This window comes from Sphingobacterium sp. SGG-5 (genome assembly GCF_011043525.1).
In the GTDB taxonomy this organism is placed as follows: domain Bacteria; phylum Bacteroidota; class Bacteroidia; order Sphingobacteriales; family Sphingobacteriaceae; genus Sphingobacterium.
Genome location: NZ_JAAKGO010000001.1, coordinates 1 through 115343, shown reverse-complemented (window position 1 = coordinate 115343; position 115343 = coordinate 1). Strand labels below are relative to the sequence as shown.

Genomic DNA, 115343 nt, shown 5'->3' with positions numbered 1-115343 from the left:
TTTGGGAAGCGATTTCGACTGTTATTCTTTTCTTTATTGCTATGCCGTTAAAATATTTTGCTGACGTTCCTGAGGCCGTTCGCATAGCCGGATCCATCCACGGCTTTCTGGTAGTACTTTTTTTGATTTTCCTGATTATGTGCTGGCAAAGTTATAACTGGAAACTTTCTCGGGTAGTCAAGTATCTTGTGCTATCCGTAATACCTGTAATATCTTTTTGGATTGAGCGGGATGTGAAACGAGAAATCGCTTTAGGTTATAGGGGGTAAACTGTAAGCTCTTCGAAAAATATCCAAGAACTTACAGTTTATCGTGAGGGTAATTAAGCGTGTATCGCCCGGTTAGCTGTCGCCGCTAAGGCTGCCTCCTTAAATGCTTCGGTGTAAGTCGGATGGGCATGACAGATGCGTCCGATATCTTCGGCAGATGCTCGGTATTCCATAGCGACAACTGCTTCTGCAATCATATCTGCGGCGCGCGGTCCTATCATATGCACCCCTAAAATTTCATCCGTATCGGCATCAGCTAACACTTTGATGAAACCGTCTGTATCTCCTGAAGCTTTGGCTCTGCCAGATGCTTTAAACGAAAATGATCCGGTCTTAAACTTTTTGCCAGCTTCTTTCAGTTGATCTTCCGTCTGTCCGACAGACGCCACCTCTGGCCAAGTATAGACAACACCCGGAATCAGGTTATAATCAATGTGTGGTTTTTGGCCCGCAATACGTTCCGCAACGTATGTGCCTTCGTCTTCTGCTTTATGCGCAAGCATAGCACCTTTCACGACGTCGCCAATAGCATATACCCCTTCTACAGCGGTCTCCAAATGTGCATTGACGGGGATCTTATTACCTCTTTCTTCGGGGGTGATGCCTATATGCTCTAAGCCTAAATCTCTGGTATAAGCTACTCGTCCTACTGACACGATACAATAGTCTCCTTCAAAAGAAACAGCCTGTCCTTTGTTGTCTTCCGCAGTTACGGTTACTTTTTTGCCCTTTGTCGTCGCTCCCGTGACCTTATGTCCAAGGAAAAACTCCATACCAAGCGATTTTTTGAGTACGCGTTGTAGTTCTTTTCCCAGACCGCTGTCCATCGTGCTAATAATTGATTTCGCAAACTCAACTACAGATACTTTTGCACCTAGGCGTGCATATACGGATCCTAACTCTAATCCGATGACACCACCACCTATGACGATGAGGTGTTTAGGAACCTCTGTGAGGTTTAATGCTTCTGTGGATGTAATGATTCTCTTTTTATCGATAGGAAGAAAAGGTAAAGCGGTAGGTTTAGAACCCGTGGCGACAATGACATTTTTTCCTTTAATTTCTTCTGCCTTACCATCTTTTTTGGTAATCTTAATGGTGTTTTTGTCGACAAAGGAACCGACCCCTTCATAGGTGTCTATCTTGTTCTTTTTAAAAAGAAACGAAATACCGGCTGTATTTTGAGCAATGACCTCATTTTTGCGAGCGATCATTTTCTTAACATCTATGTTCAGATTATCTAAGGAGATACCGTGCTCGCCGAAGGCGTGCTTGGCGTTATGATAATGTTCGGACGTATCTAATAGTGCTTTAGACGGAATACAGCCTACGTTCAGACACGTTCCGCCAAAAGAACTGTATTTTTCTATTATGGCTGTTTTCAACCCTAACTGGGCACAACGGATAGCGGCAACATAACCTCCAGGGCCGCTACCTATTACTATAACATCATATTGCATCTTTGTGAATTTAAATTTGCTGCTAAGTTAAGACTTCTATAGCGAAAAAGAAACCGTCTTCTACATTTGACAGCCCAAACATAGAAGACGGTTTTGTATCTAACTATAATAAAATGTTGACTTATTCAGCTACAATTTTTCCTTGCATGACACTGTAGTGTCCAGGGAAACTACAGATAAAAGGATAAACGCCTTTTTCTAAGGTAAAAGTAATTTTATCTTCTTCGCCTGGGCCTAAAAGTTTCGTATGTGCAACGATAGAAGATAAAGAAGATTTTGGAATATAATCGTTATCTTTTGCTGCTGCTGCCTCCCCACCAAACGTAGGTAAATCTACTTGAGGTTGAAGTACTACAAAATTGTGTCCCATCGACTCTTTTGGCATTTCTCCTACATTCTTTAAGGTGACCTCCACAGGCTCTCCTGCTTTGACACGCATTAAGTCAATGTTGAATTTCATTTGGTCGTTGCCCTCAATGGTCCATGTATTCGACAAAGCTACATTCTCAATACCGGGAACAGACTCAACGTCGGTGGATTCAGTAGTTTCTTCGGTAGCAGTTGTCTGACTGTCGTTACTATTGGAGTTGGATGCATTGTTACACGCAACAAATATTAATCCAGCTGCTAAAAATGGAATTACAAATAATTTTTTCATTGCTTTTAATCTTTGTTAACTGGTATAAAGTTACAGCATTTTATTAAAGAATCGTATCATAACGGTATAATTATTAACTTTCCTCTATATTTAAACGACAGACCTTGATAATCTTGTTGTATAACTCGACAGGATTAAAGGGTTTTCCAATCACTTCATCAGCACCGACTTTAAAAGCAGCTTCTTGTTCGTGATCCAATACGGATGCGGATATGGTAATGATTGGTGTTTTACGGACATGCTCGATATAGCTTGCCCGGATTTGCTTGATAGCATCGAAACCGCTCATCACAGGCATATGTGTATCCATCAATATCACGTCGTAAGTAGCCTTATCGATAGCCTCCAAAGCGAGCCGGCCGTTTCTTACCATCGTCACTTGACAATTCCATGTCCTTAGCATATGGGATACCATAAAGCTATTCAAGTCGTTGTCTTCCGCGATGAGTACATGCAGTCCTGTCAACTTAGGCAACTGGTTATAGAGGAAATCTTTACGGCTTTTTACATTTTCGGGCCTATGTACTTCTTCCATTTCTACCACAAATGAGAATTGAGAACCATACCCAAACTCACTTTCGGCATATACTTCACCATGGAGTAGCTTGGCTAATCTTTTAACGATAGCTAAACCCAGTCCAGTACCGCCAAATTTCTTGGTTATGCCATCATCACCCTGTTCGAAGGCTAAAAATATTTTTTCAACTGCGTCTGGCTTAATCCCAATACCGGTGTCTTTAACAGTAAACTTGATCTTGACGCGGTTGTCTTGTTTACCTTGATTTATTGCAGAAAGTAATATTTCACCTTGATCCGTGAACTTTAAACTGTTTGAAACAAAATTTGAGATAATCTGCTGTAGCCGCAAAGGGTCAAATTTGACATATTGGGGAAGATTGGTATCGACATCTACTTTGAAATCGATTTGCTTGTCAAGGGCCTTGGCACGGAAAAACTTTTCGACATCCATAAGAAGGCTTTCGAGATGAAATTCCTCCATTTCAATCTTTAGTTTGTCTGAATCGATTTTTGAAATATCCAGGATATCGTTAATAATAAGTAGCAGCGAATCGGATGCTATCTCTAGTCTGTTGATCCAATCTTGATGTTCTTGACTTAGATTAGCATTTTTGAGCATATGGACTATACCTACTATTCCGTTGATAGGCGTTCGAATTTCATGACTCATGTTTGCCAAGAAAATTTCCTTTGACATGCGGGCGTCTTCAGCGGCTTGATGGGCTTGAATTAATGCTTTTTTTGTGTCTTCAAGCTCCTGCTCTTTTTGAATAATCTCTTCCCCGATATAGATTTGTTTGATAAAGGATTTGACTTTAAGGATCGTAATTTCTGGATTTAATGGCTTATACAAATAATCCGTTACTCCATGAATGAGGAATTTATCGTTGTTAGCCTGATCTGTTATCATAATGGCTACGATAGAAGAAGTTTTGGGATCTACCTTTAGTAAAGAAACAAATTCAAGCCCTGTTATCTCGGGAGTTTGTACGTCAATCAACGCAATCGCTATGTCATCTTTTTTGCAAATTTTAAATGCCTCGTTCGGATCGGTTGAGCAAATAACATGAAGATATTCGATCTGGGCCAACGAAGCTTGCAAACCAACGATGTTTTCTTCGGTATCGGTTAATATTAAAAGATTGATATTTTTCATGCCATACTATCTCAAGTAAGGTTGCTTTTTATTATACTACGAAACTACTAATTCGCCCTTAATCTAAATAACGAAACCAGCAAAAAATCAATTATAGTTAAAATGGTAGATGTCTGGTTTAAATTATCGATAAAGATAATATTTTAGAAGGTCAATTCAAATGAAAATTTGTACTTCTTTCGTGATAAATATAGTCTTGCTTATGCTCTCTTATTCGTTTAAAAAATGGGAGAAGTAAATTTTAATTAATATATTTAGGAAAAATTAACGACTTGTATTGATATGACTCACGAAATTACACTTATTATGTCCATTGTGGGAGGTGTGATAGCCTTCTTTCTGCTGCTTTATTTATTACCGGTAAACTTATGGTTTACCGCTCAACTATCTAATGTAAGGATAAGTTTGGTCAATCTTGTGTTAATGCGACTTCGTAAGGTTTCTCCCGCTTTAGTGACAAATGCGATGATTACCTCGACTAAGGCAGGGCTACGTATTACTTCAAATGAGATAGAGACGCACTATCTCGCAGGTGGCAATGTAAATAAAGTTATTAAGGCGCTCATATCGGCAGATAAAGCTAATATCCCTCTGGATTTTAAATTGGCAACAGCGATAGATCTGGCGGGGCGCGATGTGTTCGATGCTGTACAATTGTCTGTAAATCCACAGGTCATAAACACGCCTCCGGTCGCTGCTGTGGCGAAAGACGGTATCCAGCTTATTGCCAAAGCGCGGGTAACGGTGCGGGCTAATATTAACCAGTTGGTCGGCGGTGCGGGTGAGGAAACTATTCTGGCGCGTGTAGGGGAGGGAATTGTGACAACGATAGGATCATCGGCAGATCACAAACAGGTGTTAGAAAACCCAGATCGAATATCAAAAACAGTACTAGCTAAAGGACTGGATTCAGGTACGGCTTTTGAAATTCTCTCGATAGATATTGCAGATATAGATATCGGGGAAAATGTTGGGGCTAAACTGCAGACTGATCAGGCGGAAGCTGATTTGAAAGTCGCGAACGCCCGAGCCGAAGAGCGTCGTGCAATGGCGGTAGCTACGGAGCAAGAGATGAGAGCCAAGGCTCAAGAAGCAAAAGCAAAAGTTATCGAAGCCGAAGCACAGGTGCCATTAGCTATGGCAGAAGCTTTCCGAAGCGGTAACTTAGGTGTATTGGACTACTATAAAATGCAAAATATTCAGGCAGATACGGATATGCGATCATCGATCTCAAACCCGAAAGGCAATAATAAAGACAAGCAATAGAAACATTTTTAGTCCAACTTGTTTAATATCACGCTATTCAGTTTTAATAATAGAATGGCAAAGATGACTAAAAAGATAATGGCACCAAGAATGCCGAATGGTGTGTTTAAGATGTTGTTAATCATTATAGGGTCCTCCAAAATGGTCAGTAATAAAAGTTTGACATAAAAATAACGATAGTAAACTGCTTTTATTATTATTTTTGTCACAAATGAAAAAGATTTTTGTCATCTTTTTATGTATGTGTTATGTGGCGGTGTCCTTTGGAATCACTTTTCAAATACATCGATGCGCTGGTAATGTGCTTTGGGCTGTCGCTGAAGTAGATTCTATTCATGATGCGTGCCCATTTTGCCACCAAACACAGCGAGATAACGAAGATCCAAAAAAGAATTGTCGAGATGGGAGCTGTGATGATATGGAGTTTAAATTCGATCAACTCTCCGAGAAGGTCTTTTCCTATACCAAAGACAGAACATTAACACTTGATCCGGCCATCCGGATAATTCCATGGATGCAGGATATCTTTTCATTTCCTTCTCCACAGAAAACATATAGGTCATTAACGCCTATATTCGCTTTTACAAACTCCTCTCCGCCGATCTATTTACATCATTGTATTTTTAGAATTTAGGATTTTTCTCTTTTGATCGTAGAAATTGATGATACGGTATGTATTGTCAACAATATTTTTATGTAAGAATAACAAGAAATAAGAGAAAATGAAAGTAACAATATATAGCTTCGCACTTATCGTATTTTTTTTAGGATCAACTGGATTTACATATGCGCAAACAGATAGCGCGGCAGTATTTGATGTGGCCGGTAACTGTGGATTGTGTAAGAAGAGAATTGAAAACGCAGCAACATTAGATGGTGTTGAAAAAGCGGTTTGGGATATGAAGACACACCGCCTTACCGTAAAATATAATTATGAAAAAACGTCGTTAGCGGCAATACAGCAATCGATAGCACATGCTGGTCATGATACACCGCTATTTCGTGCGCCGGATGAGGTGTATGAAAAGTTGCATGAGTGTTGCCTTTATGAAAGGCTTGATAAAGACAAGAATTCCGGAGAACATCAATATAGTACTACGGAAGGGGAGGAACATGATCACGATAAGCATGACCATATTATCACAGGCGTAGTGGTCAACGAAAGTGGGAAAGGGGATTTAACCCCTATCGTCGGCGTTAATGTGGTGTGGTTGGAAGATCCGATACGGCGGGAGACCTCTAATGAAAATGGTGTATTTAAAATAAAGCACGAAAAGGGTAATAAAAATCTGATATTCTCCTACGCCGGTATGCAGTCCGATACCATTGAGGTGAAAGATCTGCACGAAGTATTGGTCGTACATGCCCAAAATAATGTTTTGTCTGAAGTCGTAGTTTCTCGAAAGAAAAAATCAACATATATTGATGCATTGACACCCACACGTGTGGAAGTCTTGACAGCGCGTGAATTATTTAAAGCTGCCTGCTGTGATTTGAGTGAAAGTTTTGAAACCAATGTTTCGGTAGACGTGGTGAGTAATGACGCTGTGACAGGCAGTAAACAGATCCAGATGTTGGGTCTAAGTGGGATATACACACAACTTACGGTGGAAAACCTTCCTGGTCCGAGGGGATTTGCTACCCCATTAGGTTTAAATAGTATCGCGGGTACCTGGATCAACTCGATCGAAATTAGCAAAGGTATTGGGTCGGTCGTGAACGGTTTCGAGAATATGGCAGGGCAGATTAATGTCGAATTAAAAAAGCCGCAAAATTCCGAAAAGCTCTTTTTCAATGCCTATGCGAATAATATGGGACGCACGGATATTAACCTTAACCTAGCCCATAAAATCAACTCGGATTGGTCGGTCGGTTTTCTCCTACATGATAACTTCATGTATAATAAGAATATGAATTTCAGCGAGAACGGCTTTAGGGATGTGCCGGTGGGTAATCTTTTTTCGGGGATAAACAGATGGAATTATGAGAATGGCAAAGGCACGATCATTCAGTTTGGTGTGAAGTATCTAAAAGATGACCGCACGGGCGGTGAAATCGATTTTAACAAAGATACGGATCGATTGACGAGGAATAAATACGGGATAGGATTTGATAACCAACGGATTGAAGGCTTTGCAAAGATTGGTTATGTTTTTCCGGAAAATAGATTGCGAAGTATTGGTTTGCAATTGTCAGGATCTAACTATACACAAGATAGCTATTTTGGACAGAATACCTATAACAGTGATCAGCGCAGTGGGTATGCGAATTTAATTTTCCAAGATGTTCTGGGCTCTGTCGCGCACAAATACAAATTGGGTACATCGGTCAGTTATGACGACTATCAGGAAGAGGTTAATGCGTTTAATTATGACCGTAAAGAGGTTGTTTCCGGAGCGTTTGCAGAATATACGTTCAGTCCATCTGAAAAATTTGATGCAGTATTGGGGTTAAGACAAGACTATAACTCTTTATACGGCTGGTTTACCACACCACGGGCCGTCTTGCGGTATACTCCGGTGAGTGGCACGACACTACGGTTGAGTTCAGGTCGCGGGCAACGTACGGCAAATATCTTTGCCGAGAATATCAGTGTTTTGGCTTCTAGCAGAAACATAGATTTCGCTTCTTACCAAACGTCGGGCACGGCTTATAACCTTCAACCCGAAGTTTCCTGGAATACCGGCCTTACCCTGGATCAGAATTTCCAACTATTTGGCAGAGAGTCTGGTGTTTCGGTAGAATTGTTCCACAACAACTTCTTAAATCAGGTGGTTGTTGACTATGAGGATTCCCGGACTGTTTCGTTTTATAACCTGGATGGAAAATCGTACTCGAACAGCCTACAGGCTGAGTTTCGTTTTATGCCGGCTCGACATTTTGAAACACGTATGGCTTATCGTATGTTGGATGTGGAAACAGACTATAGTAGTGGGCGATTGCAGAAACCGCTGACGGCAAAACATCGGGGATTTATGAATCTGGCCTATAATCTGCATAGCGGCTGGAGTTTTGATTATACCCTCAATATGGTAGGCCAAAAACGTCTTCCTTCAACAGTCGACAATCCGGTGGAATATCAGTTGCCAGCCTATTCTCAGGCCTATGTGACCATGAATGCACAAATAAGTAAGTCTTTGGGTAAGGATAAAAATTTTGATATCTACGTGGGTGGTGAAAACCTATCCAATTATTATCAAAAAAATCCTATTCTTGCTTTTGATGATCCTTTTGGAGATTATTTTGATACGGGATTATTATGGGGGCCGCTAACCGGACGCATGTTTTATACAGGCGTGAGATATCACATCAAATAGCCGGGCAATCGAATAGCTTTTTCAATTCTCGGTATAGACGCTGTGTCGGTAGTCCCATGACATTTTCGAAGCTGCCTGTTATAGTGTCTATACCGATTCGTCCGATCCATTCCTGTATACCGTATGCGCCTGCTTTATCGTAAGGCCTGTACTTATCGATGTAATACCGTATTTCATCCGTGGATAAAGGTGCAAACTGCACCTTGGTTGTTTCAGCGAAACTGACAACTGTCGCTTTATATTGCAGGGCCACACCTGTGATGACAAGATGTGTGTTGAGCAAAAGACTCGTTACCATGGTTATCGCTTCCTGCTCTGTATGCGGTTTGCCTATAACCTGTCCATTAGGTGCTACGACAATGGTGTCGGCGGTAATAACCAGCTTTGTCGCATACGCTGCCTTGTCGAACGCCGTTAGTTTGGCTCGTGCAATATCAATGGCGATAGCGTCGGGTGATAGATTCGAATTGATTTTCTCCTCTACGGGGTAAACTTCAACGTCGAAATCAATATCCATAGCGGCCAATAACTCCTTGCGTCTTGGCGATTGCGAACCTAATACGATGGGTATATTCTTGAGCGTGTCTATAAGCATATTATAGGCTTTTGATATACGTGTCGGGATGCCAATTTCCCTGAAGTTTTATGATTTTTTCCAGTATATCCCGTACAACGCCCTCTCCTCCACGTTTGGTCGATACATAATGAGATATAGCCTTGATTTCTTCGACTGCATCCGCAGGGCAAACGGCTACTCCGACTTCACGCATACAGGTATAATCAGGCATATCGTCGCCAATAAATAGGCATTCATGAGCCTGAAAATTATATTTGCCCCGAAGCTTCTCCAATACGGCGGCTTTGTCGGATATGCCCAGGTGGATCTCCGTGACACCCAATGCTTCAAAACGTTTTTGTACACCTAATGATCTTCCTCCCGTGATAATGAAGATAAAAAGTCCGGCCCTGACCGCATATTGAATAGCATAGCCATCCTTGACGTGGAAAGTACGGAGTTGTTCGCCAGTCTCGGTGACTAAAATCTGTCCGTTGGTCAAAACACCATCTACGTCAAGAAAAATATATCTAACAGCTTTAAGTCGGGTCAGAAACATCATACCTACAAAAGTAGTTAATAAAGTGGAGATATCATTTACTCAAAATCGCCAGAAGTTTATTTGTTTAAACAGTTATTTTCATCCCATTGTCACAAATTAGTTGTGATAACAACTTTTCATTCTAAACACTTGACAGATGAGAAATGTTGGCGTAAATTTGTAGCAACAATTCAGGAAAATGGGTTGTGATTTATAAAGTAGTCTTTTCATAATTTAGGTTTATAATTGGTTAGTAACGAACCTTGGCGCCCATCGCCAAGGTTTTGTTTTTACCGAATTTTGGTAGACTGATTTTTCTCCCATTGTTTGGAGAAAGATTCTTCCGCAAAGTGCGGAAGATCACGCTGGGGTCCCCAAGCTTTTCGGAATAAAAGACGGGTCAAAAAGTTCTTAGATTTCCCCCCAAACAGATCCAACCATTTTCTTTTGCCCACGAGATAGGCAAATACCTTCCACCTTCTTCTTTCGGAAGCAGATGTGAGGTCTTTTTGTACGGCATCTCGCCGATTGAGCAGCAACATTTTTTCGATGTCGATGCCTACAGGGCATACCTCGGCACTTTTTCCAGACAAAGTGGAAGCGTATGAAAGATGTTTATATTTTCTCAACCCGTTGAGATGTGGAGTTATCAGGGAACCTATTGGCCCCGGGTATGTCGTGTTGTAGGTATGTCCGCCGATCTGTTTGTAAATTGGGCAGGCGTTGACACAAGCTCCACAACGTATGCAGTAGAGCCCTTGTCGTTGTTCTTTTTGTGCCAATAAATTGGTTCTTCCATTATCGATCAGGATGACATACATTTCTTCTGGTCCGTCCGTTTCGTGCGCTTGTCGGGGGCCACTGATAATCGAATTATATGCTGTTAGATTTTGCCCTGTTCCATGTGAGGCCAACAAGGGCCAGAATAAGTCGAGATCATTTAAACTCGAGATCACTTTTTCGATGCCCACTATCGCGATATGTATCTTAGGAAAAGTTGTAGTCAACCGTACATTACCTTCGTTCTCCGTGATCGCAATGCTACCCGTATCGGCCACCAGAAAGTTGGCTCCCGTAATGCTGATATCCGCGGCTGTATATTTTTGACGGAGGTCCTCCTGAGCCTTGGCAATGCATTCTGTGGTTGATGCGTCCGGTGATGTCCCGAACTTGTCGTGGAATAATCGCGCTATGTCATCTTGGCCCAGATGTATTGCCGATGTGACAAAATGAGCGGGCTTTTGGCCTGCTAAATCGACAATATAGTCACCAATGTCACTTTCAATGGTTTCTACGCCTTGATCTTTCAGAAAAGAATAAATTCCAATTTCTTCTGCAACGGCCGATTTGGACTTTATAACGGTGCTCGCTCCTTGTCGTTCAACGATCTTCCAGATCTCTTCCCGTGCTTCAGCTGCGTCGTTTGCCCAGATTACCTTACCTCCGCGCTTGATGAAATTGGACTCAAACTCCACGAGATAACGGTCCAAGTTCTCAATGACCTTCCATTTGAGGAAGTTGGCTTTTTTCTTGGTATTCGATAAATCATGGAACTTATTTTTTGCAATGGTGAAAACATGTTCATAGCGATCTATATTATCCTTAAGAATGCGCTGTTGTTGTGAGTCAAGGGACTTTGCCGCACTGTCTTTTAAAAACTTCTCTGCAAGATGCTGGGCCATGAGGTAAATCTACTCTTTTTCAAAAGATGCGCAAAAACCGTGCTCCTTTTGCTCGTACTATTTTACATGCAAAGCTAAGCTCAATTCATCTAGTTGTGTTTTATCAATTGCCGCTGGGGCATCGATCATCACATCACGTCCCGAATTGTTCTTCGGGAAGGCGATGAAGTCGCGTATCGTTTCCTGACCGCCGAGAATGGCTGTCAATCGATCGAGTCCAAAGGCTAGGCCACCGTGTGGTGGAGCACCGTACTGGAAAGCATTCATCAAGAAGCCAAATTGTTCCTGTGCCTCAGTTTCCGTGAAACCCAGATGCTTAAACATCAACGCTTGGATTTCTTTATCGTGAATACGGATGGAGCCTCCACCTATTTCATTGCCGTTCAATACCAAGTCATAGGCATTAGCGCGTACTTTGCTCGGATCGGTGTCCAGAAGATGCATATCCTCCGGTTTAGGAGAAGTGAACGGATGGTGCATGGCGTGAAAACGTTGTGTTTCTTCATCCCATTCCAACAACGGGAAGTCGACCACCCAAAGCGGTGCAAACTCGTTCGGCTTACGCAAGCCCAACCGGTTACCGAGTTCCATACGTAGGGCACTGAGTTGAGAACGTGTTTTATCAGCCGGGCCAGATAATATCAGGATGAGATCGCCAGGGTTTGCGCCTGTGATTTCTGCCCATTTGGCCAGATCTTCTTGGTCGTAAAACTTATCGACAGAAGATTTGAACGATCCGTCGACTTCGTATTTACAATATACCATGCCCAATGCACCGACTTGTGGGCGTTTGACCCAATCGATCAGCTCATCGATTTGCTTTCTCGTGTAGCTAGCCGCTCCCGGGACAGCGATGCCGACGACAAGTTCGGCATTATTGAATACCCCAAAATCCTTATGTTGTGCAACAGGATTAAGTTCGCCGAATTCCATCCCAAAGCGAATGTCCGGTTTGTCATTTCCATAAGTGCGCATCGCTTCATCAAATGTCATACGTGGAAATTTATCAACTTCGATCTGGTGTGTCTCTTTTAAGAGATGACGTGTCAGCCCTTCAAAAACGTTTAATATGTCTTCCTGCTCAATGAAAGACATCTCACAGTCTATCTGTGTAAATTCCGGCTGACGGTCAGCACGTAAGTCCTCGTCCCGGAAGCACTTCACGATTTGAAAATATTTATCCATGCCCCCGACCATTAACAATTGTTTGAATGTTTGTGGCGATTGGGGCAAGGCATAAAACTGACCCGGATTCATACGGGAGGGTACAACGAAGTCGCGTGCACCTTCTGGTGTAGACTTAATGAGATATGGTGTTTCAATCTCGCAGAAATCTAAGGCGGACAGATAGTTGCGTACCTCCTGTGTGACTTTATGACGGAACAGCAAGTTGTCTCTTACGGGGGTGCGGCGGATGTCAAGATAGCGATATTTCATGCGGATGTCCTCACCTCCATCGGTTTCGTCTTCGATCGTAAACGGAGGCAAAAGGGCCGCATTGAGAACAACAAGCTCTTTGACCAGTAATTCAATAGCTCCCGTCGGTATATTCGGGTTTTTGGATTCTCTTTCCAGTATGATACCTTTTGCTTGTATGACAAATTCTCGCCCCAGTGATTTCGCTAATTGCATGACAGTAGCGTCTGTACGTTCTTCATCGAAAATTAATTGGGTAATCCCATAACGGTCACGTAAATCCACCCAGATCATGAATCCTTTGTCCCGGGACTTTTGAACCCAGCCTGCTAAGGTTACTTCTTTGTGTATGTCGGTAAGACGTAATTCGCCGCAATTGTGACTTCTGTACATATATCAAGTAAAAGTTAAAAGTAAAAGCCTACCACTTAAGGCAGGTCTATCCTGCAAAAATATTGGATTTAAGACAGAATGAAGAAAGTATTTATTATAAAAACAGGTTCTACCTCTTTCATAATGTGATCTGAAGAGGCTTTTGTAGTAGATATTCGATGTGGAAAACTTTTTTGTGGGGGATTGTGGGGGATTGTGGGAGAAAGTGTATACTTTTACATAAGATTAAGTTAGGTATATAGGCTAATGAACTATTTGATTGGAGAATACGAATGCAAGTTGGACACCAAAGGAAGAATGGTGGTTCCTGCAGCGCTCAAAAGGCAATTGCCGGACGTGGAGCGTGAAGGGCTTGTTGTGAATCGTGGCTTCGAGAAAAATTTAGTGATATATACTCGGGCAGAATGGAATAAAATATTGGGACAATTGTCTCGGTTGAACCAGTTTCAGGTCCGGAATAGAGAGTTTGTGCGGAAGTTTACCAGTGGAGCGACGGAATTGCTGTTGGATGCTGCCGGACGTGTGCTGTTGCCCAAAAATCTGTTGGAGTACGCGGAGATGGATTCAGAGTTGGTGCTGGCATGCAATCTGGAAAAAATCGAGGTGTGGTCGAAGCGCAAATACGAAGAACAGATGAATTCGATTTCTGAAGAAGACTTTTCGGATCTGGCTGAACAGGTGATGGGAAACTTTGATTTTGGAGGAGGGGCAGATGTGTGATGCGGTTTATCATGTGCCGGTGATGCTTCAGGAGTGCGTGGAGGCCTTGCATATTCAGCCTGAGGGGACATATGTAGATGTAACATTTGGAGGAGGGGGGCACTCGCGTGAGATTTTAAAACATTTGGGGCCAAAAGGTAGGTTGTTTGCGTTTGATCAGGATCCCGATGCATTGAATAATGCTATTGATGACGATCGCTTTGTGCTGATTCATCAAAATTTTGGGTATTTGAAAAATAGTTTGCGTTTGCACGGTGTGCAGCAAGTAGATGGGATCTTGGCTGATTTGGGTGTTTCTTCGCATCAATTTGATGATGCAGGAAGAGGGTTTTCGACCCGGTTCGATGCAGATTTAGATATGCGTATGGATCAGGTTTCCGATTTAGATGCAGGCAAAGTGATAAATACTTACAGCGAAGGGGAATTGCATCGTATTTTCGGGATGTATGGGGAAGTACAAAACGCGAAATCGCTGGCAAAGACTATTGTGACCGCTCGTCTGACAAAGACTATCCGTACGATAGCCGAGCTAAAAGATGTAATAAAGGGACAGGTGCCGAAAGGGAAAGAGCATAAGTATCATGCACAGGTTTTTCAGGCGCTGCGCATAGAAGTAAACAGGGAGTTGGAGGTGTTGCAGGACTTTTTAATACAAACGGTGCCCTTGTTGAAAGTACATGGGCGGCTGGTGGTGATGTCTTACCATTCTTTGGAAGATCGGTTGGTCAAGAATTTCATGGCTAAAGGGAAATTTAAAGGGGAGGTCGAAAAAGACTTTTATGGAAATGAGATTAAACCGTTTAAAGTGATAAGTAGAAAAGCCATCACCGCTGGATCGAAGGAACTGGAGGAAAATACAAGATCCCGAAGTGCACGCCTGAGGATAGCGGAGAAAAAAGGTACAGCTTAAAATAAGGAGCAGAAATGTCGAGGAAGAATACATTTCGAAACGAGGAATTGAGTGAGGATATCCAGACAGAAATGTCGGATGCGGTAGAGGAAAAAGTGGAGGAGACGCAGAACTTTTTGAAAAATATACTGTCTCCGGGGAAGCTTTCTACCTATCTGGTGACGCGGAATCTTCCTTTTGCCGCATTTTTAGCTTTGTTGGGGCTGGTTTATATATCGAATAGGCATTTGGCGGAACGTACGGTGCGGAAAATAGATAGACTGGGGAGAGAGGTGAAAGAACTCAGTTGGGATTATAAATCTTTGTCTGCGGAGCTTATGAAATTAACAACACAGACGGAGATAGCGAAGCGAGCTGACAGCTTGGGGTTGGGAGAGCGCCTGGAGCCGCCGATCAAACTGGAGGTGTTGAAGGAAAAAAAATAAGATAATAAGAGTGAATATTCGGAAGACCATATTAGTTAGGGTATACATCGCTTTCGGGCTTATGGTATTCGGAGCCTTGGCGGTGTTTGCCAAGCTTGTTCACTTGCAGTATGTGGATGGTGGGGAGTGGCGTGCTATCGCGGACAGTCTTACTATTCAGGAAAGAATAGTAGAGGCAGCCCGTGGTAATATTTATTCCAATGACGGTAGTCTCTTGGCAACATCGGTACCGGAGTATGAGCTTCGGTTTGATGCCATGGCAATCCCGGCAGAATACGATGACGTGTTTAATTCAAAGGTAGATTCGTTGGCTTTTAAATTGGCTGGTTTTTTTAAAGACCGTTCATCTCGTCAATACGCCGCTCTTCTTCGCGAATCAAGAGTAAGAAAGCGACGTTACGTGTTGCTTAAAAGAGCGGTTTCACATCAGGATTTAAAAATAGTAAAGACATTCCCATTGCTTAGCAATTTTCGAGAAAATAGGAAAAGGTTTTCGACAAGTCTTGTCGCTGTGCGGCAAAACAAGCGGATATTGCCCTTTACGAATCTAGCAGCACGTACTATTGGTTATAAGACCGATGAGGTACGGGTGGGATTAGAAGGCGCATATGGCGATTATATCGAAGGAAAGAGCGGTGTGCAGATGATGCAACGGATCGCCGGTGGGGTATGGGTACCCTTGAACCGGGAGGTAGAAGTTGCTCCAGTTGATGGCTCTGATATTATTTCGACCATTGATGTTCATATACAGGATATGGCGCAGCGCGCCCTCGAAAAGCAGCTGAAGATCAGTGATGCCGATAACGGTTGTGTGGTTTTGATGGAGGTCCAGACTGGAGAGGTACGGGCGATAGCGAATTTTACAAAAGACAAAGATGGTGAATACCGTGAAAAGTACAATTATGCCATTGCGCAGGGTGCTGATCCCGGATCCACCTTTAAGTTAGCCTCCTATATGGTCGCATTGGACGATGGGTATATCGATACCAGTAGCGTTGTAGACATCGGAAATGGTACGTATAAAGTGCCTGCTCACACTATTCGAGATTCACACGCACCGAAGAAATCGAAAGTTACGGTTAAAGAAGCTTTTGAAGAATCGTCGAATGTGGCTGTGACGAAGCTCATTAACACGTATTATGGGGAGCAACCGGCCCGGTTTACATCGAAGCTGCATAGCTGGGGATTAAACAAGCCTTTGGGCTTACAGATTCCTGGTGAAGCACATCCCATTGTCAAAACGCCTAAGAGCAAAAGCTGGAGTAAACTGTCTTTAGTGCAGATGTCGTATGGGTACGAACTTAAGCTTACCCCTTTGCAGACACTTGTGTTGTATAACGCTGTGGCGAACAATGGGAAGATGGTTGCACCCCTGTTCGTAAAGGAGATTCAACATTTAGGGAATACGGTGCAAAAGTTTGAGGCCAGGGTGATCAATAAACAGATTGTTTCGAAGGGAACCCTAAGTAAAATTCAGGGTATGTTGGAGGGGGTTATGACAGAAGGAACGGGTAAAAGGCTCGCTAGTCCGCTTTATACTTCTGCCGGAAAGACCGGCACGGCACAAATGGCAGATGATTCAAGAGGATACGGAGCGAGAAGATATCAATCGTCGTTTGCGGGTTATTTTCCGGCGAATAATCCCAAATATTCGATGATAGTCGTTATCCGTAATCCACGAAATGGTTATTATGGTGGCTCGGTCGCTGGTCCGGTATTCAAAGAATTGGCCGATATGGTTTATGCGAATGATCTAACGTTACAAGGTGGGTTTGCCCATCGAAAGGTGAATCTGGCTGGTGAAACGATGCCGTTGACTTTAATAGGATCTAAGGAAGCCTCTACACGGGTATACGAAGCCCTGGGATACACCCGGTTTAATTGGAATTTGCTCGCGCAAGGAACATCTGATTCGACTCGAGCTCCGTTTAGAGAACGGAATATAAAAGAGGGTGTTGTGCCGGATGTTGTTGGGATGGGATTGGCGGATGCACTATTTGCCATGGAAAATGCCGGATTCAAAGCGCATATCAATGGTAAAGGGAAAGTCGTTGAGCAGTCGCTCATACCGGGTACGAAATTAAAAATAGGAACAAAAGTAGCTATTCAGTTGAATTAAATTATGGAGTTAAAAGCATTACTACACGCCGTGCCGGTGATACAGGTGAATGGTTCTTTAGAAAAGGACATGACCTCGGTATGCTTTGATTCGAGAGAAGTAGAGAAAAATAGCTTGTTTGTTGCGGTGCGTGGGGTGCATACCGACGGTCATAGGTACATCGATGGCGCTATTTCACATGGGTGCACAGCGGTAGTGGTCGAGGAATTTCCGAAAGACGAGGTGAAAGGAGTAAGTTATATTTTAGTCGAAGATACGTCCTACGTGTTAGGTGTGTTGGCCGCTAATTTTTATCAGAACCCTTCTAAAGATTTGAAGCTGGTTGGTGTCACCGGAACAAATGGAAAGACAACTGTCGGCACCTTACTATTTAAGCTGTTCCAAAATCTTGGGTATGAAGTTGGTCTTCTTTCGACGGTAGAAAATAAAATCGGGAACAAAACTGTGCCGGCAACTCACACTACACCGGATCCGGTGACATTGAATTCTCTGCTGCGGGAAATGGTCGATTCAGGATGTGATTACTGTTTTATGGAGGTAAGTTCTCACGCCATTGTCCAGCAACGTATAGCAGGCTTGTATTTTGCAGGTGGAATATTTACAAATATTACTCACGATCACCTGGATTTCCACGAGACATTTGGTAATTATATCAAAGCAAAGAAAAAGTTTTTTGATAACCTGGACAGGTTTGCATTCGCCCTCACCAATATCGATGATAAGAACGGACAGGTCATGTTGCAGAATACTTTTGCACATAAGAAAACATACGGTTTGCACCATGTGGCGGATTTCAAAGCCAAGGTTGTGGAGAGCCATTTTGATGGTATGTTGTTACAGATCGATAACCAAGAAGTATGGGTTAAGCTGGTAGGAGGCTTTAATGCCTATAATATTTTAGCGGTATATGGTACAGCCATATTATTGGAGCAGGAAACAACGAAAGTGCTCACAGCAATCAGTGAAGTATCGGGAGCCGAAGGAAGATTTGAGACGTTACGTTCGGAGAAAGGTGTCACAGCTATTATAGATTATGCACACACGCCCGATGCGGTAGAGAACGTCTTACAGACGATTCGTGACTTGCGCATCCCCGGACAACAGATTATCACGGTATTAGGATGCGGGGGAGACAGAGATAAGGCCAAACGTCCAGAAATGGCTAAAGTAGCACTTAAATATAGCGATAAATTGATTATTACCTCGGATAATCCCAGAACAGAAGATCCGGCACAGATTATCCGGGACATGGAGGCTGGTGTAAACCCGGATCAAAGAAAACATGTGTTCAGCATATCAGATCGTCGGGAGGCCATCCGAGCAGCATGTCATCTGGCATCAAGTGGAGATATTGTACTGATTGCTGGGAAAGGTCACGAGAAATATCAGGATATTAACGGCGTAAAGCATCATTTTGATGATAAAGAAGAACTAAAAAATACATTTAACGAACAATAAGCATATGCTGTATCATTTATTCACTTGGCTGCAAGAGCATTTTCACATTCCCGGATCTGGATTGTTTCAATATATATCCTTTCGGACTGCTATGGCTGTTATTGTTTCGTTAATAATTACAACGGTATTCGGCCGCCGGTTAATTAATATGCTGCATCGGAAGCAGGTCGGCGAAACCGTTCGTGATTTGGGGTTGGAAGGTGAAAAACAGAAGCAAGGTACGCCAACTATGGGTGGTTTGATTATTATTGCGGGTATACTGATTCCAACGGTTTTATTTGCTAAACTGGATAATATTTACGTCTTGATCATGATCTTAACGACAGTCTGGATGGGTGCGATCGGTTTTCTGGATGATTATATTAAGGTTTTTCGGAAGAATAAGGAAGGATTAGCCGGACGGTTTAAAGTTATCGGCCAAGTGGGGTTAGGTACGTTAATCGCATTTACCATGTATTTTCATCCAGACATCGTGGTTCGGGAACAGGTGTCAAATCCGACCTCTGCCAAGCCCGTCGAGGTGGTCATTAACCCGCAGACGGGGGAACGTACTTATGCGGAAAATGTCAAGTCGACGAAGACCAATATACCCTTTTACAAAAATAACGAATTCGATTATGCGAAGGTATTGGACGCATTAGGATTGACGGGCGCAACAGCAACATTTATCTTGTTTTTGGTTGTTGTCGTCTTTATTGTGACAGCGGTATCGAATGGCGCCAATATTACCGATGGCATCGATGGTCTGGCGACGGGTACCTCAGCCATTATCGGCATAACGTTGGCCATCCTGGCGTATGTGTCGGGAAATATCATTTTTTCGGATTATTTGAATATCATGTATATTCCTAATTCGGGTGAACTGGTGATTTTCGCAGGTGCTTTTGTGGGTGCCTGTACCGGATTTTTGTGGTACAATGCTTATCCAGCGCAGGTGTTTATGGGAGATACGGGATCATTGGCTATAGGCGGAATCATTGCTGCTTTTGCGATTTTGATCCGTAAGGAGCTCCTGATTCCTATATTATGTGGCGTTTTCTTAATCGAAAACCTTTCGGTCATCATGCAAGTCTCTTATTTCAAATATACAAAGCAGAAGTACGGGGAAGGGCGGCGGATTTTTCTGATGTCGCCATTACATCACCATTATCAAAAGAAGGGTTATCACGAAGCGAAGATAGTTACCCGATTTGTCATCGTCGGGGTTATCTTGGCGATATTAACAATTGTAACGTTGAAGGTTAGATAGAAAGGCGATATGGGAAACATAGCACATACATATTATCCACAGTCCGGACATTTGGTTGTCTTAGGCGCTGGTGAGAGTGGTGTGGGAGCAGCGATCCTCGGGAAGGATAGAGGCTTCGATGTGTTTGTGTCGGATCGTGGAACAATAGCTGAAAGCTACCGTGTACAATTGGAAGAGGAAGGCATTCGTTTTGAGATGGAGAAGCATACGGAGGAGCAAATACTGCATGCTGACTTAGTCGTGAAGAGCCCGGGGATTCCGGAGCAGGCCCCATTGATAAAAAAATTAAGGGCAAAGGGAGTTCCTGTCATTTCAGAGATTGAGTTTGGAGCACAATACACCGATGCTAAGCTAATTTGTGTTACGGGATCCAACGGCAAATCAACAACCACAATGTTGACATACTATATGTTGCAGCAGGGCGGGGTGCATGTCGGGTTGGCCGGTAATATCGGAAAAAGCTTTGCGCTGCAGGTGGCCCGGGCACAGTTTGATGTTTATGTATTAGAGATATCGAGTTTTATGCTCGATGATATGTATCATTTTAGAGCCGATGTCGCGGTGCTGTTGAATATCACTCCGGATCATCTGGATCGCTATGATTACGATATGGAGAAGTATGTGAACTCCAAGTTCCGTATTATTCAAAATCAAACAAATAGCGATTATTTTATCTATTGTGCGGATGACGACGAAACCATGAAAGCGCTGCCTCGTATGCAGGTAAAAGCTATACAGTTGCCGATGTCGCAGAAGAAAAGCTTAGCCCAGGGATCATCTTTGGATAAGAACAATAATATTATCATTAATATACCTAATAGAGAAGCGTTTGCTATGAACATTGAAGAGTTATCATTACAAGGAAAGCACAACACCTATAACAACATGGCATCGGGCCTGGTGGGTAAGGTACAGGAATTGCGTAATCAGACGATGAAGGAGAGTATGGGATCGTACGTCAATATAGCACATCGTCTGGAACATGTCGCTTATATCGGTGGTGTGAATTATATCAACGATTCGAAAGCCACAAACGTCAACTCGGTTTGGTATGCCTTAGAAAGCTTCTCTCCCGATATTATTTTGCTATTGGGCGGAGTGGATAAAGGAAATGATTATGAAATGCTGCGTGATCTGGTACGGCAAAAAGTAAAGGCTATTATCTGTATCGGGAAAGATACTTCGCGTATACATGATGCTTTTGAAGAAGATGTCGAAGTCATCGTCAATAGTTCGTCGATTGAAGACGCGGTACATATGGCCTCGCATCTGGCACGCAAAGGCGATACAGTGTTGCTTTCACCAGCCTGCGCAAGTTTTGATTGGTTTAAAAATTATGAAGAAAGGGGCGATCGGTTTAAGGAAGCCGTGATGGCATTATAACGATGGGCGTATTGCGATATGCGCCTGCCTGCGGTAGGCAGGTATTGCGAGACTGTTGTCTCCATACGCAATACGCTCTACTCAATACTAAAAAAATGGAACAGGTATTTTCAAAGTTAAGAGGTGATAAATGGATCTGGATCATTGTGATCATCTTATCCGTATGGTCCTTGTTAGCTGTATACAGTTCAGTCGGGACATTAGCCTATAAAGAAGGCAAAGGTACCGAGTTGTATCTGGTGAAGCACTTTTCCATCATTGTGGTGGGCTGGATTTTGATGTACTTGTCGCATAAATTGGATTACAAATGGTACGCCGGTATTTCGAAGTTGCTCATGATGATTACCATCCCGCTGTTGCTTTATACGTTGGTATTCGGTGAGACGGTCAATGATGCTTCACGTTGGGTTACTATCCCGGTTATTAACCAGACTTTTCAGACTTCGGATTTAGCTAAACTGGCTTTAATTACATTTTTAGCGAGAATGTTGTCGCGAAAGGCCCTCGAAATCAAGGATCTGAAAAAATCTTTTGTGCCAATTATGGGTACCGTTTGTCTGGTTTTTGTGTTAATAGCATGGGCTAACTTATCTACGGCATTGATGTTGTTTGGTACGAGTGTACTGTTGCTACTGATCGGACGGGTTAGTTTTAAGCAGATTGCAGTTGTTTGTGCCGGAGGGGGAGTCTTATTGTTGTTGGTTGTGTTTCTAGGGCCAAGACGGGCGACTTACATCAGCCGGGTTGAAGGCTTTTTTAAGACCGAGGAAGTCACGGAAGGGCATGTTCCCTTTCAGGAAGATAAAAATTATCAGGCTAATAATGCGAAAATTGCTATTGCAACAGGCGGGCTGTTCGGAAAAGGTCCGGGCAACAGTATACAGCGGAACGTATTACCGCACCCTTATTCGGATTTTATTTTTGCCATCATCATTGAAGAATATGGAACCGTCGGCGGTGTGGTGTTATTATTTCTCTATTTGGCGCTTATGTACCGTTGCATTCGTATCGTGACCATGAGCCCACGTGCCTTTGGGGCATTTCTTGCTGCTGGATTGGGTTTTAGCCTGACTATTCAGGCATTGGCTAATATGGCTGTCGCCGTAGGATTGGGACCTGTCACCGGGGTGCCGTTACCTTTAGTCAGTATGGGGGGGACTTCGATCCTTTTTACAAGTATAGCATTGGGCATTATCTTATCCGTAAGTCGAAATATAGAAGAATTAAAAGGAAAACAAGAATTGGAGGAAGAGCCGAGAGCTAGAAAAGTAGTGATCGGAACGGTGGCGTAGAATAGATATGCGTAGTGCGATTTGCGTATTGCGAGGTTTAAAGTTTAATGAGTTAGTATCTCAATACGCAGTACGTTATACTCAATACTAAATAGAATGGGACATAAAATAATCATAAGTGGTGGAGGTACTGGAGGACATGTTTTTCCGGCGATAGCGATTGCCAATGCTTTGCGTCGTATACAACCGGATATAGAAATTTTGTTCGTAGGTGCTAATGGACGTATGGAGATGGAGAAAGTTCCGGCAGCAGGGTATGAGATTGTAGGCTTGGATATACAGGGGATAGACAGGTTTTCTTGGCTCAATAATTTGGTGCTTCCTTTTAAGTTGATTAAGAGTTTGTGGAAAGCTCGAAAAGTGATTAAGCGATTTGGTGCACAAGCGGCTGTCGGTGTGGGCGGGTTTGCCTCGGGTCCGTTGCTTATCGTGGCAAACAGGTTGGGGATACCTATTTTGATACAGGAGCAGAATTCCTTCGCCGGAAAGACAAATAAGATGTTAGGGAAGGACGCACAAAAGATTTGTGTTGCTTATGATGGAATGAATAAATTTTTTCCTGCTGATAAAATTTTGCTGACGGGTAATCCCATTCGACGGGCAGCGGTAGATATAGAAGGAAAGAAAAAGGAAGCACTTGACTTTTTCAATCTGTGGGAGGGAAGGAATACCGTGTTAATTATGGGCGGTAGTTTGGGGGCGGGAACGCTGAATCGTTTTATGTTGAAGTCATTTGAAAAAATAGTGGATAGACCCGACATCCAGGTCATCTGGCAGTGTGGAAGCATGTATTATGAAGAAGTAATGTCACTTTTAGAACTTAGAGAAGGGGGGATACCTTCTAAAATTCATGTGGTCCCCTTCCTGGAGCGTATGGATTATGCCTATGCCGCCGCCGATGTGATTGTTGCCCGGGCAGGTGCTGGGACTATCTCGGAGCTGTGTATGGTCGGGAAGCCTGCCATATTGGTACCTTCTCCAAACGTTGCAGAAGACCATCAGACAAAGAATGCCCAGGCACTGGTATCCAAGGGTGCTGCGCTGACCATAGCAGATGATATGGCTCTTGACAATTTATTGGAAATGGTGCTACGGCTCCTTACCGATGAAGAACAATGCGCAGCATTAAGTCGGGAAATTAAAAAAATGGCTTTGCCGGATGCCGACGAAGTTATTGCGAGAGAAGTGTTAAAATTAATAGCGTAGGAATATGAATATCGATCAGGTCAAACGAGTATATTTATTAGGCATAGGGGGGATTGGGATGAGCGGATTGGCGCGCTACTTTCATCAATTGGGATGTGCAGTATACGGTTATGATCGGACGGAAACGGAACTGACTGCCGCTTTGGTGGAGGAGGGTATGTCTATTATATACACTGATGATGTGGATAGGATTCCGTCTGATTTTGTACATCCTGCTACAGAAAACCTGATTATTTTTACACCGGCAGTACCGAAAGACTTGAAGATTAAGCAGTGGTTTGAGCAGCGGGGTTTTGATCTTTTTAAACGTTCTGAAGTTTTGGGTTTACTGAGTGCTAATCGATTCACCATAGGAGTAGCCGGAACGCATGGCAAGACAACAACTTCGACAATGATCGCGCATATCCTCAAAGATTCAGGATACGATTGCTCGGCTTTTTTGGGTGGGATTAGTTCGAATTACAATACCAATGTGCTTTTTGGAGAGAATAACGTCATCGTGGTTGAAGCTGATGAATACGACCGCTCGTTTCTTACGCTACATCCGAATATTGCGGTGATAACGTCTGCCGACGCCGATCATTTGGATATCTATGGAGACCGCTCACACCTCATTCGGTCTTTTGAACTGTATTTGGATCGGGTCGTCGAAGGCGGCAAACGTATTGTCAAGTTGGGCTTGCCATTCGTCGGAGATATCAGCTATAGTCGGGAGCAGGCCGAGGCAAAGGCATATGCAAGAAATATCGAAATTATTGACGGCGACTTCTATTTTGACTATGTGAACGGTGAAATGTGCATAAAAGGAATCAAATTGGGTCTTCCCGGCCTTCACAACGTAGAAAATGCTGTTGCCGCCGTCACTGTAGCCTTTCTACTCGGTATAGATCAGGAAAAGGTGGTTGTTGCCTTAGCTAATTTCAAAGGTGTAAAGCGGCGGTTCGAATATATTGTCAAGAGCGAATCGCATATATATATTGATGACTATGCACACCATCCGGAAGAATTACGTGCTTTTTTGAGTTCTATAAAGAAGCTCTATCCTAATAAGAAGCTGACAGTTGTGTTTCAGCCCCATCTGTTTAGTCGCACGCGTGATTTTGTAGACGGATTTGCAGAGGTGTTGGCGATGGCGGACGAGCTGTTGCTTATGGAGATCTATCCGGCACGGGAGCTTCCGATCGAGGGGGTGGACTCGCAATGGTTACTCGATCAGGTTGCCTTGGAAAATAAACGTTTAGTGACTCCACAGGAAGTGTTGAATATCATCGAGGAGGAAAAACCGGAATTGGTGGTTACGATGGGGGCGGGAGATATTGATCGTTTGGTACAACCTATTAAAAGGATATTAGAAAATAATAAATAGACATGAGACGCCTACGATGGAGTTTAGTATTTTATAGTTTGCTGGGGACCGGATCCCTGGTCGGGCTTATTTTACTAATGGGGCTGGTGTCTGAAAAAGGTGACGCACAGGTTTGCGAATCACTTCAGGTGATCATCCAAGGAAAGGAGACTTTTATCGATCAGCAGGATATTGTTAAGTTGATTTCGAATAACCACGGCATAGTTGTTGGACAAAAATTGAATAGCATCGACATTGGAAAAATAGAAAGTACGTTGAAAGCGCTGCCTTATGTGGCAGATGCATCTGTTCATACCGATATGAATGGCCTGTTACAGGTCGCTGTGAAACAACGGGAAGTCTTACTTCGTGTTATAAATAAGCAGGGCAAGGAATATTATGTGGATACACAAAATAAGAAAATTCCGACTACATTAAAATATGTACCCCATGTGTTGGTCGCCAATGGTAATATCAGCGAATTTTATAATACACCGTTGGAAAGTGTAGAATCGGATATTGTGTTGGATTTAGTGGATATTGTAAAACACGTCCGCGGAAATGAGCTTTGGGCTAATCAGATTGTGCAAATGTATGTCAACGAGCAACGTGATATTGAATTGATACCTCGGGTAGGAAGAGAGATTTTAATTATCGGTAATGCCGATTCATTACAATATAAACTAGACAGATTAGAAGTTTATTATAGAAATATCTTGCCCAAAGTAGGGTCTGAAGCGTATGAGAAAGTCAACGTAAAGTATGGCGGGCAGATTATTTGTGAGCGTCGTGGAGACTGGTTTATTGACAGCTTAAAAATGAAAATTAACGCACGAAATTAAAAATTACAGCATAATTACAGCATAATTACAGCATATGAAACCAAGAATGACAGAAATTGAAAAAGAAAATCCAATCATCGTTGGGTTGGATATCGGTACAACGAAGATTTGTGTTACCGTGGGTCGTCGTAGTGGTAGCAACAAGATCGAATTATTAGGAGTTGGTAAAGCAGAGTCTGCTGGGGTAAACCGTGGGGTTGTGGCGAATATCCACAAAACGGTTTCCAGTATTCGCGAGGCCGTGTCGGGAGCCGAAGGGCAGTCGAATGTCGACATCAAAGTGGTGAATGTAGGTATAGCCGGGCAACATATTAAAAGTATTCAGCACCGGGGAATTTTCACCAAGGGAGACGATGACGAGATCAATCACAATGATATAGAACGATTAATTTCGGATATGTATAAATTGGTTTTGCCTCCCGGTGAAGAAATTATTCATGTATTACCGCAGGAATTTACCATTGACAATGAACCCGGGATTAAAGAACCGGTGGGGATGGCAGGACGTCGGATCGAAGCCAATTTTCATATCATTTCCGGGCGTGTGACTGATATAAAAAATATCAAAAAATGCGTTGATAATTCGGATCTGGAAGTATCTTCTCTTGTGCTGGAGCCCTTGGCGTCGTCCGAAGCTGTATTGGATGAGGAGGAAAAGATGGCTGGGGTAGTGTTGGTTGATATCGGAGGAGGTACGACAGATGTGGCTATTTTCCATGAAGGTATCATCCGTCACACGGCGGTTATACCATTAGGTGGTAATATCGTTACCGAGGACATCCGCCAAGGCTGTGCTGTATTACGCAATCAGGCTGAGCAGTTAAAAGTACGCTACGGTTCTGCTTTAGCGGATGAAAACAAAGAGAACGAAGTGATATGTGTGCCGGGTATACGTGGTCGGGAAGCGAAAGAAATTTCCGTAAAAAATTTGGCATTTATTATACAGGCCCGCATGGAGGAGATTATCGAACATGTGTATTATGAGATTAAGTCTTCTGGATATGAAGATAAACTCATTGCGGGAATCGTTATTACTGGAGGAGGAGCGCAATTGAAACACCTGGTACAACTTGTCGAATATATCACGGGAATTGAGTGTCGTATTGGATATCCCAACGAATACTTGGCTAAAACCGAGATGCTGAGTAAGCAGACATTTGAAGAGATGAAAAGTCCGATGTATGCAACAAGTATCGGGTTATTGATGAAGGGAATTCAGGATTATGAAGGTGATGAAAAGTTGCAGGAAGAAAAGGTTTCCCGAAAAGCACAGAAGGCAACCGTTCTTGATATTGCCGAAAAACAGAGTAAAAAAGAAAGTTGGTTTACAAAAATTATCTCTGAATTTATCAAGGACGACGCACAATATGATGACGATACCTTTATTGGTAAAAAGTAATTTTTCAACATGTTGGATATTTTTCCACAAATTAACACATGTGGAAAACTGATGTGCATATTTTTGGTATTATTACATTGGAAACTTGGGTTTAGGTTGGCTGTAAAGGCCGAGGTTTTATAAGAAACAGGATATTTATGTCGATACAATTTGAAATGTTAAAAGAGCAGTCGTCGATTATCAAGGTAATAGGCGTAGGTGGTGGTGGTGGCAACGCTGTCAACCACATGTACAAGCAAGGAATCAGTGGTGTAGATTTTATCGTATGTAATACGGATGCTCAGGCTCTTGAGCTGAGTCCTATTCCGAATAAGGTGCAGTTGGGCGCGAGTTTGACCGAGGGTATGGGGGCTGGAGCAGATCCGGATGTTGGCGAGAATTCGGCTATCGAAAGTATCGACGATATTAAAAGAATGTTAGGTACCAACACCAAAATGTTGTTTATCACGGCAGGTATGGGTGGCGGTACCGGCACAGGAGCTAGTCCTGTACTTGCGAAGGCAGCCAAAGAAATGGGTATACTGACCGTTGCCATCATTACGACGCCATTTGCTTTCGAAGGAAAAAAGCGACGCTCTCAAGCGGAAGAGGGGTTGGAGGAGTTGCGTAAGTATGTTGATTCGTATCTGGTGATTTCCAATGATCGGCTGCGTGAAATATTCGGCAACTTAACAATGACAGCAGCGTTTGCCAAAGCGGATGATATACTGACTACCGCGGCGAAAGGGATTGCTGAAATCATTACTATACCGGGTTATGTTAATGTCGACTTTAAGGATGTGCGGACTGTAATGAATGACAGCGGAGTAGCTATTATGGGTAATCATGTCGCCGCGGGAGATAACCGAGCCATTGAAGCCGTTACGGGTGCACTTGCGTCGCCTTTATTGAAAGATAACGAAATTGAAGGTGCCCGTTATATCTTGCTGAATATTACGTCTGGTACGAAGGAAGTAACGATGGACGAAGTGTCTATTATTACGGATTATATTCAGGAAAAAGCAGGACTTACAGCCGATTTGATATGGGGTAATTGTATTGATGAAACTTTGGAAGAGGAGCTTTCTGTAACGATTATAGCGACTGGCTTCCAGACTTCAGAAGAGCGGATTAAGGAGAAGGAAAATGAAAAAATTGCGATACCTTTAACTCCGGAGCCTACGACTCCTTATATTAAACCCGTGGTTCAAAATCAATTTGTTGAAAAACCTGTCCAGCAAAGCGAATTTATTAAGCCTATACAGACTCCTGTTGCTTCATCCGAACTACCAACAAGTGCGCCGCAGGCAGATTTGTTTTCGTTGGCAAATCGGTATGGCGATTCTACTTCTTCACCTGTAAATTCAGTTCAAGCGGAGACAGAGACGGAAGTTGTCCGCTATACATTGGATACGGAAGAAAAATCGGATGAAGGAAATGTGAGTAATGACGAAGATACCTCAGGTTTTAAGCTCACCACCAGACCTTCGGTTTTTGAATTTAAACTGCCGACAGTTTTTGATGCCTACGAGCAGGTAGCGAATGAAGAAGTGGCACATGAAGTTGATTCTATTGTAGAAAATGAGGCTGTTTCTTCTGAACATGTTGAAACGACGCATCAAGAGACGGAGAAAGTAGCGGATGCTAATTTTGAAGATCAGTTGCTGAAGACTAAAGAGCGTATCTTGCGTTTGAAGGAATTAAGTATGAAACTGAAGTCTTCAAATGGTCTACAAGAATTAGAAAGCGAACCGGCGTATAAAAGAAAGCAAAAGACGTTAGAAGACGTCCCACATTCATCCGATTCGCAAGTCTCCCGATTTACCTTGTCTTTTGATGAAGGCACTACTGAAATAAGGTCGAATAACTCGTTCTTACACGATAACGTAGATTAAAACGATAATTTAATACTCATGTTTTTGAAAGGTGGCAGAGATGCTACCTTTCTTTTTTAGGTCTATTCAACAGCATGTAATTTGAATAATTCAATCAATTCGGGGATGTTGTTTACTTGGAGTTTTTCAAAAATCCGACTTTTATAAGTGCTTACCGTCGAAGAGCTTAAATTGAGCAAAGAAGAGACTTCGAGAATCCCATGCCCATCGATTAAATGCTTTGCTACGTCCATTTCCCGATTAGACAATTTGTGTAAAGGATTAGCAGCTTGGGCAGCAGATTTGTTCGTAATCAGGGTTTGGACATAGAGATCTCGTATAGAAGGCGACATGTATTTGCCGCGCTCCTGGATGCTTTGAATTGCGGTCCCTAATTCGTCCATTGCCGTATTTTTATTGAGATAACCCGCCGCTCCTGCTTCTATGTATCGCAAGGCGTAGATGTTTTCGTCATAAGAAGAGAAGACTAATATCTTCAGGTCATTTTGAAGATCGATAATTTCCTTAATAACCTTGATGTTATTGCCGCCAGGCATGTTGATGTCGAGCAGCAATAAATCGAATTGGCTTTGCATTAGATGATCGAAAATCTCCTTATAAGTTGTTGCATGTGTAATTTCAGCGTCGCTATAAGTGCCTTGTATGATTACCGAAGCTCCGAGCCTGACAATACTATGGTCATCCGCTATAAGTATCTTTTTCATGCTACGATAATAAATGAAATTGTGTAAATACCCAAATTTTAATTTTAAAAATGTAGATGTTCTTATTAAAATCTATTTTTTTGAGTATCGATATAATCAAATATAAAGATTTTATCGTTATAATTGTATAGATAACAAAAAAGATATAAAATATGGGATTTCTTAAAGAGTTTAAAGAGTTTGCAATGCGCGGTAGCGTTGTAGATCTGGCCGTCGGTGTTGTTATAGGTGGTGCTTTTGGGAAAATAGTTACATCCTTGGTAGATGATATTATCATGCCTCCAATTGGATATATAACAGGAGGGGTGGATTTTGGCGAGCTGAAGTACGTTCTCACGGCGGCAAATGAGTCTGCGGGCGTAGAAGAGGTAGCTTTGAAGTATGGTAATTTTATAAATGTTATTATTCAGTTTTTAATTATAGCCTTTTGTATTTTCCTAGTGATAAAGGGACTGAATTCATTGAAACGCAAAGAAGAAGCTGTGCCTGAAGCGGCCCCTGCCCCGTCGAAAGAGGAAACACTTTTGACCGAAATTAGAGATATCCTCCGGAATAAATAATCACCAGGGTGCTGTTCTTTTTTATGGTGAATGTTTTTGCTGTATGTATTTGATTGTTTTAAAAAAAATACTACCTTTGCGTTCCTCTAAGGAATAAAATATTTAAAATATATAGCGTCATGAAAAGAACATTTCAGCCTTCGCAAAGAAAAAGAAGAAATAAGCACGGATTTAGAGAGCGTATGAGTACAGCTAATGGTAGAAGAGTATTAGCTTCTCGTAGAGCAAAGGGTAGAAAACGCCTTTCTGTTTCGGACGAATATCGTCACAAAGGGTAAATTTTTACAACCGGTGACTGGGACAGGGTGTCTTGTTAGCCAATAGTCATCGATATGAAAAGGATATTTAGAAAAGAAGAACGGTTATGCAGTAGGCGTTTAATTAACAGTCTATTCCATAACGGTTCTTCTTTTATTGTATACCCCTTTCGGATTGTATATCTGCCGGTAGCCGAAGAACTCCCTGTTGGTGTACAGGTTTTGATTTCGGTTCCAAAGCGCAAGATGAAGCGCGCCGTTATGCGTAATAAGATCAAACGTAAGATAAGGGAGGTGTATCGCCTACAAAGAAGTGAGATTTTACTTTCCAAAATTCAGCCACAGTCTGTAAATTTGTTGCTGGCTATTCAGTATCTTTCTGATAAGGAGATACCATTTAATGAATATATGCTTAAAATGAAGGAAAGTCTAAATCAGCTTGTTCATGAAGTTTGCTAATGGGATATGGAAAGCGATCTTATACCTGTTCCGGTCGCTTTTTCTTTTGCTCATACGATTTTATCAAATTTTTATATCACCATTATTAGGTGCAAATTGCCGTTATACACCGACCTGTTCGCAGTATGGCCGGGAGGCAATTCTTAAGTACGGTCCTTTCAAAGGAGGGTGGTTGGCCTTGAAGCGGATAATGCGTTGTCATCCCTGGGGAGGGCATGGGTATGACCCCGTTCCATAAATAAATTTATATGCGTAATCAATATATCCTGCAAATAGATACGGCTACAGAGGTTTGCTCTGTTTCGATAAGCGCTTCGGGAGGTTTGATCGATACCATAACGGCTGCCGAACCCAATGAGCACGCTTCGAAATTAACTTTGTTTATTGATGAAATCCTGCGTCGTAATAACGCTTCGTTTTCAGATATAGTTGCAGTTGCAGTGAGTATGGGGCCTGGATCTTATACAGGTTTGCGTATCGGTGTTTCCACTGCTAAGGGGATTTGTTATGGCTTAAATTTGCCTTTGATTGCTATCCATACTTTACATAGTATGTTTGACGGCTATCAGCTTGTCCAAGCAGACAGTTCATACGATCTGTTTTGCCCGATGATAGATGCGCGCAGAATGGAAGTGTATATGTCTATATTTGATAAGCGTGGAGATGTCCGTTTCGACACATCTGCTCAAATTATCACTAAAGATAGCTTTGAGGCTTACAACAATAAAAAAATAGTGCTTTTTGGTTCGGGAGCGAATAAGTTCAAAGAGCTGTTTGAATCGGATCCGGCTATTGCCATAGATACCGCATATAGACATTCCTCCGCGTATTTAACGCGCGCCGCTTGGCAGAAATATATAGATAGGGATTTTGAAGATATGATCTACTTTGAGCCTTTCTATCTGAAGGAGTTTGTGGCCACTACACCGAAAAAGCAAAATTTAGCTTAGAGCCATTTCTTCTTTCTAAACCAATAATAAATGAGTGCAGATAAAACCACCATGGCTAATAAAACTGCTGCATATCCATACTTCCACTCCAACTCAGGCATATATTTGAAATTCATTCCATACACCCCGACAATAAAAGTAAGCGGCATAAAAAATACGGAGATAATGGTCAGCGTCCGCATGATCTCATTGGTATGGTTGGATTCTATATTAAAATAGATGGAGAGTAGCTGAGAGGTGTTTTCAGCGATATTGCGGTACAGTGTATTTGTTCTCGAAAAAAGATCGCGTAGATCCTGCGTATAAATATTTCGATATTGGGGCATATGGAAATAATCAACAATGTCCTTGTAAAGCGTCAGTACACTTCGGATCACGTCTATCTGCCTTTTAATATAATAGAGCTTTTTTAGGAAAGGCTTCCTACGTCTGTGCAGAAAAACAGTTTCTTCATATTCATCCAGCTGTTCAGCCATTTTGCCTAGGACAAGATCTTCAAAAGTTTTTAATGCGGAAGAGACCAGCGTATTGACCAAGCTTTTGCTGGATTGAAGTTTCTTATGGTCTTTCTTCAAGCTCCCCAAGTCTTTTAAGAATTCTATTTCATGGCGATGTGCCGTAATTAGAAAATCCTCTGCGTAGAAAATAGAAATACGTTCGGTCACTTCGATCAGAGAGTCTGAATCGTTCGCTAAGATTTTTGGAATAGACCGGATGATTAAAAAGTGGTAATTTTCAAATTCCTCAATCTTCGGAAGGTGTCCTGTTTCAATACAATCTTTAATAGACGCTTCATGCAGATTATATTTGATCTTCAACTCGGCGAAGTCTTCAACCGTTGGATTGGTGATGTCGATCCAATCAAAATTGTTGTCTGGTGTGCGGAGGACTGTTGTGGTCATGACGAAATATTAAGATCCTTAAAAATAACGATTGACCTTGAGAAATAAAACTTGAAAACAGGCGCTTTCAAAAAAAGCGGAGACACTTGGGGTGCTCCGCTTTCTAAAAGTTTTGAAGAAATTGATGGTTACCTCTTTTCAGTAGTTTTCTTAGCACTATATTCCTTGTTGAGTGCATCTAAAACTTCCTTCGTGATGTCAAGTTCAGGGTCCGCGTATAACACGGCTGGGTTCGTTTGGGAATAGGTCAACACGAATCTATAGCCTTTCTCTTCGGCGTGCTTCTTGAGATATTCTGTAATGGTTGTATATACAGCATTGAATTCCGTTGCTTCATCCTGTGCTAAAGAATTTGACGCGTTTTGATTCAATTGCGCAAGCTCCTGTTGTTTGCGTGCGAGTCTTTCCTCCGTCGCCTGACGTTCAGCAGCACTCATCGTTGCCGCATTTTTTTCAGCCTCTGCGATTTCCCGTTGAAAAGCTTGTCCTTTTGCCTGTAGATTGCTTTGTGCTTTTTTTGCTTTATCTTCCAATCGGGCTCTAATGTCCTTAAAATAGCCATATTGCTCTGAAAGCGTGTCTGAGTTTACATAGACAATCTTTTCTTTTTGAACAGGGGCAGTTTTTGTGCTGTCGGCGTTTGCCGGAGCATGTATCGAACCGGGATTTTGATTACATGCAACTGCGCCTGCAATTACTGCTATCCCAAAAGTTGTTTTAGTGAAATGTGATAAGAATTTATTCATCGTTTGTCTATTTTCGCAATAAAGCAACAAACCTACTATAAAAAACTTAAAAAACCATTTTATTCCCTCACAATCCTTCAAAAAAAGTTTATCTTCTACACGTTAACCGGTTTTTTCGTACTTGCGAAAGTGCATATTTTTTGTTATTTTTGAGCTATAAGAATCTGTTATTTTTAAACTAAATAAATGAGCGAAGAAAAGAAGAATTCGAGTACGTATTCAGCGGATAATATTCAGGTATTAGAAGGATTAGAAGCTGTACGTAAGCGGCCCTCTATGTATATCGGTGATACAGGTCCGAAGGGTTTGCATCATTTGGTCTACGAAGTCGTAGACAACTCTATAGATGAAGCGGTAGCTGGGTACTGTACGGAAATATATGTCACTATCCACAAAGATAATTCGATTTCGGTGCGAGATAACGGACGTGGTATCCCAACGGGAATCAATAAGAAGGAGAATAAATCTGCGTTGGAATTGGTTATGACTGTATTGCACGCCGGTGGTAAATTTGATAAAGATACGTATAAGGTTTCCGGAGGTCTTCACGGGGTAGGTGTTTCCTGTGTAAATGCATTGTCTATACATTTGAAGGCGGAAGTGCATCGCGAAGGCAAAATATTCCAACAGGAGTACGAACGTGGTAAGCCGATGTACGCGGTAAAAGAAGTCGGAACATCAGATGTTACGGGGACAATTGTAACCTTTTTGCCTGATGTGGAGATTTTTACCCAAACTATAGTCTACAATTACGATACGCTTGCCAACCGTCTTCGTGAACTGGCTTTCCTCAATAAGGGAGTTCAGCTGACCTTGCGTGACGAGCGGGAAGTAAATGAAGACGGATCGGAAAAAGTGGAAACGTTTCTTTCCGAAGGCGGCCTCAAAGAGTTTGTGAAGTTTCTGGATGGTAATAGGTCGGCGTTAATTCCAGAACCGATTTATCTGGAAGGGGTAAAACAAGGTACTCCGGTCGAACTGGCCTTTCAATATAATGATACCTATTCTGAAAATGTACATTCCTATGTCAACAATATCAATACGATAGAAGGAGGTACACATGTGTCTGGCTTTAGAAGAGGGCTGACCCGTATCCTGAAAAAGTATGCTGATGACTCGGGTCTTCTTAAGAATTCGAAAGTGGAAGTCACAGGCGATGATTTTCGGGAAGGGTTGACAGCGGTCATTTCTGTTAAAGTTGCAGAACCACAATTTGAAGGGCAGACCAAAACAAAGCTTGGAAATACAGAGGTGATGGGTGCCGTGGATGTGGCTGTGGGTGAGATACTGGGGGCTTATCTGGAAGAAAACCCCCGTGAAGCGAAGATTATTGTTCAAAAAGTAATTATTGCGGCACAAGCACGTGCAGCTGCACGAAAAGCACGTGACCTGGTGCAGCGTAAAACCGTGATGAGCGGTTCCGGCTTGCCGGGAAAATTAGCGGATTGCGCGAGCAACGATCCGACTGTGTGTGAGATTTTCTTTGTGGAGGGGGACTCGGCCGGTGGTACGGCGAAGCAAGGGAGAGATCGCCATTATCAGGCTATCATGCCACTTCGGGGTAAGATCCTGAATGTGGAAAAAGCCATGGAGCACAAAATATACGAGAACGAGGAAATTAAAAATATGTTCACTGCTCTTGGTGTATCTGTCGGAACGGAAGAAGATCCGAAAGCGTTGAATACAGCAAAGCTCCGCTATCATAAGATTATCATTATGACGGATGCCGATGTGGATGGTAGTCATATCGCAACATTGATACTAACGTTCTATTTCAGGTATATGCGTGAACTTATTGAGAAAGGGTATGTATATATTGCCACACCTCCGCTTTATCTCGTAAAAAAAGGTAAAGAATTTGAATATGCATGGACTGAAGATCAGCGTCTGGCTGCTATACAGCGCCTAAAGGGTGCGGGTAAGGAAGATAGTGTGCATGTTCAGCGGTACAAAGGTCTGGGAGAAATGAATGCTGAACAATTGTGGGATACCACCATGAATCCAGAACATCGTACCTTGCGCCAGGTAACCATTGAGAATGTTGCGGAATGTGATCGTGTGTTTTCTATGCTGATGGGCGATGAAGTTGCTCCGAGACGTGAGTTTATCGAGAAAAACGCCCGGTATGCAAAGATAGATATTTAGTCATATATTAAATTATGGAAAAGGTCAGGCGATAATCGTCTGACCTTTTTTTGTAAGAGCTGATTTTGATTAATTTATTTATTTTGAAGTTAAAAATATTATATATATTTTTACGAAAATAAATTAATCAAATCATGTTATTTAAGACTATTTTATTGCTGCTTTTTTCATTGAAAGCGTCGGCACAAGTGTTCAATGCGGCTCCCTTTTTAGCCATGGGAAATACAGGGCTGGCACAAGGATCGTTGTATAGTATTTCGAATAATCCGGCAGGAGTTGCTTCATTGGAAAGTATGGCGTTCGGTGTTGCTTATCAGAATCATTTTTTTTCGTCCGAAATTCAATCACAGGCTGTATTTGCAGCACTGCCCTTTGCATCATCCAGTACATTAGCTTTTGGTATGAACAGCTACGGGTTACAGGGAGTTGCGAATTTGCTGACGTTGAGAGGAAGTTATGCGAAACAGTTTGGACGTCATTTTTCCAGTGGAATCAGTGTCAATTCGCATCGGTATTATGTCACGAACTATGAGAACGACAACACGCTCTCCTTGGATTTGGGCTTTCAGTATTATGCCAACGACGATATAACGATCGGCGCTTTAGCCCGGAATGTGACCAAAGCGCAGCATGAAGACGTTGTCCCCGCATATATTCCGGTAGAGTTCGGTATCGGATTTTATTATAAGCTATCCACCGCCTTGCGAATAGCGTATGATATGTACTACGGTCTATACACGTCATTGGACTATCGTGGTGGTATCGAATATGCGGTAGACTCACGCGTCGTGGTGCGGGGAGGGGTCGCTTCACATCCTACGCAATATTTTGGTGGTGTCGGACTTGTGCTGAATAAGCTACATGTCGATATCGCCTCCGCTTTCCATCCACGACTCGGAACTTCTCCTCAATTGGCTATAGCGTATGATTTCTAAATTCGTGCTATATATTCTCATTCCGCTCTATATTCTTCCGGTATTTTGCATAGCCCAGGAGATGTTAGATATGGAAGAAATGTTGATCGAGCAGTTGACAGAGATTTCGGCAGAAGAAGTAGATCTCAGTGAGGTGGTGGATAGACTTTGGGCCTATAAGAAAAAGCCTTTAAATCTCAATACGGTCCACGCGGAGCAATTGGCGGACTTGATATTCCTTTCACCGCAACAGATCCGAAGTATTTTGAATCACCGAATACTTACCGGAGCGTTTTTGTCTGTATTGGAGTTACAGAGCATCCCGGAGTTGAATGACCGTACCATTCAGTTGCTGAAATTATTTGTGGAAGTGAGGCCACCTGCAATATGGAAAGATTTAGATGTAAACACCGCTTGGAAATCCGTTGAGCAGGCGATACTTATAAAATACGGGCGCGTATTGGAGCAGCAAGCAGGATATGCCGTCAAAGATCCTACGCGTTCACATTATCTTGGCGATCCTAACCGATATGCGGTTCGCTATAAACTCAATTACGAGGATAAGATTCGTATAGCCTGGAACATGGAGAAAGATGCCGGAGAGCCTTTTTTTCAGGAGAAGCAATCGTCGGGTTTTGATTTTTATTCCGGACATATTCTTTTTAAGCACGTGAATCGTAGCGTCAAACAGGTGGTTATCGGCGATTATATCTTGCAATTTGGGCAGGGGCTAATACTATGGAATGGCCTTAGTTTTGGAAAAGGAGCATGGGCGGGAGGCATAGCGAAAGAAGGAAGAGGTTTACAACCTTATTCTTCTATGGGCGAAAACCGTTTCCAACGTGGTATTGCAGGCACGATCGGCGTAGGATCATGGGAAATTACACCTTTTGTATCGTACAATAAGTTGTCTGGAAATATCGAACAGAACGGAGATGGAGAGCCAGTCATTACCTCCATAAATTATTCCGGATTGCACCGCACACCTACTGAACAAGCAAACCGCAGGTCGATTAAACAATTTAATTATGGTACAGATCTTTCGTACAGACGAGACCGGCTTAAGCTTGGACTGACTTACTTGTCGACTTCCTTTGTGCATACGTTGATGTCTGGGAAGGCGCTGTACCAACAGTTTGATTTCGAAGGAAATCACTTGCAGCAGCTCGGCATACATTATAATTATACATTTAAAAATGTGTACTTGTTTGGCGAGATGGCAAAGCGCGTAGGCGGAGGCATGGCGCTGAATCAGGGTATGCTGGCCAGTTTGCATCCGCAGTTATCCGCGGTTGTCCATTATCGCAATTATTCACGGGACTATGATGCACCTTATGCGCGCGCAACAGGCGAGGGTTCGCATGTTAAAAATGAGAAAGGATTCTATGCAGGTTTAACGTACCATCCTAATCGTCGGTTCGAATACGCCGTATATGTCGATGCCTTCCGATTTCCGTGGTTGAGATATCGGGTAGACGGGCCAAGTTCAGGTGTCGATTTTTTGACGCAGCTGACTTACACGTGGTATAAAAGGGGGAGGTTAAAATTAAGATATCGGCATCGCGTCCGCCAGGAAAACGCCTTGCTGAGTGGTCGTCATGAAAATCTGCTGGCGAATGTGTTGCATCATCAGCTTCGTTTAGAGTTTCAATACAAACTAAACGAGGTCTGGAGGATAAGAAATAGGGCAGAGTGGACGAGATACGACAAAGAGGATGTAGAACAAGGAGATGGAGGACTGATCTATCAGGATGTATTCTGGAAAGGTTACGGTGGAAAGCTGCAGGCCAATACAAGATTGGCATTTTTCCATACAAAGGGATATAACGCGCGGATATATGCCTACGAGAACAATGTGTTATATACTTCCGGTTTTCCGGTATATTATGATAAAGGTATACGTACCTACCTGAACCTACGTTGGCGGGTATCCCGTGGTGTAGACTTCTGGGCGAGATATGCACGTACGATATATAACAATAAAGAAAGCGTTGGTTCCGGATTAGACAAAATACCAGGTAACAGCAAGTCTGATATTACTTTGCAGCTGAGGTGGCAATGGTAGTTCCGATGGTTAAAGTATTGTTGCCTTACGTGCTGGGAATCGCGTGGGGTCATTATTTTGTAGTGCAGTATATCAATTTGCTCGTTGTAGTGACGGTATTATCCATACTTGGTGCTGGCATTATTTTTTTACATGTATATCCAAGATATCGCTATTGGAAATCTTCTGGTATTACCGTTTGCGCGCTGTTATTCTTAATAACCTTAGGATACTGGTCGGCTGTTAAAACCAGGCCTGCTGTACAATCGGATTATTTTGCCGCCATCGATGCCGATCACTATATCGGACAAATTGCCGATGAGCCCGTCGTTCGCCAAAAGAGTATTCGGTTTCCCTTGCACGTTCAATCGGCGCAACAAGCAGGGCATGTTACATCGGCACAAGGTATTTTAATGGTGACGATCGCCCGAAGTGATAGTCTCAAAATTTCACTGAAATACGGCGATATTATTGCTGTTGCGAATAGGATAAAAGAGGTGCCACCGCCGCATAATCCACACGAGTTTGACTACAAAGCGTATCTGGCAAACAAAGATGTCTGGTTTCAATGTTTTCTTTCCACTGAGCAGTATCAGCTATTATCGCACGACGGCGGAAACTTTCTCGTTGCAACAGCCTTACGGGCAAGAAAAACCTTGATGGATAAATTTGACGTTTATTTGCAGAACGAAAAGGCGTTTCAGGTCGTCAGTGCGCTGATTTTCGGACATCGATCGCAGATCGATTCGGACACCTTGCAGGCATTTACGGATACAGGGACAGTCCATGTCCTGAGTGTCTCCGGTCTACATGTAGGCTTAGTTTTTGGTTTTTTAAATTTTTTATTCGGATGGCTAGATCGACGCCGATATGGAAAAATCATACGGAGTACGATTATCCTGTTGTCCATTTGGTCCTATGTGGTCCTAACGGGTATGGCAGCGCCCATATTGCGGGCGGGAATTATGATATCCTTTTTCCTGCTGTCCACGCTGATTGGTCGAAAGCAAGTTCCATTGAATACCCTTGCTGCTTCCGCTTTCTTTATTCTTTTATACGCCCCAAAATCCCTTTTTGATGTCGGATTTCAGCTGTCTTATCTAGCTATAGCCGGTATCGTACTGCTCTATCCCTATATGAAGCAATGTTATCTTCCAGCCAATACGTACTTAGCATGGATCGTGGAATACAGTTATGTCTCCATCGCGGCGCAATTGTTTACCCTGCCTGTTGTCCTGTATTACTTTGGGCAATTTCCTACCTATTTTTTGTTCGGCAATCTGTTTATCGCCCTACCGAGTACCGCCATTATGTATGTTGGGCTTACTTTGGCCCTTTGCCCATTTCATATCGTCAATATCTATCTGGGGAAGCTATTGGATATGCTGCTAGCTTTTTCGATAGCCGGGTTGGAGTGGATGACTGATCTGCCATTTGCGGTCATTCGTGGCATAGCATGGCCCCCACTTCTCGTCGTATTCGGTTTGTTGTTTGTTGTGGGTTTGACGATTTCGCTGGCGAACAAAAGTAAAGGTGCCATTCTCGTAAGCACAGGCCTATTGGGGACCATGGGTGCTATCCTTTGTTGGCAGTTTATTGGGAAAATAAATTACGCCGGATTGAACGTGTACAATGTCCGATCAGGGCTCGCCCTCGCCTATATCGAAGATAGAAGAGTAGCTCTCTTTTCTTCCTTTGATTCCATAAGCCATCCGACACTTGTATTTCATGTGCTACCCGATCTGGCGTATTACGCCGATACAGATGCCATACAGTTTATTCCTATTCCGGACGAAAAGAACCGTAATGCGCTTATTCACGTGGGCGATCAGACCATCGCGTTAGTGACGGAGAAGTGGACAACAGAAACGCCCGATTCGATTGATTTTGCTATTTGGTACAATCATAATATAATATCCTCATACCCGATGCAAAAATTAAAAAAGGGAGGGCAGATTATCATAAATGGAAGCCATACCGACAACCTTATGGCAAGGAAGATAAGGGAGACCAATACAGATATTGAAGCGGTATATTGGCTAAAAGATAATTTTGCGTATGTTTGGAATAGGTATCAGTTATGGAAGTGACCATTCATTCTGCGTTAAAACAATATTGGGGGTACGACACATTCCGGCCTTTGCAAGAAGACATTATCCACGCCGTACTGCAAGGGAAAGACACCCTTGCATTGATGCCTACAGGTGGGGGTAAATCGATCTGTTTTCAGGTTCCTGCGTTAGTCCAGGAGGGTATATGCATCGTCGTTAGTCCCCTAATTGCCCTGATGAAAGATCAAATCGAACATCTTCATGCGAAAGGCATTGAAGCGCTGGCTATCTATTCGGGGATGAGTTATCGGGAAATAGACATCGCTTTGGACAATTGCATCTATGGAAAGATTAAATTCCTTTATATCGCACCCGAGCGGCTCCACTCTGACCTTGTGAAGGAACGTATCCGTTATATGAAGGTTAATCTTTTTGCCATTGACGAAGCACATTGTATTTCACAATGGGGCTATGACTTCAGACCATCCTACCTTCAACTCAACCAATTAAGGGAACTGCATCCGAAAGTACCTGTCCTTGCGCTGACGGCAACAGCTACACCACGCGTTGTCGAGGACATACAACAGCAATTGCAATTTAAAGCTCTCCATGTATTGAAAGCAAGTTTTGCACGACCCAATCTGGCCTACATGGCCCTCGACGAAGAGAACAAGATGGGCAGAATGCTTCGGGTTATCAATAAGATGGGGGGAGCAGGGATTGTCTATGTACGGAATAGGAGAGAGACGCAGGAAGTCGCACGGTATTTGGTAAACCACGGAATTCCTGCAGATTATTACCACGCGGGATTGGCTATAAAAGAAAGGGAACACAAGCAAGATGCCTGGAGTAGCGGAAAGGTACGGATTATCGTCGCCACGAATGCCTTTGGCATGGGAATAGATAAGGCCGATGTGCGGTTCGTCATCCACCTGGATATTCCTGACTCCATGGAAGCGTATTATCAGGAGGCCGGTCGAGCTGGTCGTGATGGAAAAAAGGCATTTCCGGTCTTATTATTTCAACAGGAGGATCGTGATCGCTTATGGTCATCTTTCTTGTCTTCTTTTCCGCCTATACCCTTTATCCAACAGGTCTATCACCAGCTCCATAATTATTATCAGATCGCCTACGGTGCAGGCAAAGATCTGACGGTCGATTTTGATGTGGTCGATTTTGCGAAGAAGTACGAATTGGATATGATGCAGACGATCAGTGCATTGAAATTTTTGGCGCGGGCTGGTTGGTTGACATTGTCGGACGCCGTATTTATTCCGTCTCGGGTAAAATTTGAAGTCGATTTTCAGGAGCTTTATAAATTTCAGGTACAGTCGGCAAAATACGATCCCTTAATCAAAACTATGCTGCGGTCTTATGGCGGCATATTCGATTTCTATGTGCCCATCCATGAGTATGAATTTGCCCGAAAATTAAAGGTTTCCTATGCAACGGTAGTCGATATGCTCCAAAGTTTGCAGAAACAAGAGCTTCTTTCTTATCTGAAAAGTACTGATCAGCCCCAATTGCAGTTTTTGCAATCCCGGGTGGATTACAAAAATCTATATATAGACACTGACTTTATTGAGGAACAAAAACAAATCAAAGAAGAGCAGATCAAGGCCATATACCATTATTTGGATACAAAAGGATGTAGAAGCCAGGCTTTGTTGCGCTATTTTGGAGAAGAAGATTCGGAGCCCTGTGGTGCCTGTGACCATTGTCTTATCCAGAAGCACAACTATCAACAAGAGCAAAAAATTGAGCAACAAATACGTATGCTCTTGCTTGAAAATCCACGTCAACTCCATGACCTCATTGATTCAATTACTGTCGGTACGGAAAGCAAACGCATTGAAGTGCTCCGAACGTTGGTCGATGAAGGGAAAGTTGAGCTTGAAGAAGAGCTATACCGTTGGGCTATAAATTAGATCGCTCTAAAAGATTTCGCTAAATTATTTTGTTTTTCCTAAAAAATTGATAGCTTAGTCGACAACCAAAAAACGAACGTTTATTATATGGAACAGTTTATGATCTACTTACCCGCAGTACTTGCCGTATTGGGGCTTCTATTTATGGTTTCCAAAGCCAATTGGGTTGGGAAACAGGATTCAGGCGAAAGCAGAATGCAGTTTATTTCTAAAAGTATTCAAGAGGGAGCGATGGCCTTTTTAAGGGCCGAGTACCGTATTCTTCTCATCTTCGTCATTATAGCATCTATCGCTTTATTCGTTGTATCGACACTTGTCGAAACAACCCATTGGATTATTGTTGTGGCCTTTATTTTTGGCGCTTTCTTTTCTGCTTTGGCAGGGAATATCGGCATGCGCATTGCCACCCGGGCGAATGTACGTACAACCCAGGCTGCACGTACCAGTCTACCACAAGCTTTGAAAGTCTCTTTTTCAGGTGGTACTGTCATGGGACTTGGTGTTGCAGGATTGGCTGTACTGGGATTAAGCATTTTCTTTTTGTTGTTTATAAAAATGTTCGTCACCGACGGCGGCAATTTCTATCATGAAATGACCGTTGCATTGGAAGCCTTAGCAGGTTTTTCACTGGGTGCTGAATCGATTGCTTTGTTTGCACGCGTAGGAGGGGGTATTTACACCAAAGCTGCCGATGTGGGTGCAGATTTAGTGGGTAAGGTAGAAGCCGGTATTCCGGAAGACGATCCACGCAATCCGGCGACGATTGCAGATAATGTCGGCGATAATGTCGGTGATGTCGCAGGAATGGGAGCCGATTTGTTTGGGTCGTATGTGGCGACAGTGTTGGCATCCATGGTGTTGGGTAACTATATTATTAAAGATATGGCCGAGGCGAACGGTGAGGCATATACTGATGCCTTCCACGGTATGGGGCCGATTTTATTGCCGATAGTTATAGCGGGTGTGGGCATATTAGCCTCGATTATCGGGACTTTCTTTGTGAAAGTATCCGGTAACGATGCCAAGGAAGCTCAGGTACAAAAGGCCTTGAATCTGGGTAACTGGGCAGCGATTATTCTGACGGTGATTGCGTGTTTCTTTCTGATTCAATATATGCTTCCGGAGGTTATTCGTATGAAGTTCTTCGGTGAAGGCATACAAGACGTTCCCCGTATGAATATCTTTTATTCGACCATTGTCGGTCTCGCTGTGGGAGGGCTGATTTCATCCTTTACAGAATATTATACGGGGCTTGGAAAAAAGCCGGTTTTAAATATCGTGAAAAACTCGTCGACAGGTGCAGCTACAAATATCATCGCGGGACTTGCTACAGGTATGATGTCGACTTGTTCGTCCGTCTTGTTATTTGCTTTGGCGATCTGGGGGTCGTATTCTTTAGCCGGTTTTTATGGTGTGGCTATTGCTGCTTCGGCCATGATGGCAACGACAGCGATGCAGTTGGCTATTGACGCATTTGGCCCTATTGCTGACAATGCCGGTGGTATTGCGGAGATGAGTGAACTGCCGAAGGAAGTACGCCAGCGTACCGATGTGCTTGATTCTGTAGGAAATACAACAGCTGCGGTGGGTAAAGGATTTGCTATCGCATCAGCAGCGCTGACTGCCTTGGCCTTGTTTGCAGCCTATGTGACGTTTACCGGAATCGATGGGATTAATATCTTTAAAGCAGACGTATTAGCAGCGTTGTTTGTTGGCGGTATGATACCTGTGGTTTTCTCAGCTTTAGCTATGCAGTCCGTTGGTAAGGCTGCGATGGAGATGGTGAATGAAGTTCGCCGGCAGTTTCGGGAGATACCCGGCATTTTAGAAGGTACCGGAAAACCGGAATACGGTAAATGTGTCGATATTTCGACGAAAGCAGCGTTGCGTGAAATGATGTTGCCAGGAGCGATTACCATCATTACGCCGATCATTGTAGGCTTCGTGATGGGGCCTGAAGCTTTAGGTGCCTACATGGCAGGCGTTGCGGTGTCGGGGGTATTGTGGGCGATTTTCCAAAACAATGCCGGGGGTGCTTGGGATAATGCTAAAAAATCCTTCGAAGCCGGTGTAGAGATCAATGGAGAGTTGACGTATAAAGGTTCTGAAGCACACAAAGCAGCCGTGACAGGTGACACGGTGGGTGATCCTTTTAAAGATACTTCAGGGCCATCCATGAATATCCTTATTAAATTGACCTGTCTGGTCGGCTTGGTAATTGCACCTATCTTAGGCGAGCATACGTTGGAGAATGCTAAGAAAAAAGATAAGGAAGTGGTGAAAGAGAAAGTTGTTCAGGCGGAACCGACGATTAACAGCATGATCGTCAAAAAATAGAACGATTTTATAGTAGAAAAAGCCGACTCGTTTTTAACGAGCCGGCTTTTTTTGCGCATTTACCTATTCTCCAGCCTGTGCGGTGATCTCGCTGGTGCCCATATTTCGAGCGTGAGAGGATGTGCTACTGCAAGGCAATTACGACCACCGTATCATACCCAAAAAGATATCAACATCCTTTCCGGGAGACATCAGGTTGCTGTACTTCGCCTTCCGATAAACCAAAATCCCCCCGAAAAACATGTCATAAGTGATCCCTTTGTGGTATTAGATGAACCCTTTTTAAAAAAATGTTCCCTTTTTGGTTCAGGAAGTTCTAAAATTGCTTGTATTTATTTAAAAAACTAACTGAAATTTGTCTTGAACTCAAAGCAGTTATATGGAAGATTTGATTTTGTTCTTGCTTTATCCTCCTACTTATTGTCAATCCACCCGAAAAGCCGTGCAGCCCGCTCGGACAGCCAGGAATAATCTGTAGTTCCTTCTGGCTTGTTAAATAGCTTCGATCCCAGTCCGACCGAGTATACACCGGCATCAAACCAACCTCGAATGTTCTTTTCCTCGACATCCACACCACCCGTAGGCATGAATTTGATATGGGGGAATAAAGGTTTGATTGCCTTTAAGAAATTTGGTCCAAGTGTATCGCCCGGAAAAAGTTTAACCAACGGTGCTCCTAAAGATTCGGCCAAGGCAATCTCCGTCGGCGTCATACAACCGGGAATCCATAATATACCTTTGTCAAGAGTCACTTGAGCGATATCTTGCGAAACGATTGGGCTAACGATAAAATCTGCTCCCGCATCAATAAAATCCTGCGCCTGTTCTGCCGTCTTTATGGTGCCTATACCCAATAATAGGTCGGGGAGGTGCCTTTTTTTATAATCTAAAAGAATTTGGAAGTTTTCCAGTGCTTTGGCTCCGCGGTTTACAAATTCAAATATGCGTATCCCGCCTGCATAAGATGCTTTGAGAACCTCAATGCAGGTATCGCTATCATCATGATAGTATACTGGTATCACGGGACGTTTAGCAATTGCGTCTAATATATCATTCATAACATCGTACATTTATTATTCATATTTTCCGTTTCCAAAATCACCGGCGACGAACAGCTTTTGATAACCTGCACCTGTAGCTGTGTCGATGACCTCCTGCGGAGATTTATTGTTTTTTAACGCATGTATCAATCCCCCCATAAAAGCATCACCACTGCCGATGCGGTCCACGACCGCATGGGTTTCATAGAGTTGGGACACCGTTGTATGTTCGGGCGTATGATATGTGCCGTAAAAAAAGTTGTGCTGTGGGTTGTCCATAAACCGAAAGGTGTTCGCAATATGTTTTACTTTCGGAAATTTCTCGAAGATTTCATCTGCCGATTTTGTTGCGTAGGCCACATATTCCGCTGTGCTGGTATGGCGGTGCAGCGTGTCATCTATCGAAGTACCGAGCATTTTGTTGGCTGCCCAGATATTTCCCATCACAACATCACAATAGCGGACCAGTTGTGGCATCACTTCAATAGGCTCCTTGCCATATTGCCACAATTTATTGCGATAGTTTAAATCTACAGAGATTTTCACCTTTCGTTTGTTCGCTTCGGCAAGGATTGTTTCCATCAGCATGCCCATATCACTATTTAATGCAGGCGTCAGTGCGGTCCAATGAAACCAGTCCACCCCATCAAATAACTTGTCGAAGTCAAGTTGCTTCAAAGTGAGGAGGCTGAAACTAGAATATTTTCGGTCATAGATGACTTCCCCTTTTGTCAATCCATTGGAAGATAGTAAAATGTATGATCCAATGCGATCGCCATAGATTACAATCTTGGATGTGTCAATGTGGAGTGCGTCGAGTGTTGAAATAATTTCGTCCGATAAAGCATGCTTGGGAAAGGCGCTGAAGTAGCTTGTCGGTGTACCCATGAGGGACAAACTGACCGCTACATTGGCTTCCGAACCTCCGGGATAAATACGAAGTAGATTATTGTGGTTTTCAAAAAAAGAATTGCCCAGTGCTTGTTGTCTTAACAAGATTTCACCAAAGCAGAGTACACGATCCATGATTGACAACTTTTTAAAATGAAAGCTAAAGTACAATTATTCATTGAATAAAACTGAATACTTATTGCTTAATTATAATCGAAATCGTTATCGTAATTAGTGATTTATTAATTCATTAATCTTAGTATATTGCAAGATACTTTCATCAACAATTATAAAATGAACATTCTAGACAGGTTTTCTTTGAAAGATAAGGTCATCGTTGTGACAGGCGGAACCGGTATCTTAGGTAAAAATTTTGTAAAAGCTTTGGCTGAGGCAGGCGCAAAGGTTTGTATTATTGGACGTAACGTAGAAAAGGCTAACGAAAGAGTAGCTATGGTTGAATCGTTCGGCGGCGAAGGTCTGGCTATTGCAGCCAATGTGATGGACGAGCAATCTATGATTGATGCGAAGGGAGAAATTCTATCCAAATGGGGGACAATTGACGGACTGGTCAACGCAGCAGGTGGAAATATTCCGGGAGCGACCATAACACCTGATCAGGATTTATTTGCCTCCAATGTTCAGGACACCATTAAAGCAATTGAGCTTAATCTTTTTGGTTCTATTATACCTACTCATGTTTTCGGGAAAGTGATTGCCGAAAAGGGTAGCGGAAGTATTGTGAACATTGGGTCGCTTTCTTCCAGCCAGGCGATAACCCGTGTATTGGGTTACACGGTGGCGAAAAATGGTATCATCGGTTATACCAAATGGATGGCTACGGAATTGGCATTGCGATATGGGGATAAGGTGCGGGTGAATGCTATAGCGCCGGGTGTATTCCTTACCGAGCAAAACAGAACGCTGCTAACCAACACCGATGGTACATATACCGCCCGGGCACAACGTTTTATCGATGGTACGCCTTTTTCAAGACTGGGTGATCCCTCCGAATTGGAAGGAACGCTCGTATATTTATTGAGTGATGCTTCTGCATTTGTTTCCGGAGAAACAGTATATGTCGACGGCGGATTTAACGCGTGGAGTGGTGTTTAAAATAGAAAATAAAATGAAGAAGAGATTTGAGCAGACCTGGAGATGGTATGGACCTAATGATCCCGTTTCTTTACAGGATATAAAACAAGCTGGAGCGACAGGTATTGTGACTGCACTGCACCACATTGGGCATGGTGATGTTTGGCCATTAGGGGATATTCAAGAACGGAAACGTATTATTGAAGAATCTGGGCTCACTTGGTCAGTGGTAGAAAGTGTACCGGTACATGAGGCGATTAAGACGCGACGTGAAGATGCAGGGCAGTATATCGAAAATTATAAACAATCTCTTCGCAATCTGGCGGCCTGTGGCATACATGTAATCACATACAATTTCATGCCTGTATTGGATTGGACGCGTACAAAGCTGGATTTAGAAATGCCGAATGGGGCCAAAGCCCTTTATTTTAACTGGACGGATTTGGCTGCTTTTGATCTTTTTGTACTGAAAAGAGAAGGGGCAGAGGCAGACTATCCTGAAAAAATTGTCACGGCCGCGAAGGCAAAATTTTCCACATACAGTGAGGCTGATATTGAAGACCTGAAACAAGTGGTTTTAATGGGGATACCGAGTGAGAAGGACATCTCCTTGGATGACTTGCAGCACAGCTTGACTGTGTACAAAGAGATTGGATTTGATGGTTTGCTGGATAATTTGTTGTGGTTTTTGGGGGAAATAGCCGAGGTCTGTGAAGAGAATAATATAAAAATGGCGATCCACCCGGATGATCCGCCCTATCCGATCTTAGGTTTACCTCGTATTGCTTCCAACAAGGAGGATTACTTAAAAATAATCAATGGTGTAGACAAGTCCTTTAACGGTGTATGTTTTTGTACGGGATCTTTGGGGGCAGGTGTTCATAATAATGTGCCGGAAATCGCAGAAGCCATCAAACATAGGGTTCATTTTGCACATTTCCGTAATGTAAAGAAAGATGAGGACGGAAACTTTTTTGAAGCAGATCACCTCGACGGCGATGTCGATATGGCAGCGGTGTTAAAGATATTTATTGAAGAAAACCAACGACGTGATACCGCTATCCCGTTTCGCCCGGATCATGGTCATCAAATGTTAGATGATCTTCATAAAATCACGAATCCGGGGTATTCAGCAATAGGGCGATTGCGAGGTCTTGCGGAGATCAGAGGATTGGAATTAGGACTGTTAAGCTAAAAAATATGAAAACACAAACATTAGGTAAATACAGATGGACGATCTGCGCCTTACTCTTTTTTGCGACGACTGTGAACTATCTGGATAGACAGGTACTGAGTCTGTTGAAACCGACGTTAGAGGAGAAGTTCGGATGGTCAAACAGTGACTATGCGGATATTGCCGCGATTTTCCAGTTTGTATATGCGATATCGATGCTATTTGCCGGACGGATAGTGGATAAGCTCGGTACAAAATGGGGCTATGCATGGGCAATTATCATATGGTCTATAGGTGCCATTATTCATGCGTATTCTATCGCTATTGGCGAAGCAATCATAGCAACACTGGGGTGGATCGGGATAGCTGCAGTGCCGGTTTCTGTCATTGGGTTTATGTTTTCCAGAACAATATTGGCGATTGGAGAAGCGGGGAACTTTCCGGCAGCGATAAAAGCTACCGCAGAATATTTTCCTAAAAAGGAACGGTCCCTGGCGACTGGTATATTCAATTCAGGGGCAAATGTAGGGGCCGTTTTAGCACCGCTAACAGTGCCATGGATAGCAGGTCATTGGGGATGGGCAGCGGCTTTTGAGATCATCGGAGCTATAGGATTACTGTGGCTTATCTTTTGGTTTATTTTTTACGAAAAGCCGGAAAAGCAAAAGCGATTATCCGCAGAAGAGTTGGCTTATATCAATAGTGATCAGGATGAAGGTGCCTCGGTTGCGGAAATTGCTGCCAAGACCGAGACGGTGAAAGAGAAAGTGTCCTGGTTTAAATTGTTGGGGTATAAACAGACCTGGGCATTTACGGTGGGGAAATTTATGACAGATGGTGTATGGTGGTTTTTTCTTTTCTGGCTACCGGCGTATCTGAAAGACCAGTACGGCATAGTGGACGAAGGAATTATGCTTCCATTAGCGGTGTTGTACAGTATGACAATGGTTGGAAGTATTGGCGGCGGTTGGTTCCCAAAATACTTTATTGACAAAGGTTATGCGCCGTATGATGGCCGTATGAAGGCCATGTTGATGATTGCGGTAATTCCCCTTGTGGTGTTATTAGCACAGCCTTTAGGGCATTACAGCTTTTGGATGCCTGTAATTTTGATTGGGATAGGTGCATCAGCACATCAAGCCTGGAGTGCTAATATTTTCACGACGGTATCGGACATGTTTCCCAAGAAAGCTGTGGGGTCGGTTGTCGGTATAGGCGGGATGGCCGGAGGTCTCGGTGGTGTCGTCATCACCAAGATTGGTGGTTACCTTTTTGATTATTACCAGGCATTGGGACACATCGAAACCGGTTATACGATTATGTTTGCGATATGTGCTGTGGCTTATCTGATAGCATGGGCTATTATGAAAGCATTAGTGCCCAAAATGAAGTTAGTACAAATCTAAGTTAAGAAAGCTTTTGCTTAGTGGATTTTCGAAGTTGAATAGTCGAGTCAAGGAGTATTTCATGAACGTCTATTTGACTTCGATTTTTTGATTCAATAAGGTTTATTAATTTCTCGATTGCAATATCTGCCATTTCGAACGTGGGTTGACGGATCGTCGACAACGAAGGATTGAGACTTTCTGCGATATCCGTGTTTGCAAAGCCGATAACGGCAAGATCTTCGGGAACTTGAATGTTGAGCTTGGAAAGCACTCCAAGTACACGTGTGGTTAATGTGTCTGTAGTCCCAAGTACGGCATCCGGGGCCTGCTCAGAATGGAGCAATTGCGTAAGTTTCGTTTCCATATCGCTATCGATACCTTCGAGCGAATTGTTATAATCACAATAGATAATGTAGGAAGGATTGAAGTCGATATGGTAATCTTCCAAAGCCTTGCGATAACCTTTTAACCGATCTTTGGTGACACCGATGTTTTTGCCACAAAGTATGGCGATTTTCTTTCGACCTATTTTGAAAAGTTCTTCTGCTGCTCGATAGATGCTTTTTTCATTGTTCACGCCGACCTTGAATGTATCGATATTATAGTTGATTCGATCAAATAGAACGATCGGACAGGTCGTCTTATGAAGATGGGAAAGTAAGTCGATATTGGAGTTTTCAAACGCTGGCGATATTAATAACCCTTCCACCCCGTGATTGATTAAGGTGTTTAATGCCTTTCTTTCAATCTCTTCCGAATCTTGACTTTGCATCATAATCAGATTGAAATCAAACCGCACCGATGCACGATGTAGTGCTTCAATAATTTGAGCCTGAAAAGGACTGCCAATTGTTGAAATAATAACACCTATATTGTTCGTCCGTCCCAATTTGAGGTTCTTGGCCAATGCGTTAGGCCTATAGTTATACTTTGAAGCAAGCTCCTTTACGCGTTGCTTCGTAGCCTCACTGATCTCATAACTGTCATTCAACGCTTTGGATACCGTGGAAACCGACATATTCAGTTCCCTCGCAAGCTCTTTTAACGTAACTTTTGACATAAGATATATTCTCCTTTTTACCTGAGATCCACGATCTCAAAATCTTTGTACTGTGCCTTGTTGAATTCGAAATTGTTTCCTGCAATATGATGATTCACGTATAGGGTATGTATGGTATATATATAACGATTGCCCGATTTGTCAAAAATGGTGATATCGTGGATATGTGTGTTGTTGTTGACTCTCAGTTTGATCTTGAAATAATTCGTTTTGGTATTGAGTGGCGACAGTTCGATTACTTTTACCGTCTCGGATTTGCCGTTTTTTGTCACCTTCTCGTCCGGCATGCTGACATATTTGTACCCTGTCTTGTAGAACGAAAACAGGTTATTTGGGCCGATAGAGCTCGCGTCGTTTTCTGCTATGGTGACTTGTACTTCTTTTAGTTCGTTGGAAATGGACCATACCGATTTACCATCCGAAATGATATCCTGATCCTGGAGTGTGATACGGTACTGATTTTGGGGCTTATTGAACAGCATGGTACCCTTATTGTTGTACGAACCACCATTGGCGTCTCTGACAACAAGCGTAAAGTCGGATCGTATGGTCTTGTAGGTTTCATACCGCAGAGAGACCTTATTTAATACATCTTTTGCGGCAGGATCTTCTTGCCCCAACAACACTGTCACCATAAGGCCTAATAACACCGTGTATAAAAACTTCTTCATCCAAACAAACCTTTAATCTTTTCTTAATGTCTCTAAATACTGTTCCAAAGCATATTCATCCGGATAAAGTACCTCTCTGGCTTTCGAGCCTTCAAACGGGCCGACGATACCCGCAGCCTCCAGTTGGTCGATGATACGCCCCGCCCTATTATACCCTAATTTTAGCTTGCGCTGTATGAGTGATGTAGAGCCTTGCTGATGAAGCACAATAAGACGCGCAGCATCTTCAAAGAGCTGGTCCCGATCGTCCAGATCAAAATCTGCAGAGCCAGATCCCTCGCCGGATTCATCCACATATTCCGGAAGTAAGAAAGCCGAAGGATATCCCCGTTGATTACCTATAAAATCAGATATCCGTTCCACCTCGGGTGTGTCTACAAAAGCACACTGTATCCGGGTTAAATCACTTCCCGTCGCCAATAGCATATCTCCTCTACCGATCAATTGATCGGCTCCGCCCGAATCCAATATGGTGCGGGAGTCGACCTTAGATAGTACCCGGAAAGCCAGCCGTGCCGGAAAGTTGGCTTTGATGGTACCCGTGATAATATTCACAGAAGGTCGTTGTGTCGCAATAACCAAGTGAATACCCACAGCACGGGCCAGTTGCGCCAAACGGGCAATCGGTGTTTCTACTTCTTTACCTGCCGTCATCATTAAATCTGCGAATTCATCGACAATAAGAACTATAAAAGGTAAGAATCGATGACCCTCCTCAGGGTTTAATCGCCTATTGACAAATTTTGAATTATATTCTTTTAAATTCCGGACCTGTGCATTTTTTAATAAATCATACCGTTGATCCATCTCTATACAGAGTGAGTTTAACGTATTGATTACTTTTTTCGTATCCGTAATAATAGCCTCTTCTTCACCCGGTAGCTTCGCCAGGAAATGACGTTCTATTTTTTTAAATAGAGATAACTCCACCTTTTTCGGGTCCACCAATACAAATTTCAATTCCGAGGGATGTTTTTTGTAAAGCAACGAGGTCAGAATGGCATTTATACCGACAGATTTACCTTGTCCGGTTGCTCCGGCGACCAACAGGTGGGGCATTTTCGCTAAATCAGCGATATATACTTCGTTAGAGATCGTCTTTCCTAACGCAATCGGTAGATCCATCTCTGTTCGCTGAAATTTTTCTGTGGATAGGATGGAGCGCATAGACACCATTTCGGGGTTGCTGTTTGGTACCTCAATACCGATGGTTCCCTTTCCGGGCATAGGCGCAATAATACGTATACCCAACGCAGCCAGACTTAAGGCAATATCATCCTCTAAATTCTTAATCTTCGATATGCGTACACCGGGCTTGGGAATAATTTCGTACAACGTTACGGTCGGACCGATCGTCGCTTTGATATGTTCGATTTCGATACTGTAATTACGCAATGTATCGACGATCCTGTTTTTATTGGCCTCCAGCTCCTGTTGATTAATAGTAATCTTTCCCGAACCGTAATCTTTTAGTAAATCTAATGTGGGGTGTTGGTAGCCCGAAAGATCTAATTTCGGATCATATTCGCCAAACTGTGCCACCAGATCATTGGCTTTGATGGTTTTTTCTTCCTTGACTTCTTCGACGGATAAGATAGGTTCTACTTTTTCCTCTACTGTTGTTTCTATCTCCAGAGGTTTATTGACAGAAAGCTCAATCGCACTGCCATTCAATGTCTCGTCAGCTGTCCGCGTTTCATCCATATCATACTTATTGGCTACGGCCATCTCCACCGCGACATCTTCTGCAACGGAATCCGGTCCGGGTTGCCGAACCCGTAGTGTGTTGGCAACATCAATAACCACATCGCCCATACGCTCCATATCGTCCTCTTCGTCCCGCAAACTGTTGGCTACTTCATCCGTATCAGAAAGATCGTCTGTTTCCGGTGATTCGGATTTTGTGGATAAAGGGGAGAAGCGGAAGTCAATATTATAAATCAAAATCAGCGCAGAGAGGTAAGAAAAGATCAATAACCCACCGACGCCATATTTGCCGATTTGTCCATTCAACAACTGGTTTGTCCAAAAACCAAACTTCCCTTCGAGAATGTGTGGTGTGTCCTCTATATACTCTTGGATAAAACCCAGTGTAACAGACATAAAAATAATGCCGACGAGCGAATAGAGTATAGTCTTACCGATAGGCAATAAAGACTTTCCATAGAGACATTTGTAGCCCAGAATAAAAAATAAGAATACAAACAAGAAAGATGCTATGCCAAACCATTCGAAAATAAACTGATTGGCTAACAGTGCTCCCAGTTTACCTAATTTATTTTCTACAACAGGAGACGAATCGATAGCACGGTTCTGAAGCTCTTCACCTGTGTAGAGGAGCGTTTTCCAGCCACCATTGGTGATGGTAATATAACTTTGATCCTCCTTCCATGTAAAGAGGTAGGAGATAAACGCCACCGCAAGCAAAAACGAAACAAGAATTAAAAAGAGACCAATAATCTTGACGGTTTTCCGTTGTTTTTCCGAAAAACTTGTTGTGTTCCATGACTTAAAAACAGATTCTTTCTTTTTGGTAGCTGAAGCTTTTGGAGTCTTCGTATCCTTACTTTGCTTAGCATAATTGCCGTTTTTAAATGTATTTCCTCTGCTTGCCATGTATAGGGGTACTTTATCTACTATTAGTACAAATTTATAAAAATAAACATATAAAGCGGTGGTTGGTCAGGTAATAATGTCGCGGTGTAGCGATTGCTTCAAAAACCACGTTTTATTTTAGTAAATTAGGGAAAACCAAATACGATGAGATATACTATTTTCCTTTTATCGATAATAAGTTTGTTCTTCTTCAATAGCTGTTCAAAATACGATGATTTGGATAAACTGCTCGATTCGCCATCTACGAAGATGGCGGCTTTAGCGGTATTCAATACGGTTCCGAATTCACTTGATATGGAAGTTTTCATCGATGACAGGAAGGTAAAGGCAGCCAATGAGAGCTTGCACTTTGGAGATTACCTTCCCTATAAAAGTATATTTTCTGGAAAAGCAAAAATCAAAATTGTCAGTTCTTATAAAAATGGAAAGGATACCTACGATGGAACTGTCGATTTAGCTGCAGGCAGGGTCTATAGCCTTTTTGTAAACAAAGCGGAGAAGCTAACCGTAAAGTTGGTTGAAGATGACGTTATCAGGCCAAGGCGTGGTTTTGCGAAGATCCGGATAGCACACATGAGCCCGGATGCTGCTTCCCTTTCGCTAAATGAAAATGAAGGAAGACGACTTTTTCAAAATATTAAATACAAAGATGTCACTTCGTTTGTCGAAATTAAGTCTTCTTCAAACGTCTCTTTACAGGTTCAACCAATCGGTGCCAGCAAGATGCCACAGTTAGATCAGAATTTTCAGCCTGTTGATCAAGGAATTTATACACTTTTGGTGACAGGATATGTCGACTCGGATAATCAGGGAGAGGAAATTGGAATGCAATTAATCAAGCACTGAGTAACTTTTTCCTATCGCTTATTTCCTCTTCTACTCTGCAACTCGTTCCTTAAAAGGTCGTTGAAATCTTCGACAACCTGAAAAAATTGTGAAGCACGGGATTGTCCGACGACGTCGGAGAACTGATTTCTATATTTTTTCTTAATGTCTACTTCTTTGGCATCAAAAGCTATGACATCGCGCTTGCCGCCGTTGAAAGACTTGACGCCCCGTGGCGTTGCTGTGCTACCCCTCTTGGCCTTTTTCAGCGCCCACATTTCGTCATTATACTTGTTATATATCGGGAAAAATTTCTGGGCTTCAGCTGGTGTAAGTTTTAGTTCCTTTGTGATATAGGCTACCTTTTCACTTTCTATAGCTTTAAACCTGTCCCGCTGTGCATACAAAGTAGTACCACATAATAATACAAAACAGATAGTCAGTATAATATGTCTCAACTGTAACATTATAACATATAATTTAAATATTCTTCAATCTCTTTATCTTTCAGTTGTTCGTCAATTTCAAAAGGTGTATCCGTCACTTCGGCATTATTCAGATCAGTGGCTAGCTCAATAAGTTCCACGCCCTCCGTTACCTGAACAAGGTAATGCACAAGTTCATCCTTACTGATATGATGAAGAGAAGCTTGGGTATCGTGTACATCCGTCGGAATGCTGTCTGCCGAATTGAGATACCAATATGCTCCGAGGGCTATAAAGATGGCCACTGCTGCTGCAGCATAGCCGAGCCAGCTTCTTGTGGGAAGTTTCCGGATAGGTGTATGCTTCTCCGGAGTTTTATCCATTATCCGGGCAGCAAGTGTATCAAAATAACCTGTCGGAATTTGGTAACCATCGGTCGTTACCTTATCCTTCAGCTTTTGTTCAGCGATACGGCCGAGAATAGCAGATTCACTTTCTTCAAAATACCCCTGCGGTACGTCAAATCCCGGCTCTGCAACCAGACTTTTAAGATGTTGTTCAGCTAGGCGTCCCCGTATCTGATCCTCTAATGTGTCGAAATAACCTTCAGGAACATTAAAAGAGTTAACACGCAAATAATCAGGTAGATTGCTGCCTCCTTGCTCATTATATGTGTTTTCTTCCTTCATGGTGTAGTTATAGATGTATTAAGTTCCTAAAGGTTTAATCATGTGTATTAAAAAACTGCTCGATTTTTTTTACGGCCAAATGATAGGAGGCTTTCAGCGCCCCTACACTTGTTCCCAATATGTCCGATATTTCATCGTATTTTAAATCTTCGAAATACTTCATGTTGAATACAAGACGTTGTTTCTCGGGCAATGTTAACAAAGCCTGCTGTAATTTTAACTGGGCCTTGTCTCCATCAAAATAAGACGTATCAGCGAGTGTTTCCGAAAGATAAGACGAGCTATCATTGTCCAATGAAATATTTTGTTTTTGTTTTTTCTTGTTCAAAAATGTAATACATTCATTTGTTGCTACCCGATATAGCCAGGTGTAGAGCTGGGAATCTTCCCTGAATTTCTCCAGGTTGCGCCATACTTTGACAAAAATATCCTGTGTTACATCATCCGCATCATCATGGTCGATGACCATACGTCGGACATGCCAATAGATTTTCTGTTGGTATTTTTTCAGCAAAAGGCTAAAAGCTTCTTCCCGGGTACGCTCATCTGCAAACTTGGATATGATTAGCGCGTCTTCCATTCGTTTTTATTTTCTGCTGATTGCTTTGCGCGCCGCAGCTACGATATTGTCTGCATTTAGGCCATATTTCTCCATCAATTGTGCCGGAATGCCTGACTCGCCAAAGCTGTCATTTACGGCCACATACTCCTGTGGAGACGGCAATTTCTGTGCTAGCACTTGTGCTACACTATCCCCCAGGCCACCCAGGCGGTTGTGTTCTTCCGCTGTAACGACACATCCTGTTTTCTTTACGGAAGCCAGGATAGCCTCTTCATCCAGTGGTTTGATAGTATGGATATTAATAATCTCTGCATCTATACCTAATTTTTCCAAAGCTTCGCCGGCTTGTATTGCTTCCCAAACCAGATGACCTGTCGCGATAATCGTGACATCTTTACCTTCGTTAAGCATCACCGCTTTGCCAATTTCAAACGTTTGGTCTGCAGGTGTGAAATTCGGTACTACCGGACGGCCGAAGCGAAGATATACCGGACCTTGATGATTCACCAAAGCGATGGTAGCCGCTTTGGTCTGGTTAAAATCACAGGTGTTGATTACGGTCATACCCGGCAACATCTTCATAAGACCGATATCTTCCAAAATTTGGTGTGTAGCACCGTCTTCTCCCAATGTAAGTCCGGCGTGAGAGGCACAGATCTTTACATTTTTGCCTGAGTAGGCGATCGACTGACGGATCTGGTCATACACGCGGCCTGTTGAGAAGTTGGCGAAAGTCCCGGTAAATGGAATTTTCCCACCTATGGTCAGCCCTGCAGCAATCCCCATCATATTAGCCTCCGCGATACCGATCTGGAAAAAACGCTCCGGAAACTCTTTAATAAAAGCTTCCATTTTTAATGAGCCGATCAAGTCGGCACATAGTGCCACGACATTCTCATTCATCTTACCAGCTTCTGCCAGACCGGCACCAAAACCTGAACGTGTATCTTTAGATTCTGTATATGTATATTTTTTCATTTTATGTGTATTGCGTATTACGTATTGCGTATTGCGTATTTGCGAATCTCTTTTATCGCATATCGCACTTCGCCAATCGCGATACTAATCATTAATAATCTCCCAAAGTTTCTGTCAACTGATCCAAGGCTGTAGCCAGCTGCTCATCATTAGGGGCTACGCCGTGCCATTTATGGGTGCCCATCATAAAGTCGACACCATTTCCCATCTCGGTGTGCAATAAAATGACAACAGGCCGTCCATTACCAGTAAGAGACTTTGCTTCTTCCAGTCCGGCAATTACCGTGGACATGTCGTTTCCATTGGTCACTTCGACCACAGTCCACCCGAAAGCTTCCCATTTGGCTTTTAAATTGCCTAAAGAAAGAACGGTATTGGTCGGGCCGTCGATTTGTGCGCCGTTGTAATCTACCGCGGCAATAAGATTATCTATTTTATTATGAGGAGCATATAACGCAGCTTCCCATATCTGACCCTCTTGAAGTTCCCCATCACCCATCAATACGTAGACCAAGCTATCATCCTTGTTTAGCTTTTTTGCTTGTGCGGCTCCTATAGCTACAGAAAGACCTTGGCCTAAAGAACCTGATGCTACACGTATGCCAGGTAGGTTTTCATGCGTAGTAGGGTGACCCTGTAGCCGGGAGTTGATTTTACGGAACGTTGTCAATTCGCTTACCGGAAAATATCCTGCCCGGGCCAATGTACTATAAAAGACAGGTGAAATATGCCCGTTGGACAAAAAGAATAAATCTTCGCCTTGACCATCCATGTTAAAAGCCGGGTCGTGTTTCATCATATGGAAATACAATGCGACAAAGTAATCGGTACACCCTAAGGATCCCCCCGGGTGGCCGGATTTACAGGCATGTACCATACGGACGATATCACGCCTTACCTGGGATGCAATTTGTTCTAGTTTGTTTATATCTGCATTCATTTTAATTGATTTATTCTGTTTTTGAAGCCGTAAAGTTAACGAATTTTATGGGGTTTCTAATTCAATATTGACCATGTCGACCAAGGTATTCTCGACAACACAAAGATCAGCCCGATAATATAGAAAATCAGAACCGTCCGATTGGCTTTTTGGGAATCTTCAAGCTTTTTGGCCTTAGAATAACCTACCGTAATCAAAACAATAGCCAATACCATCATCAAAGGGTGCTCCAGAAAATAAAGCCGGGATAAGCTGTTACCCATATTCTCACCCGAAAAGCTTTTCAGGCCCAGTGGTGATATAAAATAAAGGACCAATCCGATCACCAGCTGTAAGTGGGCACTAATCAATCCTAAGAGCGCAATCTTTCTGTTGTAAGGCTTATTGCTTGCATAATTGACCCAAGTGATGATGATCGTAACTACCAATGCTAAAAGTAAGATAATAGCGAGTGTAGAGTGTAAGTGTTTCATTCCTGTTAACATGTTGTTTAAATTTATATTTCTCTTTCTTCTATTTACAAAAGTACTATTTTGCCAGCCGTTTTTCACCTAAATCGCGGAATTCTGATTTTGCCTTAAATTGGGGAAATGTCGTTTCCAGGCTCATCGTATAACCGATGTCAAAGAAAAGGCGTATATCCGCTAATATACCTTCAAAATCCCAGTGTTCATCCACCTCGTCGTGAACGGTATGGTATCTTCCCTCCAACGCCTGTTGTCGGGTATTTATCTGTGTCGTATCCGTCGAAAGAAGTTCTGAGCCACTACCCATAAATAAGCCAGGGATACCTTTTTTTACAAAATTGAAATGGTCCGATCGATAAAAGCCGCCTGATGAAGGATTCTTCTCACCACGGACCGAGCGGCCGAATTTTGCGGCTGATCGCTCGACATAATCCTCGATGTCTGTTTGTCCGATTCCGACAATCGAAACATCTTTTGTCTCGCCAAGTGCACTGAACGCATCCATATTGAGGTTCGCCACCGTTTTATTCAACGGGTAGAGCGGGTTGTTGGTATAGAAAGCCGAACCTAACAAACCTTCCTCTTCCGCAGTTAACGCCATGAATACGATTGTTCGCTCCGGTTTTACCTGGGCTGCCCGGAAGGCTTTGGCCAGCTCAAACAACGCCGCGACACCAGCCGCATTGTCGATGGCGCCATTATATATCGAGTCTCCCGCTATCGCTTCGCCCACACCCAGATGGTCCCAGTGCGCTGTATAGATGATTGTTTCGTCGGGACGTACTGTGCCTTCAATTTTAGCAATCACATTGTTGGAAGAAGCATGCCGGAAAGTGTTATGGAGAGCAACCTTTGTAGACACCTCTAGTGGTACAGCTTTAAATTTTGGTTGTTTGGCGGCCTCCATAATGTTGGACGCCACACCGCTGATCTGGAAAAGCTTTTGTGCTGTTTCAGCAGAGATCCACCCCTCGAATGCCGGGCTTGTCGTCCCCTTGTCGTCTGTGACCAGATCAAGTTGGGGACCGCTCCATCCTGTGCGTACCACGTCCCATCCGTAGCTTGCCGCCCCGGTATCATGGATCAGCAGAATACCTGCGGCACCCTGTCGGCCAGCTTCTTCAAACTTATACGTCCACCGACCGTAATACGTCATCGTGTCAGCCTTAAATAAGGTCGCATCATACCGTCCTGGATCACTGACCATAGCCACTACAGTCTTTCCTTTTACATCGATGCCTTCGTAATCGTTCCAATTATATTCGGGCGCTACAATGCCGAAGCCAACAAATACCAGATCAGTAGCCTCTACGACTATATTTTCTTCCTGTCGGCGTGTTCCGATGACATAATCATCCAGATACTGCACTGTTATGGAACTGTTTTTTCCTTCAAATGTGAGGGTGGGGTCTACCGGTTTTGATGTGATTTCGACCATTGGCACTTCCTGAAAATAAGAAGATCCATTGCCCGGCGCCAGGCCTAAGGATTGAAATTTATCAGCAATAAAATTGACGGCCAGGGTATCCCCCTTAGTGAAAGGCTTCCTGCCGAGAAACTCGTCCGACGCCAGTGTGGCTACATTCGTTTGATAGCTGCTCAGTGAGATAGCCGCCAGCGCAGCGCTATCCAAGCCGTCGGTGTTATGCTGCTGCTGTTTTCCATTATTACAACTGGCATATAGCACAATGGCTATGGTACTTAGTATTACATATTTTGTCATGGAGAAGGTGATATTCATAAACTAAAATTACAATAAATTACATATCTGATGTGCACGGTATTTCATCTTTGATGACAAACACCTCTGCCAGGGGATGAAAAAGGAACATCTTCTTGCTGCTGAGTTCGATACATTTATATCTTTTTCGCATTTTTTCCAACACTTGAAAGGCCCGTCCGTTTTTTAAATAAAAAACACTGTTACAGTCCAGATTTTCCACGTGTAGTACGCCCGTAGGCGTGCTGTCATATTTTTTTAAAGTCCGGTAAAGGTGGAGGTCGGTGCAGGATGACGCTGCCGGATTGTCCATGTATGTCGATACTGCCTGTACAATGTCCTCCGGAAATATATCGAGCTTAATGAACGGCACCATCAAAGACTTGAAATTGGTCTTCCATTCAGCACCATGGGGTTTGACACGATTTTTATAGTCATTCCAGGTTTTGAGGTGTGCAAACTCATGGATTGTGGTTATCAGGAAAGCAAAAGGATTGAGGTCGTGGTTTACTGTAATGCGGTGGTTTGAGGGGCCGAAGGGTGCCCTATAGTCCCCTAGCTTGGTCAAACGTTTACGTGTGACTTTAAAAAGGCAGCCTGTATCATTGATCCATTGGGAGATAATAGGCGCTGCTTTTGCAGGAATATATTTACTCAATTGTCTGCTGTAATCCGGCATACCTACAAACATATTGTTTTCACGCGAGATATTGAAAGATTTTAGCGACCTAAAGTAAATTTGTGTTGTTGTCGGTTTTTGGTAACTTTATTGAAAAATTAGACGATTTATTTTGAGACATTTTTTATTGCTTTTTCTACTCTATAGCAGCACGGTTACCTTGTCCGCACAAGATCTGAATGCCCGTGTCGAAATCTCGGCCCCGCAGGTGCTGAATGCGAATACCCGAACAATCGAAGTCTTAAAAAAAGCCATATTTGATTTTTTGAACAATAAATCATGGACAGGCGCTGCTATGCGGCCGGAAGAACGCATTGATTGCAGCTTTAACATCGTGCTGTCGGAATACGACGGTATGGACCGGTATACCGCTACTGCGCAGATCAATTCGGTAAGACCGGTTTTCGGAACCAACTACAACAGCCCTATATTGAGTTTTCGCGATAAATATTTCAACTTTACCTATACCGAAGGCGAGCAGCTGGATTTTAACGATGAGCAAAATTTAGGTGCACTGTCATCCTTGCTGGCTTTTTATGCCTACACCATCGTCGGCATGGATATGGACACGTTTACCAAGATGGGCGGAACGGCGATGTTCGGGAAGGCACGGACGATCGTTAGTTATTCCCAGTCCCGACAAGATGAAGGTTGGCGTGCTATGGAAGCTACGGACAACCGTTATTGGCTGATTAACAACCTCAACGATCGCAAATATATGCCCTACCGTGAGTTTGCCTACCTTTATCATCGCGAAGGGCTGGACAATATGATGGAGCATGAAACTGAATCCCGAAAAAAAATGGGCGACCTCTTACTCAAACTGAAAGAAGTTGATCGGTCCTATACCGGGAATGTGTGGACTTCTGCTCTTTATACCGCCAAATCAAATGAATTTACCGGCCTGTTTTCCAAAATGCCGGGCAACGAGAGTATGAAGATATACAACCTGCTGGCCGAATTGGATCCTGCTCATCTTTCCAAATATGAAAATTTAAAAAAATAATGCTTTCAAGATTACTCATTAAAAATTATGCACTTATCGACAACCTGGATATTGTTTTTGGCAGCGGGCTGAATATCATAACCGGTGAGACAGGTGCCGGAAAGTCTATTTTGATGGGGGCATTAGGACTTGTTCTGGGAAATAGGGCAGAAGGTAGGCAGTTTTTTGACGAAAATAAAAAGTGTGTTATTGAAGGCTATTTTGATATAGAAGCCTATCAGTTGGAGGCATTTTTTGCCGAGCACGACCTCGATTACGAAAAAGAGACGATTATCCGGAGGGAGTTGTCTGTTGATGGAAAGTCAAGGGCGTTTATTAATGATTCTCCCGTCACGCTGGCTATGCTTAAAACGTTGGGCGAACGGCTTATTGATATCCATTCCCAGCATGCTACCTTACAGATCAATACGGCCGAGTTTCAGCTTTTTGTGCTGGATAGCCTGAGTGATAACGCGATGCATGTAGCGCAGTTCAGGCAAGAATTAAAGATCTGGCGTGCGTTAGAGAAGGAACTCCATGACATACAGGACGAGGTCGATCGGGCCAATGCTGAGCAGGACTATAACCAGTTTTTATTTGACGAACTGGAAAAAGTAAATCCCCAGCCCGATGAGGTCAAGTCGCTGGAAGACGAGCAGCAGCAGCTGGAACATGCTGAAGAAATCAAAAGAGGCCTGCTGGCATCGGTCCATGTGCTGTCGGAAGGAGAGGCCAATGTCCAAAATCTATTACAGGAGGCCATACAGCAAGTCAACAGCGCCGGCCGGTACTTCACCGAAGTAGGCGATCTGGCCGAGCGATTACAAAGTGCTTATATAGAAATCAAAGACGTCGAGCAGGAAATCAGCCGCCTGGAAGGACAGGTCGCTTTGGATGAAGGAAGGCTCGACGAAGTGAACAATCGCTTAAGCACACTTTATACGTTGTTGAAAAAGCACCGCGTCGATTCGGAGAACGAACTTATCGTCCTGAAAGATCAGTTAGAAGAAAAATTGCAGACCGTTCTGCGTCAGGAAGAGCTATTGGATAAAGCAGCATTGGCCTGCCAACAACAGCTGGATAAGGTGCTCGCCCTGGCGGATACCATACATGACAATAGGCAGTTGGCTATACCCCAGGTGGAGCAGACAGTGCAAGCGACTTTAACCCGAATCGGGATGCCACACGCACAGTTGCAAATTGCATTGCAAAAAGTGGATGTACAAAAAATCAATCCGCATGGGCTTGATGTCGTGCAGTTTCTATTCTCCGCCAATAAAGGGCAGGCGCTACAACCCATACATAAAGTCGCGTCCGGTGGCGAGCTCTCCCGTGTCATGTTGGCTGTGAAGTCTTTGGTTGCCCAATCCTCTGCCTTGCCGACCATCGTCTTTGATGAGATTGATACCGGTATATCGGGGGAAGTTGCCTTACGGGTGGGGGAGGTCATGGATGAGCTGGCCCACAATATGCAGGTCATTGCCATCTCCCATTTGCCGCAGATTGCTGCGCAAGGAAACATGCATTTCAAAGTTTATAAAGAGGATGAGGAAGACAAAACCCGTTCGAACATTCTGTTGCTCAATCAAGATCAACGTGTGTTAGAGATTGCCCAGATGTTGAGTGGCGCACATCCCGGCGAAGCTGCCCTTCAGCATGCCCGGGAGTTGTTGGGACTGTTTTAAAATTGCTACTCCAAAAATTCATCTTTCGCAAACGAATTTTCTTTCTTATTCAGCTTTCCGGTGTCGCTAAAATAAATCTCCTGGAAGCTGAGTGTCCGCGTGCTGTCGACTTTGCGGAAGAACTTGTCGGCGCTGACATCGTCCAAGGTTTTAAAACCACAGGCCTCCATAATTTCGACTGTCGCCCGCAAGGTGTTTCGGTGATATTGGGCAACACGGACATACTTATCATCGACATCCAGTCCTTTGTACAGATGTGGTCTTTGTGTGGCTACACCCACGGGGCATACATCCTGGTTGCATTTTAACGCTTGGATGCAGCCTAAGGCAAACATCATTCCCCGCGCACTGTAGCAGGCATCTGCTCCCAAGGCCACAACTTTCAGGATATCAAAGCCGGTGACGATACGGCTGGAGACAATGAGTTTGATGTGCTGTTTTAGGCCAAAGTTGATGAGCGTTGTCGTCACAAAAGAGAGTGCGTCATAAAGAGGCATGCCCAGATTGTCCGTAAACTCCAACGGGGCTGCTCCTGTTCCGCCCTCTGACCCGTCAATAGAAATGAAATCGGGGAAGATCTGTGTCGTCTGCATCGCATAGCAGATGTCCAAAAATTCCTGTTTGTCACCGACACACAGCTTAAATCCAACAGGCTTGTAGCTCGCCAACTCCCGCATACGCTGAATGAACTGCATCATCTCTATGGCATTACCAAAAGCACTGTGTGCAGGCGGAGACATCACATCTGTGCCGGGCACGACGTGCCGTATGGCGGCAACTTCAGGCGTGTTTTTCGAGGCGGGTAGAATACCACCGTGACCGGGTTTTGCACCTTGGGAAATTTTCAACTCGATCATTTTGACGACGGGGCGGTTGGCTTTTTCGGCAAAGAGGTCATCATCGAAATTACCGTGTTCATCACGACAGCCGAAGTATCCGGTACCGATCTGCCAGATGAGATCTCCACCGCTCATGTGATAGCTACTGATCCCCCCTTCACCCGTATTGTGGGCGAAATTTTGCAAGGCTGCACCTTTGTTCAACGCCGTAATGGCGGTCTTGCTCAGTGCGCCATAGCTCATCGCTGAAATATTGAATACGCTAAGGCTATAGGGCTGTCGGCATTGACTATTGCCTACCAGCGTGCGGAGATCGTGATTTTCGATATGACACGGGAAAATAGAATGTGCTGCCCACTCGTTGCCCACTGTCTGTGGGTCGGACTGCATACCGAAAGCAACGGTTTCCAGTTCATTTTTAGCCCGTTGGTACACAATAGAACGCTGCCTTCTGTTGAAAGGACGCCCATCGGTGTCCGATTCCCAAAAATACTGCCGCAGTTCGGGCCGGATAGACTCGAAGACATAACGAAAATAACCGACTAAGGGATAATTCCGGAGAATAGCGTGGTGTGTCTGAATGCTGTGGTATATCGCCAAAAGCAGCAATGGAAAGGGGACAAGTAATAGCCAGAACCATTGCGGGGTAAAGATTACGCCAAAGGAAATGATGATCAGGTTTATAATAATGATCGAAATAAGAATTAATTTTCTAACAGCCATGATTAGGTGCTCCTATTTTTAAACAAACGGTCGGAAACCGTATTTGTTTGTTTGTCAGAACAAAATTAGTAAGTATTTCAGTCTTTTGTCAGCCGTCGCGTATTTTTACCTGATTTGCAAATAAATTAGGTTTTAGGCCGCCTTTTATTAATGTACTGCGTCAATTGTTGATAGATTTTTGCCAACTCTTCGGTATTGCTTAAGAACTGTAAATGGGTATTTATGGTTTTGAGGTCATTTCTTACGGCAGGGCCGGTTTGGACCTGCTTAGGAAGGCGGTTTTGTACCTTTTCGGCAGTCTCCCGGATGAGGGGGAGGACAAGTTCAAAAGGCAATCCTACGTCGTGGAGGATGTCGTAGGACATGCGGTAAAGGGCATTCGTGAAATTATTAGCGAATACGGAAGAAACATGTAGAGCAAGGCGTTGTTCCGTGGTGCAGGCGAACGACCGCGGTGCGATTTTCTGCATCATGGACAATAACGTGGTCTGCACGTTTTCAGAAGAACCCTCGACGGCGAACGGAACATTGGCCAGGTCGATAGGGATATGTTTATGTATGCTCTGCGGGGGATAGATTACTCCGTAATGTTCAAAACGGGATAATAGGGACAAAGGAGCAGCACCAGCAGTATGCACGACGATGGCTTTTGTCTTTTCGGGAATTTCACGGATAACTTCCGGGATATTATCGTCACTGATGGCGATAAGTAAGAGGTCTATACGTTCTGTGTCGAGTTCCTCTAAGGTAGAAATATACGCAGCGGAAAATGTGTCGGCCAAAGCACGACCGTGATCGGCTGTCCGGTTGTATACCTGCTTTATTTCATGTCCATGTGTCTGAAAGAACATCGCCAGGTGTGTAGCTACATTTCCACTTCCGATAAAGCTGACTGTCATGCTGTTTTTGGCGTCTTTTCTTTTTTTGAAGACCTGCCGTCCTTAATGCGACGGTAGATAGCCATCAAAAATCCAATGGTCATGACAATGGTTCCCGCCCAGAAGAAGTTGATATAAGGGAATTTAATGGCTTTAAATACAATCCATTTTTTCTCCGGCAGAGGCTTTTGGTAGACCATGATCTCCAGTTTGTCCCGTTGGGGATAGATATTGGTAAACCGGAAGCGTAGTCCCTGTTCGGCCACATCTTTATTAAAATCATATACCGTTCCATTTTTTAACAGATAGATCGGTTCGACCGGAAACTCCTTCTGGTCAGCGGAAATAACCTTGATTTGCAGTCCTACGATAATATCTTCGGGAGCCAACGGAATATTATGTAAGCTCGCGTTTCTGTTGATTTTTTCGATCACAAAAATACCGTTGCGGTACCGTAAGGTATCGCCGATATTGACCTCGTAGGTTGCCGGCTCGTCATATTCCTCATACCCCGTTTGATCGGCATCTCCACCTTGACTGGCGGCATGGGCGTCGACTGAAGCTGCGGTAATCAAGGTATATATATCGTGTGTGATATAGTGCTTGGTGTCTGGGGTACCGATAAGCCCGCCCATCTGTGGGTTGTTTTGCGCAAATGGGCTCAGCACAAATTCCTCTTTCACTTTGCCGCTCTCTTCGTCGAGCTTTTCGTATTTGATATGGTAATATACATTGGGTGCCACAATGCTATCGCCCAAGTAAGTGATTTTATAAGCCCCCATCTGTACGGGCTCACCTTCCGTAAGAAAGAGGTTTTCACCGGGGTCGGTAAACTTGTCGCCATCCTGACCGAAGTTCTTGACACCGATATAGCGGCTTTCGTTGATGGAGATCACTTCATTGGTGGCTGCGGCAATCAGTGCACCTAATACCAATAAGGCGAAGCCGATATGGGATACGGCAGAACCGGTAAGGCGCCATTTTCCTTTGATCGCGTCGCCTAAAATACGGAGATTGACCAGTATGCAATAGATCCCTGTAAAAGTAATCAAGATATACATCAGGTTACTGTATAATTTTGTAGTATATACAACCACAGCAGCGAGGATCAGGGCTACTACAAATGTTGCCAGGGTCGCCGCCCAAAAGCGCTTAGGCTCCGTTTTTTTGTATTTCAAAAACTGGGTAAATCCGGTGACTAAGAGTATAACGACAGCAAATGCGCCTTGAAATTGGTTGAAATGTGCTATGGGATCTATAGGTGGGGCTACCTTCGTGCCGAATAAGGCATTGAATACCGGGATAGAGGTGGTGGCTATCATTTGGATGCAGGCCACTGTCAACACCAATGCGCCGATGAAAAGCCAAAATTCCCGGGAGTAGATGTCTTCTTCTTTTTGGGTGCTGGGCAATTCTTTTCTTCTCCAAATAAGGAGAGCGACTATAATCAGAAGGAAAGTCAGGTTAAACAGGATCAGCTGCCCCGACATCCCTAAGCTGGTGAAGGAGTGTACAGAAGTTTCGCCCAATATGCCGCTCCGTGTCAGGTAGGAAGCATAGATAACCAAAACAAAGCTAACGAGTGATAATAATGTAGCTGTAAAAAAACCATGCCCCGAATGTTTGAAGGCAAGAATAACGTGTACAGCAGCAATTAAGGTAAACCAAGGGATAATAGATACATTCTCCACGGGATCCCAAGCCCAGAAGCCACCGAAATTTAAGGCTTCGTAGGCCCAAAACGAACCCATAATAATACCTGTGCCCAATATCATAACGGCGAATAGTGCCCAGGGTAGCCCAGGCATCATCCATTCTTTATAGCGCCGTTGCCAAAGACCCGCAGCAGCGTAGGCGAAGGGGACAATCATAGACGCAAAACCTAAAAATAGGGTTGGTGGGTGGATGACCATCCAGTAGTTCTGCAACAAGGGGTTGAGCCCATCACCATCGACGAGCATAGAAAGATAGTTGGGGTTGCTGAATATGGGCGCCTCTAAAGCGTCGCGGAGCAGGATGAAAGGCGAACTGCCGATACGGCTTCCAAAGATTTCTACACCGATAAGCATGCTGGCTAAAAAGGTTTGGCAGAGCATGACAAAAACCATGACCGGACTTTCCCAGCTCTTCGCCCGGAAGACCAGAACAGTGCCGAGGACAACCTGCCAGAACATCCATAACCAAAAGCTACCTTCCTGCCCTTCCCAGAAAGATGAAATAATATAGTGGGTGGGCAATGCACGGTCAGAATGTGCCCAAACGTAATGGTATTCGAAATAATGGTTGTAGATCAGGTAAAATAAGATCGACCCGATGGATACAATGGATAGGGCATTGAGTGCGAATCCGATACGGCCCAATGTTTTCCATCCTTTTTCTGCTGGCTTATGGGCGGCAAAGAAATAACTGATGAGGGATAATAACGCCGCTGCAAAAGACAGGATAACAAAAAACTGACCTATTTTTCCGGGAAGAAGATGTTCGCCAACGTAGTTTACGTCCATTATATCAAGTGAAAATTATTTAAAGAGGAGCTTGTTAAAGCTCTGTTAAAAATTAAAAACTAAAACGTCGAAGCTGTTGTTTCTACGACCTCGACCTGATCTTGATTGTATTTGGATGGGCATTTCATTAAGATCTTCGTTGCGTGGAAGGTGTCGCCTTCCATCTTGCCGGTCAATACAATCTGTTCCGACCGTTCGATGTCCTGCGGTTTTGAACCGTTGAATACCACCTTACACTCTGTACTGTCGTTGTCATACATGTAAAAAGAAAAATGGTTGGCATCGGTTACCGGATCGTAAATAAGCGCCTTTTCCTTATTCAACACACCGACAACATACAGCTCTGTGTTTTTTTCTTTCGCTTCTGTAAACGTCGAATAGGTGCTGGAATCGGTGTAAATTACCATAATCATCGCAATGGCAATGGCAATGATGACAATCAGGATGATAGAACTCTTCTTCATGCGAATAAGTCGTTTTATATTATTCAGTTACAAATTTACGAAATGGGAATGGAATGGGGGAATTTAGCAAATTATCAGGTTTATTTAGAATTGTTCTAAAATAAAGGTTTGAATTTTTAGTTAGCTTTGGCAAAAACCGAGGTATATGGAATTAGTAACGACAGCAGATGGGTCGAAAACATTGTACCACGCCGGCATTGGCGAACATTATCACTCCCGGCATGGTGCCTTGCAGGAGAGCAAACATGTATTTTTAGAATCGGGACTTCAATTTTTTCTGAAACGGGAAAGGCAACAGGACGCCGTTTCGGTATTGGAAGTAGGTTTTGGTACGGGACTCAATTTTGTACTTACGGCAGATTATTGTATGCAACATCACATACAATTAGACTACTGTGGTATAGAAGCTTTCCCTCTTCCGGTGGAAACCATTCGGCAGATGGCATATGAAAGCTATGTGGACGGTGCTGTCTGGAATGGTTTTATAGCAAACTATGAGCAAGCGTGTCGGGAACGTGTACAGCTTACGGCGCGCGTTAATCTTCAAGTTGCCTATACGGAAGTATTAAATTTTGCCGTGGAAAAAACCTTTGATGTGATTTATTTTGATGCTTTTGCAGCAGTGCATCAACCCGAAATGTGGGACGATAGGACATTAGCCCACGTGACGAAATATTTAAAACCCGGTGGTGTGTTTGTCACCTACGCCATTACGGGTAACCTAAAACGCAGCATGAAAGCATTGGGCTTTACGATTGAGAAAGCACCCGGTGCACCCGGGAAACGGGAAATGCTCCGGGCTGTATTTACAGGTTTACCCGCGTCGTCCGCCGCCGAATAGCTTCACCAGTATCCACAGGACAATGGCGACCACGATGACCACTAAAATTATTCCGGACCAAACGCCTGCTTTGAAAATTCCTTCAATCACGGAGCAGCTGCTCAGTTGCAAAAGGATCAACGCCATTAAGGGTATTTGTATTGCTCTGTTCATGTTGTTATCGTTTAGGATATAACAAAATAGCAGCAGGATAGTTTTATTTTAACCTATGAAATGCTAAGCTTCGCTAAATGCTTTTGCACATAATCATAGCTTATCTTGATGCTTTCAAACTTGTTGGGTAGGTATATTTGATCCTGCTCGACAAAAGCATACTGAAGCCCGGCATTTTCGGCATTATTTACCAATTGAATATAGTCAATCGATCCGCTGCCGACTTCGGCAAATTTCACTTCTTTGGCCTCGATACTATCCAATGGCATGGTATCATAAGGGGCGCCGATGACCGGCGTTGTATATGCACGATCCATATCCTTGACATGCCACAGTTGGAAGCGACCTGGGAACTTGTTGAAGTAAGACACCGGGTTAATACCCGACTTCTCAGCCCAATAGATATCCAGTTCAAATGCGACGAGCTCCGGCTCGGTATAGGCTAAGAGAATATCCAGCCCCTTGGTACCGTTTGGAAAATTCCGAAACTCCCAAAAATGATTATGATAGCCCATTTTAATACCGGCTTTTTTTGCCATCTCGCCCGCCTTATTGAGCTGTTCTGCAGCATATTGATAATCCGATACCGTCAGGTTATTTAAATCGAACATAGGAGGAACAGGTGCAACGATATACTTTTGCCCCAGTCGGTGCGCAGCTTCGATATACTGCTCTATACTTTCTTTGTCCTCATGGTTTTTACTCAAATATTTTGACAGATCGTAATGACCGCTGTGGGATATCAATCCATTGTCTTCGAGAAATTTGTAGAGTTCATCTACAGTTACTGCTCCCCAATATTTTCCGGTCGCAAGATCCAGTCCAAATGTCTCCACATGACTATAACCGATTTTGGCTACGGTTTCCAGTGTCAATTTCGTGTCCTGCGGCAATAGATCTCTGAGGGTATAGAGCTGGAGGCCGATATTTGCAAAAGGACCGTTGCCTTTAGATTTCGTTAGATTTTGGCAGGAAGCCAAAAAAGAAGAGCCCACCCAAGTGCCGGCGAGCCCTAAACTTACGTTTTTAAGAAAATCCCTTCTTGATGTATACATGGGTTTATCCGTTGTTGAAGGAATAAAGATATAAAAAAAATTATACCGTCATGATATCTTTTTCTTTCAACTCGGCCAGTTGATCTACTTTGGCAATATATAGATCAGTCAGTTTTTGAACTTCACCTTCTCCTGTTTTAATTTCATCCTCGGAAGCGCCGTCATTTTTTAGTTTTTTAATGGACTCGTTGACGTCCTTACGGATGTTGCGGATGGCTACACGTCCTTTTTCGGTTTCCTCTTTTGCCTTTTTTACCAGGTCACGTCTTCTCTCTTCTGTTAGAGGGGGGACAACCAAGCGTATAATAGAGCCATCATTTTGTGGATTCAGTCCGATATTGGAGTCGATGATGGCTTTTTCGATTGCACCGAGAAGGGGTTTTTCCCAAGGCTGGATAATAATCGTACGTGCATCTGTCGTATTGATATTGCTCACTTGCGATAAGGGGGTCGCTGATCCGTAATAATCCACATGAATACCGTCCAGCATGGATGGATTAGCCTTGCCGGCCCGTATTTTTGTGAGTTCAGATTCAGTATGGCTTACCGCCTTTACCATTTTTTCTTTGCAATCTTCCAGTTCTAAAGATATCAGTTCGTTCATATGTCTATATGTTTATGTTCGTTAGCTGACTATTGTGCCCACATGTTCTCCGTTTGCCAATTTCTTCAAGTTGCCCGGCTTATTCATGTCAAATACAATAATCGGTAGATTGTTCTCCTGACATAACGTGAAAGCGGTCATATCCATCACATTCAGTCCTTTCTGATACACCTCGGTAAAGGAAATGTTGTCATAACGGGTAGCATCGGGGTTTTTCTCGGGATCTGCCGAGTATATACCATCCACGCGGGTGCCTTTCAGTACCGCATCGGCATTAATTTCTATGGCACGCAAGGAAGCTGCTGTGTCCGTGGTGAAATAAGGGTTTCCGGTACCTGCACCAAAGATAACAATCCGGCCTTTCTCCAGATGGCGCACCGCCCTTCGACGAATAAAAGGTTCGCAGATCTGTTCCATTTTAATGGCTGTCAAGAGACGGGTTTTCAATCCTACTTTCTCCAGCGCATCTTGCAAAGCCATACTGTTGATGACTGTTGCCAACATACCCATATAATCAGCCTGTACACGGTCCATACCCGCTTTTTCAGCACTTAAGCCGCGATAGATATTGCCCCCGCCGATGACGATAGCAATTTCCAATCCCTGTGCATGGATTTCTTTAATGTCATTTGCATACTGAGCAACCCGGTTGATGTCGATACCGTAGTTTTGATCGCCCATTAAGGCTTCACCGCTAAGTTTGAGTAGGATACGTTTATATTTCATCTGCTTATTGCGTGTTTCTGGCGTGTTTCCAAAAGGCAAAGATATAATTTTGTTTTTATTTTTTTATAGGATCTATAGCTTCTTGATAGCAGGCTTCGTAGAGCGGTAGTATGCGCGCCAGCTCAAAATCTTTAGCTCTTTCATAGGCTGCTTTTTTGAATTTCCCCAGTCTGTCACAATCTTCCAGGATATATATGGCGTTTTTTGCCATGGCGCTCACATCGCCGATGTCGCTTAGAAATCCTGTTATACCCTGTACATTGAGTTCGGGCAAACCACCCGTATTGGACGAAATGACGGGGACACTACAGGCCATAGCCTCTAGTGCAGCAAGACCAAAACTTTCTGATGAGGAAGGCATTAAAAACAGGTCGGATACCGATAGTATTTCTTCGATAGCATCCTGTTTGCCTAAAAAACGTATTTCGCTCGAAATCCCCAGCTGACGGGAAAGCTCTTCGGCATTTCCTCTTTCGGGGCCATCCCCGACCATCAGCAATTTGCTGGGAATTTTTTGGTTCACCTCGTGAAAGATGCGGATGACGTCACTGACATTCTTCACTTTCCGAAAGTTGGACGTATGTATCAATATCCGCTCATCGCCCGGTGCGATAGCGCGCTTAAAATGCTCTCGCTTTTTGTTGACGAAGCGATGGAGGTCGACAAAATTGGGAATCACTTTTATCTCGCGGGTAATGTCAAAAAAAGTAGATGTTTCCTGTCGGAGACTTTCCGAAACCGTAGTGACCCCGTCCGACTCATTAATGGAAAAGGTAACCACGGGTTTAAAACTTTTATCCCGACCTACTAAGGTGATGTCTGTGCCGTGTAAGGTGGTCACGACAGGTATATTGATGCCGTAGGTCTTTAAGATCTGCTTAGCGAGGTAGGCTGCTGATGCGTGTGGAATCGCATAATGTACGTGGAGGACCTCCAGCTGTTCAAATCGTACGACATCCACCAGTTTGCTGGCCAGCGCTGACTCGTAAGGCGGGAAATCGAAAAGTGGATATTGGGAGACCGAAACTTCATGATAGAATAAATTTTCCGAAAAAAAATCCAGTCGTGCCGGCTGACTATAGGTGATGAAATGTACCTGATGGCCTTTGGATGCCAGTCCTTTACCCAGCTCTGTCGCGACTACTCCGCTGCCACCAAAGGTGGGATAACAAACTATGCCTATTTTCATATGTGTGCTATACTTGTTGTTTTTTAATTCAGCAAAAAGTGAATATACTTAAATCGGGCGCAAAATACACATATTCTTTAGTGCAGCGGACAATTGCTTTGCCATATTTGTGCAAAATTTTTTTGGTTACACAGTTATAAGGTTACACGGTCTAATTACTCATGGATGATTTTTTTGATAGGCGTTCGTGAATGCAAAGCATTTTAGCTAATTTTGCAGATTAACAACAAAGGTTAAGGAATAGATATATGTTTTCAAATCTTCAGGACAAGTTAGACAGGGCCTTTAAAGTATTAAAAGGGCAGGGAAATATTACAGAGATCAACGTCGCAGAGACGATGAAAGAAATTCGCAAAGCGTTATTAGATGCCGATGTGAATTATAAAACTGCCAAGACCTTTACGGATGACGTTAAGCAAAAGGCATTGGGACAGAATGTGTTGCACAGTCTTTCTCCCGGCCAGTTGTTGACGAAAATCATGAACGATGAGCTGACGGAATTAATGGGAGGCGCCGTTACGGAGCTGGATCTTTCACATAACCCTACCGTCATCCTGATCGCTGGTCTTAACGGTGCCGGTAAAACCACCTTCACCGGAAAACTTGCCAATTATTTGAAAGATAAAAAGGGTAAAAAGCCGCTGCTGGTAGCGGGCGACGTCTATCGTCCTGCTGCAATCGACCAACTGGAGGTTTTGGGTGAGCAAGTAGGAGTACCGGTATATGCGAACAGGGAGTCTACCGATCCGATTGCCATTGCCAAAGCGGGAGTAGAAGAGGGTAAACGTAATGGTAATAATGTAATTATCATTGATACTGCGGGACGTTTGGCTATCGATGAAGCACTCATGACTGAAATTTCAGCAGTTAAGAATGTTGCTCAGCCCCATGAAATTCTTTTCGTCGTGGATGCGATGACAGGGCAGGATGCGGTAAATACGGCTAAGGCTTTCAACGATAGACTGGACTTCTCGGGTGTGGTATTGACCAAATTGGATGGTGATACACGTGGTGGTGCGGCATTATCGATCAAATCTGTGGTGAATAAGCCGATCAAGTTTATCGGAACAGGCGAGAAGATGGATGCATTGGATGTCTTCCATCCGGACCGTATGGCTTCCCGTATTTTAGGAATGGGCGATGTGGTGTCTTTGGTGGAGCGTGCCCAACAGCAGTTTGATGAAAAACAAGCGGCAGAATTACAGAAAAAAATCCGCCGCAATAAATTCGACTTTAACGACTTCCGTTCCCAAATTCAACAAATTAAAAAGATGGGGAATATGAAGGACCTGATCGGTATGATTCCGGGCGCTGGAAAAGCACTTAAAGATGTGGAGATGGAAGATGATGCCTTCAAACCGATCGAAGCCATTATCGATTCGATGACGCCCTATGAAAGAGAAAATCCCGATTCAATTGATCAGAAGCGGAGAATGCGTATTGCAAAAGGATCAGGCACCGATATTAATGAGGTCAATAAGTTATTGAAGCAATTTATGGATATGCGTAAAGTCATGAAACAGATGTCGAATCCGGCTATGGCTGCAAAGATGATGCGTAATATGCCGAAAATGCCGGGCGGTAGACCTTTTTAAAAATAATTGTTAATTTTGTGCTATGGACGATCATCCCACGCAGTTGTCAGCTTATGGATACATTCTATTAATCGGAATTGTAGGGATTCTCTTGGTGTCGGTCACGATACTGTTGTCAAAACTTGTGTCGCCGCGCAAGCCCAATCCAATCAAGCTGAGTACCTACGAATGTGGCGAGGAGACCGTCGGTTCTTCCTGGACACAGTTCAATCCCCGCTTTTATATTATTGCACTTATCTTCCTGTTGTTTGACGTGGAACTGATTTTTGTTTTTCCATGGGCGACGGTATTCGGCAATCGGGAATTTATTGCTGCTGACCCGCGATGGGGATGGTTAACATTGGTGGAAATGGCGATTTTTATCGGTATCCTTATCTTGGGCTTAGTCTATGTCTGGAAGCGCGGGCTTTTGAATTGGGTGAAGACGACACATGTCGTCCCTCAAGTCGATGTTTCTATTCCAGCTTCGGTATATGATGCCTTGAATAAAAGATCGTATGCGATCCGGGACTATCGGGCTATTGCCGACGCACCGGATAATAATCCTGTCCCTTCAGCCGAGCCGGCAGCGAAGCCAAAATTAGGATTTAGACCTAAATTTAAAAAACCAGGTACATGAGCATCGAGCAACAATTAAAGTCGGATGGAGTGGTCGTTGCGAAGATTGACGATCTCTTGAACTGGGCCAGATTGTCGTCTATGTGGCCAATAAGTTTTGGTATAGCCTGTTGTGCGATCGAAATGATGGGTGCTATGGCAGCGACTTATGATCTGGATCGGTTAGGCGTGTTTCCGCGCCCTTCTCCTAGGCAGTCGGATGTAATGATTGTTGCCGGTACGGTGACATTCAAAATGGCAGATCGGATCAGACGGTTGTACGAGCAGATGCCCGAACCACGATATGTGATATCCATGGGTTCCTGTGCCGATTGTGGAGGGCCCTATTGGCAGCACGGTTACCATGTGGTCAAGGGTGTGGACAAAATTATACCTGTCGATGTGTACGTTCAGGGCTGTCCCCCACGTCCAGAAGCCTTGATTGGTGCGTTTTTAGAACTACAAAAAGTAATAGAAAAAGAACACATCTTTCATCAAAAATATTTTGAGGAAGAGGTAGAAGAACGAACGAAATAAACTATGGCAAAAGATTTTTATGGTGAATTGCAATTAGGTATTCTTGGCGGTGGGCAATTGGGCCGTATGCTGATCCAGGAAGCGATTAATTACAATGTCAATATCCATGTGCTGGATCCGGACAAAAATGCCCCTTGTCGTAAACTGTGTAATCATTTTGAATGTGGTGCATTAAACGACTACGATACGGTATACAATTTCGGTAAAGGGTTGGATATGATAACTATCGAAATTGAAAAAGTCAATGTAGACGCGCTGGAACGTTTGGAGGATGAAGGTGTAGTGGTCTATCCCCAATCACGGGTGATACGTCTCATTCAGGATAAAGGGATGCAAAAGCAGTTTTTCAAACAAAATGATATTCCGACTTCCACCTTTCAGCTGATTTCCAATAGCGAAGCCTTGGCCAACACGGCTTTGCAGCTGCCGTATGTTCAAAAATTGAGACGGGATGGCTACGATGGAAAAGGTGTGAAGATGATATACACCACGACGGATTTAGAAACTGCTTTTGAAGAACCCAGTATTGTGGAAGAGATTGTTGACTTTGAGAAAGAAATTGCCGTGATTGTCGCCCGAAATGATCGGGGAGACATATCCACCTTTCCAATGGTCGAAATGGAGTTTAACCCCCAGGCGAATCTGGTGGAATTCCTGATCTCACCTTCCACCTATAGTTTTGAAATCCAGCAACAGGCGGAAGATATCGCCAAGAAAATTGCCAACGATCTACAGATTGTGGGTTTGTTGGCCGTGGAGATGTTTTTGACAAAAGAAGGTGAAATATTAGTGAATGAGTTGGCTCCGCGTCCACATAACTCGGGACATCATACTATAGAAGGAAATTATACCTCCCAGTTTGCGCAACACCTGCGGGCAATTTTTAATTTACCGCTGGGCAACACGGCTGCCATATCCAATGCTATTATGATTAACTTATTGGGTGAGGAGGGATATGAAGGGCTGGCGAAATACGAGGGTGTGGAAGAAGTACTTGCCATAGATGGTGTATATGTACACTTGTATGGAAAAAAATATACGAAGCCATTCCGTAAGATGGGACATGTGTGCGTGATCCATCAGGAGCGGGAGACTGCAATTGCGAATGCGCGAAAGGTGCAGGAACTACTAAAAGTAAAAGCATAATCCACAAAAAAGATATGAACTCACAAGCCGTGCAAGTAGGCGTCATTATGGGAAGCAAATCGGATCTTCCTGTCATGCAAGAAGCCATAGATGTTCTCAAAGAATTAGGAGTAGGTCTGGAAGTAACCGTTGTTTCGGCACACCGTACTCCGCATCGCATGTTCGAATATGCTGAAAAAGCAGCGGGTCGAGGATTGAGAGTTATAATAGCTGGAGCGGGTGGTGCAGCCCATCTGCCGGGTATGGTGGCATCCATTACACACCTGCCGGTAATCGGTGTGCCTGTCCGATCTTCCAACTCTATTGATGGATGGGATTCGATATTGTCTATCTTGCAGATGCCTAATGGCATTCCTGTAGCTACAGTAGCCCTGAATGCCGCAAAAAATGCTGGAATCCTTGCTGCACAGATTATCGGGACAAGTAATCCGTCCGTAGCCGATAATCTGTTGGCCTTTAAGAAAGATTTAAAAGAAAAAGTCGAAGAGGCTGCTAAAGAAGTAGAAAAAGGCTTATAGAGACTGTATACAAACCGGTGAAGGGATTTTAATTTCTATATCCATTTTAGTGAGTTGTCCATTCTGTTTATCTCTTCTGAAAATAGTCACATTGTCGGTGTATTGGTTGGCAACCAATATGAAATCTTCATCGGGTGTAAATTCAAAATGGCGAGGCCCTTCGCCTGCACTGGGAATAGTCTGAGCTAAGGAAAGCGTACCGTCCTGGGCGACCGCATATACTGTCAAGCTGTTTTTTGTGCCCCGATTGCTGGCATATAAGAAACGTCCATCCGAAGAAAGTCGGATATGGGCACATAAGTTGTCCCCCTCGGTTGCATCTGTGGAAATATTTTGTACATGGTTTTTGATAAACCCCTTCTCGTCTAGTCTATAGACATCGATCGTGCCGTTTAATTCGTTGATGATATATACAAACTCGTTGCTGGAGGAGAAAACGAGATGCCGGGGACCTGACCCTTTCGGCATTTGATGTGTCACATAAGGTTGCTCATTCTTTATGATGGCATTGGCCTTAAACTGATAGATGCCATCACCACCAAGGTCTTGTATAAAAACATTTGTGCCGTCGGGTGAGTAAAAGGCCGAGTGGATGTGTGACTGTTTCTGCCTTGTGGGATGTGAACTATGGGCATTGAATGTATAATGCGACAATTCACTATTGATCTCCCCGTTGCTATTTAATCCGAACGTCGTGAAATTCCCGCTGCTGTAATTTGAAGCAATGAGCGTTTGCAGATCAGAACTGATGGCGACGTGGCAAGGTGCACTTCCTTGCGTCATGAAGGTAGACAGCTTCTCTACCGACAGATCCCCGAAATCTACACGGGCAGCGTTGACTGTGCCCACCTTGTTGCCCACTTCTTCTACATAGTAAAGCATGGCATTGTCGCCCACATATTGTATAAAAGAAGGGTTCGTTGCCGGGATCGTTTGTGCGATTTCGACGCTTTTATCGGCAAGGTTCAATTTGACCAGATAAATTCCATCACTCTGTGTATTGACGGTGTAGGTGCCTATGGCGAATATTAAAGTGATAATGCTGTCCATGAGATAATTTGGATAAAGTTCCTCCGACTACTACAATGATGCCAAAATTAAAATAGATAAATGGATATGCAAATTATTTTTGGTTTTATTATGCAAAGTTGTATCTTAGTATGATGACATGCTAACCACTGCTATATTTTGACATATTAACACACTTTTCCTTTAATCTTAATATAAGCTTAAAGGCTATTTAACAGGAAAATTGGGTTAGTTTGTATAGATTTGCAGCGTCGCTTTCTACTGGGTCTTGGTCCACTCGTAGAAAACTAAATGAATCATGAACAGAAAAATTGTGAATAATATTCGCGAACAGAAGGGTGTTGCCCTAAAATCGATTATTGGACTATCTATAATTTTGTTTTGCGCTTGCAGCAAGGATAATGAAGAAAATATGCAAAGTGCGTTGACCGTTTCGATAAGTGAGCATCAGGCCGATGCGATTACTAAATTGGATCTGGCTATTGAAGGAGGTAAGGACACATTGTATGTGTTTTCTTCTTCAGATATCAATTTGTCTTTCCAAACCGCCGAACTGGAAGAATGGGTTACCATCTATAAGAAAGAATATCTGAGTGAAATAAATGCGACACGGGTGATATTAGAAGTGCTGCCTCTTATAGAGGGCTTTGCGATACGTTCGGGTGTTTTAAATATCACCAACCAGGAAAAATATACAGGAAGCTTTCTAAGGCTATATCAGGGATACGAAACCCGGTTTTCAGAAGACTTCACTTGGCTGAAGTATGGCAATACCAATCCGCTGGATCTTGCTGCCGGAATGCTGATAGGTAATTGGTCTACTTCACAAAAACAATCTGGTTGGACATCCACGATATTGCCAGATCAAAGTCATGCATTTGTATATGGAAAGAATGGCTTTCTTCAATTGGGTTCAGCAGATATAGGGGCGGATTTATATACGCCAATTGTTTCGTCTTTAGAACGAGACAGTGTACTTCTGTTGGCTTTTGATGCGGTATCCTATATTTCAGGTAAGGGAGTAATGGATGAAAATAAGCTGACTATCAATTTGTCCAACGGTGAGTTTGAAGATGGAAGCACAAGTCGGATGGTTGAGTTGGGTTATTTTGACTATCAGTCTGCATTGTTGGCAACAAAAATGTGGGAAGATTCGAACTATAGTTTTGTGATCCATAAACCAAAGAATAATCCTTTATCAGCTACGCTTCAAATAGAGTTTGTGACCAATACAAATGCTGGAATAAGCAACAACAGGGTGTTTTTGGACAATGTTTCTTTATTTTCTGTTGCTGAATTTGAAGAGGAGAAAAACTGAATATAAAGAAAGAGAAAGGGATGAAATTAACAAGGCATATTTTCCACGAAGAAGATTTTCAGCGTTTTGTTGATGGAGATGAAAAAGCTTATCGGAAAGCGTTTGATTACTTTTTTCCGATTGTGTTACGTTATGCCTATTCTAAATGTAAGCATTTGGAAGATGCTGAAGAAATAGCACAAGAGGCCTTTACACAGTTATATCTGAATAGACATAAAATCCACTCAGAAAGTGATCTTTATCCCTATTTATTTACTATTACAAAGCGATTGTGTATTTCACATTATAGGCAGCAGCTAAGCAATTCTTCCAGACTATCGGCTGCACAACTGGAATGGACTTCTATTTCCTGTGTCACGGAAGAACAGATAGATTTTACGGAATTGTACCGTATCCTCGAACAAATTGTGGCGACACTTCCTGCCCAGCAGCAGGAAGTGTATCGCTTGAGTAAAATGGAGGATCTGGCTCAACAGGAAATTGCAGAACAGTTGAATATATCACGACATACTGTGAAAAATCATCTTCTGTTAGCAACCAAAATGGTACGCCTGCAACTACAAAAAATCTATTTCTTCCTTTTTTAAAAAATATTTACTTCCCTATTAGTACATTCTCGATTAGCTTTCGTTTATAACTATAAAAAAACCTGATAAACCGCGGTAACAGTGGATAGACAGCAGCTATATTATTTACTCGTCAAGTCGCGCAACGCACAGCTTAGCGACGAAGAAAAACGAATTCTAATGGATTTCATTCAGACTGCAGAAGGAGCGAAGCTTCTTTCGGAAGTGTGGGACGATTCCTTTGTAGCGTTACCTGTCGATGAGGAAAAAGTAAATGCAGAACCGATGTTTAGGCGTATTTTGAAAGATGAAAGGCTGAAGCCTGCTTTCGATGAAGACAGAGGAAGGCAATCATCCGGTGGGATGCTGCGGTCTGCAAAGCAGTTTAGGGTGGCAATGGTTGCATGTATCAGTATGGTTATTTTGGTAGGAACTGGTGTCTTTCTCCTCAAATGGCAGAGTGAGGATAAGATCTTAACCGATAATGACCTCATTAAGCCAGGGTCGAACAAAGCGAGGATTGTTTTTGACGATGGCAGTTTTGTAGAGTTAGCAACGATAGAAAAGGATACTGTATTCCAGGATCAGGGGCTTCGGATTTATCGCCAGGAGGATGGTAGCATTGCCTACGAATTTCGAAATGAAAAGGAATTACATAGTCTATATAACACCATTATTACTCCGAAAGGTGGAGAATACAGTCTTGCCTTGCCCGACGGTACAAAAGTATGGGTCAATGCTGATTCAAAGCTTCGGTATCCAATAGCATTTGATAAGGACGTTCGTGAAGTCGAGTTGGAGGGAGAAGCTTACTTCGAGGTCGAAAAAGTATACAAAAATGGTAAAAAGCTTCCTTTTATCGTGAAAACGGGACAGCAACGGTTAAAAGTACTGGGCACCAGCTTTAATATCAATAGTTATCAGAACGATATTACGACGACTTTGGTGGAAGGGTTGGTTGCTCTGGAGTACAATGGCCTTGAGGGCCGGCAATATCTACGGCCGTCACAACAGTCAAATTTTTCCAAATCCACGAAAGAATTATCGGTTAGAACGGTAGAACCGTTCTACTCGGTGGCCTGGAAAGAGGGGAAATTTGCGTTTGAAGGAGCATCGATCTATAAGGTAATGGATGACATTTCGCGCTGGTATGATATCGACGTACAATATGAAGGGGATTTCTCCACCGTAAAGTATACTGGTACAATATCACGTTTTGAAAATTTTAAACAATTGTTACAATTAATAGAGTGGACCAACTTAGTAACGTTTAAAGTCGATGGAAGGAGGGTCATTGTCATGAAATGATTGGCGGTGTAAAAAGACATGATTCAAAAGCAGGAGCGTTGAAGCCGCCCCTGCCAAGATAATGTCTTAACGACATGAAAGATTGAAATGTAACTGTTAACAAATCTCAACCTATTTGCAAATGTATGAAAAAAAAAGGTTAGGGATATGCCATCCCTATTGCCATTCTAAACTGAAAATTCCATTATTTATGAAGTTGACGTGGATACTTATGCTTGTTGCTACTTTCCAGGTTAGTGCATCTTCTTTTGCCCAAAAAATATCGGTTAAGGGTAAGCAAGTTGCGCTTGCTACTTTACTTAAAGAAGTACAGCGAAAGAGTGGGCTTAATATTTTCTATGCACAGGGCTTAGTGTCTCCACAGGCAAAAGTCGATGTGGATTTCCAGAATACCGAAGCGATTCAAATCTTACAGGCAGTATTACCTCAATTTGGTTTGGATTACAAGATGATGGATAAAAGTATAGTGCTGGTACAGAAAGAAATGAAAACAGGGAGCAGAAAACCTGCAATAACGATCCATGCTATCCAAGAAAGAACCGTTCAAGGCGCTGTACAGAACTCAACGGGAGCACCAGTGGCGAATGTGACGGTAAAAGATAGAAACGGAACCCAGCAGACGGTTACGAATGATGCAGGTTTATTCACTATTAAAGTCAGCACGCTTCCGGCGGTACTTTCGTTTTCTATTATTGGATACGAAGCGCAGGAGATCAGTGTCCGTGAGCAAAAAACAGTACTGGTGACGCTGACTGAGAAAGTCACCGATGTAGATGAGGTCGTCGTTATCGGCTATGGTGAAGTAAAAAAGAAAGACCTCACTGGCTCTGTAGTAAATGTCAAGATGGCGGATATCCGGAATGCACCCGTACTGTCCGTTGATATAGCGTTACAGGGACGTATTCCGGGAGCCGACATTATGGCTTCTACCGGCGAACCTGGGGCGGCAACATCGATCCGTATCCGGGGCACACGTTCGATCACGGCCACCAATGAGCCACTCATCGTGGTAGACGGTGTCATTGACGGAATCAGTAGCCTTTCCGATATCAATACGGCAGATATTGAATCGGTAAGCGTATTGAAAGATGCTTCAGCCACGGCTATTTACGGTACAAGAGGAAGTAACGGCGTTATCATCATTACCACCAAGCAAGGACGAAAAGGAAAAGATAATATCACATGGAAAAGTACCGCGGGGCTTTCTCAGTTGCCGCGGAAGTTGGATATTATGAATGCCTCCCAATTCGCCCAGTACAGAAACGATTATGCTCTTTTTGCAACATCCGACGATTATGGTTCAGTAGGGCCAACTACACCGCAATCGGCCTACCCTTACCCAGATCCCTTATCCCTTGGTAAAGGAACCGACTGGGTTGAGGAAATTACACGGATAGCGCCTTACCATAATCATATTCTTTCCCTTGCCGGTGGGGGTAATAAGACCAATTATTATGCTTCAGCTGCATACGACAATACCCAGGGTATTGTGGAAAAAAGTGGTTTGGGGAGGTTTACAGGTAGGTTGAATATTGACTACCAGTTGTTTCCCTGGATGAAAGTCGGCTATAAATACAGCTATTCAAACAGAGATGAAGATCAAAATTTGGTGTCCATAGGTGGCGCGACCTGGTGGAGTGGTGCAATCTTCCTGAATCCACTGATTAAGATACACGACGACTTTAACGATTTATGGTATTCAGGGCAAAAATTTAATTCGCCTCGCTCGATATTAGACTTAGATGTTATCCGGAATATGAAGCGTGTCAGTTCCACAAATACAGGATATATCGAGATTGAACCGTTCCCGAATATGAAGATAAATTCCCAACTGAATTATTATTCCTATGGGCGACATACCTTTCGGTATGATCCCGGAAATCTGCCCGCGAAATCAGAAAATGAGGGCGGTATGGCCTATAGAGGGGAATTTAACGAAACGAATCTCATGAGTCAGACAACGCTGAATTATTTAAAGAATTGGGAAGATACACATCACCTTGATTTTACATTAGGCGTCATTGGTCAAAAGGTCAGCAGTGATAACCTCACCTTGCAAGGTGAGGGATATCAGTCGGATGCTATTCTCTGGAACAATATGAACGCTATCCCTGATAAAGAGAATTACGTAGCTGGGTCTGGTAATAATGCCCGGTCGTCTATATCTTTTCTGGCAAGAGCAAACTATAATTATAAAAGTAAATATTATTTGACGGTGACAGGAAGAAGAGACGGTGCGTCCAATTTTGCCGCTCATAAAAAATGGGCTTTTTTTCCGTCGGCAGCCTTAAAATGGAATATAGCCGAAGAGAATTTTATGAAAGACGTGAACTGGATAAATGAATTATCTATCCGGACCAGTGCGGGACGAACAGGAAATGACGGGATTTCTTCTTACCGTTCGTTAGCAGCTTTGGCATCTACTACAAGTGGATACCTCTTTGACGGTTCGCAACCAGTGGCATTTTACCCGTCCCGATTGGCCAGTGAAGAGCTTTCCTGGGAAAAAACAGATATGTATAATGTGGCCACGGATATTGCCTTACTGAACAGACGGGTCAATATTACTTTCGAAGCCTACCTGTCGTATACCAGTGACTTGCTTTTAGATGTACAAACACCCCGGCATACAGGATATAATACACGCTTTGCTAATATTGGTAAGACTTCCAATAAGGGCGTGGAGTTAAGTGTTGAAACGAGAAATTTCAATAAACAAGATTTTTCATGGACGTCTACATTTTCGATCTCTCACAATAAGCAAATGGTGGAAGATATAGCTACCCTCGATTATGTCGGCGTCTATAATGCCAATGGCAATAACAGTTATATGATGTACGGTTACGTGAAAGACTATCCACTTAATGCATTATGGGGGTTTCAATATGGAGGTACGTGGAAGTCTCTGGATGAAGTTGATAGGAATAAAATAACCAATGGTTACGTATCATCCGCTCCGTCGATGTATACACCAGGCGCACCCCGCTACCTAGATCAGGACCATGATGGTGTACTCAATGAAAATGACCTAATTTACTTAGGGAATTCGGATCCTTTTGTATATGGAGGTCTTCAGAACAGCTTCCGGTACAAAAACCTGACTCTGGGCGTATTTTTCAATTATTCTATTGGTGGAAAAATTTATAACATTTCGGAGCAGTGGATGGCTAATGGTGTGATGACTAATCAATATACCTATATGCTCAATGCATGGCATCCGGTCCGTAACCCAACATCTGACTTGCCTCGTGCCGGAGCTGTAGATAATATCACGTCGGATAGGATGGTCTATGATGCTTCTTATGTACGGCTTAAAACTATCGCGTTGGGATACACCTGGGACATTAGTAAGCTGACGAACAACAAACTTCGCGACATACAGTTGACTTTGGCGGGCGAAAACTTGTTTTTATGGAAAAAATATAATGGCTTTGATCCGGATGTGTCGTCACAGAGTAGCACATCTACTTTGCGAAGGGTCGATATAGGGGCTTATCCGAAGCCTCGGACGATTGTTGGGGGGATACAGATTAGATATTAATACGATTGTAATAGTGTTTAAAAGCTTTTGAAAATGAAACGTTTGCTAATTATATTTCTTTTGTTTGGGTTCGTTTCGAGCTGTTCTATTGAAGAGCAGCCGTCGTCCTTCGTTAATTCAGACAATTATTACTTAACGGAATCACAATGTATTTCCGGGCTCAATGCTACCTATATTCCTTTACGGTCTATTTACAACTATACATATCTTATAGCGATGGAAGGGGTAACAGATTTGATGCGTATTTTTTCAGGCACCCTAGATGCACAGCTCGATATATCACCCTCTAATCCACGCTTTGGGAGCACGATGTGGCAACAAGGATATAGGGGGGTGATGTACTGTAATTCAATTATTGCTGCAATTAAGCGATCACCATTAGAGGACGAAGTGAAGAATCGCCTGTTGGCCGAAGGAGTTGTCATGCGTGCCTATTATTATTGGTTTCTGACCTCCACTTTTGGTGATGTACCTTTTTATACAGAAGATGTGTCGGATGCGGCAGTTCTGGATAGGATTTCGAAGCTTGGAAGGATGCCTGCTGTGGATACCCGAAATTATCTGATCGAAGAATTGCAGGAATATGTGCCTTATCTGCCGCAAATACGGACCAACGATATTGCCGGAAATCGCTCAGGTGCAGCCATGGGATGGATGCTGATCGGAAAACTTGCGCAATGGAACAAGGAATGGGGTGTAGCGCGGGATGCTATGGACGAGTTGGAAGTGATTTATGGAGATCTCAGCCAATATCCGTTGGAGGATATTATGTTCAAAAATAAAAATACATCTGAATCGATTTTTGAAGTGCAATTTACGTATTCTGAAACGGGTTTACAGGTGGTGACGAATGCGGCGGCGATCTGTATGCCGATACGAAATTCGGACAGTAAGTACGATGGGGTTAACATTCCCGAACTGGGATCAAGGGCGACAACATGGACAGCCTTACGCCCTAATAATTACTTCTTCCAAGCTGTTCAGCGTCGGGATAGTGAAGACCTGCGCTTACCTCTGAATATGGTTTGGGAATACAACGGTGCGGCATTTAGCAGTACAGGTACAGTACCTTGGTTAGGGCCGAAATTCTGGTCTTTCGAGATGTTCAATACAGCTGACGGTAATAACCAGAAGGTGTTTCGATATGCGGATGCATTATTGATGCAAGCGGAGAATTACATGGAACTTAAAGACCAAAATGAGTCTATCCGTTACCTCAATATGGTTAGAAGCCGGGCGGGTACAATGGATTATGAATTCCGGAACTGGGATTTGCTGCGCGAAGAAATCCAAAAAGAAAGAGCACGTGAATTGTTAGGCGAATACCAACGCAAATATGATTTAGTGCGGTGGGGAATATGGTATCAAATGACGTATGATTATACCGATTACATTTCGGTGAAAAATAATATTCTCCCTTGTCATGAATACTATCCGATACCAGATGTCGAAGTGGTAAAATCGGAGTATAATCTGGACAATAAGGCCTATGAATATTATGGCAGGAATTAAAAGATTTTAAAATATTTGATATGAAGATTGTTAAAATAATACGTTTTGGTATATATATATGGGCGTTATTTAGCCTTATTACGGGATTTGTAGGCTGTACGGAGAAAGATCCGCCACCGCTTAAGGAGGAAAAGCCAGAAGAGATCGTATTGCCCGATTACCTCAAGATTGTCAGTTTTAATATCCTCGAAGGGATGAAAACGGATAGACCCAACGATTATGATAATTTTGTAGAATGGGTAAAGTCTTACGACCCGGATATATTTGCAATACAGGAAGCCAACGGTTTTCGGCAACGGGACCTGGAGAAGTTGGCTGCGCGATGGGGACACCCTTACGTAATTACCAATGTGAAGGCCACCGATAATTATCCCGTAGCACTGACTTCGAAGTACCCTTTAGAATCGCGGAGAAAAGTTACATTATACACGTCTCACGGAGCTATTTTTGCCCGATTGAAAGATACCAATTTCAATATCGTTGTTACCCACCTTTGGCCGCAATCCTATTGGCACGAGAAAGGTGACGGCTTAGGAAACGATTACCGATTGCACGAAATCAATATTGTTTTGGACAGCACTATTCGTAAGTTTCCGCAGGAGTCCGACTGGATATTGGTAGGAGACTTCAATTCCCGGTCACGAAAGGATTATATGCCTGATCAAGCTACGCATAATTATTGGGTAACAGATCAGATTGATGAAGATGGCTTTACGGATGCTATTCACTATCTGCACGGTATTCGGGCAGATGGATCGGCAGATTATGATTTCACCTATCCAGGTAGTCGTATCGATTTCATCTTTACTACCGATCCGGTTTTGCAGAAACTTCGAAAAGCATATCCGATTTACGATGATTTCACCAGTAAATATTCCGATCATCCGGCGATGTATATGGAGGTTTCATTAAAATAGTTGGCGTTATTCAAAGGAAAAAAATGAAAATACTTAAAGCAAAATATACCCTGAAACAGATTGCGGCAGGGATTCTGTTCATCCTTCCGTTCTTCATGCAGTGTCAAAAGAAAACAGATATGGATCTATCTTTGGCGGTCAATTCCAACGAACTACATCTTGAGGCTATAGAGGGCAAAACCCATATAATGGTATATGCCGACGGCGCTTGGAATGTGACATTTGCAGAAGATGTAGATTGGATATCTGTCAATAAGCTACAGGGAAACGGAAATTCCGATATAACATTTGCCTACTCACAAAACTTCGGTGTAGCGCGAAGTGTAACATTGATCTTAAGCAAAGGCAATGAAAGACAGGAAATACGCATTATTCAGAAAGGATTGGACGTCGCCGTTCGTTTTGGTAAAACCAAGTTTGTGGTACCAAAAAACGGACTGCCTACAATACTGCCAATTCTGAGCAATCTAAAGTATGATTTCGATCAGGTAGATTTCGAGTATTTGTATGATGACGAGACATCGGAACAATGGGTTAGCAATGCCCGGTTGACGGAAGATGGTTTTATCTTCGACGCGTTGGAGAATACTGCCGGACGTAAACGCTCAGTACGTATTTATATGACGGTTGTCGACGGCTTCGGTAATGAAATGACGTCATTCACCGATGTTGACCAATCATTGGATAATGCAATGTTAGCTCATCAATACGGCTCTACCTCTTATTTAACAAGGAGTGCCAAACTAGATACGGTTGTATTGAAGAGCAATGTGGGGGTACACTTCCCATTAATGGAGACGAATATTACCTACTATCAAGGAGCGGATTGGATAGAGGAAGTCACGCTGACGAACGACAGCCTTTTGATTCTGGCCGTGCGTGAAAATACGTCTGGTTTGGAGCGAAATGCAGATGTAGATATCCGTCTTGCTATCAAAGGCATGAATTTGGTGCAGCTTACCCATCACGTTTATCAATCGGCCGAAGATTATGATTACTATAAAGCTGAAGATTTGACAACACTTATCGCTATGCCATCGGGTACGACGACCATTGTAGCGCCCTTGAAGGTGTTGCAGGCAATCGTTGTTAGTGATGAAGGTAATGCCAATATAGAGACTAACCCGAATACGAAGTTCAATGCCATAGATCTCGATGAAACTTATCGTACGGCATATATACAGTCGGTTGATGGCAAATATGGGTTCCGCTTAAAATTTACGGATAAAAATGAGAATACACTGAAGAGATATAGTAAGGTAAATATTTCGCTGGATGGTTTGACCCTAGAGAAGGAAGCGAATCCGACACGTTATACGATAAAAGGACTGACCAGCAGTGCTATTGTGAAAAATGAGGCCGGAACAGCCAGCAATGTCGTGAGTAAATTGAAGTATATCGCAGAGCTGACGGATGTCGATATGTACACATATGTCACATTACGGGATGTTTCTATTGCTGTTCCGTATGGTACCTACATGAATGTAAATAGGGGGTACGTAATGAAGACAGCTTGGAATACACAAGGCACGACTGGGCCTTATACAGATGCGATTCCGACAAACGTATACGATAGGCAGGGTTCGGATATTAATATGCTGGTTAATGCTACTGCAGCGTGGGGACGTAATACGCTGCCCCAAGGATCAGGTACAATTGCCGGCGTCTTGACGCATTCCAAACTCCTTCGTTATGGTGGAGGAGAGGGTAATGTAGGCCGCTACACTATAAGACCCCTGGATCCGAACGATATACAGCTCGATGGCTCGGCAATAGCCAAGACATTGGTGGAATGGAACTGGATGGTAAACGGTACCAACGCCTGTGCTATAGGACAGATTAATAAAGATGGAAGTGGTAAAATATTGCCTCTTATCGGAACATCGGCTACGTTGAGCTGTACAGTCAATGAGGCGTCTTCAGGTACAGGTTTTCATCCGGTCTGCTACTCGAATCCCGATTCAAAGACGATTTATAATAATGGCTTTCAATACACAGGCGTAAAATGGTGGAACGCTACAGAAAACAAAGGCGAGGGGTTTGTTTTACAGTTCTCAACGTCCGGCGTAAGTGCACAGTCATTGATATTGAACTTTACGATGGGAGGAGGTTCTGGTGGTGATGGATCAAACCATATCCCTACTTACTGGGAAATCGAATATTCATTGGACGGAATAACCTATACTGTGCTGCCCAATTCGACGTATGCCGTACGGCCGCTAGTAGGTTGGGGACTTAATCGTCCATTTTTGACACCGGGGCTGATGCCTTTTACTTTTGAGCTTCCTACTTCCTTATTGAATAAGTCGAATGTGTATGTGAAGATGAAAGCTAAGAGTAGTATATGTGCAACGGCAACAGGAGCGGAGAACGGTGTGATCACATCGACTATGACGGGGACTTCTATGCGTTTAGGTGTCGTATCTGTTAAATATATTCAATAAGATATCAATCATGGAAAGATTTAAAATATTAATACTAGCATTGCTCTTTGTCGGATTGTATGGGTGTAAAAAAGACGATGCCGAATTTTCTAAGCTATCTGAGTTAGGTGCTGAAACGTCCGAATATATTGTCCCTGCGGCAGCGGGAGAAGTTGACATTCACGTTTTGTCCAATGCGGATTTTGACATAACGATATCCGATGATGCCTCCTGGATGTCTACGGCGGCTAGTGATCTACATGGAGATGCCGATTTTACCGTCCATTATGAGGAAAATTTGGATTTTCCACGAAAGGGATTGGTGATGCTCTATGCGAAAGCTAGTTCGAGATACGACACTATTGTAGTGAAACAGCAGGGTGCCAAAATCCCAGAATTGCTCTTTCCAATGCTTAACACTACTGTGTTAGGAGACGGTGGTACGATAATTAGCGAGCTACAAACCAATATTCCTATGGAGGATGTGGCTATACAAGTTGTTTATCCGATAGAAAATACAGACGAGTGGGTGAGTGATGATTTTGCATACGATGCGGCTAATGAGAAGTTGACTTTTTCGGTCAAGGCTAATCCGCATATGGACAACCTGCGTAGTGCCCAGATCCGCTTATCATATACCGACGGCTGGGGCGAGCAGCTGGTCTCTACGTTGTACCTTCTCCAAGCCAACGCACAGAATCTTTTCGGTACAGAAGCAACATATCCGGAAGTACGAACGTGGGCGGGTGAGCGTATTACGAGCGACTTGTTTATCCAAGGGTATGTCGTGAGTGACGCAGGGAATCAGAACGTAGGTGAAAATCAGCAAACGACACCGACAACTATAAATTATGAACAAAATGATCGTACGGTGTATATACAAAGTCTGGATGGGCAGTACGGGTTTCGTATAGAAACAGCAACTATAGCAGACAATGTGTTCAAAAGGTACAGCAAAGTCCAGTTATTGTTGAAAGGTGCGACTATAGAAATAGAGAATAATCCGAGCTTCTATACGATCAGAGATGTTACATCCGCTATGGTCATGAGTCAGGAACAAGGTACTGCGGTCAATCTCGTTAAAAAGGAGAAATACATATCTGAACTGACGGACAATGATATTTTTACATTTGTGACATTGAAAGACTGTGAGCTCCCGATACGGAAAGGCTCACTTACACCTGTGAATGAAGGATATACCACTTTGTTTAATGCTCATAGGATATCTAAATACCCATTACTTATGCGTGATATCCAAGGCAGTAGTATGTTTTTGCTCACCAATACCCGTGTACCTTATCGCAGAGATGGTTCTATCCTTCCGCAAGGGTCCGGCTCGGTATCAGGTGTTATTGTACATGAGACGTTTACCCGATTTGAATATGAAGATGCATCTAATCCGGACGATTATGGCAATATAGGCCGCTATCAGATTCGCCATCTGGCGAAGGAAGATATTGCGATTGCCAGTAATGTCGATAATGGGTTTTCAGCTTTGCTCGCGGAGTATCAATACCCTAATCTCTCTTCGGGTATCGCGTTCCCGACCAACGGAGACAATGGGCGTCTGTATGCATCCAATAATGTCAATGTGACAGCAAGTAGTGATTACACCTATTTGGGGCCGGTGGGGAAAGATTATCTCGGTAACAATAACCAATGGGGTACCGGAGTGTTGCTTAACGGTACAAAGCAGAATACATCCTCTGATACAAACAAAGACGGAAAAGGTGGGGCCGTATCTAGCAGTATTGCAGCAAACAGATTATGGTGGAATTATGAGAAGAATAGGGGGGAAGCCTGGATCATTGAAGTATCAACATTAGGTGTTGCCACCTCACAGCTTTCGCTACAGTTTACGGCTGCGAATTGGACTGTCCCCGGAAGTCCACGATATTGGGCAGTAGAATGGTCAGAACATGGCGATATGGATGGTATATGGGCGCCGATAGCTAAATACACCGTGCCAGATATTGTCAACTGGTCAAATACGCTTTTGCATCAATTGCCGGGATTCAAGAATGTCAATGTTGCATTGCCATTGGCCGTGTTAAGCAAACCCAAAGTGTATATACGGCTTATTGTTGATAAAAACCTATCTAGCAATGGAAATACCTATGCAACAGAAATGATAGGCGGGAATGCCAACTCGGCATTGGGATATGTGGCTATACGGTATAATAAATAAAGGAAAAAATGAAATATAGCATAAATCTGGTTCTTATCGTATTGTTTTTTGCATGCGGTAAAACTATCCCTTCCGATCCTAAGAAAGACCCTATAGTCGTAGAAGAGAAAGATGGCGACCAAGACACAGGCAGTCCTCAAGAAGTTGTGGTCTCTTTTGACGATCCAAAAATTCAATACGAAGGCCGTGTCGAGATCGAAGGAAAAGATGGAGCATATCTGTATTGGTCGGGCACCGCCGTGCGGTTAAATTTTCAGGGGAAAGGCGTTAGAGTCTCGTTGCAGGATTTTAGTCCGAATAACGAAAACTACTTTTATGTCATCGTCGATGGACAGGTACAAGGTAAGATAAAAGTAGATAGGGTACGGAGATTTTACACACTGGCTGAGAATCTGAATGAGGGAACGCATCGTGTCGAGCTGTTTAAGATTAATCATATGAATGCAGGTTATGGTAGAAGTTATACGAAGTTATTCGGTTTTAAGCTCATCGGTGAAGGAAAAATCTTGGATCCATCTCCACTCAAACAACGGAAGATTGAATTTTATGGTAACTCCATTACCTGTGGACGATCTAATGAAGATGATACAGATACGGATAGTCCTGCGAGTATATATGAAAATAACTATCTAGCGTATGGGGCCATTACAGCTCGGCATTTTAATGCGCAGTACCACTGTATAGCCATGAGTGGTATAGGGCTTTCTATAGGTTATACCAATATCATCATGCCCGAACTGTATGATCGGATAAATCCATTTGATGAAATCAAAAAATGGGATTTTACGCAATATATTCCTGATATCGTAGTGGTCAACCTCTTTCAAAATGACGCTTCTGTACTAAATACACCTTCATATAATCCAAGCGAATTTCAAAAACGCTATGGAGGCGTACAACCTACCGATCAGCAGCTGGTCGTGAAATACCAGAAGTTTCTTGCTGAGATAAGGACGAAATATCCGGATGCACATATTGTATGTACATTGGGAAGTATGAATGCAGTTGTGTTTCAGGGAGGACGTTATACTCAGATTATCAGCGATGCAGTTGCGGGACTCTTCGATGAAAAAATATATACACATTTCTTTAGCTATAAAAATACACCGCGGCATCCTAATGTGGCCGAACATCAGGAGATGGCGAATAGTTTGATTGCGTTTATAACAGATAATATAGATTGGTAGGGTAATCCGGTAAAAAACGATACTTCCCATATTGCAAGAAAAGAGAAATTTTGTTTCTTTGAAGGAATACCATTATGTTTGTTTGAGCAATGTAGGTCATTTTTATCGTATCCTAAACCATGTGTAGATTTTTTATTTTTAGCAGTAGCTTACTTGTATGGATATGTTGTGGTGTTCTGTTTCCTATCGGAGAACTACATGCACAACAAGATGATTTCGATAAAAAATACAACGAAATATATGTCCGCATCTCGGCTTTAGACGGTCCGAAGGCATTACAACTGGCCGATTCATTGCTGACCATTTCGAAAGATAGGGAACAGCGTGTCAAGTCGCATATGCTATTAGCCGGCATTCATCATAGCTTGGGTAATCGCGTTCAGGAATTTGAAGAAGCACTGAAAGCGCAGAAACTAGCGAGAGATGCTTCTCTTATAGCGTGGCAGGCCCGCATTTCAGGTTTTTTGGCAACTTCTTTTCGGCATGTAGGGCTGATGTATGAATCGCAGAAACACCTTGGTCTGGCCGAAAAAGCGAATGAAGGTCAAAAAGATGCCCCTGGTTATTTATTGACGAAAATCAATATTGCCCATGAGAGAGCCCTTCATGCCCAGGAAGATGAGCGGTATGAAGAAGCACTTAAACCGTTGACAGAAGCCCGGGACATATTGAAATCCATGGATCAGCAAGATGCGAGGATGCACCTTATAAGAGGTACCAACGACCAGCTTCTCGCAGTTTCTTATCTTAAATTGGGAAAGCTCGATCCGGCGGATTCATTGCTCCGTACAGCCTTGTCAAAAATCGAGGGTGAAGAAAATAATCTAAAGCCATATATCTATCGGGCGCAAGCAGAAGTGGCAATCAGCAGAGGGCAGGCTGATTCAAGCCTGCATTATCTGAAGATGGCAGAACCTTATTTGGCGTCATCAGAAAGAGAGGAGCTTAAAATGCTGTTGTACGATACCTTTTCCCGATATCATCGGCAATTTGGTGATCAGGCACAAGCCATCCGATACCAGGATATGTTTGCGAGTGTAAAAGAGGCACGGTCACGATCCGCAAAAAATATTGCCGACGAACTCGTAAATAAGTTGGAATTAGAGCGACGGAAAAGTGAAGATAATATGCTTTTTGCTGGCTTTTTTATTTTTCTTTTGATTTCAACATTGATGATGGTTTTGCTTTATCTCACCCGTAAACGAAAGCTGGAGAAGCAATATTATCTGGGATTGGTGGAGCGTCTAAAGGCGGGGAATATTGATTTTAATATCTTGAAGGAGCAATCTAATGGTGAGATGACAGATCTCGAAGATCCGAAAGAACAACTGATTTCTGGAGATACGGAAGAGCGTCTATTGGAAACATTGGTTAAGCTGGAGGAAGAAATGTTCTTTTTAGACAAAGAAGTGTCGTTGACAAAATTGGCCACACAGTTTGACACCAATCCCCGTTATATCTCTTATATTATAAAAAAACATCGGGGTAAAGATTTTAATAATTATATCCAACATAGCCGTATACATTATATCATCAACAGAATCCGGTCAGATAAAGATCTATTAGATTATAAATTGTCCTATCTTGCCGATATGGCTGGTTTTTCGAGCCACAGCAAATTCTCTTCTATTTTTAAAACGGTTACCGGACTACCTCCCTCGGTGTTCATTCATTTTGCAAAAAGCGAGTTTGATAAGAAGAGTAAATTTTAATACATTTCCCATGTAGTGTTTTCGCTACAAAAAATAATATAGTATTCTTTCTTTATTGTATTGCGTGAAGCGAAGCTCTAACTTTGTAGGGTTTAAATAATGAGGCAATGTTTTAGCGCGATATGATTCAATATTAACCCGAGGTGTAGAGTGCCTTTAAGATTAGTGGTGTTATGCCCCTTAAGATATCCTTCCGTTACTACCAGATACCGTGTTTTTAGCCTTATTGTGTGATATAATATGAAATGATATTACGTTTTAATTTTTTAACATTAAAAATAGGATATAAACGATAGTTTTATGAGACTTATTGGGTTGCTTATCGTTTTATTTTCCATATATATAAATATGGCTCATGCGCAGCAGAAGCTGTCCGATGGAAGTGAAGGAGGAGAATTCGTCGCCAATACGAATGCTATTTTGGAGTTGGCGAGCAAATCCAAGGGGCTACTTCACGCACGGGTAGCATTAGAGCGTACAGATCTTCCAGCGCCACTTTCCACGCATGTTGCAGGTATGATGGTGTTTAACACAACCCCCAAGAATGATGTTGTTGTCGGTATATATTATAATGACGGTAGCAAATGGGTATTGGCTTCCGGAAGTGCGGACGCCAATGCCAGTCAGGTGGATTACGACAATGAGGCATCTGGACTTCAATCAAACAGTGTACAGGAAGCTATAGATGAACTATGGAGTAAGCTAGATGTAGAGAAAACCAATATCGTGGAGACAGGTGTGGATTATACTGCAAAGATGAATGATGCGGTGATATTGGGTGATGCAAGCAGTGGTCATGTGACTATTACACTGCCACCGGCAACAGGTAATAAAGGGAAAAAGTATACCATCAAGAAAGAAGATACCAATGAAGATGGGTATGTGAACGTGATCGGAAATATCATTGGTGTACCTGCGGGTAATCTCTATACAGCTCTACCGTATTCGGGATGGGATCTGGTGTCAGATGGTGCGAGGTGGCGAATTATCAATAAGTTTTAAATACATATAAGAAAATCAAATAATTAACTGAATCAATTAAAATGCAAACAAATCAAAAAATGAAAAATGTAATATTAGTCGCTGTATTCTTAGTTACAGCGTGGGCAGGACAAGCCGTTTATGCCCAACAAGGTTTCGGGACGAATACGCCCGATAAGTCCGCAGCGGTGGAGATATTTTCTACAAAACGTGGTCTTTTGATACCACGAATTAGTATTCCTGATTTGAGTCAGGCAGCTCCTGTGACATCACCCGCGACCTCATTGTTGGTGTATAATGAGCCGACTGGCGGAGCTACGACGGAACCTGGTTTCTACTACTGGGACGGTACAAAATGGGTGCGTTTTGTTTCTGGAAATAACGAAAAACAGACTGTAGTAGATGAAGGGAAAAATGTCAAAATAGATTCTACAACAGTGGACGGTAAGACAACGTATGTAGTAGGTGTTGCAGGACATGCAACATCAGATAAGAAAGTATTGGTGACCAAGTATGTAAATGGTACGGATAATACTGATGGAACTACATCGGAATGGGTAGATTATTCCGAATTGATTAATGATTTTATCAGTGCAGAAAATGGTGTGAGCTATGATGATGTCACAGGTAAGATCACGTTAGGTGGCACATTGACAGAAGCAACTACGACAATCGCTACGACTGGTGCAACTAATACCCTTGCTATCACAGGTTTGGAAGATGTCACCACCTATGAAAAAGTGATGGTTTTAGGTGCCGGTGGTGTTTTGCAGGCTGCTGATTTGTCGTCACTGGTTCAAGCTGATAACGGTTTGAAAATTGGTGCTGATGCGACTGCCAATGAGGGGAAAGTTATATTGGGTGGTACTTTGAATGAAGTTACAGCTATTGGAACTGATGGAACAAACACATTGGCTATTACAGGATTGGAAGCCACCAACGAGGCCAACAAAATTGTAGTTGCTGCTGATGCCGGTGGCGTATTGCAAACGGTAGTAAGATCTATATCCGGAACGATTGCAGCAAATACAGCTTTAGCCACTGATGTTGCAGGTTATAATTCTTATGTGCAGGAGGTTAATTTGACGACTACGTTAGGAGGCACAGATTGGACGCTTACTTTACCTGATGCTGTAGCCGCTAATACTGGTCAGGTAATCAATGTCAAGATTATGAACGAGGATGATAACCATAGCGGTTATTTAAATATTATTGATAATACAGGTACGCTTACATACGGCGCATTACCTTTCCAAGGTTGGGTTCTAAAATCTAACGGTACAAGCTGGTTGATCGTAGGACGTAACTAGTCCGTGTAATTTTCTGGAGGTAGCATTTAGACATGAAGAGGTGTTTTTGGGGTTTTGTCACGGGTATATTTCTAATCATCACGAATTCGTCCGTTCACGGACAGATTGGTCATGGCACCAGTGACCCCAGTAAAGCTGCTGTTGTCGAAATGCTTTCTCCTTCTAAAGGACTATTAATCCCGCGGGTAGCCTTGACGGGATTAAATAGTTTTAGTCCGATACAAGGTGAATTGCCTACGAATGAAGCGAAAGTTAACTCCTTGTTGGTCTATAATACGGCCACGACGACCATGGGTACAAATGAAGACGTCACACCCGGTTATTATTACTGGACGAGTGGAACTATCCTGACCTCCGGTCGGTGGAACAGACTCTTGACAGATAACGATGCATTCAAAGCCGCCTTGCCGAGGTTTTTCTATATGCCTTCGATTATTATCCCGACGGAAGTAGCCCACATTCCTTCTGAATTCAATAGTGCTATGTCATTTGACAATGGCACGAAAATAGGGACAATAGACCTACATGCTATCTACAGTGCCCAATTTAATGGTATATCGGGGTCTTCTATTAAAAGTCCTGGTGCAGGTACAGACACGTTACCTGTTATTCCCGCCAATGAGCTTGATTATTATATCACTTGGTATGACAATACCTTGTTTGATAACGTACAAGTCACCAATGCAGGGATATTGACCTACCACGTGTCGGCAACTACCGCCGACGAAGGTTCCTTTATGAATATTGTTTTTAAGGTCAGAGACACACCGTCTTCGCCATAATTTTGTGTGGTATGAAGAAGGACCTGTTTTATAAATTATTTCTACTGCTTTTTGTACTCTCCTTTGGGTCAATTGTAAAAGGGCAGACGGGTTTGGTGAGGTGGAACAATACCAACTATACTCCGACCGTGGTGGCAGGGAATATTACAGCTTCTAATATTACAGGAACTGGTATTACTTTAAGTCACGAAGCTTGGGGTGAAAATTTTTTCCAAACAGTAGGCTGGCCAACTCCTCAACAAAATGGAGGAGGTATTAATACATCGAAATATGTTGAATTTACCATTTCTCCTGATGCGGGTTATAAAATAGATTTGGATAAGTTCAATTTTTACTACAGAGCACAATCGAACGGTCAAAATTTTCAAGTTCGTTATTCCAAAGATAATTTTGCAACATATTATACTATGATTGGAAACACCAGTGTTCCTACCGGTTGGACAGGTGCTTCTAATAGTTTTTCTTCTGTAAATCCCGTTATGCCCGGAGAAACCGTAAGGGTCAGAATTTATGCTTATAATACCAATCAAAATTTTCATATTCTGCGCTCAGGCGGTGTTAATTATCCACCCACCATTACAGGAACAGTTTCCCTTGCTTTGTTAACAAATGCGTTCAATGACAACGCGATAACAGCACAAAATTTTCCGGTTGATATCGATATCTTGGATAATGACACATACAGCACCCTAAGTGCTATTACGATCACCCAACAACCGGCAAACGGACAGAATATTACTGTAAACGGATTGACAAATGTGACTTACACGCCAAACACAAATTATACAGGAACAGATAGTTTTAAATACACCATCACGGATGAAAATGGTACGTCCAATGAAGCAACCGTAAACATTGCCATAAGCCCTCCAACCCAGCCTACGGCTGTGGCTGATGCGGTCTCAATGATGGTAAATGAAACGAAGAACATCAACGTTTTAGCTAATGACACGCCGGGAAGCGGGGCTTTTGACAATGTGACGATAGTTGCCAATCCTGCAAACGGTATAGCTGTCGTCAATCCTGACAATACAGTCTCTTATACTCCGAACAACAATTATTCAGGTACTGACAGCTTCCAGTATAATGTGACGAATGTGCACAATATGACGTCCAATACTGTCACGGTAAATATTGATATAAATCACGTAGGTTTGGTTCGATGGGATGGTGCAAACTCCGGTTTCGATCCCGCCATTTTAGAATCTAATATCGCCGCATCTAACATCACCAATCATGGAGGAGGTACTTTAACCAATGGTGGACAACATAATCAACATTTTCTAACAGGAAATTGGCCTAATCCTTCCCAAAATGGAGGATACCTAAATGAGTCAAGGTATGTGCAGTTTACACTCTCACCCGTCGGAAATTATAAAATAGACCTGGAACAGTTTAATTTCGAGGTACAAATGGATGGCGGTAGTGCTAATTTTGAAGTACGTTATTCCAAAGATTTTTCACAGAGCTATTCTTCTTTTAATGGAACGATAAGTGGCAGTTGGGCTACTAAATCAGGGAGTTTGACCAGTGTAAGTCCTATTCTGCCTGGAGAAACTCTATATATAAGATTATACGTATATAATACATATAATTCCCTTCGGATCAGGCATAGTTGGGGAGGTTCAACAGGTCCTACTATTACAGGGGCTGTCAGCCAGATAGCTATGGCAAATTTGCAGATGACCAAAACGGTAGATAAGCCGACACCGAATGTCAACAGTAGCGTGATATTCACTTTAGAGGCAAAAAATAATGGGCCGGATAATGCTACCGGTGTAGTGGTGACAGATATCCTGCCAAATGGTTATCAATATGTCAGTAGCTCTTCGGGGTCTTATAATCCTGCAAATGGTCAATGGTCTATCGGCAATCTGGCAAACAATGCTACTTCTACTTTAACGATTACCGCCAAGGTATTGGCTGCCGGAAATCGTATGAATAAGGCGAGTATATACAGCAATCAGGGTGATCCAAATACGACAAATAATACTGATTCGGCATCGATAACTCCCGTTTTCCCTGATCTACAGATTTCTAAAATAGTAGACAATGCTACTCCAAATGCAGGTAGCAATGTTGTATTTACGATTACTGCAGAAAATCTTGGTCCGGCAGATGCTACAGGAATAATCGTGACAGATGTTTTGCCCAACGGTTATTCTTATGTCAGCAGTAGTGCATCACAAGGATCGTATAATTCCACATCTGGTAAATGGACAATCGGAAACCTGAATAATGCGGGAGCAGTGAACCTGGATATTACGGCAAAGGTGTTAGCTACGGGAACGTATAATAATACGGCTACGATAGCAGGGCAAGAATCTGATCCGGTATCGGGAAATAATTCGGTAACAGTTAATGTGACACCTTATATTCCATCTGCTAATTTGAGTATTAGTAAAATAATAGACGATGCTAATCCGCCTATAGGTGGGAATGTAACGTATACGATCACAGTACAGAATTTAGGTGACAATGCAACTACTGGCGTTACTGTCACCGATAAACTACCTTCAGGTTTTATCTATATCAGCAGTACACATTCTTCCGGAACGGCTGCCTATAATGCAAGTACCGGTAAGTGGGTGATTGGCAATCTTGCGGTCACTGCCTCGGCGACGCTGACCATCACCGCACAGCGGAAAGCAACCGGGGTTTACAATAATATTGCCACTGTAACACATGACGGTATTGATCCTGTGTCGGGCAATAATACAGCTAATGCAAACCTGCAATTGGGTTGTTCGACCTGTACGCATACCGTCAGTGGAGGCTCGATTATAGTTAATACCGGAGAAACGTATTGTTTGTCATCCGGATCCTGGACTGGACAGGTTACAATGAATGGGGGGACAATCTGTATAGCATCAGGAGCAAGTTTTACTACCGGGTCAATTACCGGAAACCTGAACGGTACAGTGATCAATCACGGTACCATGACGTTCAACTTAAATGCTAACGGGCCGCATAATATCACTTTTGAAAATCATGGTGTTTTTAATTCGACCAATCTCCAAAATTATAACGGTACATTAAATAATTATGGTACGGTACAGATGACAAGTGGGAATGCAATGTTCTCGTCGGGAGCGAATATCAACAATTACGCAACCATGACTCTGAACAATGTTCAAACTAACAATACCAATTTTATCAATTCCGGTAGTTTTGTAGTTAACAACAATTTCTATCTATTAAATGGAGGATCGTTTGAAAACAAAGCTTCTGCTACCGCATCGTTAAATATGACTAATGGAAATACTGAAATTAGAGGGCCACTCGATAACTCGGGTTTCATGGAGATACGAGATGCCAACGCAGGACAAGGAATTTCTACAGTAGTGAATAACTACGGGACAATGAAAATTTATGACAATGTCATTTTAGGTTCTGCGACATATTTAACTAATGATAACTTATTGGAATTTATAAATATAGGTTCGGTGGAATTTCAAGGGCCTATGTTGCAGAATAATAGTAGGCTGAGAGTCACTGCAGGTAGTCTATCCCTAAATTCTTCTATAAGCCAGATGGTGAATAATGGTGTCGTTATCGTGTCCGATGTAGTATCACATAATATTGCGGGTTCGAAGGTGGTTAATAATTGTAGCATCGTTGCTGGTAGTTATTTTGTGGGGAACGGAACATCAGAAAACAATGGATTAATATGGGTGACAGGGGAGTTTAAGGTTGAAGGAACAGCCTCCATTATTGTAAATGCATTGTCCGGCTTCATCAGGGGGACAGACTTCAGAAACTCGGGAGATATAAGTGGTTATGGCAGTTTTTATTTCACGGGTACGACTAATTTCCAAAGTGCAGGAACTATGGTAGGTAGCGATGTAAATAATCCGATACTTTTCTATGATACGTCACAAACGGGAAACCAAATTTTTGATGTTTACGTTCCAAACAATCCTCCGGTCAATACTTTTCGCCCCTCGTTTATGGCTCCAATGGATACGATCTCATTCAATTGTGATACGATACCACCTACCGTAGCCGGTTATCCTCCCACCACCTTGCCTTTTGATACAATATTATGTGAACCGGGTAACGTCTTGATTTCATTAGCAGAATTAGTCGAACCGCATGAGGATGTAGAGGAAGAATCGTTTACAGTTTTGTACAATACGATCAGGTTATTTGATTATAATGATTCGGAGAATGAGACTAACAATTCCACTATCTTGGAAATTCCAGGAAAAGGGACATTTACGGCGAATACTTCTACGGGTATAATTACATTCGTTCCCTTGCCCTCATTTACTTCAGGTGTAGTAGAGGCAGAGTATCGGATTTCCAATGAGTGGAATGGAATACCGCCTATCCATCCCAGCGACCGTACAAAAATCACGATTAGATTTATTTCCATAGATCTTCCGTCAATTGCCATTGATGCAGGTGTTAATCCCGTTTGTCTGGATCAAACGCTGACACTTTCCAATGGGTTGGCCGGAGGTGTTTGGTCAAGCAGCGATGAAGCTGTCGCCACCATTCTTAATGGCGTTGTGACTCCTGTAGCACCAGGTACAACCACTATTAGTTATACCGTGACTGAAGCGACTTGTTCTGAGATGGTTACAATGGAAGTCGCCGTGCAGTCCTGCGCGCCGGTATCAACCCGAAAAGTCATCTCCAACCCGATGCTGCGCAATAGGGTAAAAAGAAATTGATGAAGGATGAACAGGACGTGGATACTCATCGGTTTAATATGCTGTGCTTTCGTTGGGAAAGCACAGGAAGGGGCAGGGAGCTTTGAGTCCAGCAACGGTTTGGAAGTAGTTTTGCCGAATACCTACAAACTGGTATTCTCGGAGAGTCTTTATCTGGGGTCACAGGCAGATTGGCATATTGATGGCGAGGTGCATATCTATAGTCGGCAGATCTGGATTTCGCCTACAGCCAAAATTTCGGGATCGGGTAAAATATATATTCACAGTCCGGGCGACAATCCTTTTTACGAGAGCTGGACGGATGAGGTGACGAAGATAGATGGAAACAACGGTGACAATGCGATTGATATCAATATTGTACTGACTAATCCGAAGGGCTTGCAGTTGACTAACCTTACAGACGTAGAAATAAGCGCCCGACATTATCCACAACTCGCAAAGAAGGCGGCCTTACGTCTATCCAAGTCGATCGACTTGCGTGTGGATGGTGCCAATATCTTTCTAAATGGTCATGACCTTGAGATGGATACGCAGGCAGAAATCCTTAATCCCAGCTATAAGCGCATGGTGGTGACGGATAACTCCGTTCAAGGACACTTGATAAAGAATTTCGTGGGTATAAGCAATTGGCTATTCCCGGTAGGTAAGGAGGTTGGTGACTATACGCCGGCACGTCTTGCACCTTCGCAAATGAACAGCAAGGTATACGTTTCGGTAACAGATTACTTAGCGTCGGGATTGACTTTTCAGGATGAGACGATCGGTATGGATCGGGTGTGGAATATCTATGCAGATAGAGCGATGCAGATGGACTATACGCTGATACACAATATGTCCAGCAACGGGATTATGTACGTGGATGCGGATGCTCAGGTTGTTCAGAATGCCGATGGTAGCAACTGGGTGGGGGATGTGACACGACTGGACGGAGCCGGTATACATACACGAAAGGATATAGAAACAAAGTCTTCGTTTACACTGTCGGGAACGTGGTTTACAAAGTTTTCGCTGATACCTCCCGCAGCTGTGGATGATGTGGTTACGATCGAATTTGGAAATGACGTGACAATCCATGTACTCCAAAATGAAATTCCCGGATCGTCGGCGATCCGTGTCAATAGCGTCCGGGTGACTCTCCCGCCTATACATGGTACATACACGGTCGTGGATGGAAGCATCGTCTATACGCCGAATCCGGGATTTGTGGGAGAAGACGAACTGGAATATGAAATTACGGATGAAAATGGCTTGATTTCCAAAGCTCGGGTGCGGATAACGGTCATGCCGCGCGAACTGAAAATTCCGAATATCATTACGCCAAATGATGATGGAGATAACGATAGGTTTGTGATTTTTGGCGCAGAGGCATATGATCGGGTCGAGCTTCTTATCGTCAATAGGTGGGGAAATGAAGTGTATAAGAACATGGATTATAAGGATACTTGGGCTGGTGAAGGCTTGAATGAAGGTACCTACTATTATATTATCCGTGGACATAAAGGAACGGACATCCGCTTGTTTAAGGGGTATGTGATGATTAAGCGAAATTAAAGGTAGCTATGAAAAAGTATCTTTTCCTATATGGTTTTTTTGTGATGGGCATCTTTCATGCTCTTGGGCAGCAGAATATTCAGTTTACCCAATATATATTTAATTCGCTGAGTATCAATCCGGCTTATGCAGGGTACAAGGAAGAGTGGTTTGGCCAGCTGGGGCTCCGCAGTCAATGGACAGGATTAGAGGGGGCACCGAAAACGGGGAGCTTGTCTGTGGATGGGGTGTTGGACGATGTGATGGCGCGACATGGTGTGGGGCTTCATCTTGCCATGGATGCTCTCGGGGTGCAGTCGGCAACGGCTATTTACGGTAATTATGCACTGCGGCTCCCATTGAACCACCTCGGTGATCATCGTCTTAGCTTAGGGATTGCAGGTGGGGTCACGCAATATGGTCTGAACGGGCGAAAACTGTCCTATCATGATGCACAGGATTCGAAAATATCGGAAGGCATGATCTCCACTTGGAAGCCGGATATCCGTCTGGGGATTTATTACAGTAATCCAAGGTGGTACTTTGGTGTATCGGCGCACGATCTTTTTGCAGGTACAGATAGCGGGGAAGATTTTGTGCTGAATCAGAATGCCCTCGAAAGTCTTTACAGGAACATACATGGCTATCTGATCGGTGGAGCTGTATTCGAGTTGGAACCTGGGTTACTGTTGCGTCCAAGTGTATTGGTCAAAGACGATTTTCGCGGACCGACATCGCTCGACCTCAATGCGATGGTTATCTTTAATGGACGCTTTTGGATTGGAGGAGGTTACCGTATGCGTAGCCGCATCTTTAACCGGGATTATGCCGATTACTCCGCAGCGAAGTTAAGTTCGTTAAACTCATTTAGCGGTATTATGCAGTTCTATGTCACCCCAAAGCTCCGTGTAGGGTATTCCTATGACTATATGCTCAACAGTTTTTCGGGGGTGGAGCAAGGGACACATGAGATTACATTAGGTGTAACTTTCAACCGTGCTGCTGACAAGCAAATATTGAGTCCGAGGTATTTTTAGCTTACACATAATCATACACCGCCTCTTTGCTTTCCAACACCGTACTTCCCATGAGGTATTCATCGACTTTGCGCGCACATTCCCGACCTTCTGAAATAGCCCATACCACCAAAGACTGGCCCCGACGCATATCACCTGCGGTAAAGATCTTATCTACGCTCGTTTTGTATTCTCCTTCTTTGGCTTTGATATTTCCACGTTCGTCCAAAGCTACCCCCAGTTGCGCGAGGAGCCCTTCATGCTGCGGATGCTGGAAACCCATTGCTAACGTGACCAGTTCACAAGGTAGTTCACGTTGCGAACCTTCGACCTCTTTAAATTTCACTGGTCTGCCCAGTGTATCTTTTTCCCATTCCAGGTCGACAATAAGTGCTGCCCGTAGGTTGCCGTTTTCATCGCCGAGAAATTCTTTTGTACTGATCGCCCAGTATCTATCGCAACCTTCCTCATGTGAAGTTGTCGTTTTCAATAGCATCGGATAGGTTGGCCAAGGCATCGCTTCTGTACGCGATTGTGGTGGTTGCGGCATCAGCTCAAATTGTGTAACCGATTTGGCACCGTGCCTATTGGATGTGCCCACACAGTCTGAACCGGTGTCTCCACCACCGATTACCAGGACGTTCTTTCCTCCGGCATGAATTTCTTCGACTTCAATAGGTGAGTTGCCTACTCGTTTGTTCTGTTGCTTCAGAAAGTCCATCGCGAAATGCACGCCTTTCAGTTCCCGCCCCGGGATATTCAAGTTGCGGGGTATTGTTGAACCACCCGATAAAACGACAGCGTCGTACTGGCCCAGTTCGGAAGCTGGTACATTCTTTCCTACCTCGGCATTCGTGCGGAATTCTACCCCCGACTGCTGCATGATCTCTACGCGACGGTCAATGACCGACTTGTCCAGCTTGAAATCGGGAATACCATAGCGAAGCAGTCCGCCGACTTTATCGTCGCGTTCGTACACCACTACATCGTGTCCGGCTTTATTCAATTGTGCAGCCGCAGCAAGTCCTGCAGGACCGGAGCCGACAACGGCAACCTTTTTGCCGGTTTTGATATAACTCTTGTTCGGTTTTACGTACCCCTTCTTATAAGCAATTTCGATGATATGTTTCTCGATTTCTTCGATAGCGACTGGGTTTTTGTTGATACCCAATACACAGGCCGATTCACAAGGTGCCGGACAGATACGTCCGGTGAACTCGGGAAAGTTGTTGGTCGATACCAAAATATTATAGGCTTCTTCCCACTTGCCATCGTATACCGCGTCGTTGAATTCCGGTATCACATTGCCCAGCGGGCAGCCGGAGTGACAAAATGGTATCCCACAATTCATACACCGGGCAGCCTGACCGTTGAGCTGGTCTTCGGTAAAGAAATGTACAAACTCCTGATAGTTCTGTTTTCTGTTTTCCACAGAATCTTTCTGAGGAAGTAATCTATCAAATTCTAAAAATCCTGTTGCTTTTCCCATGATTATTCTCCTCTTATTTAAGCTACAACTAATTTCTTTTTTAATACATTTTTGTATTCCCGTGGGAATACTTTGATGAATTTGTGTTTTTCTGATGCCCAGTTGTTTAGTATATAAGCTGCCCTTTCACTGTTCGTCAGATGGCTATGCCGTTTCAGCAATTGTATGATGATGGTTTCATCTTCCGTGTCCAGCGGATCGAGGTCTACCATCTCTTGGTTACAGTTGTCACGGAATGTGCCCTGTATATCGTAAACCCAGGCTATACCGCCACTCATCCCTGCCGCAAAATTACGGCCCGTCTCACCGAGGATCAGTGCTCGTCCACCCGTCATATATTCACAACCATGATCACCTATACCTTCCACAACGGCTGTTGCACCAGAGTTCCGCACTGCAAATCGCTCGCCAGCCATGCCGTTGATAAAGAGATGGCCCGAGGTGGCACCATACAGCGCCACATTGCCGATAATGATATTTTCATGTGGCACCAGTGTACTTTCCTTGGCCGGGTAAATGGCCAGTTGCGCGCCGGATAGCCCTTTGCCGACATAATCGTTCGCTTCGCCTTCCAGTTCAAACGAAATACCCTTCGTATTGAAAGCACCGAAAGACTGACCTGCTGAACCTTCAAACTTGAAGTTGATCGTATTATCCGGTAAACCCTCTGCACCGTAGAGTTTGGATATTTCGTTGGAAAGTAATGTTCCGATCGTACGGTCGGTGTTTTTTACCTGGAACGTGCCGAATACCGGTGTTCTGCTTTCCAGTGCTGTTTTAGCTTGTTTCAATAAACCCCAGTCCAAGATCATCGCCATACCATGGTCTTGTTCTTCCGTATTGTACAGCGACGCTTCTCGATCGGTAGCGACATGCAATATGCCCGTAAAATCTACTTTTTTCGACTTCCAATGGCCGACATGTTCACTTTTTTTCAAGAACTGCGCCCTTCCGACCATCTCATTAATGGTACGGAAACCCAGTTCGGCCATAATCTCCCGCATCTCTTCCGCCAGGAAGCGGAATAAGTTGACGATGTCTTCCGGTTTTCCGGAGAACAGTTTACGTAATTCAGGATCTTGCGTGGCCACACCTACGGGGCAGGTATTCAGGTGACATTTACGCATCATGATACAACCTCCCGCTACCAGAGCGGCCGTTGCGACGCCCCATTCCTCCGCACCGAGGAGTGTAGCGATGACCAAGTCACGTCCTGTTTTCATCTGTCCATCCGCTTGAAGGACGACGCGGCTGCGCAGTTTGTTCTGCACTAAAGTCTGATGGGCTTCTGCGAGACCGAGCTCCCAAGGTAGCCCGGCATGTTTGATCGAACTGATAGGCGAAGCACCTGTACCACCGTCATAACCCGCTATCAGGATAACATCCGCATGCGCTTTTGCTACCCCGGCGGCGATGGTACCGACACCGGCTTTAGATACGAGTTTGACGTTGATGCGTGCTGCTCTATTGGCATTTTTCAGATCGAATATCAGCTGAGCCAAATCTTCGATGGAATAAATATCGTGATGTGGAGGCGGGGAAATCAAACCCACACCCGGTGTAGAATGGCGGACCCGTGCGATCCAGTCGTCTACTTTATGTCCCGGGAGCTGACCGCCTTCTCCCGGCTTAGCGCCCTGTGCCATTTTGATCTGCAATTCATCCGCTTGTGTCAGATAATTGGAGGTCACACCAAAACGCCCGGATGCCACCTGTTTGATAGCTGAGCGCATAGAGTCACCGTTTTCCAGTTTTTGATAGCGGATTTCATCTTCTCCACCTTCCCCGGTATTGGATTTACCGCCGATACGGTTCATGGCGATCGCCAAGGTACTATGTGCTTCGTGCGAAATCGAACCAAAGGACATGGCGCCGGTGGCAAAGCGTTTCATGATTTCACTTGCCGGCTCCACTTCGTCGATGGAAATTGGTGTGCGGTGTTTGGCAAACTCCAATAATCCCCGTAAAGTGAACATATGTTCCTTTTGGTTATTGATCAGTGCCGAATATTTCTTAAAGCTGTCAAAGTCATCCGTCCGACAGGCCTGTTGGAGCAGGTGTACCGTTTGCGGATTCCAGAGGTGACCTTCGCCACGTCTTTTCCATTGATAAATACCGCCTTCAGGAAGTAGATTGCGTATGGTACGGCTGTTTTCAAAACCTCTATGGTGTTTTGCCAACGCTTCACGTGCGATATCGTCCAGATCCAGTCCGCCGATACGGGATACCGCTCCACAGAAATATGTATCTACGACCGCCTTATCGATACCCAGTACTTCAAAAATTTGGGCACCATGATACGACTGTAGCGTGGAAATACCCATTTTCGAAAAAATCTTCAGGAGGCCACTACATACCGCCTTCACATAATTTTTCTTCAGATCTTCCCAAGTCAGTTCGGTATCCAATTGCCCTTGCTCTTTCAAAGTACGGATGCTGGCCAATGCCATATAAGGATTGATCGCTGTTGCACCAAATGCCAGTAGACAAGCAAAATGATGGACTTCCCAGGCATCTCCCGCTTCAACTACCAGACCTACTGCACCGCGGTTACCTGTCTTGATCAAATGGTGATGAACAGCAGACACAGCCAGGATGGAGGGTATGGCTGCGTGTTGGGAGTCGATAGCCCGATCGGAGAGAATAATGACTTCGAAGCCATCGCGGACAGCGTCGTCAGCATAGCGACACAGGCGTGCGATGCCCGTCTCTAAGGCGCCCGGTTTCCCGTCGGCACGGAAATACGATTGCAATGTTTTCGCTTGGAATACCCCCGTGTCGATAGACCGCAGTTTCTCCAACTCACTTGAAGTCAGAATAGGGTGTTCCAACGTAACACAGTGACAGGATTTTTTATCCTCGATAAGGATATTTCCCGCATTACCTATAAAAGTAGCCAGACTCATGACCAACCGCTCGCGTATCGGATCGATAGGCGGGTTGGTGACCTGCGCAAAAAACTGTTTGAAATAGCTGGATAGATGTTGCGGTTGATCCGATAATACGGCTAAAGGCACATCTGTACCCATCGACCCGATGGGCTCGTATCCGGTCAGTGCCATCGGTGTCAGGATGGTTTCGAGATCCTCCCGCGAGTAGCCGAATGACTGTTGGTATTTAAAAACGGATTCCTTGGACAGATAGGTGTACGTGACACGCGGTTGCGCCAATTCCTCCAGTTTGATTTTATACGTGTTGATCCAATCGCCATAAGGTTGCTGACGAATAAGCTCACCTTTGACTTCCTCATCGGTGCGGATATGGCCGGCTTCCATGTCGACGACAAATATTTTTCCCGGTTGTTGGCGTCCTTTTCGGATGATGGTCGCTTCATCGATCGGCAATGCTCCCGCTTCGGAAGCAACTACGACACGATCGTCGGAAGTAACGGCAAAGCGTAAGGGGCGCAGACCATTGCGATCCAAAGTGGCTCCAATGATTTTTCCATCGGTAAAACATAAAGCCGCCGGCCCATCCCACGGTTCCATCAATGTGGCGTGATATTCGTAAAAAGCTTTTTTCAAGGGATCCATCTGCGTGTTGCCATCCCATGCTTCGGGGACGAGCATAAGCATAACATGCGGTAAGCTACGGCCGCTATGCAGCAACAGCTCGACCACATTGTCCAAACAGGCTGAATCCGACTGCCCTTTGTCGACCACAGGAAGGAGAATTTCCATTTCTTCGTCCGTAAAATAAGGCGAAGAGAGCGAACGTACGCCCGCATAAAACCAGTTGAGGTTTCCTGTGAGGGTGTTTATTTCTCCGTTGTGTGCCATCATGCGGAAAGGCTGCGCCAACGACCAGGACGGAAAGGTATTAGTCGAAAAACGGGAGTGTACTAAACCGAATGCCGATACAACGCGTGGATCCCGTAAATCTTTGAAGTATGTTCCGACCTGATAGGTAGTCAGCTGGCCTTTGTATATGATTGTTTTGCAGGAAAGAGAAGCGATATAAAGTGGGAGGGGATATTCTTGGTGGGATTTGATTTTCTGGATGATGAGTCTTCGTAAGACGAACAACCTTCGTTCAAAATCCTCGGTGTCTGTTATCCCGTCGGGCCGTGCAACGAAGAACTGGACAATTTCCGGTTCGGCACTCAAGGCGGTAGGACCTATACCTTCACGGTTGACAGGTACGGCTCGGAAGCCAAGGAAATCCATCTTTCGATCGGCGGCGGCATCTTGGATAACCGTTCTGCATATCGCGTTAAGTTCTGGCTCTTTGGGTAGGAAAACCATGCCCACACCGTAATAGCCTGGCTCCTGCAGCTGTATGCCCAAGTGGATACATTCTTCCCACAAAAACTCATGAGGTAACTGTATCATTATTCCTGCACCATCCCCACTTTCGGGATCACATCCACATGCACCACGGTGTTCCATGTTTTCCAACATCGTCAATGCATCCTTCACCTGCGTATGTGATTTTTGCCCTTTGATGTGGGCGACAAACCCTACTCCACACGCATCATGTTCAAATTCCGGGTTATAAAGTCCTTCTTGCTGCATTTTATTAAATCTTTTATTCTTATCAAAACAGTTTGCTAATATAGAAATTATTCATCATAAAATTTGTAAAAAAATCAAAAAAAATATAGTTTACTTATGTTATTGGTAATTATTCTAAATAATATTGAGGAATTTGTATTTTGGTTTTTTGTAGGTTTACAGGGTTACGAGGTTACATAGCTTTTACAAGGTTATAAAGTCGCGAGGTTATGAAGTTAAGGAATTTGAGATGTTAGACATTAGATTTGAGTATTGAGATATGAGATAAGAAAATTAGAAAAGAAAGAAATACAGCGAGAGACAAGCAGAACCCGTACAAGGGCTAAAAATGTCGCCTTTGGTCAGATGCGGTTTGTAAGAGGAAGCATTAGCTTAGTAGCATCTGGGCACAGCGACGAGGCTTGGGCACTTGGCCGATACCAAGTGCCTGCCTGTCCGGCAAGAGAACAACCCCGTCCGGAAGGGCAAAAAACTTCGTGCCTAGACGCGAAATCTAAATCAAATCAAATGCTAGTGCAAACTTCAATAATGCTGCAAAGGATTTGCAGTCTATTTTGCGGATGATATTTTTCCGGTGGGTGGACACCGTATGGTCGGATATGAACAGTTGTTCGGCAATTTCCCGTGTTGACTTGCCGTTGGCCAATAGGGTAATAATTTCTTTTTCCCGCTTCGTCAGTTCGGCGAACCGACGGTAGTTGGCACGGATATAGCAGTCTTGGTCTAAGGTCTTGGTTACGCGGGCAATTAGGTTGTCAAGACCAAGAACTGGTGAAGAAAGCAGTATAATCTTGTTTTCTGTACCGACGGCGGCTTTGACTTGGACTACCTTACAGACGGTATAAAACCATGTATAATCTATATCGTTATGTAGTTTGACCCGCTGAAAGAAATTGTATTGTTTATCGAAGTCACCTATAACGAGGTAATTGTTCATTCCTTCGAATATAGCAAGGGATTCTTCAGGGACAAAGTATCGTTCGTAGTAGGCTTTGCCCAGCTCATTGACTTCATCTACTGAGGTGCCCAGATGTTCACAGCCCCAATTGTTCATATAGTTGCAACCTATAGGCTGCAATCCATCTAGGTCATGTAACATCAGTGAGGCAGGCAAAATATCACCGATATCGGGAATGCTGAGACTTCCTGTCCTTAATCTTTTGGATATACCATGCAACTGTGTTTCCAGTAGGTCCATAATTAGATTACCAAAATGTCTTTTATTTCGGATTGGTAAAAAATTGACCTAAATTAATGAAAGTCTGGTAACGTTGCAAGAGGTTTTTGTTATTCTTGCATTCACTAAAGTAGTGCTTTTTGGTGATTTATTCCGATTCGGCTCTTTTTTGTGATCGACTTACACACCTCACAGGATACCCCGATACAATGTCGGTCTGGAGTTTTTCCTTGTTAGGAAACTGTTATCCCTAATTAGGTTTGGAGTTTTCCTTGTTGGAGAAACTGTATCTCCGGTTGGGAAACTGTTATCCCTAATTAGGTTTGGAGTTTTGTCTTATACTGAAATGCCTTGACATAAAAAGTCAAGTAAAATGAATAAATTAAGTATCAACCTATCCGACAATATGGAAGGTTTTGCACAGGAAGAGGTAGATTACAGCAAGTATGAGCC

The 115343-nt window shown here is 43.4% G+C and carries 90 protein-coding genes (1 of these 90 running past the window's edge); 55 read left to right on the top strand and 35 right to left on the bottom strand.

What is annotated here, in order from left to right:
• Positions 1-269, top strand: the 3' portion of a protein-coding gene (locus G5B30_RS00455) for a DUF3817 domain-containing protein (protein WP_165317985.1). 28 nt of this gene lie to the left of the window's left edge; 269 of the gene's 297 nt are visible here — the last part of the coding sequence; the start codon falls outside the window, past its left edge; its stop codon occupies positions 267-269.
• Positions 270-322: 53 nt separating this feature from the next.
• Here the strand turns inward: G5B30_RS00455 and lpdA are convergent, their stop codons facing one another.
• The 3 genes from lpdA to G5B30_RS00440 form a co-directional block, all read right to left on the bottom strand.
• Complete coding sequence (gene lpdA / locus G5B30_RS00450) at positions 323-1729, bottom strand: dihydrolipoyl dehydrogenase (RefSeq protein WP_165317984.1); 1407 nt, start codon at positions 1727-1729, stop codon at positions 323-325.
• Positions 1730-1850: 121 nt separating this feature from the next.
• The gene (locus G5B30_RS00445; RefSeq protein WP_165317983.1) at positions 1851-2387 is read right to left on the bottom strand and encodes a plastocyanin/azurin family copper-binding protein; all 537 of its coding nucleotides are present in this window, start codon (positions 2385-2387) and stop codon (positions 1851-1853) included.
• Positions 2388-2460: 73 nt separating this feature from the next.
• Complete coding sequence (locus G5B30_RS00440; RefSeq protein ID WP_165317982.1) at positions 2461-4062, bottom strand: response regulator; 1602 nt, start codon at positions 4060-4062, stop codon at positions 2461-2463.
• Between the two features lie 282 nt (positions 4063-4344).
• Here G5B30_RS00440 and floA point away from each other — a divergent pair, with 282 nt between their 5' ends.
• Positions 4345-5328 (top strand): flotillin-like protein FloA, encoded by a 984-nt coding sequence (gene floA / locus G5B30_RS00435; RefSeq protein WP_165317981.1) that lies wholly within the window; start codon positions 4345-4347, stop codon positions 5326-5328.
• A gap of 722 nt (positions 5329-6050) precedes the next feature.
• Positions 6051-8645 carry a cation transporter gene (locus G5B30_RS00430; RefSeq protein ID WP_165317980.1) on the top strand — a complete coding sequence of 865 codons (2595 nt, stop codon included), beginning with the start codon at positions 6051-6053 and terminating at the stop codon, positions 8643-8645.
• On the opposite strand, the gene G5B30_RS00425 is transcribed toward G5B30_RS00430, so the two are convergent.
• The 4 genes from G5B30_RS00425 to aspS all read right to left on the bottom strand — a co-directional run bounded on the left by G5B30_RS00425 (position 8638) and on the right by aspS (position 13233).
• Complete coding sequence (locus G5B30_RS00425) at positions 8638-9240, bottom strand: Maf family nucleotide pyrophosphatase (RefSeq protein ID WP_165317979.1); 603 nt, start codon at positions 9238-9240, stop codon at positions 8638-8640. The two genes, G5B30_RS00430 and G5B30_RS00425, sit on opposite strands and share 8 nt — an antisense overlap.
• Before the next feature lies 1 nt (position 9241).
• Positions 9242-9763 (bottom strand): KdsC family phosphatase, encoded by a 522-nt coding sequence (locus G5B30_RS00420; RefSeq protein WP_317164296.1) that lies wholly within the window; start codon positions 9761-9763, stop codon positions 9242-9244.
• 269 nt (positions 9764-10032) lie between these two features.
• On the bottom strand, positions 10033-11424 hold the full coding sequence (locus tag G5B30_RS00415; protein WP_165317978.1) for a lactate utilization protein B: 1392 nt from the start codon (positions 11422-11424) through the stop codon (positions 10033-10035).
• A gap of 57 nt (positions 11425-11481) precedes the next feature.
• The gene (aspS, locus tag G5B30_RS00410; RefSeq protein WP_165317977.1) at positions 11482-13233 is read right to left on the bottom strand and encodes an aspartate--tRNA ligase; all 1752 of its coding nucleotides are present in this window, start codon (positions 13231-13233) and stop codon (positions 11482-11484) included.
• Positions 13234-13479: 246 nt separating this feature from the next.
• Here aspS and mraZ point away from each other — a divergent pair, with 246 nt between their 5' ends.
• The 13 genes from mraZ to ftsZ all read left to right on the top strand — a co-directional run bounded on the left by mraZ (position 13480) and on the right by ftsZ (position 29455).
• Complete coding sequence (gene mraZ, locus G5B30_RS00405) at positions 13480-13953, top strand: division/cell wall cluster transcriptional repressor MraZ (protein ID WP_165317976.1); 474 nt, start codon at positions 13480-13482, stop codon at positions 13951-13953.
• Complete coding sequence (gene rsmH, locus G5B30_RS00400; RefSeq protein WP_165317975.1) at positions 13946-14863, top strand: 16S rRNA (cytosine(1402)-N(4))-methyltransferase RsmH; 918 nt, start codon at positions 13946-13948, stop codon at positions 14861-14863. Before mraZ ends, rsmH begins: the two co-directional genes overlap by 8 nt.
• A 14-nt stretch (positions 14864-14877) precedes the next feature.
• A complete protein-coding gene (locus G5B30_RS00395) occupies positions 14878-15288 on the top strand; it encodes an FtsL-like putative cell division protein (RefSeq protein ID WP_165317974.1) in 411 nt (136 codons plus the stop codon).
• A 10-nt stretch (positions 15289-15298) separates the two neighbouring features.
• A complete protein-coding gene (locus tag G5B30_RS00390) occupies positions 15299-17407 on the top strand; it encodes a penicillin-binding protein (RefSeq protein ID WP_165317973.1) in 2109 nt (702 codons plus the stop codon).
• 3 nt (positions 17408-17410) lie between these two features.
• The gene (locus G5B30_RS00385; RefSeq protein WP_206366961.1) at positions 17411-18865 is read left to right on the top strand and encodes a UDP-N-acetylmuramoyl-L-alanyl-D-glutamate--2,6-diaminopimelate ligase; all 1455 of its coding nucleotides are present in this window, start codon (positions 17411-17413) and stop codon (positions 18863-18865) included.
• A gap of 4 nt (positions 18866-18869) precedes the next feature.
• Positions 18870-20114: a phospho-N-acetylmuramoyl-pentapeptide-transferase gene (gene mraY / locus G5B30_RS00380; protein WP_165317972.1), complete on the top strand. Its 1245-nt coding sequence runs from the start codon at positions 18870-18872 to the stop codon at positions 20112-20114.
• A 9-nt stretch (positions 20115-20123) separates the two neighbouring features.
• Positions 20124-21497, top strand: a complete 1374-nt coding sequence (gene murD, locus G5B30_RS00375) for a UDP-N-acetylmuramoyl-L-alanine--D-glutamate ligase (RefSeq protein WP_165317971.1) — start codon at positions 20124-20126, stop codon at positions 21495-21497.
• A gap of 95 nt (positions 21498-21592) precedes the next feature.
• Positions 21593-22789: an FtsW/RodA/SpoVE family cell cycle protein gene (locus tag G5B30_RS00370; protein ID WP_165317970.1), complete on the top strand. Its 1197-nt coding sequence runs from the start codon at positions 21593-21595 to the stop codon at positions 22787-22789.
• A 96-nt stretch (positions 22790-22885) separates the two neighbouring features.
• A complete protein-coding gene (gene murG / locus G5B30_RS00365) occupies positions 22886-23995 on the top strand; it encodes an undecaprenyldiphospho-muramoylpentapeptide beta-N-acetylglucosaminyltransferase (protein WP_165317969.1) in 1110 nt (369 codons plus the stop codon).
• Between the two features lie 4 nt (positions 23996-23999).
• A complete protein-coding gene (murC, locus tag G5B30_RS00360) occupies positions 24000-25361 on the top strand; it encodes a UDP-N-acetylmuramate--L-alanine ligase (RefSeq protein WP_165317968.1) in 1362 nt (453 codons plus the stop codon).
• A gap of 2 nt (positions 25362-25363) precedes the next feature.
• The gene (locus tag G5B30_RS00355) at positions 25364-26182 is read left to right on the top strand and encodes a cell division protein FtsQ/DivIB (protein ID WP_165317967.1); all 819 of its coding nucleotides are present in this window, start codon (positions 25364-25366) and stop codon (positions 26180-26182) included.
• Positions 26183-26216: 34 nt separating this feature from the next.
• A complete protein-coding gene (ftsA, locus tag G5B30_RS00350; protein ID WP_165317966.1) occupies positions 26217-27581 on the top strand; it encodes a cell division protein FtsA in 1365 nt (454 codons plus the stop codon).
• A 137-nt stretch (positions 27582-27718) separates the two neighbouring features.
• Positions 27719-29455 (top strand): cell division protein FtsZ, encoded by a 1737-nt coding sequence (gene ftsZ, locus G5B30_RS00345; RefSeq protein WP_165317965.1) that lies wholly within the window; start codon positions 27719-27721, stop codon positions 29453-29455.
• 62 nt (positions 29456-29517) lie between these two features.
• Here ftsZ and G5B30_RS00340 read toward each other — a convergent pair whose 3' ends face one another.
• Positions 29518-30159 carry a response regulator transcription factor gene (locus G5B30_RS00340; RefSeq protein ID WP_165317964.1) on the bottom strand — a complete coding sequence of 214 codons (642 nt, stop codon included), beginning with the start codon at positions 30157-30159 and terminating at the stop codon, positions 29518-29520.
• 152 nt (positions 30160-30311) lie between these two features.
• Here G5B30_RS00340 and mscL point away from each other — a divergent pair, with 152 nt between their 5' ends.
• From mscL to tsaB, 5 genes are all read left to right on the top strand, one after another.
• On the top strand, positions 30312-30719 hold the full coding sequence (gene mscL, locus G5B30_RS00335) for a large-conductance mechanosensitive channel protein MscL (RefSeq protein WP_165317963.1): 408 nt from the start codon (positions 30312-30314) through the stop codon (positions 30717-30719).
• Between the two features lie 119 nt (positions 30720-30838).
• Positions 30839-30997 carry a 50S ribosomal protein L34 gene (gene rpmH, locus G5B30_RS00330; RefSeq protein ID WP_081643199.1) on the top strand — a complete coding sequence of 53 codons (159 nt, stop codon included), beginning with the start codon at positions 30839-30841 and terminating at the stop codon, positions 30995-30997.
• Between the two features lie 54 nt (positions 30998-31051).
• On the top strand, positions 31052-31435 hold the full coding sequence (locus G5B30_RS00325; protein ID WP_165317962.1) for a ribonuclease P protein component: 384 nt from the start codon (positions 31052-31054) through the stop codon (positions 31433-31435).
• Positions 31422-31673, top strand: a complete 252-nt coding sequence (gene yidD, locus G5B30_RS00320; protein ID WP_165317961.1) for a membrane protein insertion efficiency factor YidD — start codon at positions 31422-31424, stop codon at positions 31671-31673. Before G5B30_RS00325 ends, yidD begins: the two co-directional genes overlap by 14 nt.
• A 10-nt stretch (positions 31674-31683) precedes the next feature.
• Complete coding sequence (gene tsaB / locus G5B30_RS00315) at positions 31684-32385, top strand: tRNA (adenosine(37)-N6)-threonylcarbamoyltransferase complex dimerization subunit type 1 TsaB (protein ID WP_165317960.1); 702 nt, start codon at positions 31684-31686, stop codon at positions 32383-32385.
• Here tsaB and G5B30_RS00310 read toward each other — a convergent pair.
• Positions 32382-33287: a CorA family divalent cation transporter gene (locus tag G5B30_RS00310; protein WP_165317959.1), complete on the bottom strand. Its 906-nt coding sequence runs from the start codon at positions 33285-33287 to the stop codon at positions 32382-32384. The genes tsaB and G5B30_RS00310 overlap by 4 nt on opposite strands.
• Before the next feature lie 128 nt (positions 33288-33415).
• A complete protein-coding gene (locus G5B30_RS00305) occupies positions 33416-34033 on the bottom strand; it encodes an OmpH family outer membrane protein (protein ID WP_165317958.1) in 618 nt (205 codons plus the stop codon).
• A gap of 186 nt (positions 34034-34219) precedes the next feature.
• On the opposite strand from G5B30_RS00305, the gene gyrB reads away from it, so the two are divergent.
• The 6 genes from gyrB (at position 34220) to G5B30_RS00275 (ending at position 45452) form a co-directional block, all read left to right on the top strand.
• Positions 34220-36178, top strand: coding sequence for a DNA topoisomerase (ATP-hydrolyzing) subunit B (gene gyrB, locus G5B30_RS00300; RefSeq protein ID WP_165317957.1), 1959 nt, complete (start codon positions 34220-34222; stop codon positions 36176-36178).
• Between the two features lie 134 nt (positions 36179-36312).
• Entirely contained in the window at positions 36313-37113 is an 801-nt protein-coding gene (locus tag G5B30_RS00295) for a DNA-binding protein (protein ID WP_165317956.1), read from the top strand.
• Positions 37103-39157, top strand: coding sequence for a helix-hairpin-helix domain-containing protein (locus tag G5B30_RS00290; protein ID WP_165317955.1), 2055 nt, complete (start codon positions 37103-37105; stop codon positions 39155-39157). Before G5B30_RS00295 ends, G5B30_RS00290 begins: the two co-directional genes overlap by 11 nt.
• A gap of 5 nt (positions 39158-39162) precedes the next feature.
• Entirely contained in the window at positions 39163-41226 is a 2064-nt protein-coding gene (locus G5B30_RS00285) for a ComEC/Rec2 family competence protein (protein WP_206366960.1), read from the top strand.
• Positions 41217-43115, top strand: coding sequence for an ATP-dependent DNA helicase RecQ (locus G5B30_RS00280; RefSeq protein ID WP_206366959.1), 1899 nt, complete (start codon positions 41217-41219; stop codon positions 43113-43115). The genes G5B30_RS00285 and G5B30_RS00280 overlap by 10 nt, the downstream gene beginning before the upstream one ends.
• A gap of 87 nt (positions 43116-43202) precedes the next feature.
• Positions 43203-45452, top strand: coding sequence for a sodium-translocating pyrophosphatase (locus G5B30_RS00275; protein WP_165317953.1), 2250 nt, complete (start codon positions 43203-43205; stop codon positions 45450-45452).
• Positions 45453-45865: 413 nt separating this feature from the next.
• Here G5B30_RS00275 and G5B30_RS00270 read toward each other — a convergent pair whose 3' ends face one another.
• Positions 45866-46510: a bifunctional 4-hydroxy-2-oxoglutarate aldolase/2-dehydro-3-deoxy-phosphogluconate aldolase gene (locus tag G5B30_RS00270; RefSeq protein ID WP_165317952.1), complete on the bottom strand. Its 645-nt coding sequence runs from the start codon at positions 46508-46510 to the stop codon at positions 45866-45868.
• Positions 46511-46525: 15 nt separating this feature from the next.
• Positions 46526-47518 carry a sugar kinase gene (locus tag G5B30_RS00265; protein WP_165317951.1) on the bottom strand — a complete coding sequence of 331 codons (993 nt, stop codon included), beginning with the start codon at positions 47516-47518 and terminating at the stop codon, positions 46526-46528.
• A gap of 159 nt (positions 47519-47677) precedes the next feature.
• Here G5B30_RS00265 and G5B30_RS00260 point away from each other — a divergent pair, with 159 nt between their 5' ends.
• Genes G5B30_RS00260 through G5B30_RS00250 form a run of 3 tightly spaced genes read left to right on the top strand, consistent with a single transcriptional unit; the run spans position 47678 to position 51058 of the window.
• Positions 47678-48499 (top strand): SDR family oxidoreductase, encoded by an 822-nt coding sequence (locus tag G5B30_RS00260; protein ID WP_165317950.1) that lies wholly within the window; start codon positions 47678-47680, stop codon positions 48497-48499.
• A gap of 13 nt (positions 48500-48512) precedes the next feature.
• Positions 48513-49673, top strand: a complete 1161-nt coding sequence (uxuA, locus tag G5B30_RS00255; protein WP_206366958.1) for a mannonate dehydratase — start codon at positions 48513-48515, stop codon at positions 49671-49673.
• Between the two features lie 5 nt (positions 49674-49678).
• On the top strand, positions 49679-51058 hold the full coding sequence (locus G5B30_RS00250) for an MFS transporter (protein ID WP_165317948.1): 1380 nt from the start codon (positions 49679-49681) through the stop codon (positions 51056-51058).
• A gap of 1 nt (position 51059) precedes the next feature.
• Here the strand turns inward: G5B30_RS00250 and G5B30_RS00245 are convergent, their stop codons facing one another.
• Genes G5B30_RS00245 through G5B30_RS00235 form a run of 3 tightly spaced genes read right to left on the bottom strand, consistent with a single transcriptional unit; the run spans position 51060 to position 55387 of the window.
• Positions 51060-52100 carry a LacI family DNA-binding transcriptional regulator gene (locus G5B30_RS00245; protein ID WP_165317947.1) on the bottom strand — a complete coding sequence of 347 codons (1041 nt, stop codon included), beginning with the start codon at positions 52098-52100 and terminating at the stop codon, positions 51060-51062.
• A 17-nt stretch (positions 52101-52117) separates the two neighbouring features.
• Entirely contained in the window at positions 52118-52771 is a 654-nt protein-coding gene (locus tag G5B30_RS00240) for a LolA family protein (protein WP_165317946.1), read from the bottom strand.
• A gap of 12 nt (positions 52772-52783) precedes the next feature.
• Positions 52784-55387 (bottom strand): FtsK/SpoIIIE family DNA translocase, encoded by a 2604-nt coding sequence (locus G5B30_RS00235; protein WP_165317945.1) that lies wholly within the window; start codon positions 55385-55387, stop codon positions 52784-52786.
• A 144-nt stretch (positions 55388-55531) separates the two neighbouring features.
• Here G5B30_RS00235 and G5B30_RS00230 point away from each other — a divergent pair, with 144 nt between their 5' ends.
• A complete protein-coding gene (locus tag G5B30_RS00230; RefSeq protein WP_165317944.1) occupies positions 55532-56233 on the top strand; it encodes a DUF4397 domain-containing protein in 702 nt (233 codons plus the stop codon).
• 11 nt (positions 56234-56244) lie between these two features.
• On the opposite strand, the gene G5B30_RS00225 is transcribed toward G5B30_RS00230, so the two are convergent.
• The 8 genes from G5B30_RS00225 to G5B30_RS00190 all read right to left on the bottom strand — a co-directional run bounded on the left by G5B30_RS00225 (position 56245) and on the right by G5B30_RS00190 (position 62684).
• Positions 56245-56679, bottom strand: coding sequence for a hypothetical protein (locus G5B30_RS00225; RefSeq protein ID WP_206366957.1), 435 nt, complete (start codon positions 56677-56679; stop codon positions 56245-56247).
• A complete protein-coding gene (locus tag G5B30_RS00220; RefSeq protein ID WP_165317943.1) occupies positions 56679-57326 on the bottom strand; it encodes a hypothetical protein in 648 nt (215 codons plus the stop codon). Before G5B30_RS00220 ends, G5B30_RS00225 begins: the two co-directional genes overlap by 1 nt.
• 34 nt (positions 57327-57360) lie before the next feature.
• The gene (locus G5B30_RS00215) at positions 57361-57906 is read right to left on the bottom strand and encodes an RNA polymerase sigma factor (RefSeq protein WP_165317942.1); all 546 of its coding nucleotides are present in this window, start codon (positions 57904-57906) and stop codon (positions 57361-57363) included.
• 6 nt (positions 57907-57912) lie between these two features.
• Complete coding sequence (locus tag G5B30_RS00210; RefSeq protein WP_165317941.1) at positions 57913-58866, bottom strand: transketolase family protein; 954 nt, start codon at positions 58864-58866, stop codon at positions 57913-57915.
• Between the two features lie 91 nt (positions 58867-58957).
• Positions 58958-59806 carry a transketolase gene (locus G5B30_RS00205; protein WP_165317940.1) on the bottom strand — a complete coding sequence of 283 codons (849 nt, stop codon included), beginning with the start codon at positions 59804-59806 and terminating at the stop codon, positions 58958-58960.
• 56 nt (positions 59807-59862) lie between these two features.
• Positions 59863-60279: a hypothetical protein gene (locus G5B30_RS00200; RefSeq protein WP_165317939.1), complete on the bottom strand. Its 417-nt coding sequence runs from the start codon at positions 60277-60279 to the stop codon at positions 59863-59865.
• 55 nt (positions 60280-60334) lie between these two features.
• Positions 60335-62014 (bottom strand): M28 family metallopeptidase, encoded by a 1680-nt coding sequence (locus G5B30_RS00195; RefSeq protein WP_240903058.1) that lies wholly within the window; start codon positions 62012-62014, stop codon positions 60335-60337.
• 19 nt (positions 62015-62033) lie between these two features.
• Positions 62034-62684 carry a SprT-like domain-containing protein gene (locus tag G5B30_RS00190; protein WP_240903057.1) on the bottom strand — a complete coding sequence of 217 codons (651 nt, stop codon included), beginning with the start codon at positions 62682-62684 and terminating at the stop codon, positions 62034-62036.
• A gap of 100 nt (positions 62685-62784) precedes the next feature.
• Between G5B30_RS00190 and G5B30_RS00185 the strand changes: the two genes are divergently transcribed.
• Together G5B30_RS00185 and recN are read left to right on the top strand one after the other, a co-directional pair.
• Positions 62785-63678 (top strand): DUF4835 family protein, encoded by an 894-nt coding sequence (locus G5B30_RS00185; RefSeq protein WP_165317938.1) that lies wholly within the window; start codon positions 62785-62787, stop codon positions 63676-63678.
• Positions 63678-65342, top strand: coding sequence for a DNA repair protein RecN (recN, locus tag G5B30_RS00180; RefSeq protein WP_165317937.1), 1665 nt, complete (start codon positions 63678-63680; stop codon positions 65340-65342). The genes G5B30_RS00185 and recN overlap by 1 nt, the downstream gene beginning before the upstream one ends.
• 5 nt (positions 65343-65347) lie before the next feature.
• Here the strand turns inward: recN and G5B30_RS00175 are convergent, their stop codons facing one another.
• The 4 genes from G5B30_RS00175 to G5B30_RS00160 form a co-directional block, all read right to left on the bottom strand.
• On the bottom strand, positions 65348-66904 hold the full coding sequence (locus G5B30_RS00175; protein ID WP_165317936.1) for an FMN-binding glutamate synthase family protein: 1557 nt from the start codon (positions 66902-66904) through the stop codon (positions 65348-65350).
• Positions 66905-67029: 125 nt separating this feature from the next.
• On the bottom strand, positions 67030-67803 hold the full coding sequence (locus G5B30_RS00170; protein ID WP_165317935.1) for a Rossmann-like and DUF2520 domain-containing protein: 774 nt from the start codon (positions 67801-67803) through the stop codon (positions 67030-67032).
• Complete coding sequence (gene ccsA / locus G5B30_RS00165; protein ID WP_165317934.1) at positions 67800-70286, bottom strand: cytochrome c biogenesis protein CcsA; 2487 nt, start codon at positions 70284-70286, stop codon at positions 67800-67802. Before ccsA ends, G5B30_RS00170 begins: the two co-directional genes overlap by 4 nt.
• 59 nt (positions 70287-70345) lie before the next feature.
• On the bottom strand, positions 70346-70750 hold the full coding sequence (locus G5B30_RS00160; RefSeq protein ID WP_165317933.1) for a cytochrome c maturation protein CcmE: 405 nt from the start codon (positions 70748-70750) through the stop codon (positions 70346-70348).
• 145 nt (positions 70751-70895) lie between these two features.
• Between G5B30_RS00160 and mnmD the strand changes: the two genes are divergently transcribed.
• Positions 70896-71591 (top strand): tRNA (5-methylaminomethyl-2-thiouridine)(34)-methyltransferase MnmD, encoded by a 696-nt coding sequence (mnmD, locus tag G5B30_RS00155; RefSeq protein ID WP_165317932.1) that lies wholly within the window; start codon positions 70896-70898, stop codon positions 71589-71591.
• A gap of 206 nt (positions 71592-71797) precedes the next feature.
• Here the strand turns inward: mnmD and G5B30_RS00145 are convergent, their stop codons facing one another.
• From G5B30_RS00145 to bshA, 4 genes are read right to left on the bottom strand one after another with little or no spacing between them, the layout of a single operon-like run.
• Positions 71798-72799 (bottom strand): sugar phosphate isomerase/epimerase family protein, encoded by a 1002-nt coding sequence (locus tag G5B30_RS00145; protein WP_165317930.1) that lies wholly within the window; start codon positions 72797-72799, stop codon positions 71798-71800.
• Positions 72800-72839: 40 nt separating this feature from the next.
• Positions 72840-73403, bottom strand: coding sequence for a ribosome recycling factor (gene frr / locus G5B30_RS00140; RefSeq protein ID WP_165317929.1), 564 nt, complete (start codon positions 73401-73403; stop codon positions 72840-72842).
• A 21-nt stretch (positions 73404-73424) separates the two neighbouring features.
• The gene (gene pyrH, locus G5B30_RS00135) at positions 73425-74129 is read right to left on the bottom strand and encodes a UMP kinase (protein WP_165317928.1); all 705 of its coding nucleotides are present in this window, start codon (positions 74127-74129) and stop codon (positions 73425-73427) included.
• A gap of 55 nt (positions 74130-74184) precedes the next feature.
• Positions 74185-75318, bottom strand: coding sequence for an N-acetyl-alpha-D-glucosaminyl L-malate synthase BshA (bshA, locus tag G5B30_RS00130; RefSeq protein ID WP_165317927.1), 1134 nt, complete (start codon positions 75316-75318; stop codon positions 74185-74187).
• A 248-nt stretch (positions 75319-75566) separates the two neighbouring features.
• Between bshA and ffh the strand changes: the two genes are divergently transcribed.
• The 5 genes from ffh to purE are packed head-to-tail and all read left to right on the top strand — an operon-like array spanning position 75567 to position 79711.
• Complete coding sequence (gene ffh, locus G5B30_RS00125; protein WP_165317926.1) at positions 75567-76913, top strand: signal recognition particle protein; 1347 nt, start codon at positions 75567-75569, stop codon at positions 76911-76913.
• Positions 76914-76935: 22 nt separating this feature from the next.
• Positions 76936-77532 carry an NADH-quinone oxidoreductase subunit A gene (locus G5B30_RS00120; RefSeq protein ID WP_165317925.1) on the top strand — a complete coding sequence of 199 codons (597 nt, stop codon included), beginning with the start codon at positions 76936-76938 and terminating at the stop codon, positions 77530-77532.
• Positions 77529-78047: an NADH-quinone oxidoreductase subunit B gene (locus G5B30_RS00115; RefSeq protein WP_165317924.1), complete on the top strand. Its 519-nt coding sequence runs from the start codon at positions 77529-77531 to the stop codon at positions 78045-78047. The genes G5B30_RS00120 and G5B30_RS00115 overlap by 4 nt, the downstream gene beginning before the upstream one ends.
• A 3-nt stretch (positions 78048-78050) precedes the next feature.
• Complete coding sequence (locus tag G5B30_RS00110) at positions 78051-79193, top strand: 5-(carboxyamino)imidazole ribonucleotide synthase (RefSeq protein ID WP_165317923.1); 1143 nt, start codon at positions 78051-78053, stop codon at positions 79191-79193.
• 14 nt (positions 79194-79207) lie between these two features.
• On the top strand, positions 79208-79711 hold the full coding sequence (gene purE, locus G5B30_RS00105) for a 5-(carboxyamino)imidazole ribonucleotide mutase (RefSeq protein WP_165317922.1): 504 nt from the start codon (positions 79208-79210) through the stop codon (positions 79709-79711).
• Here the strand turns inward: purE and G5B30_RS00100 are convergent.
• Complete coding sequence (locus G5B30_RS00100; RefSeq protein WP_165317921.1) at positions 79706-80761, bottom strand: lactonase family protein; 1056 nt, start codon at positions 80759-80761, stop codon at positions 79706-79708. The two genes, purE and G5B30_RS00100, sit on opposite strands and share 6 nt — an antisense overlap.
• Positions 80762-81038: 277 nt before the next feature.
• Here G5B30_RS00100 and G5B30_RS00095 point away from each other — a divergent pair, with 277 nt between their 5' ends.
• The 16 genes from G5B30_RS00095 (at position 81039) to G5B30_RS00020 (ending at position 107731) form a co-directional block, all read left to right on the top strand.
• Positions 81039-82058 carry a hypothetical protein gene (locus G5B30_RS00095; RefSeq protein WP_165317920.1) on the top strand — a complete coding sequence of 340 codons (1020 nt, stop codon included), beginning with the start codon at positions 81039-81041 and terminating at the stop codon, positions 82056-82058.
• Between the two features lie 20 nt (positions 82059-82078).
• Positions 82079-82645 carry an RNA polymerase sigma factor gene (locus tag G5B30_RS00090; protein ID WP_165317919.1) on the top strand — a complete coding sequence of 189 codons (567 nt, stop codon included), beginning with the start codon at positions 82079-82081 and terminating at the stop codon, positions 82643-82645.
• Positions 82646-82726: 81 nt separating this feature from the next.
• Positions 82727-83932, top strand: coding sequence for a FecR family protein (locus tag G5B30_RS00085; protein WP_165317918.1), 1206 nt, complete (start codon positions 82727-82729; stop codon positions 83930-83932).
• A gap of 190 nt (positions 83933-84122) precedes the next feature.
• Positions 84123-87473: a TonB-dependent receptor gene (locus G5B30_RS00080; protein ID WP_165317917.1), complete on the top strand. Its 3351-nt coding sequence runs from the start codon at positions 84123-84125 to the stop codon at positions 87471-87473.
• 33 nt (positions 87474-87506) lie between these two features.
• Positions 87507-88985 carry a RagB/SusD family nutrient uptake outer membrane protein gene (locus G5B30_RS00075; protein WP_206366956.1) on the top strand — a complete coding sequence of 493 codons (1479 nt, stop codon included), beginning with the start codon at positions 87507-87509 and terminating at the stop codon, positions 88983-88985.
• Between the two features lie 20 nt (positions 88986-89005).
• The gene (locus tag G5B30_RS00070) at positions 89006-89902 is read left to right on the top strand and encodes an endonuclease/exonuclease/phosphatase family protein (RefSeq protein ID WP_165317915.1); all 897 of its coding nucleotides are present in this window, start codon (positions 89006-89008) and stop codon (positions 89900-89902) included.
• 23 nt (positions 89903-89925) lie between these two features.
• Positions 89926-92346, top strand: a complete 2421-nt coding sequence (locus tag G5B30_RS00065) for a BACON domain-containing protein (protein WP_165317914.1) — start codon at positions 89926-89928, stop codon at positions 92344-92346.
• 10 nt (positions 92347-92356) lie between these two features.
• Positions 92357-94513, top strand: a complete 2157-nt coding sequence (locus tag G5B30_RS00060) for a DUF5689 domain-containing protein (protein WP_165317913.1) — start codon at positions 92357-92359, stop codon at positions 94511-94513.
• Positions 94514-94521: 8 nt separating this feature from the next.
• Complete coding sequence (locus G5B30_RS00055) at positions 94522-95700, top strand: SGNH/GDSL hydrolase family protein (RefSeq protein WP_165317912.1); 1179 nt, start codon at positions 94522-94524, stop codon at positions 95698-95700.
• Between the two features lie 119 nt (positions 95701-95819).
• Positions 95820-97412, top strand: coding sequence for a helix-turn-helix domain-containing protein (locus tag G5B30_RS00050; RefSeq protein ID WP_165317911.1), 1593 nt, complete (start codon positions 95820-95822; stop codon positions 97410-97412).
• A 300-nt stretch (positions 97413-97712) separates the two neighbouring features.
• Positions 97713-98414, top strand: a complete 702-nt coding sequence (locus G5B30_RS00045; RefSeq protein ID WP_165317910.1) for a hypothetical protein — start codon at positions 97713-97715, stop codon at positions 98412-98414.
• Positions 98415-98473: 59 nt separating this feature from the next.
• Entirely contained in the window at positions 98474-99703 is a 1230-nt protein-coding gene (locus G5B30_RS00040) for a hypothetical protein (protein ID WP_165317909.1), read from the top strand.
• 32 nt (positions 99704-99735) lie between these two features.
• Positions 99736-100485, top strand: coding sequence for a hypothetical protein (locus tag G5B30_RS00035; RefSeq protein ID WP_165317908.1), 750 nt, complete (start codon positions 99736-99738; stop codon positions 100483-100485).
• A gap of 11 nt (positions 100486-100496) precedes the next feature.
• Positions 100497-105164, top strand: a complete 4668-nt coding sequence (locus G5B30_RS00030; RefSeq protein WP_165317907.1) for an Ig-like domain-containing protein — start codon at positions 100497-100499, stop codon at positions 105162-105164.
• Positions 105165-105170: 6 nt separating this feature from the next.
• Positions 105171-106715 carry a gliding motility-associated C-terminal domain-containing protein gene (locus tag G5B30_RS00025; protein ID WP_165317906.1) on the top strand — a complete coding sequence of 515 codons (1545 nt, stop codon included), beginning with the start codon at positions 105171-105173 and terminating at the stop codon, positions 106713-106715.
• Between the two features lie 8 nt (positions 106716-106723).
• Complete coding sequence (locus G5B30_RS00020; protein ID WP_165317905.1) at positions 106724-107731, top strand: type IX secretion system membrane protein PorP/SprF; 1008 nt, start codon at positions 106724-106726, stop codon at positions 107729-107731.
• A gap of 1 nt (position 107732) precedes the next feature.
• Here the strand turns inward: G5B30_RS00020 and G5B30_RS00015 are convergent, their stop codons facing one another.
• The 3 genes from G5B30_RS00015 to G5B30_RS00005 all read right to left on the bottom strand — a co-directional run bounded on the left by G5B30_RS00015 (position 107733) and on the right by G5B30_RS00005 (position 114911).
• Positions 107733-109199, bottom strand: coding sequence for a glutamate synthase subunit beta (locus tag G5B30_RS00015; RefSeq protein WP_165317904.1), 1467 nt, complete (start codon positions 109197-109199; stop codon positions 107733-107735).
• Positions 109200-109216: 17 nt separating this feature from the next.
• Positions 109217-113713, bottom strand: a complete 4497-nt coding sequence (gene gltB / locus G5B30_RS00010) for a glutamate synthase large subunit (RefSeq protein ID WP_165317903.1) — start codon at positions 113711-113713, stop codon at positions 109217-109219.
• Between the two features lie 493 nt (positions 113714-114206).
• Positions 114207-114911 (bottom strand): response regulator transcription factor, encoded by a 705-nt coding sequence (locus G5B30_RS00005; protein WP_206366955.1) that lies wholly within the window; start codon positions 114909-114911, stop codon positions 114207-114209.
• Positions 114912-115343 lie beyond the last annotated feature (432 nt).

What these genes read in the sequence shown, in the direction of transcription:
- lpdA (WP_165317984.1), bottom strand. Translation starts at nt 1,729, where the DNA reads ATGCAATATGATGTTATAGTAATAGGTAGCGGCCCTGGAGGTTATGTT.
- G5B30_RS00445 (WP_165317983.1), bottom strand. Translation starts at nt 2,387, where the DNA reads ATGAAAAAATTATTTGTAATTCCATTTTTAGCAGCTGGATTAATATTT.
- G5B30_RS00440 (WP_165317982.1), bottom strand. Translation starts at nt 4,062, where the DNA reads ATGAAAAATATCAATCTTTTAATATTAACCGATACCGAAGAAAACATC.
- floA (WP_165317981.1), top strand. Translation starts at nt 4,345, where the DNA reads ATGACTCACGAAATTACACTTATTATGTCCATTGTGGGAGGTGTGATA.
- G5B30_RS00430 (WP_165317980.1), top strand. Translation starts at nt 6,051, where the DNA reads ATGAAAGTAACAATATATAGCTTCGCACTTATCGTATTTTTTTTAGGA.
- G5B30_RS00425 (WP_165317979.1), bottom strand. Translation starts at nt 9,240, where the DNA reads ATGCTTATAGACACGCTCAAGAATATACCCATCGTATTAGGTTCGCAA.
- G5B30_RS00420 (WP_317164296.1), bottom strand. Translation starts at nt 9,763, where the DNA reads ATGATGTTTCTGACCCGACTTAAAGCTGTTAGATATATTTTTCTTGAC.
- G5B30_RS00415 (WP_165317978.1), bottom strand. Translation starts at nt 11,424, where the DNA reads ATGGCCCAGCATCTTGCAGAGAAGTTTTTAAAAGACAGTGCGGCAAAG.
- aspS (WP_165317977.1), bottom strand. Translation starts at nt 13,233, where the DNA reads ATGTACAGAAGTCACAATTGCGGCGAATTACGTCTTACCGACATACAC.
- mraZ (WP_165317976.1), top strand. Translation starts at nt 13,480, where the DNA reads ATGAACTATTTGATTGGAGAATACGAATGCAAGTTGGACACCAAAGGA.
- rsmH (WP_165317975.1), top strand. Translation starts at nt 13,946, where the DNA reads ATGTGTGATGCGGTTTATCATGTGCCGGTGATGCTTCAGGAGTGCGTG.
- G5B30_RS00395 (WP_165317974.1), top strand. Translation starts at nt 14,878, where the DNA reads ATGTCGAGGAAGAATACATTTCGAAACGAGGAATTGAGTGAGGATATC.
- G5B30_RS00385 (WP_206366961.1), top strand. Translation starts at nt 17,411, where the DNA reads ATGGAGTTAAAAGCATTACTACACGCCGTGCCGGTGATACAGGTGAAT.
- mraY (WP_165317972.1), top strand. Translation starts at nt 18,870, where the DNA reads ATGCTGTATCATTTATTCACTTGGCTGCAAGAGCATTTTCACATTCCC.
- murD (WP_165317971.1), top strand. Translation starts at nt 20,124, where the DNA reads ATGGGAAACATAGCACATACATATTATCCACAGTCCGGACATTTGGTT.
- G5B30_RS00370 (WP_165317970.1), top strand. Translation starts at nt 21,593, where the DNA reads ATGGAACAGGTATTTTCAAAGTTAAGAGGTGATAAATGGATCTGGATC.
- murG (WP_165317969.1), top strand. Translation starts at nt 22,886, where the DNA reads ATGGGACATAAAATAATCATAAGTGGTGGAGGTACTGGAGGACATGTT.
- murC (WP_165317968.1), top strand. Translation starts at nt 24,000, where the DNA reads ATGAATATCGATCAGGTCAAACGAGTATATTTATTAGGCATAGGGGGG.
- G5B30_RS00355 (WP_165317967.1), top strand. Translation starts at nt 25,364, where the DNA reads ATGAGACGCCTACGATGGAGTTTAGTATTTTATAGTTTGCTGGGGACC.
- ftsA (WP_165317966.1), top strand. Translation starts at nt 26,217, where the DNA reads ATGAAACCAAGAATGACAGAAATTGAAAAAGAAAATCCAATCATCGTT.
- ftsZ (WP_165317965.1), top strand. Translation starts at nt 27,719, where the DNA reads ATGTCGATACAATTTGAAATGTTAAAAGAGCAGTCGTCGATTATCAAG.
- G5B30_RS00340 (WP_165317964.1), bottom strand. Translation starts at nt 30,159, where the DNA reads ATGAAAAAGATACTTATAGCGGATGACCATAGTATTGTCAGGCTCGGA.
- mscL (WP_165317963.1), top strand. Translation starts at nt 30,312, where the DNA reads ATGGGATTTCTTAAAGAGTTTAAAGAGTTTGCAATGCGCGGTAGCGTT.
- rpmH (WP_081643199.1), top strand. Translation starts at nt 30,839, where the DNA reads ATGAAAAGAACATTTCAGCCTTCGCAAAGAAAAAGAAGAAATAAGCAC.
- G5B30_RS00325 (WP_165317962.1), top strand. Translation starts at nt 31,052, where the DNA reads ATGAAAAGGATATTTAGAAAAGAAGAACGGTTATGCAGTAGGCGTTTA.
- yidD (WP_165317961.1), top strand. Translation starts at nt 31,422, where the DNA reads ATGAAGTTTGCTAATGGGATATGGAAAGCGATCTTATACCTGTTCCGG.
- tsaB (WP_165317960.1), top strand. Translation starts at nt 31,684, where the DNA reads ATGCGTAATCAATATATCCTGCAAATAGATACGGCTACAGAGGTTTGC.
- G5B30_RS00310 (WP_165317959.1), bottom strand. Translation starts at nt 33,287, where the DNA reads ATGACCACAACAGTCCTCCGCACACCAGACAACAATTTTGATTGGATC.
- G5B30_RS00305 (WP_165317958.1), bottom strand. Translation starts at nt 34,033, where the DNA reads ATGAATAAATTCTTATCACATTTCACTAAAACAACTTTTGGGATAGCA.
- gyrB (WP_165317957.1), top strand. Translation starts at nt 34,220, where the DNA reads ATGAGCGAAGAAAAGAAGAATTCGAGTACGTATTCAGCGGATAATATT.
- G5B30_RS00295 (WP_165317956.1), top strand. Translation starts at nt 36,313, where the DNA reads ATGTTATTTAAGACTATTTTATTGCTGCTTTTTTCATTGAAAGCGTCG.
- G5B30_RS00290 (WP_165317955.1), top strand. Translation starts at nt 37,103, where the DNA reads ATGATTTCTAAATTCGTGCTATATATTCTCATTCCGCTCTATATTCTT.
- G5B30_RS00285 (WP_206366960.1), top strand. Translation starts at nt 39,163, where the DNA reads ATGGTTAAAGTATTGTTGCCTTACGTGCTGGGAATCGCGTGGGGTCAT.
- G5B30_RS00280 (WP_206366959.1), top strand. Translation starts at nt 41,217, where the DNA reads ATGGAAGTGACCATTCATTCTGCGTTAAAACAATATTGGGGGTACGAC.
- G5B30_RS00275 (WP_165317953.1), top strand. Translation starts at nt 43,203, where the DNA reads ATGGAACAGTTTATGATCTACTTACCCGCAGTACTTGCCGTATTGGGG.
- G5B30_RS00270 (WP_165317952.1), bottom strand. Translation starts at nt 46,510, where the DNA reads ATGAATGATATATTAGACGCAATTGCTAAACGTCCCGTGATACCAGTA.
- G5B30_RS00265 (WP_165317951.1), bottom strand. Translation starts at nt 47,518, where the DNA reads ATGGATCGTGTACTCTGCTTTGGTGAAATCTTGTTAAGACAACAAGCA.
- G5B30_RS00260 (WP_165317950.1), top strand. Translation starts at nt 47,678, where the DNA reads ATGAACATTCTAGACAGGTTTTCTTTGAAAGATAAGGTCATCGTTGTG.
- uxuA (WP_206366958.1), top strand. Translation starts at nt 48,513, where the DNA reads ATGAAGAAGAGATTTGAGCAGACCTGGAGATGGTATGGACCTAATGAT.
- G5B30_RS00250 (WP_165317948.1), top strand. Translation starts at nt 49,679, where the DNA reads ATGAAAACACAAACATTAGGTAAATACAGATGGACGATCTGCGCCTTA.
- G5B30_RS00245 (WP_165317947.1), bottom strand. Translation starts at nt 52,100, where the DNA reads ATGTCAAAAGTTACGTTAAAAGAGCTTGCGAGGGAACTGAATATGTCG.
- G5B30_RS00240 (WP_165317946.1), bottom strand. Translation starts at nt 52,771, where the DNA reads ATGAAGAAGTTTTTATACACGGTGTTATTAGGCCTTATGGTGACAGTG.
- G5B30_RS00235 (WP_165317945.1), bottom strand. Translation starts at nt 55,387, where the DNA reads ATGGCAAGCAGAGGAAATACATTTAAAAACGGCAATTATGCTAAGCAA.
- G5B30_RS00230 (WP_165317944.1), top strand. Translation starts at nt 55,532, where the DNA reads ATGAGATATACTATTTTCCTTTTATCGATAATAAGTTTGTTCTTCTTC.
- G5B30_RS00225 (WP_206366957.1), bottom strand. Translation starts at nt 56,679, where the DNA reads ATGTTACAGTTGAGACATATTATACTGACTATCTGTTTTGTATTATTA.
- G5B30_RS00220 (WP_165317943.1), bottom strand. Translation starts at nt 57,326, where the DNA reads ATGAAGGAAGAAAACACATATAATGAGCAAGGAGGCAGCAATCTACCT.
- G5B30_RS00215 (WP_165317942.1), bottom strand. Translation starts at nt 57,906, where the DNA reads ATGGAAGACGCGCTAATCATATCCAAGTTTGCAGATGAGCGTACCCGG.
- G5B30_RS00210 (WP_165317941.1), bottom strand. Translation starts at nt 58,866, where the DNA reads ATGAAAAAATATACATATACAGAATCTAAAGATACACGTTCAGGTTTT.
- G5B30_RS00205 (WP_165317940.1), bottom strand. Translation starts at nt 59,806, where the DNA reads ATGAATGCAGATATAAACAAACTAGAACAAATTGCATCCCAGGTAAGG.
- G5B30_RS00200 (WP_165317939.1), bottom strand. Translation starts at nt 60,279, where the DNA reads ATGAAACACTTACACTCTACACTCGCTATTATCTTACTTTTAGCATTG.
- G5B30_RS00195 (WP_240903058.1), bottom strand. Translation starts at nt 62,014, where the DNA reads ATGAATATCACCTTCTCCATGACAAAATATGTAATACTAAGTACCATA.
- G5B30_RS00190 (WP_240903057.1), bottom strand. Translation starts at nt 62,684, where the DNA reads ATGTTTGTAGGTATGCCGGATTACAGCAGACAATTGAGTAAATATATT.
- recN (WP_165317937.1), top strand. Translation starts at nt 63,678, where the DNA reads ATGCTTTCAAGATTACTCATTAAAAATTATGCACTTATCGACAACCTG.
- G5B30_RS00175 (WP_165317936.1), bottom strand. Translation starts at nt 66,904, where the DNA reads ATGGCTGTTAGAAAATTAATTCTTATTTCGATCATTATTATAAACCTG.
- G5B30_RS00170 (WP_165317935.1), bottom strand. Translation starts at nt 67,803, where the DNA reads ATGACAGTCAGCTTTATCGGAAGTGGAAATGTAGCTACACACCTGGCG.
- ccsA (WP_165317934.1), bottom strand. Translation starts at nt 70,286, where the DNA reads ATGGACGTAAACTACGTTGGCGAACATCTTCTTCCCGGAAAAATAGGT.
- G5B30_RS00160 (WP_165317933.1), bottom strand. Translation starts at nt 70,750, where the DNA reads ATGAAGAAGAGTTCTATCATCCTGATTGTCATCATTGCCATTGCCATT.
- mnmD (WP_165317932.1), top strand. Translation starts at nt 70,896, where the DNA reads ATGGAATTAGTAACGACAGCAGATGGGTCGAAAACATTGTACCACGCC.
- G5B30_RS00145 (WP_165317930.1), bottom strand. Translation starts at nt 72,799, where the DNA reads ATGTATACATCAAGAAGGGATTTTCTTAAAAACGTAAGTTTAGGGCTC.
- frr (WP_165317929.1), bottom strand. Translation starts at nt 73,403, where the DNA reads ATGAACGAACTGATATCTTTAGAACTGGAAGATTGCAAAGAAAAAATG.
- pyrH (WP_165317928.1), bottom strand. Translation starts at nt 74,129, where the DNA reads ATGAAATATAAACGTATCCTACTCAAACTTAGCGGTGAAGCCTTAATG.
- bshA (WP_165317927.1), bottom strand. Translation starts at nt 75,318, where the DNA reads ATGAAAATAGGCATAGTTTGTTATCCCACCTTTGGTGGCAGCGGAGTA.
- ffh (WP_165317926.1), top strand. Translation starts at nt 75,567, where the DNA reads ATGTTTTCAAATCTTCAGGACAAGTTAGACAGGGCCTTTAAAGTATTA.
- G5B30_RS00120 (WP_165317925.1), top strand. Translation starts at nt 76,936, where the DNA reads ATGGACGATCATCCCACGCAGTTGTCAGCTTATGGATACATTCTATTA.
- G5B30_RS00115 (WP_165317924.1), top strand. Translation starts at nt 77,529, where the DNA reads ATGAGCATCGAGCAACAATTAAAGTCGGATGGAGTGGTCGTTGCGAAG.
- G5B30_RS00110 (WP_165317923.1), top strand. Translation starts at nt 78,051, where the DNA reads ATGGCAAAAGATTTTTATGGTGAATTGCAATTAGGTATTCTTGGCGGT.
- purE (WP_165317922.1), top strand. Translation starts at nt 79,208, where the DNA reads ATGAACTCACAAGCCGTGCAAGTAGGCGTCATTATGGGAAGCAAATCG.
- G5B30_RS00100 (WP_165317921.1), bottom strand. Translation starts at nt 80,761, where the DNA reads ATGGACAGCATTATCACTTTAATATTCGCCATAGGCACCTACACCGTC.
- G5B30_RS00095 (WP_165317920.1), top strand. Translation starts at nt 81,039, where the DNA reads ATGAACAGAAAAATTGTGAATAATATTCGCGAACAGAAGGGTGTTGCC.
- G5B30_RS00090 (WP_165317919.1), top strand. Translation starts at nt 82,079, where the DNA reads ATGAAATTAACAAGGCATATTTTCCACGAAGAAGATTTTCAGCGTTTT.
- G5B30_RS00080 (WP_165317917.1), top strand. Translation starts at nt 84,123, where the DNA reads ATGAAGTTGACGTGGATACTTATGCTTGTTGCTACTTTCCAGGTTAGT.
- G5B30_RS00075 (WP_206366956.1), top strand. Translation starts at nt 87,507, where the DNA reads ATGAAACGTTTGCTAATTATATTTCTTTTGTTTGGGTTCGTTTCGAGC.
- G5B30_RS00070 (WP_165317915.1), top strand. Translation starts at nt 89,006, where the DNA reads ATGAAGATTGTTAAAATAATACGTTTTGGTATATATATATGGGCGTTA.
- G5B30_RS00065 (WP_165317914.1), top strand. Translation starts at nt 89,926, where the DNA reads ATGAAAATACTTAAAGCAAAATATACCCTGAAACAGATTGCGGCAGGG.
- G5B30_RS00060 (WP_165317913.1), top strand. Translation starts at nt 92,357, where the DNA reads ATGGAAAGATTTAAAATATTAATACTAGCATTGCTCTTTGTCGGATTG.
- G5B30_RS00055 (WP_165317912.1), top strand. Translation starts at nt 94,522, where the DNA reads ATGAAATATAGCATAAATCTGGTTCTTATCGTATTGTTTTTTGCATGC.
- G5B30_RS00050 (WP_165317911.1), top strand. Translation starts at nt 95,820, where the DNA reads ATGTGTAGATTTTTTATTTTTAGCAGTAGCTTACTTGTATGGATATGT.
- G5B30_RS00045 (WP_165317910.1), top strand. Translation starts at nt 97,713, where the DNA reads ATGAGACTTATTGGGTTGCTTATCGTTTTATTTTCCATATATATAAAT.
- G5B30_RS00040 (WP_165317909.1), top strand. Translation starts at nt 98,474, where the DNA reads ATGAAAAATGTAATATTAGTCGCTGTATTCTTAGTTACAGCGTGGGCA.
- G5B30_RS00035 (WP_165317908.1), top strand. Translation starts at nt 99,736, where the DNA reads ATGAAGAGGTGTTTTTGGGGTTTTGTCACGGGTATATTTCTAATCATC.
- G5B30_RS00030 (WP_165317907.1), top strand. Translation starts at nt 100,497, where the DNA reads ATGAAGAAGGACCTGTTTTATAAATTATTTCTACTGCTTTTTGTACTC.
- G5B30_RS00025 (WP_165317906.1), top strand. Translation starts at nt 105,171, where the DNA reads ATGAACAGGACGTGGATACTCATCGGTTTAATATGCTGTGCTTTCGTT.
- G5B30_RS00020 (WP_165317905.1), top strand. Translation starts at nt 106,724, where the DNA reads ATGAAAAAGTATCTTTTCCTATATGGTTTTTTTGTGATGGGCATCTTT.
- G5B30_RS00015 (WP_165317904.1), bottom strand. Translation starts at nt 109,199, where the DNA reads ATGGGAAAAGCAACAGGATTTTTAGAATTTGATAGATTACTTCCTCAG.
- gltB (WP_165317903.1), bottom strand. Translation starts at nt 113,713, where the DNA reads ATGCAGCAAGAAGGACTTTATAACCCGGAATTTGAACATGATGCGTGT.
- G5B30_RS00005 (WP_206366955.1), bottom strand. Translation starts at nt 114,911, where the DNA reads ATGGACCTACTGGAAACACAGTTGCATGGTATATCCAAAAGATTAAGG.